The sequence below is a fragment of the Idiomarina rhizosphaerae genome (assembly GCF_024159085.1).
Classification (GTDB): Bacteria; Pseudomonadota; Gammaproteobacteria; order Enterobacterales; family Alteromonadaceae; genus Idiomarina; species Idiomarina rhizosphaerae.
The window spans coordinates 112,578-224,995 of sequence record NZ_JAMZDE010000001.1 but is presented as its reverse complement, the minus strand read 5'-3'; the positions used below and the strand labels follow the sequence as shown (position 1 = coordinate 224,995).

At 47.4% G+C, this 112,418-nt stretch carries 114 protein-coding genes (2 of these 114 cut by a window edge); 62 read left to right on the top strand and 52 right to left on the bottom strand.

The window, feature by feature from the left end:
- Positions 1-2,212, top strand: the 3' portion of a protein-coding gene (locus NJR55_RS01170) for a S8 family serine peptidase (protein WP_253617097.1). 323 nt of this gene lie to the left of the window's left edge; 2,212 of the gene's 2,535 nt are visible here — the last part of the coding sequence; its start codon lies off the left edge, out of view; the stop codon is at positions 2,210-2,212.
- 81 nt (positions 2,213-2,293) lie between these two features.
- Here the strand turns inward: NJR55_RS01170 and NJR55_RS01165 are convergent, their stop codons facing one another.
- Together NJR55_RS01165 and NJR55_RS01160 are read right to left on the bottom strand one after the other, a co-directional pair.
- A complete protein-coding gene (locus NJR55_RS01165; RefSeq protein ID WP_420844449.1) occupies positions 2,294-4,129 on the bottom strand; it encodes a S8 family peptidase in 1,836 nt (611 codons plus the stop codon).
- 289 nt (positions 4,130-4,418) lie between these two features.
- Positions 4,419-5,429: an isopenicillin N synthase family dioxygenase gene (locus NJR55_RS01160; protein WP_275978002.1), complete on the bottom strand. Its 1,011-nt coding sequence runs from the start codon at positions 5,427-5,429 to the stop codon at positions 4,419-4,421.
- A 202-nt stretch (positions 5,430-5,631) separates the two neighbouring features.
- Here NJR55_RS01160 and NJR55_RS01155 point away from each other — a divergent pair, with 202 nt between their 5' ends.
- Together NJR55_RS01155 and NJR55_RS01150 are read left to right on the top strand one after the other, a co-directional pair.
- The gene (locus NJR55_RS01155; RefSeq protein WP_253617092.1) at positions 5,632-6,348 is read left to right on the top strand and encodes a YebC/PmpR family DNA-binding transcriptional regulator; all 717 of its coding nucleotides are present in this window, start codon (positions 5,632-5,634) and stop codon (positions 6,346-6,348) included.
- Between the two features lie 73 nt (positions 6,349-6,421).
- Entirely contained in the window at positions 6,422-7,120 is a 699-nt protein-coding gene (locus tag NJR55_RS01150; protein WP_253617090.1) for an OmpW/AlkL family protein, read from the top strand.
- Between the two features lie 35 nt (positions 7,121-7,155).
- On the opposite strand, the gene NJR55_RS01145 is transcribed toward NJR55_RS01150, so the two are convergent.
- The 9 genes from NJR55_RS01145 to NJR55_RS01105 form a co-directional block, all read right to left on the bottom strand.
- Complete coding sequence (locus tag NJR55_RS01145) at positions 7,156-7,677, bottom strand: response regulator transcription factor (RefSeq protein ID WP_253617088.1); 522 nt, start codon at positions 7,675-7,677, stop codon at positions 7,156-7,158.
- On the bottom strand, positions 7,670-8,767 hold the full coding sequence (locus NJR55_RS01140) for a sensor histidine kinase (protein WP_253617087.1): 1,098 nt from the start codon (positions 8,765-8,767) through the stop codon (positions 7,670-7,672). Before NJR55_RS01140 ends, NJR55_RS01145 begins: the two co-directional genes overlap by 8 nt.
- 5 nt (positions 8,768-8,772) lie before the next feature.
- The gene (locus NJR55_RS01135; protein WP_253617086.1) at positions 8,773-10,791 is read right to left on the bottom strand and encodes a TonB-dependent copper receptor; all 2,019 of its coding nucleotides are present in this window, start codon (positions 10,789-10,791) and stop codon (positions 8,773-8,775) included.
- A 96-nt stretch (positions 10,792-10,887) separates the two neighbouring features.
- Positions 10,888-11,199 carry an ArsR/SmtB family transcription factor gene (locus tag NJR55_RS01130; protein ID WP_253617085.1) on the bottom strand — a complete coding sequence of 104 codons (312 nt, stop codon included), beginning with the start codon at positions 11,197-11,199 and terminating at the stop codon, positions 10,888-10,890.
- A gap of 7 nt (positions 11,200-11,206) precedes the next feature.
- Positions 11,207-11,425: a YgaP family membrane protein gene (locus NJR55_RS01125; protein WP_153849448.1), complete on the bottom strand. Its 219-nt coding sequence runs from the start codon at positions 11,423-11,425 to the stop codon at positions 11,207-11,209.
- Positions 11,426-11,448: 23 nt separating this feature from the next.
- Positions 11,449-12,654 (bottom strand): hypothetical protein, encoded by a 1,206-nt coding sequence (locus NJR55_RS01120; RefSeq protein ID WP_253617084.1) that lies wholly within the window; start codon positions 12,652-12,654, stop codon positions 11,449-11,451.
- A 2-nt stretch (positions 12,655-12,656) separates the two neighbouring features.
- A complete protein-coding gene (locus NJR55_RS01115; RefSeq protein ID WP_253617083.1) occupies positions 12,657-13,457 on the bottom strand; it encodes an outer membrane lipoprotein-sorting protein in 801 nt (266 codons plus the stop codon).
- The gene (locus NJR55_RS01110) at positions 13,454-15,790 is read right to left on the bottom strand and encodes an efflux RND transporter permease subunit (protein WP_253617081.1); all 2,337 of its coding nucleotides are present in this window, start codon (positions 15,788-15,790) and stop codon (positions 13,454-13,456) included. Before NJR55_RS01110 ends, NJR55_RS01115 begins: the two co-directional genes overlap by 4 nt.
- Positions 15,791-15,932: 142 nt before the next feature.
- Positions 15,933-16,817 carry a hypothetical protein gene (locus NJR55_RS01105; protein WP_253617079.1) on the bottom strand — a complete coding sequence of 295 codons (885 nt, stop codon included), beginning with the start codon at positions 16,815-16,817 and terminating at the stop codon, positions 15,933-15,935.
- 176 nt (positions 16,818-16,993) lie between these two features.
- Between NJR55_RS01105 and NJR55_RS01100 the strand changes: the two genes are divergently transcribed.
- The 10 genes from NJR55_RS01100 to NJR55_RS01055 all read left to right on the top strand — a co-directional run bounded on the left by NJR55_RS01100 (position 16,994) and on the right by NJR55_RS01055 (position 23,873).
- Entirely contained in the window at positions 16,994-17,251 is a 258-nt protein-coding gene (locus tag NJR55_RS01100) for a hypothetical protein (protein WP_198678806.1), read from the top strand.
- A gap of 211 nt (positions 17,252-17,462) precedes the next feature.
- Positions 17,463-19,013, top strand: coding sequence for an IS21 family transposase (gene istA / locus NJR55_RS01095; protein ID WP_253617077.1), 1,551 nt, complete (start codon positions 17,463-17,465; stop codon positions 19,011-19,013).
- Positions 19,003-19,755: an IS21-like element helper ATPase IstB gene (gene istB / locus NJR55_RS01090; RefSeq protein ID WP_253617075.1), complete on the top strand. Its 753-nt coding sequence runs from the start codon at positions 19,003-19,005 to the stop codon at positions 19,753-19,755. The genes istA and istB overlap by 11 nt, the downstream gene beginning before the upstream one ends.
- Complete coding sequence (locus tag NJR55_RS01085; RefSeq protein ID WP_253617073.1) at positions 19,752-20,240, top strand: hypothetical protein; 489 nt, start codon at positions 19,752-19,754, stop codon at positions 20,238-20,240. Before istB ends, NJR55_RS01085 begins: the two co-directional genes overlap by 4 nt.
- Positions 20,221-21,174 (top strand): tyrosine-type recombinase/integrase, encoded by a 954-nt coding sequence (locus tag NJR55_RS01080; protein WP_253617071.1) that lies wholly within the window; start codon positions 20,221-20,223, stop codon positions 21,172-21,174. The genes NJR55_RS01085 and NJR55_RS01080 overlap by 20 nt, the downstream gene beginning before the upstream one ends.
- A 72-nt stretch (positions 21,175-21,246) precedes the next feature.
- Positions 21,247-21,588 (top strand): DUF4258 domain-containing protein, encoded by a 342-nt coding sequence (locus NJR55_RS01075; RefSeq protein ID WP_253617069.1) that lies wholly within the window; start codon positions 21,247-21,249, stop codon positions 21,586-21,588.
- Between the two features lie 9 nt (positions 21,589-21,597).
- Positions 21,598-22,038 carry a helix-turn-helix domain-containing protein gene (locus NJR55_RS01070; protein ID WP_253617067.1) on the top strand — a complete coding sequence of 147 codons (441 nt, stop codon included), beginning with the start codon at positions 21,598-21,600 and terminating at the stop codon, positions 22,036-22,038.
- Positions 22,039-22,109: 71 nt separating this feature from the next.
- On the top strand, positions 22,110-22,757 hold the full coding sequence (locus NJR55_RS01065; protein WP_253617065.1) for an RHS repeat-associated core domain-containing protein: 648 nt from the start codon (positions 22,110-22,112) through the stop codon (positions 22,755-22,757).
- Between the two features lie 427 nt (positions 22,758-23,184).
- Positions 23,185-23,547 carry a hypothetical protein gene (locus NJR55_RS01060; protein ID WP_253617063.1) on the top strand — a complete coding sequence of 121 codons (363 nt, stop codon included), beginning with the start codon at positions 23,185-23,187 and terminating at the stop codon, positions 23,545-23,547.
- A 98-nt stretch (positions 23,548-23,645) separates the two neighbouring features.
- The gene (locus NJR55_RS01055; RefSeq protein WP_253617062.1) at positions 23,646-23,873 is read left to right on the top strand and encodes a hypothetical protein; all 228 of its coding nucleotides are present in this window, start codon (positions 23,646-23,648) and stop codon (positions 23,871-23,873) included.
- A gap of 144 nt (positions 23,874-24,017) precedes the next feature.
- Here NJR55_RS01055 and NJR55_RS01050 read toward each other — a convergent pair whose 3' ends face one another.
- Both NJR55_RS01050 and NJR55_RS01045 read right to left on the bottom strand, forming a co-directional pair.
- Entirely contained in the window at positions 24,018-24,287 is a 270-nt protein-coding gene (locus tag NJR55_RS01050) for a hypothetical protein (protein ID WP_253617060.1), read from the bottom strand.
- A 156-nt stretch (positions 24,288-24,443) separates the two neighbouring features.
- On the bottom strand, positions 24,444-24,629 hold the full coding sequence (locus tag NJR55_RS01045; protein ID WP_253617058.1) for a hypothetical protein: 186 nt from the start codon (positions 24,627-24,629) through the stop codon (positions 24,444-24,446).
- Positions 24,630-24,780: 151 nt separating this feature from the next.
- Here NJR55_RS01045 and deoD point away from each other — a divergent pair, with 151 nt between their 5' ends.
- Both deoD and NJR55_RS01035 read left to right on the top strand, forming a co-directional pair.
- Positions 24,781-25,491: a purine-nucleoside phosphorylase gene (gene deoD / locus NJR55_RS01040; RefSeq protein ID WP_253617056.1), complete on the top strand. Its 711-nt coding sequence runs from the start codon at positions 24,781-24,783 to the stop codon at positions 25,489-25,491.
- Positions 25,492-25,608: 117 nt separating this feature from the next.
- The gene (locus NJR55_RS01035; protein WP_253617055.1) at positions 25,609-28,044 is read left to right on the top strand and encodes a bacteriohemerythrin; all 2,436 of its coding nucleotides are present in this window, start codon (positions 25,609-25,611) and stop codon (positions 28,042-28,044) included.
- A gap of 5 nt (positions 28,045-28,049) precedes the next feature.
- On the opposite strand, the gene NJR55_RS01030 is transcribed toward NJR55_RS01035, so the two are convergent.
- From NJR55_RS01030 to narL, 7 genes are all read right to left on the bottom strand, one after another.
- A complete protein-coding gene (locus NJR55_RS01030) occupies positions 28,050-29,051 on the bottom strand; it encodes a malonyl CoA-ACP transacylase (protein WP_253617053.1) in 1,002 nt (333 codons plus the stop codon).
- On the bottom strand, positions 29,048-31,234 hold the full coding sequence (locus tag NJR55_RS01025) for a thiamine pyrophosphate-dependent enzyme (protein WP_253617052.1): 2,187 nt from the start codon (positions 31,232-31,234) through the stop codon (positions 29,048-29,050). Before NJR55_RS01025 ends, NJR55_RS01030 begins: the two co-directional genes overlap by 4 nt.
- A 14-nt stretch (positions 31,235-31,248) precedes the next feature.
- Positions 31,249-32,421: an acyl-CoA dehydrogenase gene (locus NJR55_RS01020; RefSeq protein ID WP_253617050.1), complete on the bottom strand. Its 1,173-nt coding sequence runs from the start codon at positions 32,419-32,421 to the stop codon at positions 31,249-31,251.
- A gap of 20 nt (positions 32,422-32,441) precedes the next feature.
- Positions 32,442-33,098, bottom strand: coding sequence for a helix-turn-helix domain-containing protein (locus tag NJR55_RS01015; RefSeq protein WP_253617048.1), 657 nt, complete (start codon positions 33,096-33,098; stop codon positions 32,442-32,444).
- A gap of 118 nt (positions 33,099-33,216) precedes the next feature.
- Positions 33,217-33,414 carry a YfhL family 4Fe-4S dicluster ferredoxin gene (locus tag NJR55_RS01010; protein ID WP_011233443.1) on the bottom strand — a complete coding sequence of 66 codons (198 nt, stop codon included), beginning with the start codon at positions 33,412-33,414 and terminating at the stop codon, positions 33,217-33,219.
- Positions 33,411-34,709: a prephenate-dependent tRNA uridine(34) hydroxylase TrhP gene (gene trhP / locus NJR55_RS01005; protein WP_253617046.1), complete on the bottom strand. Its 1,299-nt coding sequence runs from the start codon at positions 34,707-34,709 to the stop codon at positions 33,411-33,413. The genes NJR55_RS01010 and trhP overlap by 4 nt, the downstream gene beginning before the upstream one ends.
- 137 nt (positions 34,710-34,846) lie before the next feature.
- Positions 34,847-35,506 (bottom strand): two-component system response regulator NarL, encoded by a 660-nt coding sequence (narL, locus tag NJR55_RS01000; protein WP_253617044.1) that lies wholly within the window; start codon positions 35,504-35,506, stop codon positions 34,847-34,849.
- Positions 35,507-35,754: 248 nt separating this feature from the next.
- Here narL and NJR55_RS00995 point away from each other — a divergent pair, with 248 nt between their 5' ends.
- Positions 35,755-37,059 (top strand): MFS transporter, encoded by a 1,305-nt coding sequence (locus NJR55_RS00995; RefSeq protein WP_253617042.1) that lies wholly within the window; start codon positions 35,755-35,757, stop codon positions 37,057-37,059.
- Positions 37,060-37,080: 21 nt separating this feature from the next.
- Here NJR55_RS00995 and NJR55_RS00990 read toward each other — a convergent pair whose 3' ends face one another.
- From NJR55_RS00990 to NJR55_RS00980, 3 genes are all read right to left on the bottom strand, one after another.
- Positions 37,081-38,877 (bottom strand): ATP-binding protein, encoded by a 1,797-nt coding sequence (locus NJR55_RS00990; protein WP_253617040.1) that lies wholly within the window; start codon positions 38,875-38,877, stop codon positions 37,081-37,083.
- Between the two features lie 74 nt (positions 38,878-38,951).
- Positions 38,952-39,227: a hypothetical protein gene (locus NJR55_RS00985; protein WP_253617038.1), complete on the bottom strand. Its 276-nt coding sequence runs from the start codon at positions 39,225-39,227 to the stop codon at positions 38,952-38,954.
- Positions 39,228-39,302: 75 nt separating this feature from the next.
- Positions 39,303-41,543 (bottom strand): nitric-oxide reductase large subunit, encoded by a 2,241-nt coding sequence (locus NJR55_RS00980; RefSeq protein WP_253617036.1) that lies wholly within the window; start codon positions 41,541-41,543, stop codon positions 39,303-39,305.
- Between the two features lie 371 nt (positions 41,544-41,914).
- Between NJR55_RS00980 and nrdG the strand changes: the two genes are divergently transcribed.
- The 3 genes from nrdG (at position 41,915) to nhaD (ending at position 45,854) form a co-directional block, all read left to right on the top strand.
- Entirely contained in the window at positions 41,915-42,388 is a 474-nt protein-coding gene (gene nrdG, locus NJR55_RS00975) for an anaerobic ribonucleoside-triphosphate reductase activating protein (RefSeq protein WP_253617034.1), read from the top strand.
- A gap of 2 nt (positions 42,389-42,390) precedes the next feature.
- On the top strand, positions 42,391-44,229 hold the full coding sequence (gene nrdD, locus NJR55_RS00970; RefSeq protein WP_253617032.1) for an anaerobic ribonucleoside-triphosphate reductase: 1,839 nt from the start codon (positions 42,391-42,393) through the stop codon (positions 44,227-44,229).
- Between the two features lie 191 nt (positions 44,230-44,420).
- A complete protein-coding gene (nhaD, locus tag NJR55_RS00965) occupies positions 44,421-45,854 on the top strand; it encodes a sodium:proton antiporter NhaD (RefSeq protein ID WP_253617029.1) in 1,434 nt (477 codons plus the stop codon).
- A 215-nt stretch (positions 45,855-46,069) separates the two neighbouring features.
- Here the strand turns inward: nhaD and hemN are convergent, their stop codons facing one another.
- Positions 46,070-47,431 carry an oxygen-independent coproporphyrinogen III oxidase gene (hemN, locus tag NJR55_RS00960; RefSeq protein ID WP_253617027.1) on the bottom strand — a complete coding sequence of 454 codons (1,362 nt, stop codon included), beginning with the start codon at positions 47,429-47,431 and terminating at the stop codon, positions 46,070-46,072.
- A gap of 34 nt (positions 47,432-47,465) precedes the next feature.
- On the bottom strand, positions 47,466-47,963 hold the full coding sequence (ubiT, locus tag NJR55_RS00955; protein WP_253617026.1) for a ubiquinone anaerobic biosynthesis accessory factor UbiT: 498 nt from the start codon (positions 47,961-47,963) through the stop codon (positions 47,466-47,468).
- Between the two features lie 93 nt (positions 47,964-48,056).
- Here ubiT and ubiU point away from each other — a divergent pair, with 93 nt between their 5' ends.
- The 3 genes from ubiU to NJR55_RS00940 all read left to right on the top strand — a co-directional run bounded on the left by ubiU (position 48,057) and on the right by NJR55_RS00940 (position 51,235).
- Entirely contained in the window at positions 48,057-49,049 is a 993-nt protein-coding gene (gene ubiU / locus NJR55_RS00950; protein WP_253617025.1) for a ubiquinone anaerobic biosynthesis protein UbiU, read from the top strand.
- A gap of 5 nt (positions 49,050-49,054) precedes the next feature.
- Positions 49,055-49,927 carry a U32 family peptidase gene (locus tag NJR55_RS00945; protein ID WP_253617024.1) on the top strand — a complete coding sequence of 291 codons (873 nt, stop codon included), beginning with the start codon at positions 49,055-49,057 and terminating at the stop codon, positions 49,925-49,927.
- 105 nt (positions 49,928-50,032) lie between these two features.
- Positions 50,033-51,235: an NnrS family protein gene (locus NJR55_RS00940; protein ID WP_253617023.1), complete on the top strand. Its 1,203-nt coding sequence runs from the start codon at positions 50,033-50,035 to the stop codon at positions 51,233-51,235.
- Here NJR55_RS00940 and NJR55_RS00935 read toward each other — a convergent pair.
- Positions 51,232-51,624, bottom strand: a complete 393-nt coding sequence (locus NJR55_RS00935; protein WP_253617021.1) for a YbaN family protein — start codon at positions 51,622-51,624, stop codon at positions 51,232-51,234. The two genes, NJR55_RS00940 and NJR55_RS00935, sit on opposite strands and share 4 nt — an antisense overlap.
- Positions 51,621-53,165, bottom strand: a complete 1,545-nt coding sequence (norR, locus tag NJR55_RS00930) for a nitric oxide reductase transcriptional regulator NorR (protein ID WP_253617019.1) — start codon at positions 53,163-53,165, stop codon at positions 51,621-51,623. The genes NJR55_RS00935 and norR overlap by 4 nt, the downstream gene beginning before the upstream one ends.
- A gap of 157 nt (positions 53,166-53,322) precedes the next feature.
- Here norR and NJR55_RS00925 point away from each other — a divergent pair, with 157 nt between their 5' ends.
- Positions 53,323-53,862, top strand: coding sequence for a hemerythrin domain-containing protein (locus tag NJR55_RS00925; protein WP_253617016.1), 540 nt, complete (start codon positions 53,323-53,325; stop codon positions 53,860-53,862).
- On the opposite strand, the gene NJR55_RS00920 is transcribed toward NJR55_RS00925, so the two are convergent.
- On the bottom strand, positions 53,856-55,046 hold the full coding sequence (locus tag NJR55_RS00920) for a murein transglycosylase domain-containing protein (protein WP_253617014.1): 1,191 nt from the start codon (positions 55,044-55,046) through the stop codon (positions 53,856-53,858). The two genes, NJR55_RS00925 and NJR55_RS00920, sit on opposite strands and share 7 nt — an antisense overlap.
- Positions 55,047-55,153: 107 nt before the next feature.
- Here NJR55_RS00920 and NJR55_RS00915 point away from each other — a divergent pair, with 107 nt between their 5' ends.
- The 5 genes from NJR55_RS00915 (at position 55,154) to NJR55_RS00895 (ending at position 62,268) form a co-directional block, all read left to right on the top strand.
- Complete coding sequence (locus NJR55_RS00915; protein WP_253617011.1) at positions 55,154-57,817, top strand: M14 family zinc carboxypeptidase; 2,664 nt, start codon at positions 55,154-55,156, stop codon at positions 57,815-57,817.
- Positions 57,818-57,826: 9 nt separating this feature from the next.
- Positions 57,827-58,489, top strand: a complete 663-nt coding sequence (locus NJR55_RS00910; RefSeq protein WP_253617009.1) for a potassium channel family protein — start codon at positions 57,827-57,829, stop codon at positions 58,487-58,489.
- Positions 58,486-59,856, top strand: a complete 1,371-nt coding sequence (locus NJR55_RS00905; RefSeq protein WP_253617007.1) for a TrkH family potassium uptake protein — start codon at positions 58,486-58,488, stop codon at positions 59,854-59,856. The genes NJR55_RS00910 and NJR55_RS00905 overlap by 4 nt, the downstream gene beginning before the upstream one ends.
- Positions 59,857-59,920: 64 nt before the next feature.
- Entirely contained in the window at positions 59,921-61,813 is a 1,893-nt protein-coding gene (locus tag NJR55_RS00900) for a methyl-accepting chemotaxis protein (protein WP_253617005.1), read from the top strand.
- Between the two features lie 26 nt (positions 61,814-61,839).
- Positions 61,840-62,268, top strand: a complete 429-nt coding sequence (locus NJR55_RS00895; RefSeq protein ID WP_110013008.1) for a DUF4399 domain-containing protein — start codon at positions 61,840-61,842, stop codon at positions 62,266-62,268.
- A 2-nt stretch (positions 62,269-62,270) separates the two neighbouring features.
- Here NJR55_RS00895 and dinB read toward each other — a convergent pair whose 3' ends face one another.
- Positions 62,271-63,341: a DNA polymerase IV gene (dinB, locus tag NJR55_RS00890; protein ID WP_253617002.1), complete on the bottom strand. Its 1,071-nt coding sequence runs from the start codon at positions 63,339-63,341 to the stop codon at positions 62,271-62,273.
- An 84-nt stretch (positions 63,342-63,425) separates the two neighbouring features.
- On the opposite strand from dinB, the gene NJR55_RS00885 reads away from it, so the two are divergent.
- Positions 63,426-63,851 (top strand): c-type cytochrome, encoded by a 426-nt coding sequence (locus NJR55_RS00885; protein ID WP_253616999.1) that lies wholly within the window; start codon positions 63,426-63,428, stop codon positions 63,849-63,851.
- 221 nt (positions 63,852-64,072) lie between these two features.
- Complete coding sequence (locus tag NJR55_RS00880) at positions 64,073-66,673, top strand: sensor domain-containing phosphodiesterase (protein WP_253616996.1); 2,601 nt, start codon at positions 64,073-64,075, stop codon at positions 66,671-66,673.
- Positions 66,674-66,680: 7 nt separating this feature from the next.
- Here NJR55_RS00880 and rep read toward each other — a convergent pair whose 3' ends face one another.
- Positions 66,681-68,690: a DNA helicase Rep gene (gene rep, locus NJR55_RS00875; RefSeq protein ID WP_253616993.1), complete on the bottom strand. Its 2,010-nt coding sequence runs from the start codon at positions 68,688-68,690 to the stop codon at positions 66,681-66,683.
- A gap of 110 nt (positions 68,691-68,800) precedes the next feature.
- On the opposite strand from rep, the gene NJR55_RS00870 reads away from it, so the two are divergent.
- The 5 genes from NJR55_RS00870 (at position 68,801) to NJR55_RS00850 (ending at position 72,671) form a co-directional block, all read left to right on the top strand.
- Positions 68,801-69,046 (top strand): accessory factor UbiK family protein, encoded by a 246-nt coding sequence (locus NJR55_RS00870; protein WP_253616992.1) that lies wholly within the window; start codon positions 68,801-68,803, stop codon positions 69,044-69,046.
- Between the two features lie 9 nt (positions 69,047-69,055).
- Positions 69,056-69,796, top strand: a complete 741-nt coding sequence (locus NJR55_RS00865) for a ferredoxin--NADP reductase (protein WP_253616991.1) — start codon at positions 69,056-69,058, stop codon at positions 69,794-69,796.
- Between the two features lie 67 nt (positions 69,797-69,863).
- The gene (locus tag NJR55_RS00860; protein WP_253616989.1) at positions 69,864-70,427 is read left to right on the top strand and encodes a hypothetical protein; all 564 of its coding nucleotides are present in this window, start codon (positions 69,864-69,866) and stop codon (positions 70,425-70,427) included.
- 594 nt (positions 70,428-71,021) lie between these two features.
- Positions 71,022-71,582: a hypothetical protein gene (locus NJR55_RS00855; protein WP_253616987.1), complete on the top strand. Its 561-nt coding sequence runs from the start codon at positions 71,022-71,024 to the stop codon at positions 71,580-71,582.
- 651 nt (positions 71,583-72,233) lie between these two features.
- Positions 72,234-72,671, top strand: coding sequence for a hypothetical protein (locus tag NJR55_RS00850; RefSeq protein ID WP_253616986.1), 438 nt, complete (start codon positions 72,234-72,236; stop codon positions 72,669-72,671).
- A 74-nt stretch (positions 72,672-72,745) separates the two neighbouring features.
- Here the strand turns inward: NJR55_RS00850 and NJR55_RS00845 are convergent, their stop codons facing one another.
- Positions 72,746-73,174: a hypothetical protein gene (locus tag NJR55_RS00845; protein WP_253616984.1), complete on the bottom strand. Its 429-nt coding sequence runs from the start codon at positions 73,172-73,174 to the stop codon at positions 72,746-72,748.
- A gap of 167 nt (positions 73,175-73,341) precedes the next feature.
- On the opposite strand from NJR55_RS00845, the gene NJR55_RS00840 reads away from it, so the two are divergent.
- Both NJR55_RS00840 and NJR55_RS00835 read left to right on the top strand, forming a co-directional pair.
- Positions 73,342-74,886 (top strand): YifB family Mg chelatase-like AAA ATPase, encoded by a 1,545-nt coding sequence (locus NJR55_RS00840; protein WP_253616982.1) that lies wholly within the window; start codon positions 73,342-73,344, stop codon positions 74,884-74,886.
- 227 nt (positions 74,887-75,113) lie between these two features.
- Positions 75,114-75,452 (top strand): hypothetical protein, encoded by a 339-nt coding sequence (locus NJR55_RS00835; protein WP_253616980.1) that lies wholly within the window; start codon positions 75,114-75,116, stop codon positions 75,450-75,452.
- Positions 75,453-75,567: 115 nt separating this feature from the next.
- Here NJR55_RS00835 and ltaE read toward each other — a convergent pair whose 3' ends face one another.
- Entirely contained in the window at positions 75,568-76,590 is a 1,023-nt protein-coding gene (gene ltaE / locus NJR55_RS00830) for a low-specificity L-threonine aldolase (RefSeq protein ID WP_253616978.1), read from the bottom strand.
- Positions 76,591-76,718: 128 nt separating this feature from the next.
- Here ltaE and NJR55_RS00825 point away from each other — a divergent pair, with 128 nt between their 5' ends.
- From NJR55_RS00825 to NJR55_RS00810, 4 genes are all read left to right on the top strand, one after another.
- Positions 76,719-77,684: a PLP-dependent cysteine synthase family protein gene (locus NJR55_RS00825; protein ID WP_253616977.1), complete on the top strand. Its 966-nt coding sequence runs from the start codon at positions 76,719-76,721 to the stop codon at positions 77,682-77,684.
- Positions 77,685-77,713: 29 nt separating this feature from the next.
- Positions 77,714-78,886, top strand: a complete 1,173-nt coding sequence (locus NJR55_RS00820; protein ID WP_253616975.1) for a cystathionine gamma-synthase — start codon at positions 77,714-77,716, stop codon at positions 78,884-78,886.
- Between the two features lie 229 nt (positions 78,887-79,115).
- A complete protein-coding gene (locus NJR55_RS00815) occupies positions 79,116-79,331 on the top strand; it encodes a hypothetical protein (protein ID WP_253616973.1) in 216 nt (71 codons plus the stop codon).
- Between the two features lie 29 nt (positions 79,332-79,360).
- A complete protein-coding gene (locus tag NJR55_RS00810) occupies positions 79,361-79,792 on the top strand; it encodes a VOC family protein (RefSeq protein ID WP_253616970.1) in 432 nt (143 codons plus the stop codon).
- Positions 79,793-79,812: 20 nt separating this feature from the next.
- Here NJR55_RS00810 and NJR55_RS00805 read toward each other — a convergent pair whose 3' ends face one another.
- Positions 79,813-80,772, bottom strand: a complete 960-nt coding sequence (locus NJR55_RS00805; protein WP_253616968.1) for a threonine ammonia-lyase — start codon at positions 80,770-80,772, stop codon at positions 79,813-79,815.
- A gap of 62 nt (positions 80,773-80,834) precedes the next feature.
- On the opposite strand from NJR55_RS00805, the gene NJR55_RS00800 reads away from it, so the two are divergent.
- Complete coding sequence (locus NJR55_RS00800) at positions 80,835-81,443, top strand: YjaG family protein (RefSeq protein ID WP_253616966.1); 609 nt, start codon at positions 80,835-80,837, stop codon at positions 81,441-81,443.
- On the opposite strand, the gene NJR55_RS00795 is transcribed toward NJR55_RS00800, so the two are convergent.
- The gene (locus tag NJR55_RS00795; RefSeq protein ID WP_253616964.1) at positions 81,391-81,693 is read right to left on the bottom strand and encodes a DUF1145 domain-containing protein; all 303 of its coding nucleotides are present in this window, start codon (positions 81,691-81,693) and stop codon (positions 81,391-81,393) included. The two genes, NJR55_RS00800 and NJR55_RS00795, sit on opposite strands and share 53 nt — an antisense overlap.
- Positions 81,690-82,271: a 16S rRNA (guanine(966)-N(2))-methyltransferase RsmD gene (rsmD, locus tag NJR55_RS00790; RefSeq protein WP_253616961.1), complete on the bottom strand. Its 582-nt coding sequence runs from the start codon at positions 82,269-82,271 to the stop codon at positions 81,690-81,692. The genes NJR55_RS00795 and rsmD overlap by 4 nt, the downstream gene beginning before the upstream one ends.
- 103 nt (positions 82,272-82,374) lie before the next feature.
- On the opposite strand from rsmD, the gene ftsY reads away from it, so the two are divergent.
- The 5 genes from ftsY (at position 82,375) to NJR55_RS00765 (ending at position 86,628) form a co-directional block, all read left to right on the top strand.
- A complete protein-coding gene (gene ftsY / locus NJR55_RS00785) occupies positions 82,375-83,700 on the top strand; it encodes a signal recognition particle-docking protein FtsY (RefSeq protein ID WP_253616959.1) in 1,326 nt (441 codons plus the stop codon).
- Between the two features lie 2 nt (positions 83,701-83,702).
- Positions 83,703-84,380 (top strand): cell division ATP-binding protein FtsE, encoded by a 678-nt coding sequence (gene ftsE, locus NJR55_RS00780; RefSeq protein WP_011233490.1) that lies wholly within the window; start codon positions 83,703-83,705, stop codon positions 84,378-84,380.
- Positions 84,377-85,366 carry a permease-like cell division protein FtsX gene (ftsX, locus tag NJR55_RS00775; protein ID WP_253616956.1) on the top strand — a complete coding sequence of 330 codons (990 nt, stop codon included), beginning with the start codon at positions 84,377-84,379 and terminating at the stop codon, positions 85,364-85,366. The genes ftsE and ftsX overlap by 4 nt, the downstream gene beginning before the upstream one ends.
- A 143-nt stretch (positions 85,367-85,509) precedes the next feature.
- Positions 85,510-86,370, top strand: coding sequence for an RNA polymerase sigma factor RpoH (gene rpoH / locus NJR55_RS00770; protein WP_034818946.1), 861 nt, complete (start codon positions 85,510-85,512; stop codon positions 86,368-86,370).
- A complete protein-coding gene (locus NJR55_RS00765) occupies positions 86,371-86,628 on the top strand; it encodes a YkgJ family cysteine cluster protein (RefSeq protein WP_253616954.1) in 258 nt (85 codons plus the stop codon).
- Here the strand turns inward: NJR55_RS00765 and NJR55_RS00760 are convergent.
- The 3 genes from NJR55_RS00760 to gpmI are packed head-to-tail and all read right to left on the bottom strand — an operon-like array spanning position 86,585 to position 90,024.
- The gene (locus tag NJR55_RS00760) at positions 86,585-87,340 is read right to left on the bottom strand and encodes a divergent polysaccharide deacetylase family protein (protein ID WP_253616953.1); all 756 of its coding nucleotides are present in this window, start codon (positions 87,338-87,340) and stop codon (positions 86,585-86,587) included. The genes NJR55_RS00765 and NJR55_RS00760 overlap by 44 nt on opposite strands.
- Positions 87,340-88,485 carry a murein hydrolase activator EnvC family protein gene (locus NJR55_RS00755; RefSeq protein ID WP_253616952.1) on the bottom strand — a complete coding sequence of 382 codons (1,146 nt, stop codon included), beginning with the start codon at positions 88,483-88,485 and terminating at the stop codon, positions 87,340-87,342. Before NJR55_RS00755 ends, NJR55_RS00760 begins: the two co-directional genes overlap by 1 nt.
- Before the next feature lie 3 nt (positions 88,486-88,488).
- Positions 88,489-90,024: a 2,3-bisphosphoglycerate-independent phosphoglycerate mutase gene (gpmI, locus tag NJR55_RS00750; RefSeq protein ID WP_253616951.1), complete on the bottom strand. Its 1,536-nt coding sequence runs from the start codon at positions 90,022-90,024 to the stop codon at positions 88,489-88,491.
- A gap of 165 nt (positions 90,025-90,189) precedes the next feature.
- On the opposite strand from gpmI, the gene NJR55_RS00745 reads away from it, so the two are divergent.
- The 3 genes from NJR55_RS00745 to gpsA are packed head-to-tail and all read left to right on the top strand — an operon-like array spanning position 90,190 to position 92,181.
- A complete protein-coding gene (locus NJR55_RS00745) occupies positions 90,190-90,621 on the top strand; it encodes a rhodanese-like domain-containing protein (RefSeq protein ID WP_253616949.1) in 432 nt (143 codons plus the stop codon).
- A gap of 42 nt (positions 90,622-90,663) precedes the next feature.
- Positions 90,664-91,167: a protein-export chaperone SecB gene (gene secB / locus NJR55_RS00740; protein WP_011233498.1), complete on the top strand. Its 504-nt coding sequence runs from the start codon at positions 90,664-90,666 to the stop codon at positions 91,165-91,167.
- A 12-nt stretch (positions 91,168-91,179) separates the two neighbouring features.
- Positions 91,180-92,181 carry an NAD(P)H-dependent glycerol-3-phosphate dehydrogenase gene (gpsA, locus tag NJR55_RS00735; protein ID WP_253616946.1) on the top strand — a complete coding sequence of 334 codons (1,002 nt, stop codon included), beginning with the start codon at positions 91,180-91,182 and terminating at the stop codon, positions 92,179-92,181.
- 44 nt (positions 92,182-92,225) lie between these two features.
- On the opposite strand, the gene slmA is transcribed toward gpsA, so the two are convergent.
- The 3 genes from slmA to coaBC are packed head-to-tail and all read right to left on the bottom strand — an operon-like array spanning position 92,226 to position 94,559.
- On the bottom strand, positions 92,226-92,816 hold the full coding sequence (gene slmA, locus NJR55_RS00730; protein WP_253616944.1) for a nucleoid occlusion factor SlmA: 591 nt from the start codon (positions 92,814-92,816) through the stop codon (positions 92,226-92,228).
- Positions 92,817-92,864: 48 nt separating this feature from the next.
- Complete coding sequence (gene dut / locus NJR55_RS00725) at positions 92,865-93,320, bottom strand: dUTP diphosphatase (RefSeq protein WP_011233501.1); 456 nt, start codon at positions 93,318-93,320, stop codon at positions 92,865-92,867.
- 18 nt (positions 93,321-93,338) lie between these two features.
- Entirely contained in the window at positions 93,339-94,559 is a 1,221-nt protein-coding gene (gene coaBC / locus NJR55_RS00720) for a bifunctional phosphopantothenoylcysteine decarboxylase/phosphopantothenate--cysteine ligase CoaBC (protein ID WP_253616942.1), read from the bottom strand.
- A 110-nt stretch (positions 94,560-94,669) separates the two neighbouring features.
- Between coaBC and radC the strand changes: the two genes are divergently transcribed.
- From radC to rpmG, 3 genes are all read left to right on the top strand, one after another.
- Entirely contained in the window at positions 94,670-95,344 is a 675-nt protein-coding gene (radC, locus tag NJR55_RS00715) for a RadC family protein (RefSeq protein ID WP_011233503.1), read from the top strand.
- A gap of 182 nt (positions 95,345-95,526) precedes the next feature.
- Positions 95,527-95,763, top strand: coding sequence for a 50S ribosomal protein L28 (gene rpmB / locus NJR55_RS00710; protein ID WP_011233504.1), 237 nt, complete (start codon positions 95,527-95,529; stop codon positions 95,761-95,763).
- Positions 95,764-95,774: 11 nt separating this feature from the next.
- Positions 95,775-95,930 carry a 50S ribosomal protein L33 gene (gene rpmG, locus NJR55_RS00705; RefSeq protein WP_006953863.1) on the top strand — a complete coding sequence of 52 codons (156 nt, stop codon included), beginning with the start codon at positions 95,775-95,777 and terminating at the stop codon, positions 95,928-95,930.
- 93 nt (positions 95,931-96,023) lie between these two features.
- Here the strand turns inward: rpmG and NJR55_RS00700 are convergent, their stop codons facing one another.
- Positions 96,024-96,746: a hypothetical protein gene (locus tag NJR55_RS00700; RefSeq protein WP_253616939.1), complete on the bottom strand. Its 723-nt coding sequence runs from the start codon at positions 96,744-96,746 to the stop codon at positions 96,024-96,026.
- Positions 96,747-97,018: 272 nt separating this feature from the next.
- Here NJR55_RS00700 and NJR55_RS00695 point away from each other — a divergent pair, with 272 nt between their 5' ends.
- On the top strand, positions 97,019-98,362 hold the full coding sequence (locus tag NJR55_RS00695; protein ID WP_253616937.1) for a hypothetical protein: 1,344 nt from the start codon (positions 97,019-97,021) through the stop codon (positions 98,360-98,362).
- A 36-nt stretch (positions 98,363-98,398) separates the two neighbouring features.
- Here the strand turns inward: NJR55_RS00695 and NJR55_RS00690 are convergent, their stop codons facing one another.
- Entirely contained in the window at positions 98,399-99,136 is a 738-nt protein-coding gene (locus NJR55_RS00690) for a hypothetical protein (RefSeq protein WP_253616935.1), read from the bottom strand.
- A gap of 234 nt (positions 99,137-99,370) precedes the next feature.
- Between NJR55_RS00690 and NJR55_RS00685 the strand changes: the two genes are divergently transcribed.
- Positions 99,371-100,075: a hypothetical protein gene (locus tag NJR55_RS00685; protein ID WP_253616933.1), complete on the top strand. Its 705-nt coding sequence runs from the start codon at positions 99,371-99,373 to the stop codon at positions 100,073-100,075.
- A 30-nt stretch (positions 100,076-100,105) separates the two neighbouring features.
- Here NJR55_RS00685 and NJR55_RS00680 read toward each other — a convergent pair whose 3' ends face one another.
- Positions 100,106-100,723 carry a 2OG-Fe(II) oxygenase gene (locus NJR55_RS00680; RefSeq protein WP_034818930.1) on the bottom strand — a complete coding sequence of 206 codons (618 nt, stop codon included), beginning with the start codon at positions 100,721-100,723 and terminating at the stop codon, positions 100,106-100,108.
- A 118-nt stretch (positions 100,724-100,841) separates the two neighbouring features.
- On the opposite strand from NJR55_RS00680, the gene NJR55_RS00675 reads away from it, so the two are divergent.
- A complete protein-coding gene (locus NJR55_RS00675) occupies positions 100,842-101,348 on the top strand; it encodes a hypothetical protein (protein ID WP_253616931.1) in 507 nt (168 codons plus the stop codon).
- Between the two features lie 15 nt (positions 101,349-101,363).
- Positions 101,364-102,176: a bifunctional DNA-formamidopyrimidine glycosylase/DNA-(apurinic or apyrimidinic site) lyase gene (gene mutM, locus NJR55_RS00670; protein WP_253616929.1), complete on the top strand. Its 813-nt coding sequence runs from the start codon at positions 101,364-101,366 to the stop codon at positions 102,174-102,176.
- Between the two features lie 15 nt (positions 102,177-102,191).
- On the opposite strand, the gene bioH is transcribed toward mutM, so the two are convergent.
- Positions 102,192-102,959 (bottom strand): pimeloyl-ACP methyl ester esterase BioH, encoded by a 768-nt coding sequence (gene bioH / locus NJR55_RS00665; protein WP_338034522.1) that lies wholly within the window; start codon positions 102,957-102,959, stop codon positions 102,192-102,194.
- Positions 102,960-102,995: 36 nt separating this feature from the next.
- Between bioH and NJR55_RS00660 the strand changes: the two genes are divergently transcribed.
- The 3 genes from NJR55_RS00660 to NJR55_RS00650 all read left to right on the top strand — a co-directional run bounded on the left by NJR55_RS00660 (position 102,996) and on the right by NJR55_RS00650 (position 105,836).
- Positions 102,996-103,685, top strand: coding sequence for a ComF family protein (locus NJR55_RS00660; RefSeq protein WP_253616925.1), 690 nt, complete (start codon positions 102,996-102,998; stop codon positions 103,683-103,685).
- 71 nt (positions 103,686-103,756) lie between these two features.
- Positions 103,757-104,335, top strand: coding sequence for a Fe-S biogenesis protein NfuA (nfuA, locus tag NJR55_RS00655; protein WP_253616923.1), 579 nt, complete (start codon positions 103,757-103,759; stop codon positions 104,333-104,335).
- A gap of 115 nt (positions 104,336-104,450) precedes the next feature.
- The gene (locus NJR55_RS00650) at positions 104,451-105,836 is read left to right on the top strand and encodes a DUF4397 domain-containing protein (RefSeq protein WP_253616921.1); all 1,386 of its coding nucleotides are present in this window, start codon (positions 104,451-104,453) and stop codon (positions 105,834-105,836) included.
- On the opposite strand, the gene NJR55_RS00645 is transcribed toward NJR55_RS00650, so the two are convergent.
- On the bottom strand, positions 105,808-107,130 hold the full coding sequence (locus NJR55_RS00645; RefSeq protein ID WP_253616919.1) for an MATE family efflux transporter: 1,323 nt from the start codon (positions 107,128-107,130) through the stop codon (positions 105,808-105,810). The two genes, NJR55_RS00650 and NJR55_RS00645, sit on opposite strands and share 29 nt — an antisense overlap.
- 57 nt (positions 107,131-107,187) lie before the next feature.
- Here NJR55_RS00645 and NJR55_RS00640 point away from each other — a divergent pair, with 57 nt between their 5' ends.
- Positions 107,188-108,273 carry a polysaccharide deacetylase family protein gene (locus NJR55_RS00640; RefSeq protein ID WP_253616916.1) on the top strand — a complete coding sequence of 362 codons (1,086 nt, stop codon included), beginning with the start codon at positions 107,188-107,190 and terminating at the stop codon, positions 108,271-108,273.
- Here the strand turns inward: NJR55_RS00640 and NJR55_RS00635 are convergent.
- The 5 genes from NJR55_RS00635 to NJR55_RS00615 are packed head-to-tail and all read right to left on the bottom strand — an operon-like array spanning position 108,270 to position 112,103.
- Entirely contained in the window at positions 108,270-108,884 is a 615-nt protein-coding gene (locus tag NJR55_RS00635) for an SCO family protein (RefSeq protein ID WP_253616914.1), read from the bottom strand. The genes NJR55_RS00640 and NJR55_RS00635 overlap by 4 nt on opposite strands.
- A 12-nt stretch (positions 108,885-108,896) precedes the next feature.
- Positions 108,897-109,793: a heme o synthase gene (gene cyoE / locus NJR55_RS00630; RefSeq protein ID WP_253616912.1), complete on the bottom strand. Its 897-nt coding sequence runs from the start codon at positions 109,791-109,793 to the stop codon at positions 108,897-108,899.
- A gap of 13 nt (positions 109,794-109,806) precedes the next feature.
- The gene (locus NJR55_RS00625; protein WP_253616910.1) at positions 109,807-110,796 is read right to left on the bottom strand and encodes a COX15/CtaA family protein; all 990 of its coding nucleotides are present in this window, start codon (positions 110,794-110,796) and stop codon (positions 109,807-109,809) included.
- Positions 110,797-110,805: 9 nt separating this feature from the next.
- Positions 110,806-111,351, bottom strand: coding sequence for a hypothetical protein (locus NJR55_RS00620; RefSeq protein WP_253616908.1), 546 nt, complete (start codon positions 111,349-111,351; stop codon positions 110,806-110,808).
- Positions 111,348-112,103, bottom strand: coding sequence for an SURF1 family protein (locus tag NJR55_RS00615; RefSeq protein WP_253616905.1), 756 nt, complete (start codon positions 112,101-112,103; stop codon positions 111,348-111,350). The genes NJR55_RS00620 and NJR55_RS00615 overlap by 4 nt, the downstream gene beginning before the upstream one ends.
- Here NJR55_RS00615 and NJR55_RS00610 point away from each other — a divergent pair.
- The gene (locus tag NJR55_RS00610) at positions 112,081-112,296 is read left to right on the top strand and encodes a DUF2909 domain-containing protein (RefSeq protein ID WP_253616902.1); all 216 of its coding nucleotides are present in this window, start codon (positions 112,081-112,083) and stop codon (positions 112,294-112,296) included. The two genes, NJR55_RS00615 and NJR55_RS00610, sit on opposite strands and share 23 nt — an antisense overlap.
- A gap of 13 nt (positions 112,297-112,309) precedes the next feature.
- Here the strand turns inward: NJR55_RS00610 and NJR55_RS00605 are convergent, their stop codons facing one another.
- On the bottom strand, positions 112,310-112,418 hold the 3' end of the coding sequence (locus tag NJR55_RS00605; protein WP_253616900.1) for a cytochrome c oxidase subunit 3. 767 nt of this gene lie beyond the right edge of the window; only the last 109 of its 876 coding nucleotides appear in the window; the start codon falls outside the window, past its right edge; the stop codon is at positions 112,310-112,312.

The following is a 112,418-nucleotide window of genomic DNA, read 5'->3' as shown; positions in this document are numbered from 1 at the left end:
CGTTATTAGTATTAACGATTCAAAAGATCCCAAGTTCAATATTCTTGCTACTCCGGATGATCCTGGCTTCGGCGATATGTGGGCGCTGGAAAATACCGGGCAGAGCGGCGGTACGCCGGGTGCGGATATTGATGCCCGGCCAGCCTGGGATATTACGACCGGCGACAGTAATATTGTTATTGGCGTAATCGACAGTGGTGTTGACTACACCCATCCTGATTTAGCTGGAAACATGTGGGTCAACCCGGGTGAAGTCTGTGATAACGGGGAAGATGACGATGGCAACGGTGTTGTCGATGATTGCTATGGTTACTCGGCTATAACGTCCACCGGTGATCCTATGGATGAGAATGGTCATGGTACACACGTTGCAGGCACCATTGGTGCAACATCAAATAATGGCGCGGGGGTTACCGGAATTAACTGGGACGTGCAAATAATCGGCTGTCAATTTCTCGACGAGTTTGGTGACGGTTATACCGATGGCGCTATTGAATGTATTAACTACATGACCAATTTAAAAGTTAACCATGGTGTTAATTTGGTTGCGACTAATAACTCCTGGGGTGGTGGTTCTTATTCAGAGTCTTTAAAAACAGCCATTAGCGACAGTATTGATCAGGGCATTATGTTTGTCTCGGCTGCCGGAAACGCAGGGGTCGATGCAGACGTCACTGCAAGCTATCCTGGTGGTTACGATCTCGACGGTATTGTGAATGTTGCCAATACAACGCGCACTGATGATATGGAAGAGGACTCAACCTATGGTCTGGAATCTGTTGATTTAGGGGCTCCGGGTACGGAAATTCTTTCAACCTACTTAGATGGCGGTTACGCGACTGCAACCGGAACCTCGATGTCCAGTCCACATGTTGCAGGTGTTGCCGCATTAGTCTGGTCCATTGACCCGAGTCTTAGCATTGCTGAAGTAAAGCAAATTCTTATGGATTCAGGCGAGAGTATTCCGGCATTATCGGGTAAAACGGCTTCAGGAAAGCGTCTGAACGCATTAAATGCTTTAGAAGCTGCCGATCCCGAGCCGACTTACCTGTTAACTTTATCTCCGGGTAGACAGGAAATTGTAGCGGGTGAGAACGCTGCCTTTACTCTTGATGTTGACAGTATTGCAGATTGGTCAGGCACCGTTGATTTAAGTGTTGCGGCTGAGCCTGAACTGGATGTTTCTTTATCTGTAAGCCAAGCCAATGAAGGTGACAGTGTTGATGTACTGGTGAATACAACCGATGAAACACAATGGGGTGAGTACAGCATTACCGTCAGTGGCTCCGATGCTGAAACTGGTGAAATTACCCGTGAAGTAAGTTCGGCTGTGTATGTTCTGCCACAAGGTCTGTCAGACTTCTATTACGAAGACGCAGCAAATACCGATATTCCTGATGATGACAGTGAGGGTATTTCGCGAGTCATTAATGTACCCGAAACCGGTGTTGTCTTCGGTGCGGACGTGAGTGTGGATATTACCCATACCTGGCAGGGCGACTTGATTGTCAGCTTAACCTCGCCCGCTGGTACTGAGCATGTATTGCATGACCGTTCCGGTGGTAGCGCTGAAGATTTAGTGCGTAGTTGGTCTGTTGATACCTTTAATGGTGAAGATATGACTGGTGACTGGACGTTGACCGTTTCAGATAATGCAGGTGCTGATACAGGCACACTAAATCACTGGTCATTAACTTTATCAGCCGTGGAAGAGGATGATGGTTTGCCGGATGCTCCGGTTGCCGGATTTGAAACCAGTGTTGATGACTTAACTGTGACCTTTACGAATACTTCGTCAGACAGCGATGGCGACATTGCCAGTTACTTCTGGGAATTCGGTGACGGTAACACTTCAACAGAAGCTAGCCCGATCTATGCTTACTCTGAAGCGGGCGTTTATGATGTAACACTAACGGTTACGGATGAAACTGAGCTTTCTGATAGTGTCACCCGGTCAGTTAATGTCAGTATTACCGATATTGAACTGAGTATTTATCGTGCGACTCACTTGCGTAATGGTACGACGCTGGTCGACCTGCGTTGGAGCGGAGCTTCTGGAGATGTCGATCTTTATCGTGATGGGGAGTTTATCGAAACCCTGGATAATTCAGGTCGATACCGTGATCGCTTTGAGTCTGACGGAAGCGATGTAGTATACGAGCTGTGTGAAACCGGAACTGAGGCATGTCAATCAGCTACAGCGAGTTTCTAATGCTGAGTTAAGCCGACGTTTTAACGTATAAAGGGCACCAATTGGTGCCCTTTTCTATGCTCAATTATACCTAGCGGTTAATTAAGGTTCATAGCGTGCTTCAAGATCGACGCCTGAATATGCGCTGTAGGCAAAGACACCAATGTGCCAGCGGCCTTCCTGAGGGTTGTCGATAGTGCAGACTTCTTCATTCCCGGCATTATATGGACGACAGTCCCAGTTTGACTGAGTCGGTTCACTGCCTTGACGCAGGTAAAGATCCGCGTCGCCGCTGCCACCAGTAATAGTGACTGTTAATGTTGACATGCCAGCAGGAACATCCAGATAGAAGCGATTCCACTCATTAGTTGATGCTGATAAGTTATCAACAGTGCCACCGCCGCCAGATGAGCCGTCGTCGCCACCATTGTCACCGCCGTTTCCGCCACCGGACGCCAGTGCTACAGCAGCAGCGGCATCGACGATACCAGTACCACAGCCGCTGCAATTACCTGGGAACGAGCGGGCTGAATCACGCAGAATCTGCTCAATATCATCTGGTGTCGCTGCAGGATCAGCTGCTTTAATTAAAGCGGCCGCGCCTGCTACGTGAGGGGCTGCCATTGACGTACCCTGGCTGTAGCCGTAGCTATCAGAGCCTGGTGTTGAAGTGCCTGTGTTGTAAGTAGATAGCACACCGTTAGGGTCGTTAGCGCTTTGCATTGCACCACCTGGCGCCGCAACATCTACATTCGAACCGTAGTTTGAGTAGTAAGCGCGATCGCCGTTACGATCAGTAGAGGCTACGTTAACAACACCGCTACAGTTGCCCGGGTTGTAGTTGGTTGAGTTATCATTGCTGTTACCGGAAGCCACGACTACTGTCGCGCCGTTGTTGCGAGCGGTGTTGATCGCGTTCTGCGTTGTAGTTGAGCAAGTACCGCTGCCGCCCAGGCTCATGTTCAAGACATCTGCGGGGTTAGCGTTCGGGCTGGTGCCCGGAACTGAACCGCCTGACGCCCAGACAATACCATCTGCAATGTCGGCCAATGTTCCGCCGCAACGGCCAAGAACACGGACAGGAACAATTTTCGCGCCGTACGCAACACCGGCTACACCACTGGAGTTGTTGGTTTCAGCTGCGATGGTTCCGGCAACGTGAGTGCCGTGCCAACTGGAGTTTTGATCCTGAGCTGGGCGACCGTTACCACAGGCACCAGCACTTACCCAATCGCCTGGGTCACGAGCGTCGCTGTCACGGCCGTCACCGTCGTTGCCGATAAAGCTATCTGAAATCATGTCGTAGCCCGGAAGAATATTACCTGCCAAGTCCGAATGGGGGCGGTAGCCGGTATCGAGCACAGCAACAACGACGCCGCTGCCGTCGACTGAGTCCCACGCTGTTGGGACATTAAGTCCACCAACGCTTTCGTAATAATGCCACTGGTCGTCATAGTTAGGGTCGTTTGGTGTGGCAAAGTGTTGAAGCATTTTGTTTTCTTCAACAAACTCAACGCTGCTGTCTGATTTTAATGACTGAAGGTATTCTTTGGTTTCTTCCGGACTCAGTTTGCCATTAGCTTTTACAACGAAATGGTGCTGTAAAGCCATTGAACGCTCAAAGGCGACACTTTTACCGGTGCGTTTAGAAAGTACCGATGCAAATCCACGCATCTGCTGGGCAACGGCTGCAGCATTTGCGGAGGGATGCTGAGCTGATTGTTGTTGCATTTGCTGCACAACTTGAGAGCCATCTTTAAGTTTAACGATAAAGCTGGTTGATGGCCCGGCTGCCGGGTTTTTCAAAGATGGCTTTGCGCCATTATTGCCGTTATCAGCTCCGTTCTGCGATAAGGTATCAGCTGCTACGCCGGTGCTGGCTAATAAGCCAGATAATGCGATAGCAATTAACGTCTTATGCTGTTTATTTTTTGTCATCATAAGATTCTCTTTGTTGTTTTTTTGTGAGTTTAAATTTAGTGATAAACAGCGTCACTAGATATGTAACGTTATGTTACGTAAGTAGATTCTGTAGAGGATGACGGAAAAGTAAACCTTGCTACCAGTGTGGAAATATAACTAATATTATGTTTCTCGGGTTTTTGTTACCCCATGTTAACGTCTTGAGAGTCAGCGCTCACGCAAGTTGACGTCATTTTTAAAAATGACGAGTGATTTACACAACTTTACTTATATCGTTTTGTTATATTTTTATAGTAAAAAATGATTAACAGGAGCTGCATTTTTCTTCTGGCGCGTAAAAACGGGCTGATACGTCCGGGTGGGAGCGCTTTCTGCCCTTCATCACATTTTCGCCTACGTTATGCAGCAAAGGGTTGCCCGGATCACTGCTTGGCCCCTTAGCATGTTTTGCTAAATGGGAAGGGAGTTTTAACACGGGAACTGAGGCATTCAGCTGAGCGGCCATGAAAAATGCCGACGAATAACGGGTAACCCCAGTTTTAGGGCTGGTAACACGATGGTTAGTCGCTTTTAAATAACCATTAGAAGCCAGCTCCAGTAATTCGCCAATATTTACTACAAAGGCGCCGGGGCGCGGAGCCACTTTGTACCACTGTTGCTCGTACTCCACTTCTAGTCCGCTGTTTTCGTCCTGCAGAACTAAGGTGAGGTAGCCCGGGTCCTTATGGGCCCCAACACCCTGACCAGAGGCTTCTGGGCTACCGGGGTATTTAATAAGCTTGGTATGACGGTAAGGACCGTTGCTGATGGTTTCAGCCAATGTGTTAGCCGGTTGCTCGAGACTTTCGCATAACGCCTCTAAAAGCTGCAGAGACACTTCGGTTAGCTTGTCCTGCCAGGACAACAACTGGGTTTTCATGGCAGGCAATTGCCGTGGCCACTGGTTGGGTCCTATGAGTTTTTGCCACTCATGGCGTATAGCGGACGCAGCCTGAGCCGGCAGTTCGTCCATGATATCAAATTGTTCACGACGGTCCGGCCGGCCTGCTGTTAACTCTGAATAGTTTGCTGAGTAGCCACGAAAATGCGGTGAATGAATCATCTGCACCTGTTTCTTTTCTGCATCACTGAGTGCAAAAAAGGTTTTAGCGGTGTCCAGTACCTTAACTTGTTCTGCCAGTGAAATACCGTGGTCTTCCAGGTAGAAGAAGCCAACATCGCGCGCAGCTTTACCAAGGTCAGCAATGAATTGCTGGCGGTCAGAGGCACTGAGATAAAGTTTTCGCATGGATAATACAGGTATCGGGCTTTGCATAATTGACTCAACAGGTTGTTTCTGGTGCTGAGTTTACGTTGCCATGTAGCACTAACTGAAGAATCAAAATCTTCTATGGTAGATAGCTTGGCTATATCAATAATCTGCAATTAAGGCGGTACTTATTTCTGCTAGTACTCGACCAGTAACAGCTGCCTGTGTAAAATCTTTGGGTCTTTAATTAAACAGTGAGAAATTCAGAATGGGTCGCGCCTATCAAAACCGAAAAGATTCAATTGCTAAAACGGCGAATGCAAAGAGCAAAGTTTATAGTCGTTATGGCCGTGAAATTTACGTTTGCGCCAAGCAAGGCGGTGGAGATCCTGATGGCAATCTCGCGCTTCGAGGCTTAATAGAACGGGCGAAAAAAGATCAGGTTCCTGCTCACGTTATTGAAAAAGCAATAGACAAGGCACAGGGCGGAGCAGGAGAAGATTTTTCTCCAGCGCGTTACGAAGGCTATGGGCCCAGCAACTGTATGGTTATTGTCGAATGCCTAACTGATAACCCTAACCGCACCTTCGGCGATGTCCGTAACTGCTTTACCAAAAGTAAATCAAAAATTGGCGCTCAGGGCAGCGTTGCGCATTCATTTGACCACTGTGCGATTTTCGCCTTCAAGCATGACAATGAGGACGAAGTGCTGGAAGCCATGATGGAAGCTGATGTTGACGTTACCGACGTCGAATTCGAGGATGGTCTGGTTACCGTTTTTGCGCCAAATACCGAGTACGCGGCAGCCCGTCAGGCACTGACCAATGCGTTCCCGGATATTGATTTTGAAGCTGACGAAATTCAGTTTTTACCTCAGGTAACGACCAGCATAGCTGAGGATGATTTACCAATGTTTGAACGTTTGATGGATATGCTGAACGATTTGGATGACGTTCAAAACATTTACCATAATGCCGAACACTAGGTTGATGCAGATCAACTCGGTTATTCAGTAAACCTTATAAACTTCAGGGGTCTTCATTAACAAGGAGTTCCCCATGAAGCTTAAAGCATTATCGTGCGGTGTATTGTTAGGCTTGCTAAGCACTTCTGCATTAGCAAATGATTTTTCCATCAATGTTGGTGCCATCTCTGTCATGCCTGATGACAGCAGTAGTCACTTGAACGTTGTTGAAACTGTAGCTGGTTTACCAGAGAACAGTACTGGTGCTGGTGTTAATACCAATACCCAGTTAGGTTTAACCTTTGATTATAAGCTAACTGAAAACTGGACGCTTGAGCTGGTTGCAGCAACACCATTCAGTCATGATATTACCGCAACAGGTTCGCTGGCGGGACTGAAAATTGGTAAAACTAAGCATTTACCACCAACCTTGCTGGCACAGTATCATTTCGATATTAACAGTGAGATGTTTAAACCTTTCGTTGGTGTTGGTGTGAACTACACGACTTTCTTTGATGAGCAAGTCGATCCACAGTTGCGCTCAACTTTAGGAGCTTTGGGTGTTGTTACTGACAGTGACGATGTCTCTTTAGCGCTGAAAAACAGCTGGGGCTATGCTCTGCAAGCGGGTGTAAATGTCGATCTGAGTGAAAACTGGGGTCTTCATTTCATGGTCAGCCGCATGGATATCGATACCACAGGTGATGTTCGCGTAAACGGTAATACCATTGAAAGTGTTGATGTTGATATCGACCCTTACGTTGCTATGGCCGGTGTTCGCTATAACTTCTAAAGCCTTTGCGCCGCTCGCCCCCGGGCGGCGCATTTTTAATGTGGCGAGCGTTTCGACAATTTGCGCTGTAACGTACGCCGATGCATCCCCAGCTCTCTTGCTGTCTTAGAAACATTTCCCTGATTATCCGAAAGCACTCTTTGAATATGCTCCCACTCAATTTGAGTTGGCGTTAAACGGTTTACCGAAGCGTCTTCTAACTCCAGTTTCTCATTAGTAAAGCGACGTAGTAATTCATTGGTACCCACGGGTTTCGTTAGGTAGTCCGTTGCGCCGCGCTTCATTGCTTCTACGGTTGTTGCAATACTGGCGTAGCCGGTTAGTACCACTAAGTGACAGGGAGAGTAGCGTTCTTTGAGTGGTTGAATAAGTGCCAATCCATTGTCGTCGCCCAGCATCATATCCAGCAGAATACCGTCAAAATGACCTTCTAGCGCTAGTGCCTGATCACCCGAGTGTGCCATTTGCACCAAAACACCATGATGTTCGAGACGCCGCTGCAGAATGCCGCAGAAACCCTCATCGTCATCAATAATAAGCAGCCGGAATTTATTCATAGGCTGTTACCGGTAAAAGAAGCAACGTGAGCGTGCCCTCGGGAGTGGATTGCCAGCTGACCTGACCACCAAGCCGTTCAAGTGTGGCATGGCTGATAACCGCGCCAATACCCATACCATTTTCACTTAAGGTCATTGATTTGCCTATTTTGCGTTGTTGCGCCTGGCTTAACCCATCACCATTATCGAGGATGTGGATGGTGAGCTTAGGGTCTGCATTAACTAACGTCAGGTTGAGTTGCACAGACACGGCCAACTGGTGACTGCGCTCGCCGGCGCTAATAGCATTAATAACCAGGTTGGCGATAGCCGGGAACAGGGTGCGATCAGCGCTGATAATGACGGTTTTAAAGCGTTCGGGGCATTGCCAGTTGACCTGAGCATCAGGGCGGGCTATTCGCAGAAGCTGGCGTAACTGAGTAATGATTTCGCCGACAGTGTAATTATGCTGGCGCCTGGTACGCACGTCTTCAGCAGCGTCCCGCCATTGTTCAAGGCTGGCTTCAACTTTGCCCAGGTGTTCACTGAATTCTCGTTTTAGTGACAGCTCAATATCGCATTCCTGAAGCTCTTCGTTGAGTAATCGTAACGACTGCACCGGAGTGGCAACGTCATGAGTTAACTGAGCTGCGGCTGCACCTATGGTCAGCAGCTGTTCGTCGCGCAGCTGGCGCTCACGTGCATTTTGTAGTGCTTTTTCTGACTGAAACCACTGGCGTTTTAGGTAGTACATTGATAAAGAAATAATGGCCGCTGCAATCACAAAACCACTGACCATACCCATGGCGTGTTTCAACATCTCGTCGCTTAAGGCATGGGCGGTGTGACTTTGTTGTCCGGGCAAAACGGAAGGTAAACCTATTTGTGCAACTTGCCCCAGAATGCTTGTCAGCACAACAATCAAAGCAAAAGTCGGCGGTAACAATAAAAACGCTACGACAATAAAAATCAGTAATAACGAGGTGAACGGATTACTGATACCACCATTAAAGGCAACCCAGAGGTTGCCCAGTACTATGTCCAGACATAAAGCTAAGCACAATGGCCAGGCTTTATGAGTAATGAATTTATAGGTCAGTAATGTCAGCATCAGGCTTAAAAGTGGTAGTTAGTCTGCAGCCAGACAGTACGACCCGGCTCATTAACTTTGTCAATTTGCTGGTATCCGGAAATGCTGGCGGCGGAGCGACTCAAGTGCTCTGCATAGGTTTTATCCAGTATATTATCGACGCCTAAACTTAGCTGCCACTTTGGATCAATTTTCCAGTCGATATTTGCCGATAAAACACCATAACCCGGGCTGTTACCTATGTCGTAGCCAATGACATTGCCCTGATTCACTGCTGTGCGTTCTTGTTTATCCACCAGGCGCCAGAGCAAAGAGTAAGTCAGTGCGTTGTGGCGGTAATCAGTGGCAATACGCAGTTCATCAGCGGGTTGCTGCGGCAGATAGTTATCATCGGTTTTATTACTTCCGCGGGTTATGGCAAGTGCTGATGACACAGACCAGGCTTGGGTCAGTTGGTAACTTAAGGTTGTTTCTCCGCCCCAGGTTCGGGCGTCAATATTACGGACGGTATCCGGTTGCATCATCATGCCTTTCTGCAACAGAATAAAGTCATCGACCTGACTGTAGAAAATTGACGCATCCAGTTGCCATTTGTCGGCATTAATATCCAGACCAATATCCCATTGCTGGTTGGTCTCCGCGTCGGTATAAAAGGCCGATGCGGACGTTGGTGACTGGCGGTTATTACCAATGGCCTCCCAGTAGTCCGGAAACCGCTCTGCCTGACCCCAACCCGCATACCAGTAACCGTTCTTAAACTGTTTTTCTATTCGAAGAAATCCGCTATGAAGATTCTCACTGCGTGTTTCGTTGGCCGTGGGGTTGGGTTGAGCCGGAACTGACATTGGCTGAATGGTGGTGCGCTTGTCTGTCATTTTCCAGTGATCAAGCCGATAACCGCTGACCAACTGCCATTTTTGGCCGATAGCGTGGCGGTATTCTGCATAAATTCCATTTTGCTCAATAAAGGCGTCATCAACCCGGCTAAGGCTTTCAAATGGTCGGTTTAACTGATCTTTGCTGGAACGGTTACGGTGAGCTGACTCATTATGCTCAAGCCCAGTTTTGAGTTGCCCGGAAGTCAGTAGCTGCCATTCGGTAGCGATTTTAAAACCACGGGAATATCTATCCGGGTTACTGGCGGTCGGGTTGGGCATCATCATGGACGGGGTAAACTCGCGCAACGAATAGTTGTCCATAACGTGGTCAATGGTATTGAAATAGGCATTAACAGAAAGTTCTTCGAGCGAACGGTTGTCAGGTTGCCATTGGTAATTCAGTGCGACGCTTTCACGGTCAAAGAGCACCCCATCCATACTGCGATCGGCGTAGGCTGCCTCGCCATCGCTGACGCCAAGCTTGAGTATCAGACGATGCTGCCTTGACGGTGTCCAGGCCAGGTCAACATCGCCACTCCAGCGCTCATACTGGCTGTTAATACTATTACCTGAGCCATCTTCGTAGTCATCGGCGGTTGCGGCAGATGCGTTTACCCGCACGTAGCCGGGTTGTGCTCCCCAGGTTAAATCTGCAGTGGTATTTAGCCGGCCGTACTGCGCTGTGGTGGCATTTAAGTAACCGGTAAACTCCGGCATTTCGAAAAACGTTGCTTCGCGCTCAAAATGGATAGACGCTGCTGAACCGGCGAATAATACGGTTTGTGGGCCCTTAACAATCGTCACGCTGTCATAACTCTGTGGAGTTATGTACGCCGTTGGCGGGTCCATGCGGCTACTACAACCACCCTGGAGCATTTGTCCGTCGTTGACTATGGTCAGTCTACCAGCTCCCATGCCCCGGAATAATGGGTCAGCAGAGGCGCCGCCTTTGCGGGTTGCGCTAAAGCCTGCGAGGCTTTTTAAAAAATCACCGGCATCGTGAGCAGGCAGCGGTTGTCTAGGTTGTTTCGAATCGACCACCCATTCACTGGGCGACTGCATCGATTCGCCAATAATGACAATTCTTTCCTGAATATCGGTGGTTTCGTTAGCGTAACTGATAATTGGCAAGAGCAAGCAAGTTGCCAGAGGATAAATAGACTTCATACGACATTGTCCTTTAATAAGGTAATGTCGCTATTATTCTCTATTTTTTAGGTGGTTAGGATGCGACAAAAGGTAGCATCCCTTTAGTAGTACCACTTAAAGCGAAGGGCAGAATTTATCTTTCAATAACGTCATAAAAGCTTCGGTATCCGGGTCTTTTATGGAGTAGTACACGGTTTGCGACTCTTTACGAATGCTGACCAATTGCTGCTGACGCAATACCGCAAGATGTTGTGAAAAAGCTGACGGGCTTAAGTCAAAAAACTGATGAAGTTGACCCACACTTTGTTCACCTAAAGCCAGTCGGCATAAAATTTGTAAACGGTGGGGGTTACCTAAAGAGCGCAGAAAGCTTGCTGCATTCTGCGCCTCTTCCTGAAGCATCTCTTGTGATTCAGTTGCACTCATGGTGTCTTTATTTTCCTGATTTTTCTAACTCACGCTCTGTTTTTAATCCTAACGCTTTTTTCATAAAAATGCCTGCCGGACAAAAACCCGTGAAAGATTGTTGAAATAGATTGGCGCCAATAAATACGGTCAGCCATACCCAGTTGGGGTGCACCCAATAAGTCAAAGCTACCGATAACAATACCATAAAGCCTGCAAATGCGGTTATAGCTCTTTCTACACTCATTGTCGAACTCCTTAGTTTTTCTATTAAAACGCATACCGCATACGCAGATACGCGTTGTTGTTTTCGGTGAACTGGCCAAAAAAGGTCTCTGGACGTTCGCGGAAAAATAGGTTGAAGCCGCCGCTTAATGACCAGTTATCGTCAATGCGGTAGTCAAAAGTCGGCCGTAAATAGCCGTCGCTTTGATTGGGTGATACAAAAGCAAACAGCGACAGATTCAGGTCATCACGCTCGTCGCGCCAGGTTAGACGGGTAGTGAATACGGTGCGTGTTTGTGTGGCACCTTTCTCTATGTATGCCTGAAAACCACCGGTAAAGCGCGTCCATAATTCTTGCTCGTAGCCAACCAGTGCGCGCCAATGATCTTCTGCATCATGACGGTTGTAATTGGCGACTTCGGTATTCACCAGTCCTGGTCCCAGAGGCATTCGAACGGAGGCGCCAACCACGGTTAAGCGGCCGAAGGTGGGTTGGAAGTTGTCAGTCACTGCCTCCGGGCTTTTGGTAAAACCGTCGTAACCATAGACGGCGTATTCCACGCCTTTGTAATTACGGAACAAACGTAAAGCGTATTCATCGCGCTTAGGCTCCACAAACTGAATGGACGGATCGTCGCCGGTCAACTGCTGGGTTAACGGATTAAAATAAGAAATGCGTTCACCGCGAATGTAATTATCGTGGTCAAACTCAGGAGACCAGACAAAGTCGACATTGAACCAGTCGAAATAGCTGGTTACACGCAGTGCGTCAGATGGTGCTTTTAAGTATTCCTGGTCACGTCCGACAAAGAAGGACTGCCAGTCTTTAGGGAACAGATCGTTGAGGAATAAGTAGTCGCCAGTGCCCCAGGTGAGTATCTGACGGCCAATTTTTATATCGGTGTTACCGAAAACCGTGAACTGGGCATTAAGCTCGCGAATTTGGCCGTGCCAGGTTTCATCAAAGCCGTCGTACCAGCCGTCGGCTTTTGCGGTCCAGGTAATGCTCTGCCAGCGTTCGTCAAAACCCAGCTGTAGTCGAGGCTCAGCAATAGACAGACGCTTGTGATAGGGGGAGGATTCAAATCGTCCGCCTATTGCCGCCTCAACATAACCATAGACATTGACGCTCTGATTTTGTTCCGCGCCCCAACCATCATCCCATTGCTCGTCGCTCCAGGAGTCTTGTGCAATGCTGCTTTGCGCAATAATGCAAAGGACGGTAAAGAGGAAAACCTTTATGTTTTGCATGGTTAGTCTCTCAGTTGTAACCATTCTGCGGGTGGGTTACGTAAGCTGCGCTCGCTGAAAATGCTGTCCGGCAAACCAAGGTTGTATTTCATAAAGCGGAACTGCATTTCGGTTTTACCGCCATTTTCCAGATCCGATATGCGCGAGTGAGTCACTGTTGGGTAGCCTTGAACCGTTTCGATTTTCAGTACTTCCATTTTGCGATAGGCTTCGCCGCTGTCGTTATAGAAAGTGCTTTCTATCGGTAGCATATGCTCTTTATCGATGACCACTTCGTAGTAGCTGAACTCAACGTTGCCAGGGTCTTTAGGTGTGCCTTTTAACACGTATTTTTCATCGTCCTCCGACAGAATTTCATAGCTGTCTAAAGCGGTATTGCGACCGGAAACATCCTCATAGAAAAAGTGTGAGCCGACAAAAGAGGTACGCTTGTCACCTGCCGATATGCGTTTAACCAAATCCAGGTCGGGCAAATAAAGCCAGCGGTCATCGTCGTCGTTGATTCGTTTTACGACGCGAAACACAGTGTCACGCACATCTGCAGGGCGAGAGAAGAACACCATCATGTCTTGTACGCCGCCGTCTTCCTGGTCTTTACGCAGAATGGTGAACTGGCGTATCTGTTCACGACCCTGATTATCGGTGATGATCATCCGCGCGGCGCTGCGGCCGTCATCGCCAGAGTAATAGGCGTTTAATTCAGCCTGTTCGACGATGTCACGAGCGCTTTTTTCAGCACCAATAGCCTGGCCGCTAACGAATAAAACTGCGGCGGATAAAGTGGTTAACAATAAGGTTTTCATGATTGACCTCCACGGAATATAAGACGGCTAAATAGGGTCATCACCGCCGGGAGCATAATAAGTGTCACAATGGCGGATATCGCCATTATACTGGCTAAGAACACGCCGACCGTAATGTAGGGCACCAGAGGTGCGAGCAGCAGTGGCGTAAATCCAATAGCAATAACAATGGCATTGCGGGAAATGGCCCGGGCGGGCTCATCAAACATAACCACCAGAGTGTCTTTCCAGTTACCGGTTTGCTTGAAGGTAGCGCGGGCGCGCTCAATGAAGTGAATAGCAAAGTCCACCGATAGCCCAAGCGTCAGCGATGACAGCACGGCAATAGGCATGTCGTAGTCTTTACCGACCCAGCCAATAAGACCATAAATAAAGGCAATGGTCAGACTCAGCGGTAGCATAGCCAGCACCCCGAAGACCACCGAGCGGAACAGCAATACCATCATAATAAACACCACCACAAAGGCGCTGATTAAGCTGTCTAGCATGCCTTCGACCATAGCTTCCTGCCAAACGACGTTCAGGTAAGCTTTGCCGGCCCAGTCCATTTTAATGTTTGCAGGCAGAGGGTTATCCTGAATATAGCTATCAACGGCGTTCACAACCTTAGTCACGTGCTGGTTGTCACCGCTGGTCAGTTGCAACCACATTAGGCTGCGTTTGTAGTCCGGCGTAACAAAGTGCCAGAGATCCTGCGGACGGTGCGACGACTGATACTGCAGCAGGATTTGTGCAACGCCGTTGGCATTGTCCGGCAGCTTGTAATCTTTCTTTTCACCGGAGCGTAGTTCACGGTTAACCGTCTTAACCACGTCGGACAGGCTGTTTGACTTGCCCACCAAACCGGTGGTTTGCAAGTACGCTTGCATCTCGCTCATGTAAGCCAGTAATTCCGGACTCTGGAACGCTTTGCTGGCGCTATTCAGCTGTTCCAACTTTGTCATTAAGCCTTTTAAAGGCTCTAATTGGTCGGAACCTACGCTGAAGAGCAGATCGTCAATAGCGATAATCCACTGGTTAAAGTTCATTTGCTCTTGTTCTTGCTCAAGTAGAGCGCTTAAAGCATCGCGCGATTCTGCTGACAATGCGTCGTTATTCAGGGCGTCACGAACCGCTGCGCGCGCTTTTTCAGTGGCATCTAAGGTGCTTTCAAATACAAGGTAAGCGTTGTATGTGCCGGCAAAGTGGTCATTCAGTACTTCGTCAGCAATACGGACTTCGTGATCAGGCTTAAACCAACGCACTGGGTTGTCGTTAATGTTAATTTGCTGGATACCAAACCAGGCAAAAGTCAAAACGGCGAGGAAAAAAGCTATCCAAAGTTTGGCGTGGCGGGCCGCCAGAGTGCCGATTTTCTGTAACCAGCTATCTTTGTGCTCCTCATGAGTCATTTGAACAAAGCTTTCCAGAGTCGATGGTTTTAATGCGCATAGGTAGGCCGGCACGAAAATCACAGTAATTAAAAACGCCAGTAAAATACCTGAACCAACGAAGGCACCGAACACCTGCACCGGCGGAATCGGTGTTAGCATTAATGAGTAAAAGCCAATGGTCGATGTAACCGAGGTAAATAGCATGGGCGTAAACAAGTGCCCCAGCACGTCTTTTATCGTGTCCTTTGCATTGCCTTTTTCGCGGTATCGGTCGGAGAACTCCGACATAATATGTACCGAGTCGACCACCGCAATCGGCATTAGGAAAATAGCGATCATCGACGACATAATGTGTACGGTGAAACCCAGGGCAATTAATGCACCCATGGTAATAAGCACAGTAGACATCGCGGCTATCATTGCTGCACTTATGAAGCGTACATTGCGGAAGAAGAACCAAAGCAGAGCGAAAATAACCGCGGCTGCTAATGGAGCCGAAATGCCCATTTGCACAAACATTTCATACCCAAACTGGTCTTCAGCAACTGGCAAACCGGTAATATGCCATTCATCGCTGCCGTCCAGCGTACTTATTTTGCTACGCAGCTGCTCCGCCAGTGCGTAGCTCTCGTCTTTGCTTTCAATGGGTACATAAATAGCTGCAGCCTTCCCATCGCCAGAAACAATGGTGTTATAAAGCAGCGGCAGGTCTTCAACTTGCTGCTGAATGTAGCGGGCTTCAGCATCATTTTCCGGTGGTTGCTTCATCATCCATTCAAAGCGAATGGTGCCGGGTTGTTTTTGAGTAATATTATCGACATTCGCCAGTGACATCAGGTCGTCACTGATAACGCCTTCGAGAGACTCCGCGTAATTCGAAATGGTGTGCAGGTCGGTTAATGTCTTTTGGTTGTAGACGGTGTTCTCATTGACTACGCCAACGACAATCATGTCATGCATAGCTAGATATTCCCACGGAAAGGAACACGTTAGCACCTTTAGGGGAAACGCTTGGTGACATTTTGATGGAACACGAAAACCATCAAAGTGGAACAAAAACTATTTGGGTGAGTGAAATATTTGTCAGTCGAAATTTACAACTTTATTTGAAGCAAGGATGGTTACTAGCCAAAATCCAATGAAGTGTTTTGGTACAAACAATACTTTCTGCTTCGTCGCTAACTGTAGGGGGTAAACTAAGCCCGATCTCTATAATTCTCCCTTGATCTGAGGATAATCTTTGCTCGAATCGGTCTCTATCACCCGACGAAGAAGATGGTGTCAGCAGTTCGTTGAGCATTATTCCCATATCCAGCTTTTTCCGGGTTCGGTATTTATAGCCAAACAAAAATAGAAAAAGTGCATAAGCGTATCGCTCGGCTGTCGTTGGCCTTAAATGTTTGCACTCTCGGATTTGGTTGAGAGTGATAAAAATCAGTGCGTTGAGCGAGTCGAATGATCTCGCCTCAAACTGTTTCTGCCTTTGACTAGGGTACGATTGCTTTAAAGCGCTGAGCGGTATTTCATCTAAGCAGTGCCAGCTACATAGCTTTCTAAATAATTTTCCCCCGAATTGAATTGCAAACTGCTTCAGCGATGACTCTATCGGAACTCGATGGTCGATCAAAGACCAAAGGGGGTGCATTAAGATACTGGCGGTTGGATAATTCACACCATCAAAGAATAAGTCGATGGTATTCGACTGTGTCATTGCTCTGCCAGCAAATAACTTGTACCAAAAGTTTGGACATTTCAGTTGGGTAGTATCCATTGAATCGTAGTCCAATGATTCGATGAAACGCGCCATTGAAGGATGGTTATTTTCTTCGAGGTGCCTCTGAACAGCAATCTGTCCTGCAACCGATCGCATTACTGGGGACAACGCTAAATATTGACTTTTTATCTCCGTGCGCCTGTCCTCAGTCAGTGGGTAAAAGGCCTCCCAACTCCAGAAATTATTGAGTTCAATAGATGAAGTATTATTCATTCACTGACCTTTCTATTTGAAGAATCTTAAACGAATTTTCAATGAATACAGCATATTAAGTACCTCCGCTCATTGAGTCATCAGGACGAATCTGGTTAATAAATCGACAATGTTTATTTCAAATTTTGAGTATAGGCTAATTGTCACCGTTAGTTTGATATGGAGGATGACAAACATTGAGTGACGAAGAACGAGAATTTTTGGCCATGCAGCTTGAGCAAGATTTGTTGAAGTTATACGGCTCACCAATTCTCACCATTGAGCAATTACAACGAGCTTTGAACTACCGAAGCGTGGCTGCGGTGAAACAAGCCATTCAAAGACAGACGTTGCCCGTGCATATTTTTGAGCTTCCTAACAGAAGAGGACGATTTGCGCTGGTGAGAGATGTCTGTAAATTTTTGGCTAGCCAAGCCTGCGCGAGAGAGGACTGAGCAATGTAATTCGCTAACTAAAAAGATTTTATTGGCGTAAATAGAACAAAAGCCCTCAGAGCGGCAACTCTAAAGGGCTTTTTGGTTGAGCATCGAATCGAAACTCGATACTGAATCATTGTTCTTGATGTGACATTTGTCAAGTTTTCTGCTGTTGAAAAGAAAGCTTTGGTCGCCTGCGCCTCTTTTTACCTATTTAGAGGACATCAAAATGATGAATGTCAGCACTATCCGAGCCGTCGTGAGGGCTAAGTTCGTGAAGCCCGACATCACTGTCAGAGAGCAGGCGGCTATCGCTGGGGCATCGCCTTCAGCAACGCACCGTCTTAACAAGCGTTGTCAAAAACTCAAGATCGATCATCTGTTACTTGAGCAGCTAAGCAATAAAGAGGTTGTCGAAGTGCTTTTGTACTCCGACCATCGGACATCTTGTAAACGTGAGCCAGACTACAACGAAGCGCTACGCGAGTTAAGCAAAGCGCGAGGCAAACGTAAAAGCAGAACTGTTCTTTACCTTGAATACCGGGCTATCGACCCGGCAACGGCTATGAGCAAGACCCACTACTTTCGGATGCTCAATAAAGTCATGAAGCGCGTCAAGATAGTTATGAAGCAGCATCATGTGGCTGGTGAACATATGTATATCGACTATGCAGGCACAAAGGTATTTTACAAGGTCGGTGGCGAGAAAGTATGGGTGAAAATCTTTGTCGCCACGTTAGGTGCGTCAAAGAAATTATTTGCTTTCGCAACAGAAGGAGAAAAGACAGTTCATTGGATTGACGGTATGACAAAAGCCGTCACTTACTTCGACGGTTGTACTGAGACGGTGACAATGGATAACGCAAAAGCCCTAGTCAGCGAGCCGGGTCTTTTAGCTAATCTCGTTGATAACGTGATGTTCTGGGCTGAGCACTACGGCTGTTTGATCAACACCTGTCGCGTCGGTCATCCCCAAGATAAGTCCTTGGTAGAAAATGGCGTCAAGTTTATTACACAGCGTGTTTTAGTGCCGATGTTGAACATGACGTTTTTCGACATAAATGAGATCAATCAGTACATTCTAAAAGAAGTCGAGAAGCTCAATAATGAGTGCTTCCAAGGGTTTGATATTTCACGCAACGATCTCTTTGAGGAAAATGAGCGGGGTGCGTTGCGCCCTTGCCCAGCCACCCCTTACCGTATGGTAACTGATCGCCAAGTTAAACGCGTCAAACCGGATTACCATCTTGAATATCGGAACCATGACTACTCCGTACCATATACGCTTGCTGGAGAGTCCGTTGATATCGTCGTGACTCAAAATGAAATCGACATCTATCACCAAAACCGTTTTGTTTACAAGCACCAACTCAGCAATAACAAAGGCAGGGCTACGACCATTCCTGAGCACATGTCAGCCGAGCATCTGGCCGATTTCAGTATGTGTGACAAAGAGTCCAATATTAAGTGGGCTGAGGACACTGGTGAACAAGTTCAGGCAATTGTTGAGAGCTGGTACTCGCAGACAAAGAACCCGCAGTCCCGGCCCATCGCTAAACGCTGTCGCGCATTAATGAATTTGGTTCAAAAACAAGGGAGTAACCTTGTGAACCAAGCGTGTAAATATGCGCTTCGTCATGACATGGATAAGCCCAGTGAAATCGAATTGATTATTAGCGCTCAAAAGGCCGAGGGTGGCTTCGAAAATCTTCCGTCTCGTGTTGAATTGCACGGCAACATTCGCGGTAGAGACTACTACGGAGATAACTATGATGCTTAAAAATAAGATAACGTCTAATCTGTCAGAGTTAAAGCTCCACGGTATGGTCAGCGCTCTTAAGCAGCAGTTCAGCAACGACAATTATGAGGACAAAGGCTTTTTGCAGCGATTGGATGAGCTAGTTGTTGAGCAGCTTAATGTCACATCAAATGCGCGTACCGCAAGGATGATGAAGCAAGCCGCAATACGTTTTCCCGCTGCTTCCATCGGCGATATTGACTACTCCCTTATGCCTTCTCTAAAGCCTGCTGTTGTCAATGAGCTGGCTGAACTTGAGTGGCTGAAAAATCACCGTCATATCATTATCACAGGGCCGACAGGAACAGGTAAAACGTCCTTGGCAAGCGCTTTCGGTAATGCTGTTATATCAAGTGGCATTGCTGCTATTCACTGCCGTTTTAAAACGCTGATCCTTAACCTTGCTGCCGCAGACACAGATAAGCGAGCCGCAACGTTCAGAAGGAAAGTCGAGAAAGCACCACTTCTTATCATTGATGATTGGGGAACCGCACCTTTATCAGTGACCGAGCGCCATTCACTTTTTGAGTTGATTGAGAAGCGTGACCAAAACTCGTCCCTGTTGATCACATCGCAATTTGCAATTGTTGAGTGGCATGATGCCTTTGGTGATGCAACCGTTGCAGATTCTACGCTTGATCGGATTGTCCATAGTGCTCATAAGATTGTTCTAAAAGGAGAGTCGATCAGGAAGTTATTGGGACTTCGGGGGAGCGCGAAATGAATATGTCATCTACCAACCCGTACTTGAACGTACTGGGTCAACTCAATCTTGACGAGTTGAATATTCAGCAAGCATTCGATTATTACCGCCAACGTTATCAGCAAAGCGAGCTGGCACAGCAATTCGTCGCTAAAAGCTGCGCTATCGACAACGATGTGAAGGAAAATTTATCGATTGGATATTGTGATCGTACCATGGGCAAGCATATCCCGAAGGCAAGAACCTATGAGGGAGCCGCGATAAGAGGAAGCCTTCAACGCGCTGGATTAGTGCGCGCAACGGGACACGAACTGTTCAGGGGCTGTGTTGTGTTTCCGACGTATCATGAAAACGGAAGTGTCATTTCTGCGGTTGGTTACCGTGTCGGAAGGATTCGTACCTCTGATAAACTGGTTGTCTATTGGCGACAGCCTGAGCCGAACGCTTTTGTGGACGTCGGGCTATCACTTGCCAAAGAGCTTATTCATGGTCAAGCCTTCCACTAAGCGTATCTGGCGTTGTGCCAAGTACTATTTTGAGCTTTGTCTCGCCAAGGGGCAAAGTTCAGATACCATCAGAGGCAAGCGCAGCGGGCTTAAAAAGTTTTTTCTCTGGTGCTTGGAGCGTAACGTTACTCGCATAGACCAAATCAATTTAGATCTGATGGATGGCTATGCGGCGTATCTGAATGCTTATCGAAAGCCATTGGACAATAAACCCCTGTGCGCAGCACAGAAGCGTAATCTTCTGACGTTCGTGAAAACCTTTGTGAAGTACCTGTACATTAAAGGGTTACTATCGGCTAATCCCCTTCAGAATATTGAGCTTCCATCAAAAGGTGAGCAGATCCCCAAAGCACTCTACACCGAGGAGGAAGTCGAAGTCATACTTGAGCAACCGCTGCTGTTCGGCGTTAAAGGACTGCGCGACAGGGCAATACTCGAAACCTTTTTTGCGACAGGCATACGGCGCGGTGAGCTTGTTAAGCTCAATGTTGACGATATTGATTTCTCAGCAAAGCTCGTTCGTGTTAATGGGAAGGGAAAGAAAGAGCGCCTAGTGCCAATCAGTCAGCGAGGCTGTGAATGGGTCGCGTTCTACATCGGAAAAATCCGCCCCATGTTTGCTTTTATTGGCTCCGGGAAAGCGTTATTTCTGGCGAACAATGGGAAGCGCTACATACCGGGAAAGCTGTCAGACATGGCTTCTCAATATGTGAAACTTGCCGGGTTTGACCGCACCGGAGCTTGTCACCTGTACCGCCATAACACAGCGACAACTATGCTGGATAATGGTGCAGATTTAAGGCATATTCAAGAGATGCTTGGCCATGCAAGTATTCTGACAACCCAATTGTACACGCATGTAAGCCGTAAGAAACTTTCACAAATCTATCAGGACACTCATCCCTCAGCGCGAGGCGGTAGCGGGTTGTTTTGATGATTTAAAACAATAGTTGACATTGCGCACTCTACCTATCAAAATAATAGGTATCAAGTTGATAGGTTTTTGATGAATAAAAACAACCCTAAAGGCGTAAACGAATTTCCTCTGTCGGAGGAAACAGCCAGAAAGATAATGAATGATCTGGCAACGAACTATACTCACAGGATTCGATGGAGCAATCACGTCAAGGAACGCATGAGGGAGCGAGGGGTTACTGCTGGACAAATAATCACCTTACTTAAGAGTAAGCATTCAGTATTCAGAGAAGGCCCGTATCCAGAAGTGAACGGAGACTGGAAATTTAACTTGAAAGGGTTAGCAGCAGGCAAGGTTATTGAATTGACTGTTGCACTTAAGAATCATCATGACAGTCCTATGTCAGTTCTGGTAACTGTATGGCTCGATTAAGAGGTTGGTATGTACCATTACATTGAAAGCGGTTTATCAAATATATATCTCAAAAATGGTTTTACCGTTGAACACATCGATGGTGAAGAATATACAAGCATTGATGATATGAATGGGCTGCATAGAGCGATAGGACAGGCTGTTGTGGACAGCAGAAAACCACTTACGCATGAAGAATTTAAGTTTTTGCGTATTGAGATGAATATTTCTCAGAAAATGCTTGGCACACGTTTTGGTGTGGATGAGCAGACAATTGCCCGTTATGAAAAAGGCAAGACAAAAATTCCACGAACTACAGACGCGGCTTTAAGAACACTGTACATGGAAAGCCAAGAAAAAAATAATCCCGTGAGCTACTTTCTTGATCTATTGGCGGATACAGAAGCAGAGGAAGCCGCAAAAGAAATTCGCCTAGAGGAAATAGAAGATCACTGGGAAGTTGCCGCCTAGATACCTTAGGACGGGTCAGATTATGAGGGGTGTCCTATATAAATTCTGGTTCCTACATCGTACTAATTTATATGCAGGCACGATACTACGATCCAGTGATTGGGCGGTTTTACAGCAACGACCCAATTGGTTTCCGTGATGTGCATAGCTTTAATCGGTATGCTTATGCGAATAACAATCCATTTCGATTTACTGATCCTACAGGTATGAGTCCAGAAGTAGATATTGAGATACCTGACGTGGGTGAAGTTGTGGCAAATATGCTTGGTCTGGATGGGGTTGATGAAGGAAATCGAGTTGTTAATAACGGCATCGATTCTGTTAACGATGGAATTGAAACCACGGGACGAGAACTAGTGAGTAGGACGACTGTTTCAGTAGACGGAACAGCGGGAGTTGGTTTAGGTGTAAAAGCAGGCGTAACCGTAGACTCAGGAACATTTAATGGCGAAGGTGTTGAACTTTCAGGAGCCTTAACAGGTACAGCTTATGGTACTAGAGCTAGCGGTACAGTAAATTTTGTACTTGTTAAGCCAGATGCCAGCGCTTCTGGGCCTATAGGTTCAACTACTGTCATGGGCGGAGCTGGTTTGGGTGGAGGTGTTACTATTCAATGGACACCTTCGATAGGAGTAACTGTACACGCTGGTATTGCTGCTGGTGCGAGCGTTAGCTCTAAAGTTGCTGGTGACAAAACGAGAGTTTTTGAAAGTGAGTAAAAAGTAATGTTTACAATAGAAAATATAAAATCAATCTGGGTGGTAGTTTCTTTAGGGCTAATCCCTATTACGATAGCTTATTTTATTTTGTTCAAGAAAGTTACAAGTATTCTAGCTTTGAGGCACCCTGAACTTTATAAAAGTCTTGGGGAAATTAACTTTGTAAAAAACAATAGTATTTCTAGTTCAAGTAGATTTATGAAATTTATTATATTTGGCAAGTATAAGAGAACGAGTGATTTGGAATTGTATAAATATGCAGGTATTTGTAGGTTTCTTTTGATCTCAGGATTATTTCTATTCACTATATCTTTTATTATACCTATTGTAATAGGGAAATATAGCTAGTCTATTTCCATTCCAAGGAAATAGGCTAACCATATTATAGTGGCACCAAACAACAGTTGTATTTAAAGGAACTAAGCAAATGAGTAAGGCTCAGGCAGGAGTAATTGTTGATTCAACTGCCGCTATGTGGATTATGTTAAGGATAAGAGTTGACGTCATGCTTCGCTCAAGCACTTGGATAAAACTATCATTTTTTATCCTAGCCATTACATTTTTTGTGTGCGGTGGGTATTTATCTAATAAAAATACTCTGTCCGAATGGCTGGTTAGTTCTCTAGTTTATTTAATAGGATTACACTGGGTATACGCTTATATTTGGAAAAAAGATATGCATAATCACCTCGGAAAGATTTGTTATGATCCTGAAGGGAAGCATCATAAAGTGAGGTTCCTCTCATTCTTTTTTGGCCTATGTGTATGTATCTATATAATATTTATTTAATGGAAAAATTTTAGCGGCGACTGCACTTAGTAAAGGCGCAGAAAAAATATTTAGTGTGGCAGAAGATGCAGTAAAATTAATAATAGAGGAAGATAGACTTGAATAAATCTAAGAAACTTAATTGGCTATATTTAATCGTTGCCATTGTACTCTTAGCCCTTACTTATCATAGTTGGGATACAGGCCATATTTCTTACAGAGGTATTAGAATCTTCGAAAATGAGCCTTTATATTGGTCTACCCTTACACTTGGTTTTTTAGGAGGGGTATATACTTTATTTTTAGCTGTCTCTGGAATTTTTGATTATAGAAAGAGTCACGGATAAACGTGATTCGGTAATGGGGGGATAATAAAGTTCGACTTTATTCATAGTCATTTTATTTGCCACTACATTGCTTTGATTTTAATCCAAGACCCCATCTTCGCGGGGCTTTGTTTTTTTGGCCACATCAAGACAAGTCGTAGCTGTTCAATATTCAGATGAGACGGTGCAAGGTTTCGTGTCAATACCATGCTTGGTGGCAAAAGCCATCAGTTTCTTATCGTAAAAGTTCATATCCCGTTGGTAGCGACAAAAGAATTTTATGGCTGCATTCTCTTCATCATAGATAGCCCGAATATCGTTTTCCCCGGCATCAATGGAGTAAGAGCCGTCGTCTAGCTGATAAGCGAATTGTCCTCCAACAAAGCTCTCTTTGGTCAATGAAGACAGTACCTCTTCAACTCGCTCTAGCGGCACAGTTCGAAAGTTAGTTTGGCAGTAAGGCATAAACACCGGCTCTGGTTGCTATTGCTGTTTAGAGATTATAGACAATAACCGGGTCTGAAGATCGCTTTTTCTGTCAGAGGGTGCTTGTTCCACGTTCACGGTTTTCGTGTTCCACCTTAAAATCCTTTACTGTGCCATTTCAGGGTTCGAGGTGTGCCATTTGGATGGTAATTTCCACATAGCAAAAGTTTCTTTGACCTCATTGTGGAAAACACGCTGCGGGTTATCGTCCGGCAGCATGTTCTCCGGATCGGTATCAATGGTAATAGAGGGGATGAAGGCAGCAACAGCAATAGTGATCAGCGTCAACATCCAGAAGACGCTTCTGCGGTACCCTGTCGCCAATTTCATAATGATATTGATCATGATTGTTCATAATAATCTAATTTAGAATAAAACGAAATATAGTCGATTATTTCTGAGTTGTCATCTATCTTGATGAAAAAATAACAAGGCGAATCCTATGACCACTCCTCATATTTCGGCTAAGGCCGGTGATTTTGCCGAGCTTTGCTTGTTTCCTGGCGACCCTTTAAGGGCAAAACATATTGCTGAAACACACCTGGACAGTGCTGAACTCATAAGCGATACCCGAAATATGCTGGCATTTACCGGGCAATTTCGCGGTACGCCCGTGTCGGTGATGGGTTCAGGTATGGGGATGCCGTCTTGTGCACTCTACGCACAAGAGTTGTTTCAGCATTTCGGTGTTGAGCGCTTAGTGCGGGTAGGCAGTTGCGGTGCCGTATCAGCAAACCTTAATTTGCGTGATCTGGTCGTTGCTCAGGGAGCCTGTACTGACTCGTCAATGAACCAAAAGTTGTTTGGCGGTTATGACTTTGCAGCAATTGCAGATTACAAACTGTTAAGTGAGTTCGTTGGTTATTGTCAGAAGAAGAACCAGCGTGTAGCCGTTGGCAATGTATTTTCTACTGACAGTTTCTACCATCCAGACAAAAAACTGGAGTCTCGGCTCGAGGCAATGAATGTTCTGGCGTTAGATATGGAAGCAGCTGCTCTTTATGCGGTAGCGGCTATTCATAAGAAACAGGCTTTAGCCGTTATGACGGTTTCTGATGAAATAAGAACGGGCAATGGATTGTCGGCTAATGAAAGACAGACCGCTTTTAACGAAATGACCGAGATGACATTAGAAAGTTTACTAGTTTATTGATCACGATCAAGCAAAAGCCACTTGGCCACCAACAACCCTGTATTATGTGCAACTAATGCCGATGAATAGCAGAACAGACCTTTAGTGGTTGTAGATTTTGCCTGTAGTGGAGTGGTTATGAAGTGGCTCGATTGGTTAACTCGCCCTGTCCAGAAGTTATTTAATTTACTGAGTTTTAGACGAAAGTTTAGCTTAATTGGTTTTTTACTCTTTATTCCGGTTATTGTACTGAGTTCGTTGATGGTTAATGACTCACTGGAAAAAAGCCATCAGGTTGAACAAAAGCATGAAGCCGCTCAATACTGGCCTGAATTAAGAGGGCTTTTAGAGCATATCGCTATGCACCGGGGGATGACCGGGAGCGAGGCTCAAAAACGTGAGTTTTCCAGTGAAATAAACCGTTCAGTGCAAGCCATTAACCGCCATTTTAGTGCTCTGGATGATCTTCAAAGTAAACTAGGCGAAAGTTATTTGCTGCCCGAGTCATTATTGCTGGAGCTGCGCCGTAACTGGCAGAGCTTAAGCGGTTCAACGGACACATTTCATCAGCACACTGAGCTTTTGGAAAAGGTTCAAAATGCGTTGAAGCTGCTTGGCAAAAATTCCCAACAACTGCTGGAAAATGATTTACCAAGCCTGTTTTTAGCGCGTCTTTCCGTTGAGGAACTGCCGCAGTTAGTTGAGCAGGGAGGTCGCTTGAGGGGGTTGGGAGCTCAGTGGTTAAGCGGAAAGGAAAGCCCCGAATTACAACAGGATGTCACCATTTTAAGCTACGTGCTGGAAAATCAGGTTTCCGATTTTGTGGACGTTGTCGCGAGTTTATCCGAAGAAGTTAACGACCAGGGCTTGTTAATGCAGGCTAAGGCAGCCGAACAGCAGTTAAGATTATTTAGCGAAACCGCTTCGAACAAGCTAATGGAACGAAATATGTCGGCCAGTGATTTCTTTCGTGAGGGAACTGCCGCGACAGGGGCGTTATTTGCCTTTTACGACAGCGTTATTCCGGCTTATCACTCAAGACTTGAACAGCGCCTGACAAAATTAGATACGGTGATTTGGACCAACGCGGCTTTGATTGTCGGTGTGTTGTTATTGCAGTTGTTGTTATTTACCAGCTTATATTTGGGAATTTACAGGGCTGTATCTGCCAATATCAAAATGGCTAAACAGTTGGCAAATGGCGACCTAAATAGTTTGAGTTCGACAGAGGGTCATGATGAGCTGTCGAGAATAACTCATTATCTGAACTCGGTCGCTATCGAGACCAGTTACTCAGTGGATGCTATACGTAAGTCGAGCGACGGTATGGACAGGCTGGGTAACGGGAATTATCAGGCAATTAAAGAGCTGGCCGAGCGGGCAAGAGCTCAGGCTTCGCAAATGCAAAGCGCGGCTGCGGCAGTCGAGCAAATGACGTCAGCGATTAGTGAAGTGTCAGAATCAACTCAGAAGGCCGCAACAGAAGCTGATAATACCCTGATATCTGCCAAAAATGGGCAGCAGGTTGTTCATACCATGGTGACTGCCATCCAGAGACTCGAGCAAGAAGTGTCGGAATCTCAGCGTGTTATAAAAACTTTATCTGAAGATAGTCAGTCTATCTCGAAAATATTATTGACCATTAATGACATTGCCGATCAGACCAATTTGCTGGCGCTGAATGCTGCTATTGAAGCCGCCAGAGCCGGTGAGTCGGGTCGGGGCTTTGCAGTTGTTGCTGACGAAGTCAGACAATTAGCACAGCGAGTACAGGCTTCCACTGGCGAAATACAAGGTGTCATCGGTCGGCTGGAGACCAACACGAACAATGCAGTGCAAACCATGGAGCGCAATAAAACCCTGGCGGGCGAAAATGTCGAGCAAGCGAACCGGGCTGCAAGTTCATTATCCGACATTGTCGAAAATGTTGGTGTCATTAACGATTTAAATATTCAGATAGCCTCCGCAACGGAAGAACAGTCTGCTGTAACCATAAATATTCAGGAAAACATTAATTCACTTTCTGAAAGTGCACGAATTGTTGATGAACGCTCGCAAGAAGCCTTAGAAAGCTCTGCCCAGCTAACGACTTTAGGCGGCGAGATTAAGTCTCTGGGTGACCGCTATTACATTGAAAAAGACGTTATAGAGCGGCGTCTTTCAGAGCAGGACGTACTCATTGAATGGTCGCCGAAACTGGATGTCGGCATTGAAGAAATTAACCGTCAACACCAGCGCTTAATTTACATTGCCAATGAGCTGTACCGACTGAAGCTGCGTGATGGTGATCAGCATGCGCTGCAACGCCTGGTGGACTCGTTAATTAACTACACGGCAACGCACTTTAACTACGAAGAATTGTTAATGGAGCGTAATGGCTATCCGGACTTAGAAAACCACAAGCTTAAGCATCGCGACTTAGTGCAGGATGTCATGCGCTTTAAGCACCGGGTTGATGACCATGAAGATGTGATTGATGAGTTACTGGACTTTGTTAAAGCCTGGCTAATGAATCACATTATGAAGAGCGATATGGCGTACAAAGGACACCTGAACAGCAAAGGTATTCACTAGTCCATTTACAGCCCCAGGCTAATAACCGGGGCTTCTTCGCTTTCCTGCCGTTGGGTAAAGCCATCTTTACTGGAAAGGTTTCGCCAGTTAGTTGCCACCAGGCTTTGTCCGGTGGCGCCCCCCAGGCTGTTTCCCGGCCCCAGCAACAATAGCTTATCCGGCGCAAACTCCCTTAAGGCAACGGTAATGGCTTTAGTGTAGTCGTAATATTCGGTTACCTGATGCCCAAAGGTGTAACGTTGCAAAGCGTCTAAATGGCAGCCGGGCGGCTCCCAAATAACACCACGGCCGTCTATGAGTGGCAGTTCGGGTTGTTTGAAATGGCTGCTGTCCCACACAGCGAGAGCTTGATCAGACGCCTCTTTCATTAATGGCGAATGAAATGCCGCATGGCCGGGTAAAATCATAGGAAAGCGATTATCAACCGGCTCCAGGACTTTACTGGCAGCGGTAACAGCACTCTGAGTTCCTGCCAGCAGAACGTACCCGCCGTAACGTATGGACAAAAATAGTTCACCGGCGTATTGAACCAGTAACTGGCTAACAGCCTGCTCACGAGCTTTATCCGGTTGCCATTGCTCGTTCATAACTGGGTAAATAAGTTGTGCACCTTCGGCCGTGGCAGTTCGCTTCGCCATATCGGTGACAATAGACATTGCTTGCTCGGGCTTCCATACACCGGCACAGGCGAGGGCAGTATACCAGCCCATAGAATTTCCGGTCACTGCCACTATGTCATACTGCTCCGGGTCAACGGCTTTAAAGTCGGCGTAACCGGCCGCGAAAATTAAGGCTGCAGAGTTCTCCGGCTTTAAATGCAAACGGTGATCGAACTTACTTTTCTGGTCGAGTTCCGAAACGCTGATGAAACCTTCGTTTTCGCGGGTTTTATCTAATTGATTGATGAGCTCGCTTTGCTCTGGCAAATGGCGTTCAGTAATAGAGCCTAATTCTGGTTTGTTGTAACCACCACGACCGGGGCAGACGATAACGGCAGTTTGTTTCATTGGCCTAAATGCTCCTGTAAATAGTGGATAATGTCTTCTTTTCCAGGCAGAACTTTATAAGCGGCAGAGCCCAGAGGAATAAAACTGTCTTTCGCGGTAATACGGTCAACACACTGCCAGTCACGGCGGTGTTCGTAGAGAGCGGTCACCAGCTCCTCACTTAACGAGCCTCGGTTACGGCATTCATCCACAATCAGAATGTGGTTAGCAGATCCAACGGCGGCTAAAATCTTTTCAATATCCAGAGGGACTAAGTAGCGTAAATCGAGAATGCGGATGCGCCGTTCAAGCTTGAGCTCGCTACACGCCTGCCGACTTAAGTAGTAACCGTTGCCATAGGTGATGATAACCAGCTCATTGCCTTCACCATAACTGGAGGGTTCGCCGAGAGCAGGTAGCGGCGCGGTAGCTGAAGGAAATTCATGCAGCCAGCCTTGATCGCCTTCTTCCATCAAATCGCGGGTCATATAAAGGGCAATAGGCTCCAGAAAAATAACTAAGCGTTTCTGGCAGTGGGCAAGCTGTACCGCTTGTCTCATCATTAATACAGCGTCGTGCCCATTCGACGGGCACATCACAATAACGCCCGGAATATCACGAAATACGGCGAAGGAATTGTCATTATGAAAATGGCCGCCAAAGCCTTTCTGGTAAGCGAGGCCTGCAATACGAATAACCATACCGTTGTGGTATTGGCCATTAGAGAAAAAGGGCAGGGTTGCCGCTTCGCCCCGAATCTGGTCTTCGGCATTATGCACGTAAGCCAGGAACTGTATTTCTGGTATGGGAAGAAAGCCTTGTTGCGCCATGCCCATGGCTAAGCCAAGAATACTTTGCTCATCCAACAGGGTATTTACGACACGGTTGGCGCCAAAATGATCAAAAAGGTGGTGGGTTACGTGGTACACCCCACCTTTTTTGCCAACATCTTCTCCAAAAACAACGGTGTTCTGGTAACGCGCCAATATTTCATGCAGCGCCCAGTTGATCATTTTGCCTAACGGCTGTGGCTTTTTAAAGTTGCGCTTATCAAACGCAAATACCGCCTGTTGCTGAGTGCTGGTTAGTGGCTGAGTATCGTCGGCCAGTGTTTTTGGCACAATAGAAGCCATGACCGACTCTGCGCACTCAAGCCTGGGCCGCGCAGAAGCTTCAGCTCCCACCCGCTGAATGCGCTGTAACCAGCATTGTGCTTTCTCTGAGAGTTGAATACCGGTGCAAGAGCCCCGCTCAATGACTTGCGCTGCACTTTGTAAAAGCACGTCGGTTTCAAAACTTTGTTCTATCGATTCATTGCTGCGATAGGCAACTTCTGCATCGGCACCAGCATGACCAAAGAAGCGCTGAGTCTTTAAATGCAAAATAGCGGGTTTCCGCGTGCGCCTTATATACTCGGCAGCCTGGCTTGCTACGGCGTAGGTCTCACTGACATTAGCGCCGTCTGCATAGTAATAACGTATTGCCGGGTAGTTTTTAAGCTGCTGGGCAGTCCATCCTCGGGGCGTTGAGGTAGAAATACCAATACCGTTGTCTTCACACACATAGAGAATGGGCATCGGCATGCCCTGATAAGCACTCCAGCCGGTAGCGTTAAGTGCCCCTACAGCCGTGGAATGGTTTGCTGAGGCATCGCCGAAGTTACACAGCACAATGGCATCGTCCGGCCACTGGCCTTCGTACTTCAGTCGCTTACTGAGTCCAATGGCGTAGGCTGTACCCATGGCTTTGGGTAAGTGCGAAGCAATGGTCGAGGTTTGCGGCGGTATATTGAGTGCGAGGCTGCCCAACACTTTGTGACGGCCCCCCGATATTGGGTCTTCGCTGGAGGCACAAAACGACAACATTAAGTCATATACCGAGTGCGAACCCTCAAGCTGCTTGGCGCGCTGTAAGAAAAAAGCGCCGCTGCGATAATGCAGAAAAGCCGGGTCGGTTACCCGTAAGGCTGCTGCAACTGCGGCGTTGCCTTCGTGTCCAGCGCTACCAATGGTATAGAAACTCTTGCCCTGACGCTGCAGGCGACGCGACTCGATATCAATGAAACGGCTCAGAACCTGACTGTGAAACAGAGCAAATAAGTCAGCATCACTTAAGCTGGTGTACTGCGATTGAGGCGCAGGTAAGTCTGCCTGCGCCAGTCGCTCAATAAAGTCCTGTTGCCAGCCCTCAATATCGCAACGCATGGTAAGCCTCGCTACTAAAACGCAGGAATGTCGGTCTGTGAACGACCTAAAATTAACGCGTGAATATCGTGTGTACCCTCGTAGGTATTCACCGCTTCCAGGTTCATAACGTGGCGAATAACATGATATTCATCGGCAATACCGTTACCGCCGTGCATGTCCCGCGCCTGGCGGGCAATATCCAGTGCTTTACCACAGCTGTTACGCTTAATGAGTGAAATAGCGGTTGGATTCAGTGTGCCGTTATCGAGCTCACGCCCGGCTTGCAGGCAGCCTAATAAGCCCAGGCTGATTTCGGTCTGCATGTCGGCCAGCTTTTTCTGTATCAGCTGATTTGCCGCCAACGGGCGACCAAACTGGCTGCGGTCCAGCGTATACTGTCGTGCTGCGTGCCAACAGAATTCAGCCGCGCCGAGCGAGCCCCAGGCAATGCCGTAGCGTGCTTTATTCAAACAACTAAATGGGCCTTTTAAACCTTTAACTTCCGGGAAAATGTGGTCTTCGGACACTTCAACGCCATCCATCACAATTTCGCCGGTAATAGAGGCGCGTAGCGAGAATTTACCGTCAATTTTGGGCGCGCTCAGGCCTTTCATGCCTTTTTCCAGCACAAAACCGCGAATTTCGCCGTCGAGTTTGGCCCAAACGACAAAAATGTCGGCAATCGGAGAGTTTGTGATCCACATTTTAGAGCCGGACAACACGTAACCGTTGTCAGTGCGTTTAGCTGTGGTACGCATGCTGGCCGGATCGGAGCCGGAATCGGGTTCAGTCAGACCAAAACACCCAACCCATTCGCCGCTGGCTAACTTCGGTAAGTATTTTTTACGCTGGGCTTCAGTACCAAAGGTATAAATCGGGTGCATTACTAAAGATGATTGCACGCTCATGGCACTTCGGTAACCGCTGTCGACACGCTCAATTTCGCGTGCAATAAGGCCATAGCTTACGTGGTTAACACCGCTACCGCCGTATTCTTCCGGTAATGTAGCGCCTAGTAGCCCCATCTCACCCAGCTCGTTCATAATTTGGCGATCAAAGTTTTCGTTGCGGTTGGCCTCCAGCACGCGCGGCATGAGCTTTTCTTGTGCGTACTGATGGGCACTTTCCTGAATCATTTTTTCTTCATCTGACAAAGCATTTTGCCAGTTGAGCGGATCGGACCAATTAAAACCAGCGGATGACATGTAACCTCCTGAAAAAAGTACTAAGCGACTCGGCTTTCCAGAGCCGTAAAATCATTAATAGTGAGAATGGACTGCTCGGTGTTAATCAGCTGCTGCTCTTTCAGTGCGGTGAAAATACGGCTGACAGTTTCAACGGCCAGGCCCAGATAATTGGCAATATCCGTGCGCGTCATTGGCAGTCGGTACTCACTACGGGACAATCCATGTTGATGCATGTGCGTGCTTATTGAAAGTAAAAAGGCCACAACTTTCTGTTCCGCACTGGTATTCACAATGTTTAAGTAATGTTTGCTGCAATTTGCTAAACGGCGGCTCATAAGCTGAAGAAGGTTACTCTCAACCTTAGGAAGCTCCTGTGCAAAAAGTTTGCTCAGTTTTAGTTCGCACAGCATAGAGGTTTCCATGGTCTCGCAATATGTGGCTGCTGAACCGCTGGCCAAGCTCTCAAGGCCGACAATGTCGCCAACCATATGGAAGCTGGTAATTTGCTGTTTACCATTGCTGTCAATGGTGTAGCATTTCACCGAGCCGCTTTTTATTGCGAAAACTGAATTGAGTTTTTGTCCTTCACTAAAGACAATATTACGCTTGTTAAAAAGATGCGGTTCGCGGCTACATTTATCCAGAATTTCGACATCGGTTGGCACTAAACCGGCGGGTACGCAAATTGATTGCATGCTGCATTGGCTACATTGAATTGGGGTACGCATAGTCATCTCATCTGCTGAATTATTGATCTGGTTCACTATACAAAACCCTCCAGCAAATTTATCTACCTCTAAAGAGAGATGAGAGTTACCCCTTATCTTGTAGAATATCGACAGCCTCTACCGGACATACCGCGTAGCAGTTCGGTGTATCGTAATAACCTTCACACTCTACGCACTTATCCTGATTTATCTCGTAAATGCTGTCGCCCATTGAAATAGCTTCGGTTGGGCATTCGGGTTCGCAAACATCGCAGTTAATACAGCCATCGTTAATGACAATCATGCTACTTTCCTCACGGTTGCTTCTTTAATCAGAAAACAAAAGGGAATATCGTTTTTTTCTATGCTAACCGGTGTCTGAAGTTTCACTTGATAACCGGAACCGGGCGCGCGGATCACGGCCTCGTCTTTAAGAGATTCCATACGTGCCAATTGAAACGGATAGTTGCCTTTGGGTGTCATCAGCAGCAGTTCATCACCAATAGAAAAGCCATTTTTCACCTCAACCTCATACAAGCTGTTGTCGGCGGTTGCTGCTGCCAGTTGCCCGACCAGAATATGCTCGCCTTCACTGTGCGAGCGTTCATAATTCTGCAAGTCTTGTGGTGTATGGCGTTGTAAGAAACCTGCGGTAAACCCACGGTTTGCCATACCTTCCAGTTCGCTAAGCAGTTCGCTATTAAAAGGTTTACCGGCCACGGCGTCGTCAATTGCGCGCCGATAAACCTGAGCTGTTCTGGCAATGTAATAGTCTGACTTAGTGCGACCTTCAATTTTTAAGGAATGAACACCCATCTCAACTAAGTCCTTTACATATTCAACCGCGCGTAAATCCTTCGAGTTCATGATGTAGGAGCCGTGTATGTCCTCATCCAGCAACATTAAGTCCTGCGGACGCTTCGGGTCGCCGAGAAGTACCGGTTCATATTGACCCACAGCGTTTTCCTTTGCTTCGTGCACCTCATACCCCCAGCGACAGGCATTGGTGCAGGCGCCCTGATTGGGGTCGCGCTTGTTCATATAGCCAGACAGCAGGCAGCGTCCGGAATAGGCCATGCACAGCGCGCCGTGTACGAATACTTCAACTTCCATGTCAGGCACTTGCTTGCGCATCTCAGCAATTTCTTTGAGGCCCAGCTCGCGAGACAGAATTACCCGTTCAATACCTTGTTGTTGCCAGAATTGAAGTGCAGCCCAGTTGACCGTGTTGGCCTGTACCGATAAGTGCAGAGGTTGTTCGGGAAAGTACTGTTGCAGCAACATAACCACGCCGGGGTCAGACACAATTAAGGCATCGGGCTTCATCTCGACAATGGTGCAAATGTGTTCAACAAAACGGGCCAGCTTGGCGTTGTGCGGCGCAATATTGACTACAACATAAAAACGCTTTCCCTGCTGATGAGCTTCGTTAATGCATTCGCCCAAGTTTTCCAGGGTAAAGCTGTTATTGCGTACCCGAAGACTATAGCGAGGTTCGCCAGCATAAACGGCATCTGCACCGTAAGCAAAAGCCATACGCATAGCTTCGGGGCTACCGGCAGGACAAAGTAACTCTGGACGGAAATCTGCGGCTGACATAAAACACCTGTATAACCAAATTAACGGTGAAGAATAGCAGAATCAGGGAATTGGCAGGTTGACGCAAATCAAGGAGAGGTAGCGAGGGTAGGTGTTGGCAGATTACCCTCGCGATTACGGGCGATTATTGTCAGTCCTTATTGAGGCGCTTTATTACCCTGTAGGTTGACCATCCATACGGCGGCCTCAACCCGGGAGCGTAGCCCCAGTTTTTTCAGTAAGTGTTTTACGTGCACTTTCACCGTGCCATCTGAAATATCCAGTTCGCGGGCAATGACTTTATTACTCATGCCTTTGGCAATTAAGCTTAAAATTTCGTGCTCGCGATTGGTTAAGTTACTCAATTGCGAAGTGGTTGACTGCGTTGGTTGGCGCAGTGCGGTCGCCAGTATTTCGGTAATGGCTTCGCTTAAAACCATTTTGCCGGTAACGGCGCGGTGGATCTGTTCCAGCAGCAGTTCTGGTTCCATGTCTTTTAGCAGGTAACCGTCTGCACCATTGGTAATTGCCGCAACCACGTCATCATCAGCATCACTCACTGTTAACATGATAATCCGCGAGGTGACTCCTGAGTCGCGGAGTTTTTTCAGAGTTTCTATGCCATCCATACCCTGCATGTTCAAATCCAGAACGATTAAGTCAGGGTCATGCTCTGCTGCTAACAGCAAGGCGTCCGGGCCATTACTGGCCTCTGCGACAACGGTCATGTCATCTTCCATCGCAATTAACTGCTTTAATCCTTTGCGCAGTAGCGGATGATCATCCACTAGCATAATGCTGGCCGCTTCGGTTGTCATAGTGTTCTCCCTTATAAATTTAACCTGGTTAGTTTGACATAGCTTGCGCACAAATTCACCGGAGACAAGCATTACTTACACTTCTGAATAAAATTCTACCCCGAAAGAGGTAACTGTTTACCCAATAATAAACCCAAAACTAACTCTTGATGTGAGTTGTATCCAAACCCTCATAGTTGCACAGTCCTTACTCTGTGAATATGACAACGAATTGCAATGTTATGGGCAAAGTTTCGCAAGCGAATACAATGAGCGATTTTCGTGATTACCTCGGTTCTCGCGCGCTTTCCCGTGGGTTAACACTGAGTGTGTTATTACTGGGTGTCACCTTTTGGGCAAGCTGGAGCGTTATCGTTGTATTGCTGGCAAAATCAAACCTACACTTAAGCCCGGTTCAGTTGTTGTCATTAGTTGCTATTGCTGGTGCAAGCGGGGCAGTGTCCAAGCTGTTAGGAACTCTGCTGGCAAACATCCTCGGACGGTGGATGCCTACAGTGATTGCCACTCTTATGCTGCTAATTAGTATTATCAGCTTTGTGCAATTTTCAGCTGTGCAGCTGAGCTATCCTATATTGGTTGCTTTAGCCGCCGGGTCAGGCATTGGCTGCATGATGTTTGCGTCCGCATTCGACCTAACTCGTCAGTCAAAAATCATGACCCCCTTGCCGTTGTCCATGAGCCTGGTTATTGGCATGACGATATTCTCTCTGTTTTTAGCTCAGTTAGTTGTTCCTCTGCTGGCTACCTGGCAGCTGGCTGCGGTAGATTCCACTCTTATACTTGAACGCAGTAGTGGTCACTTTTTTTCTCGCATTGAGGCAGGCCAGGCTATTCTGCTAAACAATTTCAGTTTTGTCTGGGCGATTCTTTTTGGTCTGACAGCTATTCTGAGCGCGGCGGCTGCGTTATGGTCAAACCACAAACAGTCATTACCCAAAGTTACCTTAAGAAAGCTGCTGACTCACAATGGGCACGTCTGGTATTGCAGTATTTTGTACAACATGACGTTTGGCAGTTTTATCGGCTTTACTATGGCGTTGCCTTTGATGCTGGAATTTGTGTTTGGTTACAGCACCTTAATTCTGGTGTGGATGGGGCCTTTTATTGCTCTGTTAGCCAGGCCTTTCGGGCGTTGGCTGGCAACTATTTTTGGTGGTGCCCTGATAACGCAAGTGAGTCTGTTACTAATGATGATATTTGGGGCTCTGGCTGGTCGCTACATGTATTTTGCTCAACATGGTGCCACTGAACTCTACTTTGAGCCTTTCTTCATCAGCATGTTGGGGCTGATTTTTACCAGCGCTTTAGGAAACGGCTCGGTCGTTGTCAGCATGACGAAAGTTTTTCCCAGAACTTATACTCACAGAGTTTTAATTTGGGCGGGCACTATCGCCATGCTGGGCGCGGTTTATTTGCCCTTGCGTTTTGCCTGGGCTTTGCAGTCACAAAATATGGATACCGTTTATATCGACTTCATTGTTTTTTATGTTATCGGATTTTTGTTAAATGGCTTTGTCTATTTGCGTCGGCATGGTCAGTTCTATAACCCTTAAGAGCGCGGACGGTGTCTTTTACTATTGCAACAAGTAGTCCGGTGTAAAGATGAAGCAAACTTCGGTTCCGCCGCTTTCCAGTCTTGAGATTTTTATTTCACCACCAAGATTACGACTGCGTTCCTGCATAATGGCTAACCCGTAATGGTTAACCTTCTCCGCATTTTCAGGTAAACCGATGCCATCATCCGTAATTTTAAGTTCCACGTCCTGTCCACTGGGCTGCGACAGACTAATGTGTACTTCACTCCCCTGACTATGGTTTACCGCGTTTTGACTGGCTTCACGAATAATTTGCAGTAAATGGATCTCTTCATGGGGCACCAGCGGAATATTATTAAGGCGATAGTCCAGATGGACAACCATATTACTTTGTTCGGTTAACTGCTTAACCGTCGTTTGTAATGCGCTGTAAAGTCCTGAACCATCTACTTTTAAGCGGAAAGTTGTGAGCAATTCCCGCAACTGCCGGTAGGCTGAGTTAAGGCCCTCTCTCAGCTCGTTACTGACATCATCTATAGTGGCGCGATCGTTCTTCTCAATGCCTTTGTGTAGTCTCGTAACCTGAATTTTTAAGTAGGACAAAGCCTGTGCCAGTGAGTCGTGAAGCTCGCGGGCTATAACGGTACGCTCGTGCATTAATGCCAGCCGGCGTACTTGCTCTTCCTCAGATTTCAGGCTTTGTGATAGAGCCAGCTGGTCCGCTGTTGAACTCATTAGTTGTTGTTGCCAGGTTGCCAGAGGCTGTCCCTGCTCGCAGCGAACAATTAATACTCCGTAGTTTTGATCTTCCCGTTTTAGCACAAAGCGATAAACCAGTTTGTCTTCTATTACCGAAGCACCAGGGCCTGCTTTAAGGCAGGTAGCGCAGTCACCGGCCTCACAGGGTTCGTGTGAATTGGGACGCGGTTGCAGTTGCAAAAACGGGCGATTGCCTTCTTCCGTTAACAGACATAACTCAATGTCATCCACTTCGCCAATTTCGTACAGCTTTTCGATAACTTGCTGGTAATTATTGTAGTCATAACTGTGCACGATAATGGAGCGGGCGGTATCGTACAGAAAGGACAACACCTTGTTTTTGCGCGACAGCTCCTGAGTTTGCTGCTCTACCCGGCGTTCAAGACCACCGTAAAAGTAGCTGACGGTTTCCGACATCTTGTTCATTGTGCGGGACAGCTGGCCTATTTCATCTTCGTTATCGATTTTTGACTTAGCGGTGAAGTCGCCCTGACCCAAACGTTTGGAAACCGCCAGCAGGTGCCGAAGCGGTTGGTTGATTTTTCGTTTTAGCACGGTAAGTAAAAAGAAAAATATGGCAACGATAAAGAATGAGGCTAGAGCCAGGGAGCTGCGAACCGTCTCCATCCGTTTTTCTGAGTGCTCTTGCAGCTGGCCGACCAGAGTGTCCAGTTGATTCACATAGTTGTCTATGGCGTTACTTTGCTGCTGGGAAAAGCGAACAAAGTCTTGCTCCGCTATCTCGGAGTGTACCCGTTGCCATTCGGCTTTGGCGTCTTTGGCTAACTGTTGAATACTGCCGCCAGCTTTGACGAAGTGGCGATGAAGCAAAGGTTGTTCCCAGAGTGTCTCTATTTCTTGCGCTGTTTCGCGGGCCTGAACATTCTTACCTGTCGATAGCTGCAGCGCGAACTTATAGGCTTTCATCCGGTGTGAGCCCGCAACGTTAATCAACTCAGCGTCCTGCTCTGATTTTTCCAAAAGCCAGAATGCAGATAGAGAAGAGGCGCTGGCAACGATTACGATAAGCGCGAGCGATACTCTGAAGACATTAATTATAGAAGCGTTGCGTATCATTCCGGGCGACGTCCTGAGTGAAAATTCCGGTACATGATATAGCATTTCGAAAGAAGGGAACAAATAAGTGCGGATTAATTCATCAGTTTATTGCGGTGAAGAACTTTCTCGGTTCGGCGCGCTAACTTCTCCATAAAAACTAGGTCCGCTAAGGTTGGCTCCGCCAGTTCGTTGTCCAGGTCGGCCTGCCATTGGCTGACTTCAGCATCCAGCATTTCCATCATTTTTTTAGAGCAACCACGACAAATACCCTGGCACATATCCGCTTCTTTTAAGCCAAAAGGGATGTGCTCGCGAATGACATCGAGTAACTGATACATAGCGGTTTTGGTATCGGGTTTGCGGCTCATACATCCTCCAGTAAACTCCCCGCAAAAGAAAAACCAAGCTTCCGCAACAATTGCAGAAGCTTGGTTTATTAAGGGTTAATCAGACTTATGCTTTAAGCCTTTTACAACTTGCCAGCTGATGCCTAACGCACCTACGATGAAGACCATGTCGCCAACGGTACGGAACCAGCGTAAGTTCTGTAATAGAGGTTGTTGCATAAAGGCTTCACTGCGCGCATACCACAAGCCTTCGCTGGCAGCGGCGTAGAACTGAATGAAACCGACCGGCAACAAGCTGGTGAAAAGCATTAGTGCTAAGCCAATGTTCATGGTCCAGAATGCCATTTTCATCAGTTTTTCATCGAACTGCAGGTTCGGGCGAATGTAGCGCAGAATCAATAGCACGAAACCAAGCGCCAGGAATCCGTACACACCAAATAAAGCTGCATGTGCGTGAGTTGGCGTAGTGTTCAAGCCTTGCACGTAGTACAGCGAAATAGGTGGGTTGATCATAAAGCCGAGTACACCTGCGCCAAGCATGTTCCAGAAGGCAACCGCAACGAAGCAAAGTAACGGCCACTTAATGCGTTGCATCCAGGTTGCTCGTTTTTGCAGGCTGTAGTTCTCCCAGGCTTCATAGCCAAGAACAATCAGCGGCACGACTTCTAATGCTGAGAACGTTGCACCCACGGCCATGACCGGAGTGGTTGTACCGGCAAAGTACAAGTGGTGGAACGTACCTGGTACACCACCGAGCATAAACAGTGATGCGGAAGCTAATGCCGCGACGGTTGCCATGCGGCGGGAAACCAAGCCCATGCTGTGGAAAATAAAGGCCAGTGAAGCCGTTGCGAACACTTCGAAGAAGCCTTCTACCCACAGGTGAACAATCCACCAGCGCCAGTATTCCATAATAGAAATGTGAGTACGCTCGCCGTAGAAGAAGCCGGCACCGTAGAACAGGCCAATGGCAACAACCGAAGCGGTAAATAACGCCAGTAAGTTCTTATCGCCTTTAACTTTAAATGCTCCGACAACACAACGCATCATCAGTACCAGCCAGAAAACGATACCCAGGAACTTACCAATTTGCCATAGGCGACCTAAGTCGACGTATTCGTAACCCTGGTGACCTAACCAGAAGTTCAGGTGTTCAGGCATAATTTGCGCAATGGCTAACCAGTTCCCAATAAAGGTACCTGCAACAACCAGAACCAATGCCCAGAACAGGATATCAACACCCAGTTTCTGATACTTAGGATCTTTACCGCCATTAATAATCGGCGCAAGAAAGAGGCCTGCAGCCAGGAACCCAGTGGCAATCCAGAACATGGCAGCCTGAATGTGCCAGGTACGGGTTAGTGAGTAGGGGAACCACTCTGAAATATTAATGCCGTAGAATTCCTGTCCTTCGACTGTGTAGTGTGCGGTTAAGCCTCCCAGTAAAACTTGTAGCGAGAACAGCGCAACCACAATAAACAGGTATTTACCTAAGGCTTTTTGTGAGGGCGTGAGCTTAATTTTGGCTATGGGATCATGCTCTGGGGCAACAGGGTCTTCTTCATCGTGTTGACGTAAAAACGCCCATGCCCAGATTAAGAAACCGACACCAGCAATTAAGAGAATAACGCTGACAATAGACCAGATAATATTTTCCGCGCTAGGCACGTTATCTATCAAGGTTTCATGTGGCCAGTTGTTTGTATAAGTAATGTCGGAGTCAAGGCGCTCTGTTGATGCGGCCCAGGCTGTCCAGAAGAAAAAGTCGTTCATTACCGCACGACGTGCTTCTGAAGGAAGCGTATTTTCTTTCATGGCGTAGCTAACGCGGGTAGGGCGCAGCTCCGGGTCATCGCTGAACAGCTTTGAGTAATACTCGCCGGTCTGCTCAATAGCCTGAATGCGTCGTTCACTTAGAATAACGGTATCTGAAGCTTTATCGTAAGTATTAGTCCGATACTCTTCTTTCAGCTCGTATTCAAGTTGATTTTGCTGCGAACCCTCAAGCTGTTCGTAGGGTTTGCCAAAGACTTCGTTAGCGCGAATGTCCAGCCAGGCAAGAAGTTCGCGGTGTAACCAGTCAGCTGTCCAGTCGGGCGCCTGGTAAGCACCGTGCCCCCAAATGGAACCGAGTTGCATGCCACCAACAGACTGCCAGGCAGTTTGCCCGTCTAAAACAGACTCTTCGGTTGCAATGACTTTGCCATTGGTACTCATGAACTTATCCGGAATAGGCGGAGCCTCCCGGTAAACTTCCGTTCCAAAATACCCTAAAAGTCCAAAGGTAATTGCGAGAACCGCAATTAACGTCCACCAAAGCTTACGATAACCGGCCATAATTGACCTCCTTGATGCTGAACAGCTTCATATTGTTACTCCATAGATTTATGAGCAGAGAATTTTTATTAATTCGCTATGCATTCACCTAAGTGCAATATTGAGGCCATATTTTAATTTATTGATAAATAAGGCATTTAATTTTAAAAGGGTATTTATGACTTAAGTTTATTAGGTTGTTTTTACTTTTGTGGTTAAAAGTACCCTAAAGGTTATTTCTACCCTTTAATGGGTATCTCTTTAAGGATCCCGTCATTTTTTCCTTCTTGCTTAAATCTTGAGCGGGATCAATGCGGCCGAAACAGACTTAACTATGCTGAAGCACAATATGTAGTGATTATTTTTAAATTAATAACAATATATGGTGTTTTATGGCGGTTTACCCTACAAGGCTACATTACAGTGCGGAGCAAGTTGTCTGGCAAGAAGTGCCGGGGGAAGTTGCCTTAGCTTACACCATTACCGGCTGCCCGGTTGGCTGTAAAGGCTGCCACAGTGTGGATAGCTGGCCGGTGGGAAGTGGTTCTCCGCTAACGCCGGAGCATCTTACGCAGCAGTTGGAAAAATACCACGGGTTAATTAGCTGCGTTCTATTTCTGGGCGGCGAATGGCAGCCCGAAGCACTACTGAAACTATTAAAGCAAGTACGAAACGAAGGGCTGGAGACCTGTCTGTATACCGGGTATGAGAATGTCTCACTGACCCTTCGCGAACAACTGACTTATTTAAAAACCGGACCGTGGATTGCTGCCCGGGGCGGGCTGGAAAGCCCAACCACCAATCAACGCTTTTATGATTTACGAACCCAGCAGTTATTGAACTGCAAGTTTCAAACAGGAGAATAATTATGTTGCGCTTAAACGAAGAACAAGTCACTGGCAAAGTCGATTTCATTCACGAGTATCTGCATGCTCAAAATGCGGCTGATGGCTCGAAAATGGATGCAAACGCCAACGTCACACAAAAGAATATAGCAACGCTTGAAGCTGAGTTAATGAAAGACTTTTTTGTGCAGGTTAACCGCAAGCAAGTCAGTAATAAAATCAGTGAGCTTTTTGGTAACGACCTGGCAAAAGAGTACGTTAGACAAATTGAAGATCATGAAATTTACGTGCACGACGAAACCAGCCTGAAACCTTACTGTGTTTCAGTCACTATGTACCCGTTTTTACGTGATGGCTTAACCAAGCTGGGTGGCGAGTCTCAGGCGCCTAAGCATCTGGAGTCTTTCTGCGGTACTTTTGTGAACTTTGTTTTTGCCGTAAGCTCGCAGTTTGCCGGGGCAGTCGCTACGGTCGAGTTTCTAACCTACTTCGATTACTTTGCCCGCAAAGACTACGGCGACGATTATTTGAATACGCATCGTCACCAAATTGAAAACCATCTGCAGCACGTGGTTTATGCGCTGAATCAGCCTGCGGCTGCCCGGGGCTACCAGAGCGTGTTCTGGAATATTTCCATTTACGACCAGCATTACTTTGACAGCATGTTTGGTGAGTTTGTTTTCCCTGCGGACTTCACGAAACCGGAGTGGAGCTCAGTCAGTGCGTTGCAGGACTTCTTCCTGGATTGGTTTAATAAGGAACGGGAAAAGACGATTTTGACCTTCCCGGTGGTGACTGTGGCCATGTTAACCGACAAGGGACAATGCAAAGATCAGGCATTTGCCGAAAAAGTAGCCGGTGAGATGGCAAATGGTAATTCCTTCTTTGTTTATTTATCTGACAATGCCGACTCGTTAGCTTCATGTTGCCGACTACGTAGCGAAATTAGCGACAATACCTTTTCTTATACCCTGGGTGCCGGTGGTGTCGCTACGGGCTCTATTAATGTCATTACCATGAACATGAACCGTTTGGTGCAGGATGACAGAGATTTAGAGGAAGAAGTCAGCAAAATTCACAAATATCAGGTGGCTTACAGGAAGTTGATGGAAGAATACAAGGAAGCGGGTCTGTTAACGGTCTATGACGCCGGCTTTATTACCCTGGACAAGCAGTTTTTGACTATTGGTATTAACGGCATGGTTGAAGCGGCGGAATCGCAGGGGATCACCGCGGGTAACAACCAGACCTATAAAGACTTTGTGCAAAGCCATTTAAAAGTGATTTACGACGCTAATAAAGCTGCGAAAAAAGAGTATGGGTATATGTTTAACACTGAGTTTGTGCCAGCAGAAAACCTGGGTGTGAAGAACGCCAAGTGGGACAGAGCTGACGGTTATAAAGTGAGCCGTGACTGCTACAACTCCTACTTTTATGCCGTAGAAGACGAAGATGCCAATGCACTGGATAAACTGGTTCTTCACGGAAAAGAATTGATTGAATACCTGGATGGCGGTTCGGCATTGCATTTGAACCTTGATGAAAAGCTCAACACCTCAGGCTATTTGTCGTTACTCAATATTGCCGCGAAAACGGGCTGTAATTACTTCTGCATTAACGTCAAAATTACCATTTGTAACGCCTGCGAGCACATTGATAAACGCACCTTAAGCGAATGTTCCTGCTGTGGTTCTGAAGATATCGACTACGGAACCCGGGTTATTGGTTACTTAAAACGTGTGTCTGCTTTTAGTGCAGGCCGTCGAAAAGAACACCATTTGCGTCATTATCATCGCAAGCAGCCAGCCGAGGTTGCTGTGGGTGCGGCACAATCCAATAGGGTATTGCGCAGAGCAAGCTAAAGTGGCACAAAATGCTTACAGAGAGGGATTAATTTTCCCTCTTTCTGTAGCTCTCAGAATTCGAGTTTTGTGGTAATCTCCGCGCGAAAATTCCAGCCGGAATAATCAACCACTTTTATTCTTAACCACCAACCAACAAGGAGAGTTGGTGCAGTTTATCTTTTGGCTCTGAACTGCACTGAAAAAACGCTATGAAAAGATTGCTGTTTACCGTCATTTCGCTGCTGTTTTCGGTATCAGTACTGGCTGCAGAACCCTCTGCTGACCGTATCGATCTCACGTCATCTACCGTTGGTTACGCTGCCATCGTTATTTTTATCCTTGCGTACATTTTGGTGATGGGTGAAGAGAAACTGCACATGAGAAAATCCAAGCCTGTGCTGGTTGCGGCGGGGGTTATATGGATACTCATAGGGTTTGTTTACAGTGGCGACAATGCTGTTCTGGCGGAAGAAGCCTTCCGGGAAAACTTACTAAAGTTCGCAGAGTTGATGTTGTTTTTGCTGGTGGCAATGACCTACATCAATGCGTTGGAAGAACGGCGTTTGTTCGATGCGCTCAGCGCCTGGTTGATGAAAAAGGGCTTTACCTATAGAAAGCTCTTCTGGATAACCGGCTTTTTAGCGTTTTTCATTTCGCCTATTGCGGACAACCTGACCACCGCTCTGTTGATGTCGGCTGTGGTCATGAAAGTTGCCGAGGGCAATAAAAAGTTTGTCGCGCTATGCTGTTCCAGCATTGTTATAGCGGTTAATGCCGCCGGTGCATTCAGCCCGTTTGGGGACATAACCACGCTTATGGTCTGGCAGTCCGGCAAGGTAGAGTTTACCGAGTTCCTGCAGTTGTTTTTACCGGCGTTAGTGAACTACTTAATACCCGCAATTATCATGAGCTTCTTTATTGAGAACAAAAGCCCGACAACGCTGCATACCGAAGTGGAGCTTAAGCGCGGAGCCCTGCGCATTACGTTTTTGTTTTTATTAACTGTTGCGACCGCGGTCGCGTGTCATATTTGGCTGCATTTACCGCCGGTGCTTGGCATGATGATGGGTTTGGGTTATTTACAGTTTTTCGGCTACTTCCTGCGTATGACCCTGCCGGGTTCGTTGGCGCGCAAACGTGCAATGGCTGAACGCGAGGGCGACCAAAAGCGCCTGCAACAACTCGGTGGTGTAGTGCCATTCGACGTGTTTAGCCGGGTTTCCCGTGCCGAATGGGACACTTTGCTGTTTTTCTACGGCATTGTGCTGTGTGTCGGTGGTTTAGGCTTTATGGGTTACTTAGGTTTACTGTCCGAGTCTCTTTATGGTGGTTTAGACCCAACCATAGCAAACACTATTCTCGGCGTGGTCTCCGCTCTCGTGGATAACATTCCTGTGATGTTCGCGGTACTGTCCATGGATCCTGAAATGTCCACCGGACATTGGCTGTTAATAACCCTGGCCTGTTGCACCGGCGGCAGCCTGCTTTCTATTGGCTCCGCATCAGGCGTTGCCTTAATGGGACAAGCCAGAGGCTACTACACCTTTATGTCGCATCTAAAATGGACACCGGTAATAGCAATAGGCTACGCAGCCAGCATCCTGCTACACCTATGGCTAAACCAAGCCACTTTCCTGAGTTAGTGGAGGGAGAGGGAAAGGCTTTCTCGGAAAAGGGCTGTTGCGCTCAGAGAGACGCCGTAAACCTATCCCTGGGGGCTTGGGTGGCGCCATCCTTGGCGCCACACACTCTCTGAGCGCAACAGCCCTTTCCCTCAACACCTTCCCCTGTTGCTCTACCTCGATCTCGTTGGATGCTTCGTCGCACTCGCTTTTCGGAAGCTACCGCCCCCAGCCAGCTAAACGACTTTGGAGTAGTGGTTTTGGCCGTGATCCAGGTATTCGTCGAAACAGGCGCAGATGCTGCGAACCCAGAGGCGACCTAAGTCGGTGACGCGGAGCTTCTTGTCGGAAACGTCGACTAAGCCGTCTTCAATGAATGGTTTTAGTAGTGGTATGGCTTCGGCGAAATGAGCCCAGAAATCGTCCAGATCCCACTCTGCTTTAAAAGCTTCTATATCAAGCTCGAAATGGCAAATAACCTGAGAAATTAATGCGGCTCGCAGCTTGTCTTCGTCGTTTAACGCCATGCTTTTTATTATGGGTTTTTGTCCGTTATCTATCATTTTGTAGTAAGCCGGTAGCTCTTTTTCGTGTTGCCATAGCACACCGTTTACCTGACTAATGGATGAAACACCTAAGCCCAGCAGTGCGTCCTGACCGTCGGTGGTGTAGCCCTGGAAGTTACGCTGCAAACGTCCTTCGCGCTGAGCTATGGCAAGGCCATCGTCTTTTTTTGCAAAATGGTCCATGCCGATAAATTGATAACCGGCGTCGTTCAGCTGAGTAATGGCTTGTTCCAGCAGACTCAGCTTAACCGATGGCTGCGGAATGGACTCTTCCGGTATTTTCTTCTGACCAGCGAAACGCTGGGGTAAATGGGCGTAGCTAAACACTGAAATGCGATCGGGATCCATTTCAATGACTTGCTCAATAGACTTCTTAAAGGTTTCCGGACGCTGGTAAGGCAGGCCGTAAATAAGGTCTAAGTTAATTGAGTCAAAGCCTAGCTCTTTACTGAGTTTTAGCTGATGCGCAATAAGCTCAATGTCCTGTACGCGATTGATAGCAATTTGAACTTTCTTGTCGAAGTCCTGCACCCCGTAGCTCACACGGTTAAAACCTAACTCGCGTAAATGGCGAAGCTTTTCGTCGCTGCAGCTGCGCGGGTCAATCTCTATGCTGACTTCAGGGTTGTCCGCGAAAGTAAAATGCTGATGAACCAGTTCCATTAGGCGGGTCAGTTGCTGCTCGGTCAAGAAAGTAGGGGTACCACCGCCTAAATGAATCTGGCGGATCTTTTTGTCCTTTACCATAGGTTGGTACATCGCCATTTCGCGGGCGAGGTAATCCAGATACTTATCGGCTTTATGCTGGTGGCGGGTAATTACTTTATTGCAACCACAGTAATAACAAAGCTTGTGGCAGAAAGGCAAGTGTAAATACAGACACAGTCCGTCATTTGCATTTTTCAGCGCGGCTTCTATGCGGCTTTCTGAAAATTGTTCGGAAAGCATTAACGCTGTGGGATAAGACGTATAACGAGGTCCATTAATGTTGTATTTTTCTATTAACTCTTTATCCCAGGTAACTGTACTCATAACCACCCCTTGACCCCAGTCAAAAATTATTTAATTAACTTGTCTGTATTGTTTCACCTTTTTCTTTATAAATAAAATCACTAAACCGATCTCCTATTAAATATAAGGCCCTTGGTAGCTTTTGATTTACCTCAATAGTGTCTAAGAAGTTTTTTAAATGTAACCCTAATTCGGTATTGCCTTTCACCATTAGTTTTCGATTAAAGAATAATGTGTCGGGGTCAACCTTTCCGTAAATCAGCAAAAGCAGTGCGTCACCGTCTGATGATAGCTGTACGTCTGCTTCTACTGGGCCCTTAAGGGATTTCAGTTGACTTCCTTTTAACGTCAAAAATAGAGATAAATCAATGTCTTTGACCTTTATCTCTATTATGTTCCCGGAAATAAAATTAAGCTCTCCTGAAGAAATTTCTTCCTTAAATAAAAGGTTTAATAACTTTTCAGATCCGAAATTAATAAATTTCGACGGAATTAATTTATTTATTGGCCGAATTATTTTGGGTATAGAAGATACCCAGTTGGTGGTATTCATATTTTGCTCCGTTTGCAACAACAAAATAAAAGTTTTGAGCACTATAATGAATTAATAATTAGGGTGCTACAAAATATTAAATAGAGGTTTTAAATGGAATTGCTGTGTCCGGCCGGAAGTATCCCTGCATTAAAAGCGGCTATAGAAAATGGTGCCGATGCGGTCTATGTGGGGTTAAAGGATGAAACCAATGCGCGTCATTTCGCGGGTCTGAATTTAAATCAGATGAAGCTAGCAGAAGCAGCGGACTATGTGCACAAGCATGGTCGTAAACTGCACGTTGCCATTAATACCTTTGCACATGCCAACAGTTGGGAGAAATGGCGTCGGGCAGTTGATGATGCTGTTCTGGCCGGTGCTGATGTATTGATTATTGCAGATCTCGCGGTTCTGGCTTACGCCGCTGAAAGGTACCCCAAAGTTGAAAGGCACTTATCGGTGCAGGCCTCTGCAACCAATGCCGGAGCCATCCGTTTTTACCAGCAGTTTGGCGTGTCACGGGTGGTCTTGCCCCGAGTGCTGTCTATGCAGCAAGTCAGAGCACTGGCGCGCACTACTGACGTCGAGCTGGAGGTTTTTGCTTTTGGCAGCCTCTGCATTATGGCAGAAGGGCGCTGCTACTTAAGTTCTTATCTGACCGGTGAGTCGCCCAATACAGCAGGTGCCTGTTCGCCCGCAGCTTTTGTCGAGTGGGACGAACAGGATAACAAACTGGAGTCACGGCTTAACGGCGTGCTTATAGACCGCTTTGGTGAAAATGAAAAGGCGGGTTATCCCACTTTATGCAAAGGGCGTTTTTCGGTTGACGACGAAATTTACAATGTACTGGAAGAACCGACCAGCCTGAATACCTTAAGTTTGTTGCCGCAGCTTTATAAAGAAGGCATTGCCTCCTTAAAAATTGAAGGTCGGCAGCGCAGCCCGGCTTATGTGTCGCAAATTACCAGAGTCTGGCGTCAGGCTATCGATGCCGTTATGACCGACCCTGATGCCTTTGAAGTGGAAGATAACTGGAATTCGGTTCTGGCCTCACTTTCTGAAGGCAGTCAAACGACGCTGGGCGCGTACCACCGGAAATGGAAGTAACCAATATGAAGTTTTCTCTAGGACCTATTCTGTATTTTTGGCCGAAACAACAGGTTTTTGATTTTTACCAGCAAGCCGCGGAGTCAGATGTTGACCATGTGTATCTGGGCGAAACCGTTTGCAGTAAGCGTCGTGAGTTAAAGCTGGATGACTATCTGGCGATAGCGCACATGCTAAGAGAAGCCGGGAAAAAAGTAACACTATCGACAATGACTCTACTAGAGGCTCCGGCTGAACTAAGAGAGCTGGGTAAATATTGCGATAATGGCGAGTTTGATGTCGAAGCCAATGATGTCAGCGCTATTAACTTATTGCAGGAGCAGGGGCTGAACTTTACCGCCGGGCCGGCCATTAATATTTATAATCACCAGAGCCTGCGCCGTCTCATTGATATGGGTATGACTCGCTGGGTGGTTCCATTTGAACTTTCCCGCGACTGGCTGCAGGACGTCTTACAGCACAACCTTATTGACACCGTGAGGGACTGCTTTGAAGTGGAAGTTTTCTCCTTTGGCCATATACCTTTGGCCTGGTCTGGTCGTTGCTTTACTGCCCGCTCGGAGAACCGCCCGAAAGATCAGTGCGAGCTGTGTTGCATAAAGTACCCGGAAGGCCGGGAAGTGAAAAGTCAGGAAGGTCAGCAGGTGTTTGTGCTTAATGGTATTCAGACGCAATCGGGTACACGTTATAACCTGATAAACCAGCTGCCGGGTATGAATGGCCTGGTCGATATTGTGCGTATTAGTCCGCAACCCGAGGGGACTTTCGACTGGCTACAACGCTTCCGCAGTAATATCAATGGGGAACACCCCGTGACCCTGACGAGCAAAGAGAACAATGGCTACTGGTTGCAACTGGCGGGGCTAGCGACAGGCTAGAATCTCTAAATAGGTATTAACTGACTTTTAGTGGTAGAGCGTCGATCTTCGTCAAAATAAAAGGTATATTAAAAATGTATCTTTTATTAATAAGCGGTGACAGTGATGCAAATCACAGACAGACAAAAAGAAGAGCAGTTAACTCCTATTCTGCGGCAGGCGTTTCGGCCTCTGTTCCTTTTGGGTGCAGGGTTCAGTGCCGTAGCGATGCTGCTGTGGGGGTTAGCACTTGGTGGAAAGCTCAGTTTGCCTGTATATGGCAACATCATGTTCTGGCACAGCCATGAAATGATATTTGGCTTTGTTATTGCCATAGTCCTGGGTTTTTTATTAACTGCGGTGCAGAACTGGACCGGACTTAGGGCACCACATGGCAAAACTCTGCTTATTCTGACCGTTTTATGGGCAGCCGCCAGGTTAATGTTGCTGTTGGGCGGTGAACTGCCATGGTGGTTAGTTGCAGCCGTGGATGTCAGTCTTTTACCTGTTGCCGCGTTTCTGTTCGGGCGTATGGTGCTAAAAGTAAATCAGACCCGAAATTTATTCTTTGTGCCCATTTTGCTGTTGCTGACGGTGTGCAACTTGCTTATGCACTACGGCTTACACTTTGGTCACTATCATATTCAGGTGCTTGGTGCTTACAACGCAGTATTTCTGGTGACCTTGTTAATGGCCATTATTGGCGGACGAGTGCTGCCAATGTTTACTGCCAACGGTACGCAAACGCCTAAAGTAACGCCAATTGTCTGGCTTGATCGCATCGCCTTAGGCAGCTTGTGGCTTATCTTTGCTGTGCACTTTCTGAATCTGCACACGCTGTTGCCTAACCAGATAATGGTCGTTCTATTTGGTGTTTCAGCGGTGGCAACCGGTATAAGAGTTGCGCGCTGGAAAATCTGGATAACCTGGAGAGTACCGCTGCTCTGGTCACTGCACTTAGCTTATTGGTTTATTCCGGTTGGTCTGGCCTTATTTGCATTGCGTTACGCGGGCTTTGACCTGACTCAGAGTGTTGCGTTACATGCCTTAACCGCGGGAGCTATGGGGAATATGATCCTCAGCATGATAGCGCGCGTTTCGCTAGGCCATAGTGGGCGCCCGTTGCAACCCAAACTGATAATGACCGGCGCATTTTTACTGGTATTAATAGCCGCATTAACCCGGGTCTTTTTAATGTGGCTGGCTCCTGATTTAGCCAGCCAGTGGTTAATGTTTAGCGCTATAGCCTGGACAATGGCTTATGGTATTTATGTTGTGGTTTATTTTAAGGTGCTGACAACACCCCGCGCCGACGGTAACCCGGGTTAAGTCTCTTCCGGAGAGTGGTCGGGGCGCGTAGCCAGCCAGCACCCGACCACAACCAGAACAACCCCGACAATTGCTTTTAACCACACCGGAACCTGCGGAACAAATAACCATAGTACCAGGTACCCGGTTGCCATCATGACTAAGGCGATTATCTTAGAGCGGCGTTTAATGACCCGGTGTTCGCGCCAGGCTTTTATGTCCGGGCCGTATTTAGGGTGGTTAAGCAGCCAGGCTTCAAGCCGGGGCCAGCCTTTACTAGCAGCCCACAATGCCGCAATGAGAAAAGGCACTGTGGGCATTACCGGCAGGGCAATGCCAATAAGTCCAAGCAATACAAAAAATAGCGCCAGAGCGCGCCACAATAACCGAATTAACAGCTCCCGCGTCACGACTTCATTCCTAATCTGCTGGCCATTTTGTGCAGGTTACTGGCATCCAGCTGCAGGTCTTTAGCGGCCTGACTCCAGCTGTTGTTGTGACGGCTCAAAGCCGCTTCTATCATCTTACGCTGAGTATAATTTACCGCTTCTTTCATCGACACGTTAGCCGGAGGTAAGCTGGTTCCTGCGGAGTTTTTTCCAGAGTCGGTGGTGGCTGACAAAGGTAGTTGCACATCCAGATCCAGCATGTCGGGTTCAATGGTGGCAATATCGGTTTTTTCCACTCCGTGGCTCAGTAGCTTAATAGCGGCCCGGCTTATAACATGTTCCAGTTCACGCACATTACCCGGCCACTGATACTGCTGTATGGCAAGCTCAGCCTCCGGCGATAAACGCAAAGCCCTTAACCCCAGACGAGCCCGGTTTAGCTCGAGAAAATGTCCGGCCAGAATAGACACATCGTCACCGCGCTCGCGTAATGGCGGAATTGGCAAAGGATAAACCGAAAGGCGGTGGTATAAATCAGCACGGAAAGTTTCATTACTGACTTGCTGGCGCAGATTGCGGTTGGTGGCTGCTATGAGGCGAACATCTACTTTTCGGTATTTGTCAGAGCCTAAACGCTGAATTTCACCGTTTTGCAGTACCCGCAATAATTTGGCCTGTATGGATAATGGCAGCTCGCCAACTTCATCCAGAAACAGCGTGCCGCCGTGAGCGACTTCAAAGCGTCCTGAACGATCGTTGGTTGCCCCGGAAAACGCCCCTTTTACATGACCAAAAAGCTCGCTTTCTGCAAGTGATTCCGGCAGAGCCGCGCAGTTCACATAAATAAGGGGTTTGTCGCTGCGCTGTGAGAGCAAGTGCAGTTCACGGGCAAACAGCTCTTTACCGACACCGGTCTCGCCCAGTAGCAACACGGGCAAATCGGCACTGGCAACTACCCGCAGTTCTTTGAGTACACTTTCAATGGCTTTGCTGTGCCCGATAATTTCCGATTCGTTTCTTTCTGTGGTTCCGGATTTTGGCATGGTGCGCTGCTGGCCTTGTCGCAGAGCCCTGACGTTTTGCTCCAGCTGGCCAATGCGAACGGCGGTCTCAACGAACAAGCTAAACTTTTGCAATTCAATCATTGAGTTGTCGGTAAATGTACCGGGTTGCAGTGCGTCTAACGTCAGTACACCCCAGCACTTATTCTCCAGATACAAACTAATACCCATACAGTCGTGAACGGGTAGCGCATTACCTGGCTGCTCAGCGAGCAGTCCGTCGTAGGGGTCTGGTAATGACGAGTCGTGCTCAAACCGCACGGGGTTACGAGAAGCCAGTAATGCTGCTAACCGGGGATGTTGCGCCACAACGAAGCGGCGGCCCAGGGCTTCGCGTACCAGTCCCTGAATAGCAACCGGTTGCAGCACTTCATTATCCAGCTTTAATAAAACCACTGCGCCGCAGTTAAAGTGGCTGCGCAAGGTGTTGACCAAATTTTGTAAACGAACGGCTGCAGGCTGCTCGGTAAGCAGGTCTGCTAATAGACTTTCTTGCAACATGGTTAAATTGACTGCCCAGGTTAAAAATACCCTTATTGGTTGGGTTGATAGTACCGCGGCACCCCGGAGAGTCAATAATCCTAACGGGGTAGGAGCTGGCCTGTTTGTTGCAAACCAGACCTGAGTAGAAACTTTATTTAGCAAACAGGAGTGACCCATGAGTACTTTCAATGACCGTTTACAGACTGCCGAGCAACAATGGCAGGACGCTTCACCCAAGCATTTGATAGAGCACATTTATCTGCGTTTTCATCAGCGCCATCGCGAACAGCTTCCTGAGTTAAAGCAATTGGCTATGCGCGTTGAAGCTGTTCATGGTGATCACCCCGAAGCCCCGGTTGGTCTGACTGAACACCTGGATAACCTGATGCAGGAGCTGGAAAGCCACATGACAAAAGAAGAACAAATTCTGTTTCCTTTGCTGTCTCGTGGTGTTTATCCGGGCGGGCCAATTTCAGTAATGGAAAGCGAACACGTTCAGCATGAGGGGGAACTTAACAGAATTGATGAACTGACCAATAACTTAACGCTGCCGGAAGGCGCCTGTGGTACCTGGACAACTCTTTATAAAGGCTTAAAAGAGCTGCAGGATGATTTGCACGAGCATATTCACCTGGAAAACAACCTGCTTTTTGTTGAAAAGAAAGCATCGGCACCTGAGCACGGTAAAGACTTTTGTTGCGGTTCGTGTCAGTAACCCTGCTTAAAATACATCACTTTTTCTAAATATCGGCGGCTCTCCGACAACGGATGCTTAGAAGTTAAGTCCCGGTAAACAATGCCGGGCTGACTTCGGTTTATAATTTGAACCGCGTTGCTACGATTGGAAGAAAAGGTTTTCAGCACGTTACCGGCGCCACCGTTGTATGCTGAAACAATAGCGTATTCGCGGCTGCGCGGGTGTTGCACGCCTTTTAGGTACTGGGTATTCAAAATGTGCAAATAGGCACTGCCAATATCAATGTTCTGTGCGGGGTCAAACAATTGTTGAGACGTGGGCTGCCCGGGAATTTTACGAACGCGCTCAAACACGTCACGTCCGGCGGTCGATGCCACTACCTGCATTAAGCCGTAAGCGTTAGCGTGGCTCACCGCATAAGGGTTAAAACTGCTTTCTGTTTCAATAATGGCATAAATAAGCTCAGGCTCCAGGTTATAGCGTCGCGCTGCGGCTATCACGTAGTCGGCATACTGGTGTTTGCGCAGCTCCTTGTGTTCATCAACTAAGGCAATTTGAACCTCATACACCTGGTTGTTCTTAGCGCGGCGGGTGTGCAGTTGGTTTTTCACCAAGTACTCGGCAAAGCGGTTTGCCCGCCATTCGTATTCGACTACGACATTGTCCTGGTCAACAACTTGTCCGCGCAAAAACGGTTTTCCTGTCCGTCCTGGCTCTTTATCGGTAAAAATATCAACGGCAGTGAGGTCGGTTGGCGTTAACAGCGTACGCACAATAGCGGCTTTGAGTTGTTCCTGGGTTTTGGCTGGATCATTGCTGTCATGCAATGTCGCAACGGTCAGCAGGCCCTGCTCAAAATCGACAACGGCTTTGGCATGAAAGTTATCACTGTATTTAACGTACTTCTTTGCGCTGGGAACCGTGTTTTCCTCGTCACCCCATATGGCCTCAGCAACGGCACGCAGATCGCGCAAAGCCTTGCGTAAGTCCTCAATGTCGCTAATAAGCTGTTGCGGGTTGCTGCGGTAGCTGTGCAAACGCTCACGCGCCATAGATTCCACCACTGCGCTTGGGTCGTTACCGCTAAACACGCCTGAATTGACCACGCGTTTTACGTTATTAGGTGTTATTTGGCATCCTGCCAAAATTAGCGTTGTGGCTATAGCCGCCAGCAGCGTGGTTAATTGAGTCTTTTTATTCATAGTACCTAAATTGAGCTTCACTTCCCTTGTTCAAGCTTTTACATTAGAGAGACATAAAAAGAAACCCTAAGCACAGTTTAAAAGTGCATAAAACAACAGGAATGAAGATGCGCAGTCTCAAATTTGCGGCGCTGATAGCCGCCTCATGGTTGGTCATGCCGACTCAAGCACAACAACTCTCGGGCGAGAGTTCGTTACTCCCCGAAGCTAACTACAGTAATTCAGAAGTGACTGTTGAGCAGGTTCTGGGTTATCCGCTTGGCACTAAAATTACCAGCCCGGCCGACATGAGCCGTTATTTTGAAGCTCTGCAGCAGGCTTACCCCAAACAAGTAAAATTGCTTGAGTACGGCAAAAGCTGGGAAGGGCGTACGCTTTATTACGCGGTTATTTCCAGTGAAGACAATATGGCTGACTTTGACGGTTTTATGAAGGGCATGCAGGCCTTAGCCGACCCGCGCAAAACCGACAGCGATAAGGCTGAGCAGTTAATTGACGAATTGCCCGGTAGCATCTGGCTGTCCTATGGCGTTCACGGCAATGAAATTTCGTCACCGGAAGCCGCTATGGTAACCGCCTATCATTTACTGCATGACCAGCGTGAGCAGACCCAACGCTGGTTAGATAACACCATGGTGTTCATAGATCCGCTGCAAAACCCGGACGGACGAGCCCGCTTTGTGGATCGTTACTACATGAGTGTTGGGCTGGAGCACTCGGGGGACCGCCGCAGTGCGGAGCACAACGAACCCTGGCCTAACGGGCGCACTAACCACTACCTGTTTGATATGAACCGCGACTGGATAGCGCTGACTCAGCCTGAAATTAGCGGGCAAATTGATGCCTTACTAAAATACTATCCGCTGGTGTTTGTTGACCTGCATGAAATGGGTGGCGATTCCACTTATTATTTCACCCCAGAGGCTCGGCCTTATAATCCACTGATTACCGAGTCACAACGCGAAACGCTGAACTGGATTGGTAAAAATAACAGCCAGTGGTTCGACGAAAAGGGCTTTGATTATTTTACCCGCGAAATTTTCGACGCGTTTTACCCGGGCTACGGTGCCAGCTGGCCGCTGTATCAGGGCTCAGTTGCAATGACCTATGAGATGGCTTCAGCACGTGGGCATTTATTTGACCGTGCAGACGGCGACGTACTGACCTACGCCGATGGTGTTCAGCAGCATTTTATAGCGTCTATCTCGACTATTCAGACAGTTTCCCAACGCCGCGAAGCCTTATTGCAAAAGTTCTGGGAATACCGCAAGTCAGCGGTTGAAGCAGGCGAAGACGGTGATGTCCGCTCTATTATTCTGCCTGCCAAGGATGACCCGGCTGCCGCACGTAAACTGGCCTCTTTACTGGTTGAACAGGGTGCAGAAGTGAAGCTGGCGGAAAAGGCGTTTGACGTCTGCGGTACTGATTATGAAGCGGGCGCTTATATCATTGATATGGCACAGCCCGCACACCGCATGATACGTACCTTAATGGATAAACAGGTGGATATGGCAGATGACTTCCTGGTAGAGCAGGAGCAGCGCCGTAACAATAATCTACCGGACCAAATTTACGATGTAACCGGCTGGTCACTGCCGCTGATGTTCAATGTCGACAGCCACACCTGTGATGATTTACCTGACGTCGCCACAGCCTTTGTAGAAGAAGGTCGTATTGAGCCTGGCAAAGTGGCTAACCCGGACGCCAAAGTGGCTTTTTTGGTTCGTTGGGGTGACATGAATGCAGGGCGTTTCCTCACTGCTGCGTTGCGCGAAGGTTTAGAGGTTCGCCAAAGCGAATTAGCCTTTACCCACGAGAACGCCGGTGAATTCCCCAGTGGTTCATTGATTTTAACCCGTGCTGACAACCCTGATGGTTTGCAGACTAAATTGCAAAAGCTCGCTGAGGCTTCAGGCGCAACCGTTGAAGGCGTTGATACAAGCTGGATGACTGAAGGGCCTAACTTTGGTTCGCACAACGTAAGCAAACTGGAAGCACCGAAAATTGCTATTGCCTGGGATGAGCCGGTTAGCCCTTACAGTGCAGGGCATACCCGCTTTGTGATTGAACGCCAGATGGGTTATCCGGTAACAGCTATTCGTACCATGCAGTTATTGCAAAATGACCTTAATGGGCTGGATGTTCTGATACTACCGGAAGGTGCATACTCCGGCGTGCTTAACGACAAAACCGTTGAGAAAATCCAGCAGTGGGTTTCAGACGGCGGTGTGCTGCTGACTTTAGGCAGTGCTTCTGCCTGGGCTGTTGAAACCGGTCTGCTGAATACCCAACTGGAACGCAAAGTGCCGGAAGAGGGCGTTACTGAGCCTGACGAAGAAATTAAAGTAGACGGTAAGGTGATTGAAAGCCGCGAGCAGTTCTTAACGGAAATAAAACCGCACGGCGCTGACCCCGACTGGGTGCCCGGTGCGTTATTAAATGCCAAAGTGGATACAAACCACTGGTTAAGCGCCGGCGTTAAACCGCAGGTAGTAAGTATTTATAACGGTAATGATGTGTTTACCCCCATTGATATTGATCATGGCCGCAACATTGCGTGGTTTGCTGGCGCGGATAGCCTGTTAGCCAGTGGCTTTTTGTGGGACGATATAGCTCAGCAACTACCTTACAAGCCGCTATTAATTTGGCAGCCAAGTGGCAAAGGCATGATTATCAGCTTTACTCAGGAACCCACGTACCGTGCCTATATGGACGGCTTAAATACCTTGCTGATAAACGCCTTGTTCCTGGCACCGGCAAAAGCACAATAGGAGTCTGACATGGCACAGTTTGGAGTTATTGGTCTGGGCCGCTTCGGCGCCCGGACATCACTGGAATTATTAGAGCTAGGCCATGAAGTTATTGGCGTTGATGCTGACGAGAAGCTGGTTGAAGAACTTGCCGATCAGCTCACGCACTCGGCAATTTGCGATGTTACCGACGAGAAAGCACTAAACGAGCTCGACTTATCGAATTGCGACGTGGTTCTGGTTGCTATTGGTGAGGATTTACAGGCCAGTTTGTTGTGTGTACTGCACTTAAAAACTATTGGTGTTGAGACCATATGGGCGAAAGCCACGTCTAAGTCGCATCACCAAATTTTATCGAAGCTTGGGGTAAGTCGCATTATTCACCCGGAAGAAGAAATGGGCATAAGAGTTGCTCAGGCTTTGAATTATCCTATGGTTAATGAGTACATGTCGCTTGGGCATAACTGGTTTTGCGTCGAAATTGCGTTAGGCGAAAACCTTGAAGGCAAAACACTAAACGACATTTTGCCTGATAATACCGATAACTTTCATTTGTTGTTATTAAAAAAGCGGGACGAAGTGACGGTTACTCCTGGCCCGGAAACAACCATAGAAGGCCATGAAACGCTGGTCATGGCGGGTAGCTTAAAAGCGCTGAAATCAATCGCACCGAAGCTGGTCGAAGAGTCATGAAGCAATGGTTACCCTCTTTTTTTATGGCGTACACCAGAGCCAGACGGAGCCAGCATAAAAAGCTTAAAGTAGGTCCGCCGGTTGTTCTTGCCGGCGGCTTTTTTGTTTTAATTTTGTTTGGCGCCTTATTACTAAAACTTCCTTTTGCGACTGTTGAACCTATTACCTGGCTAGAAAGTCTGTTTACTGCGGCATCGGCGGTGACAGTAACCGGACTGGTGGTAGTCGATACCGGTCAGGCCTACACCCCTTTCGGACTCACCGTTATTGCAATTTTGATTCAGACTGGCGGCATTGGCTTTATGACATTTGCCATTCTGGCGGTTATGTCTATGGGCGGAAACATTGGCATTAGCTATCAGCTCGTCGCAAGAGAGGCGATGCAGCAGACCAGCTTAAAAAATATTGCTAAGACTGCCAGAACCGTTTTCTACCTGGCATTGATTGTTGAGCTTCTGGGAACCGTAGTTTTGACGTTAACCTGGTGGGGGGAGTTTGGTTTCTGGGGAGCGTTAGGCGAGGCTGCTTTTTATTCAATATCAGCTTTTAACAACGCGGGGTTCGCTCTTTCTGCAAACAGCTTAAGTGACTACGTTGGCAGTATTCCCGTGAACTTGGTTGTCACGTTCATGTTTATTGTCGGCGGCTTAGGTTTTTCAGTATTGATGAACATATTCGAGAAGCGACGCTGGCATCAATTCTCGGTATATACACGCAGTATCCTTATCGCCACTTTAGTCATTAATCTGGTATCTGCCATTATATTTTGGTTAATGGAGCATAATAATCCGGACACCCTGGGGTCTTTATCGACACTGCAGCAAACGCTTGCGTCGTGGTTTCAGGCGACAACGCCGCGAACAGCGGGCTTTAATACTGTAGATATTGGGCAACTGCGCGAACCAACCTCAATGTACATTATGTTGTTGATGTTTATTGGTGGCGGCTCAATGAGTACTGGCGGCGGTATTAAGTTAGGTACTTTCATTGTTCTGATGATGGCAACTTACGCGTTTCTGCGACGCAGACAGCACGTGACGTTGATGCAGCGTAGTATTGAGCAGCAAATGGTGATGAAAGCTCTGGCTGTCTCAATGATTACGCTGTTAATGGCGTTTCTCGGTATCTTTTTTCTAATGATTTTGAATCCGCTGCCGTTTATAGATGTAAGCTTCGAAGTTTTATCGGCATTGGCGACGGTAGGGCTGTCACGAGGAATAACGGGCGAGTTAACTGAAGTGAGCCAGATTTTAGTCATTATTCTGATGTTTGCCGGACGGGTAGGGCCGCTGACTTTAGTGTACTTTTTAACAACTCCACACCGAAAAAGAGTGCGTTACCCGAAAACAGAAGTGCAGGTGGGGTAGTTTGCTAAATACAGAGTAACTTTAAGAGACTGATCAAAAAACAATAACAAGAGAAGCTCCGAAGATGCTGAATAAATTAAAGTTCACGCAAAAGGTTATTATTGTTGCGTCGTTGATACTGGTACTCGTGCTGGGTGTCTTCACGCTGACCAACTTTTTGCAGATGTCGAATCAAACCCGCAGTAATTTGCAGCATCAAATGCAGGCTTTGTCCGACTCTGTATCAAACAATATTTCGCAGTGGTTTGATGACCGTATGAGCATTGTTCAGGCAACCGCCGATGCCTACAATGTTGATGATTCTACAGACCGAGCCTTAGAGCGGGTTCAACAGTCCAAAGCCGCCGGTAAGTTTAAAAATGTGTATTATGGCTTGCTCGACGGGACTTTTCTGCTCGATGATCCCAGCATCGACCTGCCGGACGATTACGATGCCCGCAGCCGTCCCTGGTACCAGCTGGCGGTTGATGAGGGGCAGCCAACCTATACCGCGCCTTATATTGACGTTACCACCAATGAATTGACCATTACCGCGGTGGTGCCCATGCGTCGTGATGGTCGTCTGGTGGGAGTTGCCGGCGGCGATATGATGCTGGATGAGATTTCTGAAATTGTTAATGACATCGATTTTATGGGTCTGGGTTATGCTTTTTTGGTTAGCGGTGATCGAAATATTCTGGCACACCCCAACAAAGACTGGATTGAAAAATCTGTGAACGATTATGCCGGGCAGCCAGTTGCTTTAAGTTCTGATTTCTCCGAATACCGTATTGATGGAGCGGATCGCCTCGTGTCATTCCATAAAATAAAAGGTATTCAGGGAGTTGAGTGGTATCTGGGAGTGGTTATTGACCGAGAACAGGCTTACAGCAACGTTTCCTCCTTTGCCTGGACTGCTATTATTTATTTGGTTATTGGCATTGTGGCGGTAGTGGTGTCATTAACCTGGTTACTACGCTTATTGCTTAAACCTTTGCGCCGCTTAAATGAGGCTGTAACTGATATGGCCCGCGGCGAGGGCGATTTAACGCAGCGGCTGCCGGTTGAATCCGACGATGAGTTTGGCCTTGTTTCACGGCGCATGAATGAGTTTATTGAGAAAATTCAGCAAGCCTTGCTGGAAGTGAATGCGGCCGCACAGCAAGTGGAAGGCAACATTCGCAGCATGGTTAAGGCAAATGACGATTCAATGGACATTGGCAGCGAACAGGCCGGAAAAGCCAGCTCTGTTGCAACGGCAGTGAATGAACTGGGTGCGAGTGCTAATGAAATTGCCGAGAATGCTGCAAAAGCCTCTGAACAGGCAAGCTCTGGTACTGAAAAAGCGTCATCTGCAAGAAGCTCATTGCAACACAACCGACAACAAATTCAGCACTTGTCGGAGCGCATGGATGCCTCCAGCCAGGCAATTCATACTCTGGACGAAGACACCCAGAACATTGGTAAGATCATTGAGGTTATTAAAGGTATAACTGAGCAGACAAACTTGCTGGCTCTGAATGCGGCTATTGAAGCGGCACGTGCAGGGGAAGCCGGCCGTGGTTTTGCGGTAGTAGCGGATGAAGTGCGTAGCCTGGCTCAACGGACCTCGTCGTCGGCGGGTGAAATTGAAACCATGATAGAACGGGTCAGAGTGGGGACTCGTAGTGTGGTGGAAGTCATTCAGGAAAGTCAGGAAATAAGCAGTGCCTGTGTGTTAAGTGCGGAAGAGTCTGCTGAGCAGATGTCTGAAATTAACGCTATCATTGTTACTATCGATGATGTCAATCACTCAGTGGCATCGGCAACAGAACAGCAGACTTCAGTGATCCAAACGCTCGATCGTGACATTATGGATATAAGCAGTATGAACGATCAGAGCGTAGACAATCTAAATAATACCAAGCGAGCTTGCCGTGAACTGAACACGGCGTTTGAACGCTTGGAACAATTGGTAACACAGTTTAAACTGAATTGATCGAAATCAACTATTGGAGCAAACCTATGAACAAAGCATGGATGATTGGCGCCATAGCACTACTTGGCGGACCTGTTCTGGCAACAACGGCTCAGGCAGTAGAACGTACAGAAGCATCAGAGCAAGCCCAGGCTTATATTATTTCTCCGCAAAACGGGGAAGTGGTTGGTAAAACCTTTAAAGTGAAGTTTGGCTTAAGCGGTATGGGCGTAGCGCCGGCAGGTGTCGATGTGAAGAATACCGGACATCACCATTTGCTGGTTGATAAAGACGAACTACCAGCTATGGACAAACCTATGGGCGGTGACGTGACTCACTTTGGTGGTGGCCAGACAGAAACTACCGTGACCTTAGAGCCGGGTGAACATACGCTACAAATTATCTTAGGCGATAAGAACCACGTACCGCATAACCCGGCCGTGGTATCAGAAAAAATCACTATTACAGTGAAATAAGACTAATCCAGCTCGAGTTCGAGTTGTAATTGCTCGTTGGGGTCAGGCAATGTTGCACTGATCCCCAACAGCCTTACCCCCTTCCCTTTTCCACGCTGCCAGGCTTCGTCTAATAACTGATAAAACAGGCTGGGTGAAATAAACTGAGCACTACGGGAGACTGTTGTTTGTGTGAAGTCCGAGAATTTCAGCTTTAGTGTCTGGCTACGAATAGGCTGCTCACGCCAGTGGGTGATTTTCATTCGTTGACGCAGTTTCGGTAATAAATTGTCCTGAACATAAGCCTGAGCCGTCGATTCCAGTCGCATATCCGTTGCTAAGGTTTGTTCAACTCCGACACTTTTGCGAATGCGCTCTGTAACAACTTCGCGGCGATCCCGCCCATGGCAGCGTTCAAAGAGTACATACCCGGCTTTATCGCCAAGAATGGCCTGTAATTGCTGCAGTTCAATATTCTGAATGTCTTTGCCGGTGATAAGTCCATAGTTAGTGAGCACTTGCTGACTTTTAGGTCCAACACCCGGAATTTGTTTGAGGTTTAAGGCCGCGATGTAGTCCATAACTTCCGCCGGGCGAACCACAAACTGACCATCGGGTTTGCGCTCTTCGCTGGCAATTTTGGCTACCATTTTCTGGTTTGAAATGCCGGCAGAGCCGGTTATTCCCAGCGTCTTAATTTGGTCACGAACAAAGTCCATGGCCAAAGTCGCGCTGCCTTTAAAGCCTTCCAAATGGGTTAAGTCCAGATAAAACTCGTCGATAGAAGCCGGTTCAATGCGGGGTGTGAGTTCATGCAGAATATCCAGAACCTTATTGGACAGTTCGCGGTAGTAGTTGCCGTCAGGTCGTATAAAGGTTAATTGCGGGCACAAACGGCGGGCATGACTACCCGGCATCGCGCTTTTAACGCCAAACTGACGAGCCAGATAATTTGCCGTTGCAACAACGCCTCGTTCACCACCGCCACCGACAGCAAAAGGGCGTGTTTTAAGGCTTGGGTCGCGCAATTCTTCAGCCGAAGCAAAGAACGCATCCAAATCCAGCAAAGCTATTTTGCGAGCAATTTCAGCCAAGTGTTTATCCTTTGCACATTTGTGGTTATAATCGCATCCACTAACTGGGCGTGCAAGAACACCAGCCATTTGTAGGAGAAACCAGTGAAAGCTATGAATTCATTTTTTGTTAAGAGCGTTTTAGGCACCATGTCAATGCTGTTTGCGCTAAGCATTAGTGCGGCATCAGTGCAGGATGATATGTCACGTGAAGCGATCGCTGAGCGTATTAAGCCTTTAGGTAAGCACTATGTGGCTGGTGAAAGCAGCGCCGCTGAAGAAAGCAGCGGACCGCGGTCAGGCCAGCAAGTATACGATAAGTATTGTACAGCCTGCCATACCAGTGGTGTTATGGGTGCTCCAAAAATGAACAACGCCGCCGACTGGCAACCACGTTTAGACCAGGGCATGGAAACGGTATTGAAGCACGCAGTAGAAGGCTTTAATGCCATGCCGCCTAAAGGAACCTGTAGCGACTGCTCAGAAGAAGAAATTCAAGCTGCAATTAACTATATGACCGAAGAAATTTAGTTTCATATGCATCTTCAGCAAAAAAAGGCCACCACCCGGTGGTCTTTTTTGTGTCAATCGACGTTAATTCGTTTTCTTAACTTCCCTCACTAATTAATTTTTAACCAGATCTTTTCTATTTTTTGACACAGGTCTATACTGTACGACTGTTACCAAAAGCAACAAGTGTTAACAAAATGTATTTCGCGGCAAGGAGTGTCAGTGTCTAAGGTTGAACCTGAATGACAGACCGTACGCATAGCGAGGAACAGCTTCAGAATATAAAAACTGAAAATGAACGCTTGCACAAAGTCATCGCCCGCCTAAAGGGGTTGACCCAAAAGTATCGGTCTGCTGAAGTCGTACAAAAAGCGCTGTTCCGAATATCGGAACTGGCGGCTTCTGCGCGCGAAATGGACAACTTTTATCAGTCTCTGCACGAGATTATCGGCGAGCTGATGTACGCCCGTAATTTTTATATTTGCCTTTACGAACCTCAGGAAGAGCTGGTTGATTTTGTTTATTTTGTCGACGAAATTGATCAGGACACCTTATTTGAGCGCATTCCTATAGAGCAATTAAAGAAAGGTTTAACAGGCTATGTTTTGCGAAAAGGCCAGTCTTTGCTTTGCCCTCCGGAAGTGTATCAGCGCTTAATTGATAACGCCGAAATAGAAGGTTTAGGGGCAGAGCATCAGGACTGGCTAGGTGTTCCGTTAAAACGTGGTGACGTGACCATAGGTGTTATGGTGGTGCAGAGCTACAGTGCCGACGTTCGTTATGACGCCTCAGATGAAGATTTGCTCACCTTTGTATCGCAACACGTGGTGAATGCTTTAGAGCGTTTAAAGCAGCGCGACTTAATGCAAAGTGAAATAGAACACCAGACAGCCGAATTGCGCCACGCGAATGAAAGCTTAATGAGCGAAATTACCATTCGCGAAAGGGCTGAGCAGCAAACCTCGGTGCTCTTTGCTATTTCCGAGCTGACCAATACCTCTGACGATATGAACGCTTTTTATCGGCAGTTGCATAGGCAAATCGGTAAATTGATTCATGCCGACAACTTCTTTGTCGCGCTTTTATCAGACGATAAAAAGTTTATACATTTTCCCTACCATGTTGATGAAACAGGCGCTAAAGCCGAACGACGACGAGCCGGTAAAGGTTTAACAGAATACGTTATTAAAATGCGTGAACCGGCCTTTATCGATGCTCCTGTACGTCAAAAACTGCTGAAGAAAAACGAAATAGAGTTAGGCTACGGTGGTATGAAACTGGCTAAACAATGGCTCGGTAGCCCTTTAATGATGAACGGGCAGGTGTTTGGGGTTATTGCGGTACAGACCTACGACGGCGATTTTTTATACCATAGCGATGATTTAGAGCTGCTGAACTTTGTTTCGCAGCACGTTGCCGTGGCCATTGACAGAAAACGCTCAGCGGAAGAAATTCAGCGGGTGAACCAGTTCCTCGAAAAGAAAGTGGCAGAGCGTACCGAAGAGCTGGTGTCCGAAATAGAACGACGGAAAAAAACCGAATCCAGCTTATTCCATGCAGCGCATCACGATAACCTGACCGGCTTACCTAACCGCATATTGTTCAATGAACGTTTGCAGCAGGCCGTGGCGCATAAACGACGGCACCCTGAGCACCATTTTGCGGTGCTATTTGTTGACCTGGACCGCTTTAAAAATATAAACGACACGCTCGGGCACTCTGCCGGCGATGAGTTCTTGCTGGAAGTCAGCAAGCGTATTGGTGACTGCGTGCGTGACAACGACATGGTGGCGCGCTTAGGTGGTGATGAATTCGTTATTCTGCTGGATACCATTACCAGTATTGATGACGCCAAAGACGTTGCCAAGCGCATGATCCAGCAAATGAGTGAGCCTTTCCACCTGAACGGACAGGAGCATTACTCCGGCGCCAGTATCGGTATTGCCGAGTGTCTGGAAGAGACCGATTCGGCTGAACGACTGTTGCGCGACGCAGATGCCGCCATGTACCAGGCTAAAGGTATGGGGCGTGGACGCTACGTATTATTTGATGACAGCATGCATGAAAATCTGGTGGACAGTGTTCGTAAAGAAACGGCGCTGCGTCATGCTAAAGTTGAGAAAGATTTCGCTGTTAGTTTTCAGCCAATAGTGAATTTAACAACAGGCGAGGTCAAAGCCGTAGAAGCTAAATTGGTGTGGGAAGACCCGCGCTACAGCTTTAACAGTGAAGAGTTGTTGCCTCTGGCTGAGCGCACCGGTCTTATTGTGAAACTTGACCGCTTTGCTTTACGGGCAGCCAGCCAGTGGCTTGTTGAGAATAACGTCAGTGCCGACACTATGCTGCACCTGAATTTATCTGTGCGCCATTTATTGAAAACCAGTCACTTGAATGAGCTGGTGAATATCGTGACGGAAAGCGGTGTTAAACCAGAGAATATCGCACTGGAATTTGATGAAACCGACCTGGTCAGAGATGGCCGTCGGGTACTGGCCAGTTTAAGGCGGCTTTCCGAGTTTGGCTTTAAGCTGGTTATAGACAACTTTGGCAGTGGTTCCGGGCCGCTTCAGTTCCTGTATAACTTTCCGTTTACCATACTTAAGCTGGATCATCATTACATTGCCCGGCTGAGCAGTAATAACCGGGCGCAGGCCATGTTAAAGCACATTGTGACCTTGTGTCATGAGCTCGATATTGCTGTTTATGCCGATGGACTGGAAACTGAAACGCAAAAAAATGATGTGGAAAAGCAAGGTGTTATGATGGGGCAGGGCAGCTTCATTGACGAAAACTATGAAGGCACTGTAGCCAAAGACGACGACACCTCTTTCGTATCAGCTTAGTTTGGCACTACTTTTTCAGTGCGTTTTTCAACATTTCCAGACCCTGACTTCTCTGCTCTTCACGTTCCTCGTCAGATTTTTGCTTGCGATGCTCCCATTCTAAATCGTCCTGCGGTAACTCCAGTAAAAAGCGGCTGGGTTGTGGCTCCGTTTTTTCTCCAAACTGGCGACGTTCTTTGGCCATAGTAAAGACTAACTTATGCTGGGCGCGGGTAATGCCGACGTAAGCCAGACGGCGTTCCTCTTCAATGTTATTTTCATCAATACTGCTTTGGTGCGGCAATAGACCCTCTTCCATGCCCACTAAAAACACTTGTGGAAACTCCAGACCTTTAGAGGCGTGTAAGGTCATTAGCTGCACCTGTTCAAACTGCTCGTCGTCTTCGTTACGGGACATCATATCGCGCAGCGACAAGCGGCTGACCACCTGATTCAATTCCATGGGGTCATGTTCGGCGTCGCCTTTTAGCATGTCCGATACCCAGCGGTGGAGTTCGTACACGTTTTTAATTCGCATTTCGGCGGCTTTCGCGCTGGGGCTTTGTTCAAACAACCAGTCTTCGTAGCCAATTTCGCTCAGCAGTTGTTTTACCGCGTCACTGGCGTCTTCCTGATTATCGGCACGGCGAGCCAGGGTATCTATCATGTTGCGGAACACGTCCACATGCTGAAACACACCGGTGCTAAGCTGCGTTTTTAAATGGGGCGACTGACAGGCTTCAAATAAGCTACAGCCTAACTCCTGCGACAAACGGCCAATACGCTCAACGGTCTGCGGGCCAATGCCGCGCCGTGGAGTATTAATAATGCGCAGAAAAGCGGTATCGTCGGTTGGGTTCACCAGTAACCGTAAGTAAGCCATAATGTCTTTGACTTCCGCGCGAGCAAAGAACGACTGACCACCGGTAATTTTGTAGGGAATGCGGTTGTTCATCAGAGCTTTTTCAAACAGACGCGACTGGTGGTTACCACGGTATAAAATGGCAAAGTGATGATACGGCGTTTTGCGCAGGAACCGCTGTTTTACAATTTCGGCAACCACGCGTTCCGCTTCATGCTCTTCGTTACGACCAAAAATAACGCTTATCGGCTCGCCGTACTGCATTTCCGAGAACAGCTTTTTCTCAAATACGTGCGGGTTGTTCTCAATGAGAATATTTGCGGCTTTCAGAATACGACCGTGCGAGCGATAGTTTTGTTCCAGCTTAACCACGTCCAGCTGTGGGAAGTCCTGCTTCAACAAGGCCAGGTTTTTAGGCTGCGCACCACGCCAGGAATATATCGACTGATCGTCGTCGCCTACCACGGTAAAGCGAGCGCGTTCGCCCACTAATAATTTAACCAGTTGGTACTGACTGGTGTTGGTATCCTGATATTCGTCCACCAATAAATACTGAAACTTTTTCTGCCAGCGTGCGCGGGCGTTTTCGTTGGTCGCAAGCAACTGGGTCGGCAGGCGGATCAGGTCATCAAAGTCCACGGCATTACAGGCGCTCAGGTTATTCTGGTATTGCTGATAAACCTGAGCAAAGGCCTTTTCCTGATCGTTCCCGGCTTTTTGTAGAGCCAGCTCCGGCGACAGCATGGCGTTCTTCCAGTGGCCTATCTGGTGCTGACAGGCTTGAATCAGCGCTTTGTCGCCCTCAAATACATCTTCAGTAAGGGCGTTAAGCAGGGCGTAGGTGTCCTGGTCGTCAAACAATGAAAAACCGGGCTTAAACCCCAGGGTACTGAGTTCGCGGCGAATAATATTCAGCCCCAAAGTATGAAAGGTGCACACGGTTAAACCGCGCAGTTGAGCTTTCGGCAAGGTTTGTGCAATACGCTCTTTCATCTCTTTGGCGGCTTTATTGGTAAAAGTCACTGCACCAATTTGCCGGGCGGTGTAAATTTGCTGACGGATCAGGTAGGCAATTTTCTCCGTTATTACCCGGGTTTTGCCACTACCGGCGCCGGCAAGCACCAATAAAGGGCCCTGGATGTAATGTACAGCCTGGTTCTGGCGATCGTTCAGCATGGGCGCCGCGGAGTTCCTGATTCGTGAAAAAGCTGATAAGAAGCTCGGATTTTACCTGAATCTCCTGCTAAGCTAAACGCATAAGCAACGATTTACACAAAGAGAGACTTATGGACAACAAAACAATAGAGAATATTGCTCGCCAAATTAACGACAGCATGCCAGCCGGTGTTAAAGAACTGGCCGGAAACATGGAGCAGCGGGTTAAGCAGACACTGCAATCACAGCTGTCGAAACTGGATTTAGTCACCCGCGAAGAGCTGGACGTACAGCAGCAAATGTTACTGCGCTTACGTGAGCGTGTTGAACTGTTAGAAAAAGAGCTGCAAGCGACCAAGAACCAAAACAAGGACTAAGTCAGCCGTATGATCCAATGGATTAGTGGAAAAGTTGTCGAGAATTACCGTTGGAGTTCTGGCGTTTTCAGTTTGAGAGTTGTGTCTGAGCCTTTTGACTTTAAGGCCGGGCAATTCGTCCGTTTAGGTCTGAATGTGGGGGGCGAGCAACTATTGCGCGCCTACTCGCTGGCCAGCGAACCCGGCGAAGCCATACTGGATTTTGTCATAGCTGAAGTGGAAGACGGCGAGGTCAGTACTAAGTTAGCCAAGCTGCAGCCCGGCGATAACGTGGATATTACCCAGCCCGCTGGTGGTTTTTTCACGCTGGACGAAGTGCCGGACGGCGACAGCTTGTGGATGCTTTCTACGGGAACCGGCATTGGCCCGTTTATTTCTATGCTAAGAACCGAAAAGCCGTGGGAAAGGTTTAAACGCATCAATCTGGTGCACGGTGTTCGTGTGGCAGAAGATTTGGTTTATCAGGGGCAAATAGAGCAGTGGCAACAAGAATATCCCGGGCAACTGGGCTACCAGCCGGTTATAACTCGTGAAAACATTCCCGGCGCCTTCTCTGCACGGATTCCAGAACTGATTAGCTCCGGGCAGTTAAGCGACGCACTTGAAACGCCGTTAGACACCAGCGCACAAGTCATGCTTTGCGGTAACCCCGATATGATACAAGAGTCACGCGCTGCGCTTGCGGAATTAGGGCTTGCTAAAAATACTCGCCGTAAGCCCGGTAATGTGACCTCTGAGAATTACTGGTAATTTTACTTTCGAATATTAAAGTTGCCCAATAATTCGCCGATATAAGGGGTTAACACAGGAGGTGTTTATGAAACCTTTAACCATCAGCGATTTCTCTTTCACCATAAAAAAGCCACCATCGACAGGGGTAGCTGAGCCTGCAAAAAAGCCGGAAGTAAAAGAAGCTAAGCCTCCGGAGCCCGCCATTGACACCTCAAAGCTTACCGATGAGCAGGCCGAGAAGTTCAAAGGACTGTTGTCGGTTGATCCCGAAAATGCCAAAGACATAACCGTTGAAGAATATATTGCTCTGGCTGAGAGCGTAATGACGTTTAAAGAAGAGACTATTGAGGGCTATAATCGCTATGACAATTCATTGCGAAAGTCCCAAAATCAATTAAGGGTGAAAGTTGAGCATTTCGATCCAGCTTTCGCTAATGAAAACGCTTTATCCGCATTCGCAGAGTTTAAAAATAATGCTGTTTTGACGGAGGCTGAAAGTTGGCACCCTATAACCGCGCTAAGTAGTGCAAAACGTAATGAGAATGAGGCTGTAAAGCTCTTAGATACGGAGTACTTGTCTAGTTTACAAAGCGATCTGTTAACGTATCTTAATGACAATGGGGAGCAATTGGTTGACGAGAAAGCCTGAATATCGATGTAGCTAATGTTGCTAAAGATAAAAGAGGCTCGTGAAAGCCTCTGTTATTAGTATAAGGTTTCTATTTAAAACGTTGGATTAGCGGGTATAGCCATATTCATATTCGAATGACCCTGAACCATCACCTCCACCTTGGTTTTCAACAGCCCAATAGTAAGTTCCTGCAGGTGGGTAATCTGTGGTTCCGTATAGCCCGCTGGACTCAACGTTGCTGTTTGAACTATTTATTAAATAGACTCTGAAGGTTGCTCCTGCAACATTATCGGTTATCTGAAATGTTTGATATTCACGCGCACATTCCGGATATACAGTGAATGACGCAATAACATCGATACCATCAGAAACGTCGGTATGAGTATAACCAGCCGAATAAACGGTTCTGCAAATAAGTTGAGGTTGGATCTTTCCTTCACGCTCCTGCTCTAAAGTAAATTCAGCAATAGCTGATTGAATTTCAGAGGAAGTCAGTGACTCTTTTTATGAATTTTTTAGGTGTTAGAGATTTGGATATCAATAAATAGCGTTTAAGGTCGCTAAAGTTGACTAGTAATTCGACGATATAAGGGGTTAACACAGGAGGTGTTTATGAAACCTTTAACCATCAGTGATTTCTCGTTCACCATAAAAAAGCCACCATCGACAGCGGTAGCTGAGCCTGCAAAAAAGCCGGAAGTAAACGAGACTAAGCCTCCGGAGCCCGCCATTGACACCTCAAAGCTTACCGATGAGCAGGCCGAGAAGTTCAAAGGACTATTGTCGGTTGATCCCGAAAATGCCAAAGACATAACCGTTGAAGAATATATTGCCCTGGCTGAGAGTGTGATGACGTTTAAAGAAGAGACGATAGAAGGGTATAATCGATATAAGGACGATGAAGAGTTGCGTGGTTCAAAAGTTCAGCTCGAATTAAAAATAAGATTCGGTGGATTGGATAGCTCAGAAAATGTAGTTTCGGTTTTCGACCATGCAGTTAATGATAAATCTAAAGGGCACCCTATATATGGAGCGGAAGCACTGCGTATTGCTGAACGATACAAGGAAGCTTCTAAAGAGCTGTTAGATTTAGATTATCTATCAGATCTACAAAGCGATGCGATGGAATATCTAAAAGGAATTAATGCAAAAATGATTGATGAAAGGGTGTAGATAATAGTGCCAAACAATATTTATATAGAAAAGAGGCTCCTCGTTTAAGAGCCTATTTATGAATAAGATCGGTAGTTGAGAGTTAGCGAGTATAGCCGTACTCATATTCAAATGAACCGGAACCATCACCGCCACCTTCATTCTCAACAGCCCAGTAGTAGGTTCCTGCGGCAGGATAGCTGGTCTATCAGAGTCAAATAGAGCCGTGGCAACAAGAATATCCCGAACAATTAAGCAACGCGTTTGAAACCCCGTTAAACAGCAGCGCATCCCGACATGATAAAAGAGTCACGCGCCGCGCTGGCTGAGTTAGGGCTCCCAAAAACACCCGCCGTAAGCCTGGTAATGTGACCTCTGAAAATTACTGGTAATGGTTATATTTGAAACGTTTTCAAGATGTTTTGGGCGGCAAACAGTTGCCTCAAAAACGGCAAACCACCGATTGTTTTTATTGCCAGCATCACTAAATTTCCCCTGAAATTTCGAAAAAACGAACGTGTTTTGCATTCTCCCTCTTAAGCTCGTTAGTTGCCATTTGAATATTCAGTACTGGATAAGGAAATTCATTAAGCTTGAATAAGACTTGGCGCGTAAGTTGCTTATTAATTTACAAAGTATAGTGACTTTGACAACAAAAGTGCTGGGGGATTTATGATTGTATCAAGGACTGAACATTTTCTATCTTCATTAACTTCGGATAAATTGCCTGCTAAAGACAACCCGCAGGGTAATACCGCTACTGACGTTAATAATGAGGTTGAATTAAGCTCTAAAGGCTCCAAATTGAGCGAAGTGTATGACGAACTTAAAGGGAAATTTAATGCCCGTGCTATGTCTCCTAATGAGATGGAGGATCTGGCAGTTTTTCTTGAAGAAAAAGGAGTGATTAGTTCATCTGAGGCTGCTGTAATGGCATTTCACTTGGATCCTTCACAAATGTCTTCTGAGGGGAAAAAACTTGACCGGGATAAACCGATTGATCAAATGGAGCGATGGACTGAGAGGCTTGAGTTTTCGAAAAACCGAAATATGGCTGAAAGTATAGAGACTAACCAGACAATTGTGAATATATTGAAAAGCCTCGCCTGAAGCAAGCGAGGCTTTTGCGTATTATTTAATATAAATTGAATCAGAGTGTGTTCCCAATTATTGGCCATTAAGTTCTAAACCGATAAATTAATTTGTCCCTGCTGTTCTCGCTTCATAATACTCAAAACGGATTCAAGGCGTTGTTTGGTTTCTGAGTCATCATTGCTGATCGCCCCACGTATCCCATCCTGAACTTTATCGAAAAAATTGATGAGTTTCGCATCGTCGGGTCTTAAGTCTTCAGCTGACAGTTCTTTACCAACCGGAATATCCATCGCGAGGTAGGAAAATGACCACATTTCTTTCGGTGATAACTCTCCGGCTTTGGCTTTTTCATTTGCCCAGTTAAATAGATCGGATTGTGTCATATTAGCAAAATTCGGTTTTGTTGGAGCCGTATTGTTTTTCGTACTGCTTACTGAATCTGGGCCAACGTTTTTCTCTGTGCCGTCGGGTTTCCTTGTTAGAACTGCTGTCGGCTGGTTTACGGTATCAATCTGCATAATTGCTCCTGAATGTGTCATTTAGCAGTGCAATCATTAATACAAAACTTGTGCCAAACGTTGGCTATTGAACTAAGAATATCGGTCATTGCTTGAAGTGCTTGGCTTACATACAAAGGTTTATCCCCAGCTTATAGTTACGTCGTTGTTTAGTCACGGAGAGACAGATGGCGTTAGCGCGAGTTTATACCCGGGCATTGATAGGTATTCATGCGCCGGAAATTCGGGTTGAAGTGGATCTGGCAAGGGGAATGCCAGGATTTGCTATGGTTGGCATGCCTGCAACTACAGTAAAAGAGGCTCGGGATCGGGTCAAAACCGCCTTGATGAACGCGGGGTTTGAATATCCACCGGCCACGCGTATTACGGTGAATTTAGCGCCGGCGGATATTCCTAAAACCGGGGCGCGTTATGATTTAGCCATAGCGGTTGGCATTTTGGCGGCTTCGGGGCAGATACCGGATGCTATTCTGGAGCAGGCGGAATTTTATGGTGAGCTGGCGTTAACCGGTGAGTTGCGTGCGGTAAATGGCTTAATCCCAGCCTTGTTGGCGTGTCGTAATAAAAAGCGGCAGGCGTTTGTACCTATTACTAACGAGCAGGAAGCCGGGTTAGTACGTGAACAAAAGAGCTGGCTGGCGGCTGACTTGGTCAGTGTTTATGAACATTTGCATGATCACCAGCCACTGAGGGAATCAAAGTCGATAAATTGGGCAAAGGAATCATCGAACGATGATGGTGATTTAGCCGATGTTGTAGGGCAGGAGCAAGCTAAGCGCGCCTTGTTGTTATCTGCGGCAGGTAAGCACCACTTGTTGTTCGTCGGGCCACCGGGAACCGGTAAAACCATGCTGGCGCAACGTTTGAATGGGATATTGCCAGCCTTAACTGAGCAGGAAGCTATGGAAATTGCGGCGGTTAAGTCGGTGTCTTTTGATTACCATCATGCGGAGGCGTTAACACGGCGCGAGCTGCGAAATCCGCACCATACCTGTACAGCCGCTGCGCTTGTGGGAGGTGGAACGGGTAATTCTGTTCGTCCAGGAGAAATATCCTTAGCAAACAACGGGTTATTATTTTTAGATGAGATGCCCGAGTTCAGTCGACATGTATTGGACTGCTTACGTGAACCACTCGGAAGCGGTGAAATTACCATTAGTCGTGCAGGATACAACGTCAAATTCCCGGCTAACTTTCAGCTGGTTTGCGCGCTGAACCCTTCTCCTTGCGGTCAATTCGATGGCTCCTTAGCTAACTGCCGGTCCACACCTGACCAAATTCTCAAGTATTTAAACAAGCTTTCAGGTCCTTTGCTGGATCGTATCGACATCCAGGTGATGGTGCCACGAGAAACGGAATCAATGAGTCTGAATGGTGGACCCAAACGCAATAGCCAAATGACTTCTGCAGAAGCAAAAAGCTTAGTCGAGAAAACCAGGCAGCGCCAAATACAGCGACAGGGCTGTCTGAACAGTCAGGTTAAGCCGAAAGCGCTGAAGCAAATATGCGAGTTGTCAGACAAAACAGAAGCATTTTTAGCAAAAGCCTCCGAAAAGATGAAGCTGTCCCACCGAGCTTATCACCGGACTCTGCGTTTAGCCCGAACCATTGCTGATTTAGCTGAGAGTGACGCCATTGAGCAGCAGCATTTAGCCGAAGCTCTCAATTACCGAGCCCTAGATCGACTCATTGATCAGGTGCAAAGCTTGTAGCCTGACGCTATTGCGTCAGGTGCGATCTACCCGTCTATACCAATAGGTAAAAATCACTTTGGGTGGTTAGCTCGACATCTCACCTGACGTACAACGTCAGGTTACGCCACGGCTATTTTGTATATACATATGTATTACGCTACAGTTTAAGAAGCTAACTCGTTAGAGCAAAGAATCTATGAAAAGTATGGAAGCTAGCAGTATCCCTGCATGAATTGGAGAGTCGTATGAAAAAAGAAGATATCAGAGAAGCGGTTGAGCAAGATGAAAAATGGGATAGTGGTGAATTAGGTCAAGAAGAAGCTTATGTAGAACGTGTGGGATTTGACCAGGCAATTGAAGATGCAATCAATCAGTCTGTGCGACTGCGGCCTATATCTATTCGTATGGAGGAAGAGCTCATCGACGATTTGAAGACCATCGCAGAGCATTATAACTTGGGATACCAACCGCTAATTAGGCAACTCCTGAAGCGATTTGTGGCATCGGAAAAGAAAGTCCTGAAGCAAAGAGCTCAGGTCATGGAAATCAAAGGCCCAGAAGATCAAAGAGCTAATGAAGGGTAGCCTGACGCTATTGCGTCAGGTGCGATCTGCCCGTCTATACCAAGAGGTAAAAATCACTTTTGGTGGTTAGCCCGACACCCCACCTGACGTGAACGTCAGGTTACGGGCTGCAACCTCAGCGCTCGCTACTAAGCCATTGTTTGAACAATTCGACAAAACGTTCCAGGTGTTCGCGGCTGACATCCAGATGGCACACTAGTCGCAGCTTTTGGCCGCCGGGCAGTTTAATGTCGTGTTCTGCCATTAGTTCCCGCAAGCTGTCCGCCGGTAAACTGTCCGGTAGTTCGACAAAGGTCATGTTGGTACCGGAATAGCGGACTTTGGCTTCGGTACCTGCCAGCAACTCAGAAAGTTGTTGAAACAACCATTCAGCGTTGTCGTGGTCCTGCTGTATACGCTCAAACTGATTCGTTAACGCGTAATCAATGGCTACGGCAACAAACCCGGCCTGACGCATACCGCCGCCGACCATTTTGCGCCAACGTCGAGCGCGAGCAATTAATTCTTTTGAGCCTGCCAGCAGTGAACCAATAGGCGCCCCCAGACCTTTTGAACAGCACAAAGACACGCTGTCGAAAGGGGCGGCGAGTTCCGCCATGCTGCGGCCGCTGGCAATAGCGGCGTTGGGCAGGCGCGCGCCGTCTAAATGCATCGACAAACCATTTTGATCGGCCAGAATACGGGCTTTATCAAAATAGTCCTGGTCTATTAACTGCCCGCCGTGGGTATTTTCAAAGGCCAGCAAGCGGGTGATAGGAAAGTGCGGGTCGTTGGGTTTTATACGCTTTTCAATAGTTGCAAGCGACAAGGTGCCATCGGCTTCTACTTCAATGGTCTGTGGCACGATGCTGCCTAAAACTGCAGCGCCTCCGGCCTCGTAGCGGTAAGTGTGATACTCCTGACCGACAATGTACTCTTCGCCGTTACGGCAGTGGCTCATTAACCCCAGCAAGTTACTTTGTGTGCCGGAGCTGCAAAGCAAAGCATCTTCCTTACCGAGCAATTCTGCCACCCGCTTTTCCAGCGCGTTAATTGACGGATCTTCACCATAAACATCATCACCGACGGTCGCTTCGGCAATAGCAGTGCGCATAGCAGCGCTGGGAAGGGTTACGGTATCACTGCGTAAATCCAGCATAACAGCCTCATTTTGGGGTTAGTTATAACAACTATCATCCGGTTCTAAGCGCAAGGTTGTTTAGCGAGCTCAGTCAAGGGATAATGACCCGATATTGAACCAGACACTCGACAACAAAGCGAGCCAATATGAAAGTTTTTAATAATGTAATGGAAATGGTCGGCAACACGCCAATGGTGCGCGTTACCAATATGGACACCGGCCCGTGCGAGCTGTATTTAAAACTCGAGCTGCAAAACCCGGGCGGCTCTATTAAAGACCGTATTGCGGTGGAAATGGTTGAACAGGCCGAAAAGCAAGGCAAATTAAAGCCGGGCGATACTATTATTGAAGCGACTGCCGGTAATACCGGACTGGGTCTGGCGTTAGTGGCGGCGAGTAAAGGCTATCCGCTGAAAATTGTTATGCCGGACAAAATGAGCCAGGAAAAAGTAAACAACCTGCGTGCTATGGGTGCCGAAGTGGTACAGACGCGTTCCGATGTGCAAAAAGGCCACCCTGAATACTATCAGGACATGGCAGCGCGCATGGCGGAAGAAAACGGCTACTACTATGTTAACCAGTTTGAGAATCCGGCAAACGTCGATGCTCATTACAAGACGACAGGTCCGGAAATTTGGGAGCAAATGGAAGGTAACCTGGATGCGTTCGTCTGTGGTGTTGGCTCTGGCGGAACCTTAACCGGTGTTGGCCGTTATTTACGCGAACAAAAAAGCGATATCGACTTAGTATTGGCTGATCCGGCAGGCTCTATTTTAGAACCACTGGTTAACCGTAACGAAGAAGTGGAAGCGGGCAGCTGGTTGGCCGAAGGCATTGGTGAAGATTTTATCCCGACCATTTGTGACATCAAATTAGCCAATACTGCGTTTGCCATTTCTGATAAAGAAGGCATGCAAACCGCACGTAAAGTACTGGAAAAAGAAGGCGTTATGGTGGGTTCATCAAGCGGTACTTTAATTGCAGCGGCGCTGCGTTATTGCCAACAACAAACCGAGCCAAAACGCGTTGTAACGCTAGCTTGTGATACGGGTAACCGCTACCTGTCCAAGCTGTTCAACGACGACTGGATGCGTGAGCAAAACCTGCTGTAATACTTGTTGTAAATTAAGGAACCTGAATCATGGCAAATGAAAAGACAATGAAATTCGCGACGCGCGCCATTCATGGCGGGCAGTCTCCGGAGCCTGTTACCGGTGCGGTAATGCCTCCTATTTTTACCAGCTCTACCTATGCTCAGGAAAGCCCGGGCCAACACAAAGGTTTTGAGTATTCACGCTCACACAACCCCACGCGCTTTGCCTGGGAACGTTCTGTTGCTTCTTTGGAAGGTGGCAAGCAGGGGCTGGCTTTTGCGTCTGGCATGGCAGCAACCTCGACCATTCTGGAGCTGCTGGACAGCGGCGACCACATCGTTGCTATGGACGACTTATACGGCGGTAGCTTCCGTTTATTCGACAAAGTGCGCGGACGCTCTGCTGGCCTGAAATTCTCTTATGTCGACTTAGCTGATTTAAGCGCAGTGGAAGCCAGCATTCAGGACAACACCCGCATGATCTGGGTGGAAACGCCAAGCAACCCGATGCTGAAGCTGGTCGACATTGAAGCCATAGTTAAACTGGCTAAGAAAAAGAACCCGGATATTATTGTGGTGGTGGATAACACTTTTGCCACGCCGTTTAACCAGCGCCCGCTGGAAATGGGCGCAGACATGGTTATGCACTCAGCAACCAAATACCTCAACGGTCACTCTGATATGGTCGGCGGTATTGCCGTTGTGGGCGATAATGACGATTTGGTTGAGCGCATGTTGTTTTTACAGAACTCTGCAGGTGCTATTGCCGGTCCGTTTGACTCATACCTTGCACTGCGCGGCGTGAAGACACTGGCATTGCGTATGCGCCATCACAATGAAGCGGCAATGGAGTTGGCTAAATGGCTTGAACAACACCCGAAAGTGGAAAAAGTCATTTACCCGGGGCTTGAAAGCCATCCTCAGCATGAGCTGGCGAAAAAGCAGATGCAGGGTTTCGGCGGCATGATTTCTATTTTGCTGAAAGGTGACTTAGAAGCGGCGCGCAAATTCCTGGAATCAGTAGAAGTGTTTGCACTGGCCGAAAGCTTAGGTGGTGTTGAATCGCTGATTGAACATCCGGCCATTATGACGCACGCGTCGGTTCCAAAAGAGAATCGTGAGAAGCTAGGCATTTTGGATAACTTCGTGCGGGTGTCTGTTGGTATTGAAGATCTGGATGATCTTAAAGCCGACTTAGACAACGCGCTTAGCGCATTTTAATCGCTATTAACGATTAAAAATTCAATTTTTAATATGTAAAACCGGCCTTTTGGTCGGTTTTTTACTTTTGATTTCATAGACTTATACAAAGTTTTACAGTTTAGTCATAATTGAGTAGTCTTTATCTATCAGTAATTACTTGCGAGTAAAAACTGATTTAGAACAAAAAACAGAAACGCAAAGACGTTTTTTAAATAACGAAAAGGAAAGACTTATGCTATTGAGCCTCATGGTACTCCAAGGACTCGTAGCCGCTCTATTGTTTTATACTTTAGTGGGCCAGCATCAGAAAAAACCACTATGGAATTTGTTAGCGGTATTAACCGCCGGTTTCATTCCACCGGTAAACTGGGCGCTTCTTGTGTTCGCTATTGGTGTCAGAATGTGGCGTCGTTCGCCGCAAACCAGCACACCACAAAACATAACGGCAAAGCTCAGCCATTAAGTGGCTAAAGAGCAAGGCAATTTAGCAGTATGTCAGACACAACTAATGTACGACCCTTTCATTTAGCCATTCCTGTCAGCTCACTCGATAATGCCCGTGGGTTTTATGGCGATGTGCTTGGGCTGTCACAGGGACGCAGCAGTGACGAATGGATAGACTGGAACTTCTTTGGTCACCAGTTTGTGACTCACGTTGCACCCAATGTTGCCGGTTTAAAAAATCACAGCGGCGTTGATGGCCATTCGGTTCCCGTTCCACATTTTGGCGTTGTCTTATTACGTGATGACTGGGAGGCACTGGCAGAACGTGTGAAAGCTGCGGATATTGAGTTTGTCATAGAACCCTACATTCGCTTCAAAGGTAAGCCGGGCGAGCAGGGCACTATGTTCTTCTACGACTACTGCGGTAATGCGTTAGAATTCAAAACCTTTAACGACGACAGTCAAATATTCGCAACCTGAGCTTTTTGAAACCCGATTGACTACTGGCGCAGCTTTGCCTCTTCCGGCTGCGCTGCAACGTTACCACCACTTAGCACCAAGCCTACTCGTTTGCCTTCAAACAGCGCTTTATTTTGTATAACCGCAGCTAAAGCGATAGCAGACGACGGTTCCACAATAATTTTCAGATGATGCCAAACTAGTTGCATGGCGCTTAGGGTGTCTTCATCCTTCAAGACTAAGATATCGCCGATACGTTGCTGAATAATAGCAAACGGCAATTCACCGATTTGAGTCAGTAAACCATCGCACAGGCTTTTCGCGGGTAACGCCGGTTGCCGCTCTCCGGCTTTTAACGATAAAAAGGCATCATTCGCTAATTCGGGTTCTGCGCCGAACACTTGTATTTCGGTACCGTCACAGGCAAGACAGGCACCTGAAAGCAAGCCACCACCACCCAGTGGCGTTATTACCGCATCCAGTGCGTCAGTTTGCTCCAGTAACTCAAGTGTTGCTGTGCCCTGACCGGCAATAATGTCGGCATGATCATAAGGCGGTATAAAGTGACTTTCACCTTCCTTTTGCCACTTGGCCACAATGGCTTCACGCGCGGCCATACCCGGTTCTATGTTGGTAATTTCCGCACCACCGGCTTCAATATTTTGCCGTTTTATTGCGGGAGCATTAGTGGGTACGCCGACTTTTACTCTTACACCCAAAGCTTTACCTGCGTGGGCTAATGCCGCACCATGATTGCCGGAAGACACGGTGATAACCCCTTGCTGGCGCTGTTTCGGGCTAAGTTTAAGTAACGCGTTAGTGGCCCCCCGGAACTTAAAGGCCCCGGTACGTTGCAGATTCTCGCATTTGAAAAATAATTCGCAGCCCAATTGCTGATTTAACGCAGGGTTTGTCAGCACAGGGGTCTTGACGGTATAGCTATTAATTCTTTGCTGCGCTTGTACGACATCGGCATGGCAGGGGAGCGATAACTTCGGCATAATACGAGCCCTTAACGAATAAAACGACACAGTGATAAGCATACACTGTCTGGAGCCGGAACGTGAGTCAACTCGATACCTTTCAGCGCATACGCGAACTACCGCATGAACAGCAAATTGTTATGGCGTTATACCTGTGCGAACGTATGGTTCCTAATTACGATTTCTTTCATCAGTTAACCGGCTTTGGCGACAGTAAACCTTTGCACGGCACGTTAAATGCCTGCTGGGACTGGGTAGCCAACCCGAAGAAAACCAAGGTTAACTTTGCCCGCTGGCAGGAAAAAGTGGACGAACAAACGCCCAGTGAATACGGGCACGACATGTTGGGTGTGTATCCGGCAATGGATGCCTGCACAGCGTTAAGTACGTTGTTGCAGGGGCTGCTGGACGATAACGCGTCTAATTTTCTGGATGTGGCAAAAATATCGCAAGCCAGTGTGGCGAAGTTTATTGAACTCAATGACGCCGAAGACGTGGGCACCGAGCAGTTAAAAGAGCACGTTCAGACACATGAGCTAATGGAATACGAAGTGGCTATTCAGCAGGCCATGATCAACTTTCTTGAACAACAGCCTGCGGTAAACAGAGCTTTGGTAAGCCAGTTAAAAATGATGCTTAACGACGAGGGGGTGTCGAACCTTGGTCTGGCTTTGGACGCTGAAGAATAGACAGCCAGGCGAAAATACCAAAGGCCAGAATTTGCCAGCTGTCGCCTTTGCGCCAGGGGAAAACCTCTTTCATGGTGGCAACAAAAATACCAAGCAGCAGCAAGTGCGTGATAACCATAATGGCTAATAACAAGCTCAGCAAACCAATGGACTGAGTGCTGAGCTCGCCGTTTGTCCCTGCAAGCAAAGCAAAAAGACCCAGCCAGATAACGGCAAAAACCACTTTGCCCGCAATAATAATAACTTTCATTCTATGTCCTTAGTCAGTAAGCGAAAGCAAACTTGTCCGTGAGTTTTCTCTTTGGTCACACGCCAGTTGGCCGGTAATTTCAATGGCCACTCTTTTTCTGTTTCCAGATATACCTGATTGTCGACTGTCAGCCAGTTATTTTCATCCAGCAGCTTTAATGTTTTATCAGCCAGACCTTCGCGAAACGGCGGGTCAATAAAAACAATGTCGTAGGCTTCAGCGGCTTGAGTTTGCAGCCAGTCGAGTGCGTTATGGGTAACAACCTCAATGCGCTCGCTGTTTAATAAGCTAATATTGTTCTGTAACTGCTGGCTGACCGCTTTTACGGCCTCTATCAGAGTCACCTGAGCCGCTCCACGCGACGCAGCCTCGAAGCCTAAGCTTCCACTGCCGGCATATAAGTCCAGCACCCGGGCGTCGGTAATGTCCCACTGCAGCCAGTTAAACAGAGTTTCGCGTACGCGGTCCGTGGTGGGACGTAAACCCGGGCTGTCGGCAACGGGAAGGCGACGACCGCGCCATTGTCCGCCAATAATCCGATAGTCGCCGCTGGCGCTTGTCTGGCGTTTTTGTTTCACTCTGTGGCTTCCTTTATTCAGACCGTCGTCAGTTTGTTAACAGCATGGTAAACTAAAGCCTATAGTTTAACGATTCCTGCGTGTCAGTTCCAAGGAAACCAATATGTCGATGTTTTCGCTGTTTAAGAAAAAGCGTAATGAAAAGGCGCCTGAGGCCGAAGAAAAGAAAGAAGAGACGGTAGTCGAAGAACAGGAGCAGCCAGAGCCTGAATCAGAAGTTGAGCCTGAATCTAAGCCTCAGGAAGAGCCGAAACCAGAAAGAACCGAGACACGCGAAGAATTGCCCAGTGCAGTTGAGGACTGTGCGCAAGTTACTGCTGAATCGCATGCGGCAAAAACTGCTCCGGAAGCGAAAGAAGCAGCTCAACCGGAAGTGATCACCGAGCCTGAGTCAGTAGTTGAACCAGAGCCTCAGCCTCAGCCTCAGCCAGAACATAAGCCAGAACCAACTGAAGTCGCACCGAAAGAGAAAGGTGAAAAGAAAGGTTTCTGGGCACGTCTGACTCAAGGTTTACGCAGAACTTCCGGTTCTATCGGTTCAGGTCTTATTGGTGTATTCCGCGGTAAGAAAATTGATGACGACCTGTTTGAAGAACTCGAAACTCAGCTATTAATGGCAGACCTGGGTGTAGCAACCACCACCAAAATTATTGATAATCTGACGAAACAAGCCGACCGCAAGCAGTTAAAAGACGCGGAAGCTTTGTATGATTTGTTACAAGAGCAATTAGCTGAGATTTTAAAGCCAGTCGATAAACGCCTGGAAATACCGGAATCTGATTCTCCTTATGTGATTCTAATGACCGGCGTAAACGGTGTGGGCAAAACCACCACTATTGGTAAGCTGGCTAAACAATTTAAAGCCGAAGGTAAGTCGGTAATGCTGGCTGCCGGAGATACTTTCCGTGCGGCGGCAGTAGAACAGCTGCAGGTTTGGGGCGAGCGTAACGACATTCCGGTTATTGCTCAACATACCGGAGCCGACAGTGCCTCGGTTCTTTATGACGCGCTGCAGGCCGCTAAAGCACGTGACGTTGATGTGCTTATTGCGGACACCGCAGGACGCCTGCAAAATAAAGCCAATCTAATGGAAGAGCTGAAAAAGCTGGTTCGGGTAATGAAAAAGCTGGATCCGGAAGCGCCGCACGAAGTGATGCTGACGCTTGACGCTGGTACCGGACAGAATGCTATTAGTCAGGCAAAACTCTTTACCGAGGCTGTGGGCGTTTCGGGTATTGTGATGACTAAGCTCGACGGCACCGCAAAAGGCGGGGTGATTTTCGCGGTCGCAGACCAGTTCGCTATTCCTATCCGCTATATTGGGGTGGGCGAAAGCTTAGAAGATTTACGGCCTTTTGTGGCAAAAGACTTTATCGCGGCGCTATTTGACCGTAACGTAGACGAATCAGAACAGACAACAGCGAGTTAATCATGATCCGCTTTGAGCAAGTCAGTAAAACCTATCGTGGAGGCCATCAGGCGCTAAGCCATGTCGACTTCCACGTAGAGCCCGGTGAAATGGCTTTTTTAACGGGTCATTCCGGTGCGGGTAAAAGTACCTTGCTCAAACTCATCAGTTTAATGGAAAGACCAACCGCAGGCCGGGTGCTGATTAACGGACATGACCTGCGAAAAATTAAGCCTTCGCAAGTGCCTTATGTGCGCCGCGATATTGGCATGATTTTTCAGGATCACCGCCTGCTCATGGATAAAACCGTGTTCGATAACGTCGCATTGCCGCTGATTATTGAAGGCTACAGTGTTCAGGAAGCGCGCAAGCGTGTCGTGGCTGCATTGGAGAAAGTGGGTATAGCCGACAAAGTAAAACACTATCCGAAAATGTTATCCGGTGGTGAGCAGCAACGAGTGGGTATTGCCCGCGCTATTGTGACCAAGCCACCGTTGCTACTGGCCGATGAGCCCACCGGTAACCTCGATCCTAAGCTGTCGATGGAAATTATTCGGCTGTTTGAAGAATTTAATAAAGTCGGTGTTGCTGTCCTCATTGCCACCCACGATTTAGGTCTTATTGCGCGCTTACGCTACCGTACGTTAACTTTAAAAGACGGGCGTATGATTAACGATGGGCTGGAGGACAGTGAACTATGAGTTTATTGTTCCGTAACCGCAGCATTGAAAAAGGTGCCAGTAATCGCGGCCGCTTACCCTGGTGGCGTCGACTCATTATGGTTCCTGTGCATCATGCCCAGCAGGCCATTGCCAGTTTAGGCGAATTGTGGCGTAACCCTTTTGCTTCTTTTATGACCATGGCGGTACTGGGGCTGAGCCTGACGTTACCGTCATCGCTTTACGTGTTAGTCAAAAATACCACCAGTATTGCCGATAACTGGCAGGAAGCCTCTGAAGTTACCTTGTTTTTAAGGAAGGATCTGCAGCAATCTGAAGTCGACACATTAAAGACGCAAACGGAGCTCTCCGAAGGTGTTGAGTCAGTGCGTCTTATTCCCAAAGAGCAGGGATTGGAAGAGTTCAAGAAAGAGTCGGGCTTTGGTGAAACACTGGATTACCTCTCGTCAAACCCGCTGCCGGACGTGTTGGTCGTTATTCCGGCTGAGTCGCATCGCTCACCGCAGCGAGCCGAGGAATTGCTCAACCGGCTGGAAAAACAACGCGAAGTCGCTTACGCGAAAATGGACCTGGAATGGCTTAACCGACTACAGGGAATTCTTAATTTAATTGAAGATATTCTCGGAGCGCTGGCCGTGGTGCTGTGTTTGTCGGTGGTGCTTATTGTAGGGAACACGATTCGGTTAAATATACTGTCCAAGCGTGACGAAATTATGGTGATGAAACTGGTTGGCGCGACTAACGCGTTTATTCAGCGTCCTTTTTTATACACCGGTGTCTGGTACGGAATTATTGGCGGACTGGTTGCCTGGTTGGCAACCGCTTTACTGATCTGGTGGGTCGAGAGTGCCGTAGTAGATTTAACTGAACTTTACGAAACGCCTTTCCAATTAAATGGTCTGACGTTAGGCGAGCTATTGATTATATGGTTGGTCGCTGTAGGATTAGGTTTAGCAGGTTCTTACTTAGCTGTAAGACGTCATATACAAAGCATAGAACCTGAATAAAATGGGGTTGCGAAAGCCATAGGCTTAGTTATACTGAATTACCTGATCTGCAATGATCATAATGGAACTTTTAGACTCAAAAAGGGTCTTAAAAGCTGACTGAAAGCAGTAATTAAGTCGGTATTTTAAGTAGAGGTTGTTAAATGAGCACTGAATTAAACACTATGGCATTATCGGTTCCCCAAGGGGCAGGACTCGACGGCTATATTCAGTCAGTCAACCGTATTCCTATGCTCACCGCCGAAAAAGAAAAGGCGTTGGCAACAAGATTATACGAGAACAGTGACCTTGATGCAGCGAAAGAACTCATCATGTCGCATCTCCGTTTTGTGGTACACGTAGCTCGTAGTTATTCGGGTTATGGTCTGCCGCAAGCCGATTTAATTCAGGAAGGCAATATTGGCCTAATGAAGGCCGTGAAACGCTTTGACCCATCAGTTGGTGTGCGTCTGGTGTCTTTTGCTGTTCACTGGATAAAAGCAGAAATTCATGAATACGTGCTGCGTAACTGGCGCGTTGTTAAAGTGGCAACCACTAAAGCACAGCGTAAGTTGTTCTTTAACCTGCGTAAAATGAAAAAGCGTTTAGGTTGGTTTAGCCAGAAAGAAGTTGAAACGGTAGCTAACGAGCTTGGTGTCAGTACTAAAGAAGTGCTGGAAATGGAAACTCGCATGAGCGCCCACGATCAGGCGTTTGAACTGAGTTCAGACGACGATGACTCGAAAGAGGGCAGTGCCTATTCTCCGGCGATGTATCTGGAAGACAAGCGTTCCGACTTAGCCGCAGAAATTGAAGCCGAAGACTACGAAAGCCATACTCAGCAGAAACTGCTGGGTGCAATGAGTCACTTAGACGAACGTAGTCAGGATATCGTCCAGTCTCGCTGGTTATCGGAAGACAAAACGACGCTGCATGACTTGGCAGCAAAATACGAAGTTTCAGCAGAGCGTGTTCGCCAACTTGAACAAAATGCGATGAAGAAGCTTCGTCTCGCAATGAGCTAAATGAAGTGCCACATTGGTTGCGGTGCTTGCTGCATAGCCCCCTCAATTAGTTCTCCCATCCCCGGTATGCCTAACGGCAAACCGGCGGGTGTGCGTTGTGTTCAACTCGATGATGATAATTTGTGTCGTTTATTCGGGCAGCCAGAGCGGCCGAAAGTGTGTGGTGAGTTCACTGCAGAGGATTACGTCTGTGGCGAAACTCGCGAACAGGCGCTTATTTTGCTGACGTCACTGGAAGAAGATACCCATTGCGGTTAGCCACAGTGGTTAACTCAGATACGAATACCAACTCAATACCTTGTTCTTGCAATTGTGGTAGTTGCTTTTGCAGAAAGCTCAGGGTTTCTGGGTACGGATGCCCAATGCCTATGGCTTGTCCCTGACGTTTGGCTATACTCAGCAATTGATCAAATTGCTGCTGTAAATACGGCTCATCAACCTGGTTATCAAGAAACACATGCCTGTGTGATGTCCGTACACCAAGTTCTCCTGCCATTTGTTCTGCAACGCTGAACTCAGATGTCCGGCTATCAAGAAAAAAGAGTTCACGCGCCGCCAGTGTCTCCATCACCGCCTGCATAGGCACGTGTAGCTGGGTCAATTTACTCCCCATATGGTTATTGACGCCTGTAACGTAAGGTATAGAGTCCAGTGCATCAACCAATTGCAGTTTTATTTGCGCATTATTCATATCCGCGGTGACCACTCCGGGACCCGGGCGGTTATTTTCAACGGCTTCCATTGGCATATGCAGTAATATTTGTTTCTTCTGATGATGGGCGCGTAAGGCGAAAGCGCGTGCATAAGGAGTATAGGGCAGCACCGCGAAACTGATATTGCCGGGTAACAGAGCTGCTTTTAAATCGTTTTTATTATTGCCTATATCATCGATAACAATGGCTATCTTAGAGGCATAAGCTGGCGTCATCAGGCAAACCAGTAAACCCAAAGAAAGTACAAGCCTTAACATTAGCGTATCCAGTTACTTGGGTTTTGTGGACGCCCCTGATGGCGAATTTCAAAGTAAAGTGCCGCACTATTACGTGAACCAGACTGACCCATCAGTGCAATTTCTTCGTCCTTACGGACTTTATCGCCAACCGCTTTTGTTAATGTCTGGTTGTGGCCATATAAGCTCATATAACTCTCACCGTGGTCAATAACGATGACTAAACCAAAGCCTCGCAGCCAGTCTGCATATACCACGCGGCCGTTAGCAATAGAACGAACTGGTTGGCCGTTTTGTCCTTCAATGAGCACACCTTTCCATTCAACCGGACCTTCGCGGCGTTGTCCAAACAAGCGTTTCACGTCTCCGTCACTTGGCCAGCGAAGTTGATTCTTTACTGCCTGCAGGCCAACCAGGCGAACGTCTTTTTGCTGAGCCAGCGCGGTTTCAATGGCACTTAATACCTGCTCTAATTGCTCCCGGCTTTGCTCCAGTTGATTCACCCGGGATCGGTCTTTACGTTGCTGCTGTTGCAGCTCTGCTAACTTTTCTTCCTGCCGGTGTTGCTGCTGCTCCAGTTGTGCGCGTTGTTTTTCTTGTTCTGCCTGTAAGCTGGCTAACTCGTTTTGTTGTTGCTTAAGTTGTTCTGTCAGCGTGGCAATTTCTTCCTGAGTGCGCCGAATAACCTCAATCTCTTCAACTCTGGCGGCATTCATGTATTGGTAATAGCTCAACATTCTTTCAAACTGGCCAGGGTCTTGTTGGTTTAACAGCATTTTCAGAAAGTCGTGTTTACCGTTCATATAAGCGGAAACCAGCTGATCTTCCAGTTGTGTCATCTGCTGCTTTTGTTTTTGCTTAAGCTCTTCGCGGCGTTGTTCTGAGTCAGCTATTTCTGCAGTAACTTCTTTAAGTTCGGTTTCGGTTTGGCGCAAAGAACCGGCTATTTCTGAGGTTTTTATTTCCAGATCACGCAGTTGTCGTTCAGTTGAGTTTAGCGCACTGCTTCGCTTTTCTATAGCCCGCAAACGTTTAGCCAGTTCCTCTTTAACCGCTGCAATTTCGGCTTGAGTTGAGGCTTTATCATCTTCGCTATAGTCCTGCGCTAAACCGGGGCTGATAACAACCAGCCCCAGCGCCATTGCCCAAAACAGCCTTATTGGCATAAGTTAATCCTGCTCTAACGTCATTAGCGACGTACCGGTCATTTCGTCCGGTTGCTCCATGCCAATTAAGTGCAGTATGGTTGGGGCAACGTCAGATAAGCGTCCATTTTGGGCTTTAGCCGGTCGGCCCACATAAATGAAAGGTACAAGTTCGTTCGTATGTGCGGTATGTGCCTGCCCGGTCGTGGCATCACTCATTTGTTCTGCGTTGCCATGGTCCGCCGTTATCAGACATTCACCACCAACGGCTTCTAATGCCGAAACCACTCGTCCGACACTGTGGTCAACGGCTTCACAAGCTTTAACGGCGGCATCAAAATTACCAGTATGTCCAACCATGTCACCGTTAGGGTAGTTGCAAATAACAACGTCGAAGGCCTGCGACTCAATGGCTGCAACCAACTCATCGGTAAGTTGTTCTGAGCTCATTTCTGGTTGTAAGTCGTAGGTTTTAACTTTAGGCGAAGGAATAAGGACACGCTTCTCGCCCTCAAATTCCTGCTCGCGTCCGCCGCTGAAAAAGAAAGTAACGTGTGCGTATTTTTCTGTCTCGGAAATACGCAGCTGAGTTTTATCATGCTTAGCAAGCCATTCACCCAGTACATTATTCAAAGGCTCGGGTGGGAAGGCGCTGGGCGCTTCTAAGGTATCGGCATATTGGGTCAGCATAACGAATTCACTGATATCAGCGCGCGAGCCACGGTCAAAACCGTCGAAGTCGTTGTCGACAAAGGCTTGAGTCATTTCACGGGCACGGTCAGCACGGAAGTTCATAAAAAATACGGAATCACCGTCGGCAACTGGTGCTGGCTGCCCAATAATAACTGGGGTGACAAACTCATCGGTTTCGCCGCGCTCGTAAGCGTCTTCCAGCGCGTCTGTTGCATTGGGTGCGGTTTTGCCGGAAAGTCCGTGATAAATAGCTTTGTAAGACTGTTCAATGCGCTCCCAGCGTTTGTCTCTGTCCATGGCGTAGAAGCGACCACTTAAGGTGGCGAAACGGCCTTTACCCAGGCGTGCGAATAAACCCTCTAAGCGCTCAATGGAAGCCAGTGCCGATTTTGGTGGTGTGTCACGACCATCCAGGAAAGCATGTAGGTAAACGTCTTCTGCACCTTCTTCCACGGCCATTTCAATCATGGCAATAAGGTGGTCTTCATGGCTGTGAACACCGCCGGCAGAGAGTAACCCCATAATATGGACGGCACCCTTAGCTGCTTTGGTTTTTTTCAGGGCGTCGCAAAGTACAGAGTTACTGTAAAAACTGCGATCAGAAATGGCTTTGCTAATGCGGGTGAAGTCCTGATAAACGATGCGACCGGCACCTAAATTAACATGACCCACTTCGGAATTACCCATCTGGCCGTCCGGTAAACCAACCGCGCCGCCGGAGCCGTCTACCAAACAATGCGGGTACTTTTCCCATAAACGATCCATAACCGGAGTATTCGCTTTGGCTATTGCATTATCGGGGGCATCTTCACGATAACCCCAGCCGTCCAGAATCAACAATACCAAAGGTTTTATCGTAGGAGTCATAATGGGCCTCATTGCTCGGTGTTTTCACAGATGAAATTAGCCAACATTCTACTCGATTTCCAGAGGTTACGCATCCACCCAAGATTTTTCTGGAAACTGCGATTTGTACAGGTATACTCTTGACCCGCAACTCTTTTCTGTTACCGACGAATACTGGTAGGTCTTATGCAAGAAATTATGGAATTTGTCAAAAGCAACCCGATGATGAGTGGTATCTGGGTCGTGCTGTTAATCGCGCTGATTGTGACCACGATTCGCTCGGCTATGTCACCGACAAAAAACTTAGAACCGCAAGAGGCCACGGTATGGGTAAACCGCGGTGATGGCGTTTTTGTTGATATTCGTAGTCCGGATGAATTTAAGAAAGGACACATTCACGGATCGGTGTCATTACCGATGGAAAAAATTAAACAAAAAGAACTTTCCTCTATTGAAAAGTTCAAAGAAGCCCCCATTGTGATAGTCTGTGCAACAGGAATGACGGCAAAATCGGCAGTTAGCCAGCTAACGGCTGAAGGCTTTACTCAAGTTGCTGTGCTGCAAGGTGGTATGAACACATGGCGCAGCGCCAAATTGCCGGTTTCGCAGAAAAAATAATAAAATTCGTCTAATACTTAAAAAAGAATAGGAAGTAAAATCATGGCTGAAGAACAGCAAGCAAACGGCGCAGCAGCTGAAAACCAACAGCAGCAAGTACAATTCGCTATTCAGCGTATCTACGCTAAAGACATCTCTTTCGAAACTCCAAGCTCTCCGGCTATTTTCCGTAAAGAATGGAAGCCTGACCTTAAATTAGACCTGAACGTTAAACACGAAAAAATTGAAGACGGTGTTTACGAAGTGGTACTGACTCTGACAGCAACTAACAAAGTTGAAGACGACGTTGCTTTCCTTTGTGAAGTACATCAGGCGGGTATTTTCACTATTGGTGAAGAAGTTCAGGACGGCCAACTGGCACACATGCTGGGTTCTTTCTGCCCGAACATTTTGTTCCCTTATGCTCGTGAGTGCGTTTCAAACCTTGTTAACCGTGCGACTTTCCCACAGTTGAACCTGGCTCCTGTTAACTTTGATGCGATTTTCCAGCGTCATATGCAGCAGCAAGCTGAACAGGCTCAGGGTCAGCAAACTGCAGACGCGTAAGCAGATACAATAATGCAGACACCTCAGGTGACAGTATTAGGGGCGGGCTCTTACGGGACCGCCCTTGCTATTTGTTTTGCCCGCAAAGGTATTCCTACTACCTTGTGGGGGCGGGATGCCGATAAAGTTGCCGTTATGCAAACGGCTCATGAAAACGAAGAATATCTGCCTGCGTGCCCGTTTCCCGAATCATTAAAGGTTACTGCCGACTTAGGCGAAGCCCTTAAAGACGTGAAAAACGTGGTGGTCGTAGTTCCCAGCCACTCGTTCTCGTCTATGCTGAAGCAGGCAAAACCTTTGTTAGCGGAACATGCCCGCGTTGCCTGGGCAACCAAAGGGTTAGAGCCGGACAGTGGACGTCTTTTGTACGAAGTCGCAGAAGATATTCTGGGCGACGAGCATCCGTTAGCGGTGTTATCCGGCCCCACTTTTGCTATTGAAATGGCTAAAGGCTTACCTACTGCCATTTCGATGTCGTCAACTGATCAGGCCTTTGTCGAAGAGCTTTCCGGGCTTCTGCATTGTGACCGCTCTTTCCGGGTTTACACCAACAACGACTTTATTGGTGTGCAGTTGGGGGGCGTGGTTAAAAATGTCATAGCCATTGGTGCTGGTATGGCCGACGGTATTGGCTTTGGTGCTAACGCCCGCACGGCGCTTATTACCCGCGGGTTGGCTGAACTCACCCGGTTAGGTCTGAAGTTAGGCGCAAAAAGCGAAACCTTTACCGGTATGGCGGGTTTGGGTGATTTAATTCTTACCTGTACCGACAATCAGTCGCGTAACCGCCGTTTTGGCATGGCTTTAGGCAAGGGTAAAGGGGTTGAAGAAGCGCTGAAGAGTATCGGGCAATCGGTTGAAGGCTACCGTAATACCCGTGAAGTGGTTGCTTTAGCTGCGCGTAACGAAGTGGAAATGCCCATCTGTGAGCAGATATATGCGGTCCTTTATGAAGGTAAAGAACCGCAACAGGCCGCTATTGATTTATTAAGCCGTGAGCGTAAAACGGAGTGATCTGTTTACAGTGACCTGTTTTACGCCTTTATTTACACACGTATCTACGAACTGACCAACTGTTGTTCCATTACCTGCCACTGAGCCGAGAAATGCTCAGTCGGTAAACGCTTAAAGTTAGAGCGTACAAACTGGCTGATTTTGCCATCGGCATAGCTTAGCAATAAGTTCGCTAATACCGCTTCGTCCACAATAAAGCGCTGCTGTTCGCGCATCGCTTTCTCGCGCAGTATCTGCTTAATTGAACTCTCTATACGGTTGAACAAATCTTCCATACGACCCCGCAGACGGTCATGCTCCCCCATTAATGCATCACCTGTCATAACACGGGTAATACCGGGGTTACGTTCGGCAAACGTCAGCAACAGTTGCAATATTGCGTGACAGCGGGAGAGGGTGTTTTTCTCCTCGTCCATAATCATATTAATACGGGTTAGCAGGGTGTCTTCAACAAACTCGATAAGCCCTTCAAACATCCGCGCTTTCGACGGAAAGTGACGATATAAAGCCGCCTCTGAAACGCCTAAATTAGCCGCCAGTTTTGCTGTAGTAATGCGCTGACCCGGGCTGGTTTCCAGCATTGCCGCTAAAGCCTGTAAAATTTCTTCACGACGGTTACGTTTTTGTTCTGCCATGACAGTAACTTTCCTTATTTGAGAGGCCAGAATGATTAGTTGCTGTAACTACGAACGACCAGAATGACCAAAACCACCTTCACCACGATCCGTCTCGTGGAACTCTTCAACAATCGACATTTGCGCCTGCACAACTGGCAAAATCACTAGTTGCGCAATACGGTCGCCGGGCTCAATGGTGTAAGCCTGGTTACTGCGGTTCCAGCAGGACACTTTAAGCTCGCCCTGGTAGTCCGAGTCGATAAGGCCGACCAGGTTGCCCAGCACCAGACCGTGCTTATGGCCCAGCCCTGAACGCGGTAAAATAGTGGCCGCATAATTCGGGTCGCCAATGTACATGGCAATACCGGTGCCTATTAACTGGGTTTGACCCGGTTCAATAGTCAGCGGCTGGTCCAGGCAGGCACGCAGATCCATTCCGGCAGAGCCCTGTGTGGCGTATTCAGGAAGCGGAATAGACTGGCCAATGCGGTCATCTAAAATCTTTACTTCGACTTGCGTCATGGAGTTCTCACTTTCTTATTAATTGGCAGTGGTATTAAAATAACGTGTGGCTATCGCGTCGATAATTGCAATAGCCATATCATGCTTGCTCATTGTTGGAAGTGACTGCTCACTGTCCTTACTCAAAATAATGGCGTTATTGCTGTCGCTGTTAAAACCCAGCCCAACCTGACTGACGTCGTTAGCGACAATCATTTGCAGTTGTTTTCGTTCCAGTTTGCGTAGCGCGTTGGCTTTTAGGTTTTCAGTTTCGGCCGCAAATCCAACAGTAAAAGGTGGTTTTTCAGAGCTGGCTACCTGCTGCAGAATGTCCGGGTTTTGCACCAGCTTGAGTTGTGGCGGCTGGTTGTTCTGTTCTTTTTTAATTTTCTGCGAGGCAACCTCAGCAACCCTATAGTCTGACACGGCAGCACAGCCAATAAACACATCGCAGTTTGGCAGTTGCTGCTGTACCGCGTTTAGCATTTGTTCGGTGGTTTCCACGTCAACGCGCTGAACACCGGCGGGCGTTGGCAGTTGTGTCGGCCCCGAGACTAAAATGACTTCAGCCCCTGCATGTGCAGCAGCTTCAGCCAGGGCATACCCCATTTTTCCGGAACTGTGGTTACTGATGTAGCGCACCGGGTCAATGGCTTCGCGGGTTGGCCCTGCGGTAATAACAAAGGTTTTCCCCTGCCAGTCTTGTTTGGCTTTAGGGGCTTTTTTTATTAACGCCTGCACAATTTCTGTAGGGTCACTCATGCGGCCGTAACCGACATCGCCACAGGCCTGTTCGCCACTTTCCGGGCCTATCATTTGCACACCACGGCTGAGTAACGTTTCAATATTTTCCTGAACCGCAGTAGCCGCCCACATTTGTTGATTCATTGCCGGAGCAATGGCGAGCGGTGCTTTACTGGCTAAAACCAGGGTACTCAACAGGTCATCGGCAAAGCCGTGAGCAATACGGGCAATAGTGTTAGCCGTTGCCGGAGCAATAAGAATTTGGTCAGCCCAGCGTGCCAGTTCAATATGGCCCATAGCGGCTTCTGCTGTGGGATCCAGCAGGTCGTCGCTGACCGTAAAGCCGGACACAGCTTGTAAGCTAAGTAGGGTTACGAAGGCTTTAGCACCGGCAGTCAGCACCACACGAACTTCTGCGCCCTGCTCACGCAAACGGCGCACCAGGTCAGGTGCCTTATAGGCGGCAATGCCACCGGTAATACCTAAAAGTATGTGTTTGTTCTGCAGCTGTGCCATGCGAACCCCTTAGTGTTAAGTCGTGTAAAGATAACATGAGACCCCGTAACTGGGTAGATGGTCGTTATACTTCTCTCTTAAGAATTAAGGTAAGAATTAAGGAGAAAAGAATGAGCGTCAAGGAATGGCCCGTTTCGGAACGACCCAGAGAAAAACTACAGACTCAGGGAGCAGAATACCTGAGTGACGCAGAATTATTAGCCATTTTACTTGGTAGCGGCAGTGGCGGGCAGGACGTTGTCAGTTTTGCGCGTCGTTTACTAAGTGACTTCGGCGGTGTAGGCGCTTTGTTAACAGCCACTCCTGAGCAGCTATTGGCTTGCAACGGCATAGGCCCGGCCCGTGTGAATCAGTTGCGGGTTGTGCTGGAATTGTCACGACGCTACCTGAAATGGCAGCTGGAGCGTTCAGACGGCTTTACCGAACCTACCATGGTCAAAGACTATTTAACCTCGCAGCTGCGTCATCAAGGCCGCGAAGTCTTTGCTATTTTACTGCTGGACAGCCAGCACCGGCTGTTACGTTACGAAGAACTCTTTCAGGGCACCATTAACGCCGCGCCGGTGTATCCACGTGAGGTAATAAAGCTGGTTATGCAGTATAATGCGGCGGCGGTTATCCTCGCACATAATCATCCATCGGGTGTTGCAGAGCCCAGCCAGGCTGACCAGCGAGTCACCGAGCGGGTCAAAAAAGCCCTGACTTTAATTGATGTGGCGCTGTTGGATCATTTCGTGGTGGGTGCCGGCGATCCAATTTCTTTTGCAGAGCGCGGATTGTTGTAGTTTTGTACTGGCGGTTTGGTTAAAAATCACGTAAAATCCGCACCGAACGATCGATGACGATCAAATTTCCGTCGTATAAGCTTGATTAGAAGGGCAGTTTGCTGTATAAAATGCGCCCTCGGATTTATAGGCAAGGTCACGTTGGGCGACAGGCGAGCTTGCAGCAATTTTGGAGTAAAGACATGTCACAAGTATGCCAAGTTACAGGTAAGCGTCCGGTAGTCGGTAACAACCGCTCGCACGCACGCAATGCGACTAGACGTCGCTTCCTGCCGAACCTTCAATCGCACCGCTTTTGGGTAGAAAGCGAGAAGCGTTGGGTTAAGTTACGCATTTCTACTAAAGGTATGCGTATCATTGATAAAAACGGTATCGATACGGTATTAGCGGATCTCCGCGGCCGTGGTGTTAAGGTTTAAGGAACTAAATTATGCGCGATAAGATTCGTTTAGTGTCATCTGCTGGTACAGGTTACTTCTATACCACAGACAAAAACAAACGCACCATGCCAGAAAAAATGGAGATCAAAAAATTCGATCCAGTGGTTCGTAAGCATGTGATCTTCAAAGAAGCTAAAATCAAGTAATTGGTTTAAAGCTTACAAAAAACCCAGCTTCGGCTGGGTTTTTTATTGGGTGATGCTTGGTGTTTTTACTCTTAAAATGTACTAACTCAACAATTATTCAAATTTACTAGCGTTACTTCGAAGCTGAGAGGATATATTTTCATTTAGCTCCAGGAAACTAAAGTCTTTTCCCCAATAATACTTAAATTCTTCAGTTCCTTCAGAGCTATCGAGCATCTGTTTGAGGTCAAAAATTTCAGCAAAGTTATCATCGTTTACTTCGTAATTACCCCATCCCCCGGATTCCATGGAAACATATTTTAGAAAGTTATTTTTAAAGTCTTCAGCTGCGGATACTAGCTCTTCGTTCTCGTTTAACCTGGTTTCCAGAAATTCCTTATCGTCATCACTGAGCGAACCGGATACCTCCAGTTCACCAGATTTATTGATAGAAATCCCCCAGTAGCTGTCGGCTAAATCAGGTCGTTCTCGATTTAATTCGGTCATAAACTGTTCGTATGAGGAAAACATGCTTTCAGCGGCTTTATGTACATCTCCACCAGATGTATAAAGATGAGCAAATGCCAGCCCTGATTCATAAGAGTATTCTTCCAACGTTTTCGTACTCGTTATCGTTCCCATATCTCCCGATATGTTTATCGGTTTACTGTAAACAGGAGACGTTTCCCGTGAGTTTTCTTTATGATAAACATCCCGAGCTAGTTGATGAGTCGCATTTCGTAATGACTCTTTGCCGTTGTCCGATGGACTGACTTTTACAGTTGAATTCGATACTACTTGAGGCAGGACACCCGCTCCATGGCCGCTGACTTTCATATCATTTCCCTTTCTTGCACCTGTATTCTATAAATATCGGCACTCAGTGTTTTAACTTAATATTTTGTTAGTAAAAAGTTTCTTAATTCGCGAACTGCAGATACCTTAACCCCAGGTGCGATAACTTATTGATACCATTACCCATTTTAAATAACGGCTAGCCGCAAGAAGTCACTTTTAGAAAAGCTAAAGATACTTATCATAATAGTTTGTTGATCGATTTAACTTTTCAGTATAATTTTTAATCTCCGAAACAAAAAAGGACGTTTACGGTGAAAAAATTAACATTGCCACTCTCTCTTTTATCTCTATTATTTTCAGCGCACATTTTTGCAGTGGAACACGAGCTAGAGTCTGCAGGACAAGTCGATAAGTTTGTGATTAAGGGGCTCCCTTCTCAAAACGCGGTTGTTTCCAGTGTGAGTAAACAGACTATTACCGACAGTGCGATAACCCCCATTTGCCCGACGCTTGCTACGGGAAGCCTTTATACACTTAGCAACTCGCAAGCTGGTGAAAACGTTTGTTATCATTTTGAAATTACGGAGCGAAGTAAAACGACGGCATTATTGGTTGGTCAATCCACCGATACGAATGTCAACCTCAGCATACTCAGGCATAACCCCGACGATACCTTTACCGTCATTGGCAGCTCGGCAAATACAGGTAATCAGGATGAAGCGGTTATTGCACTGACGGAGCCGGGCCATTATTACTGGTTTATGGAAGTGATTGAATCGGATGGCTCACCTTATAACTTCGGTGCGGCCGTTGCTACCAACCTGGATGCTTACGAATTTAATGATACCGTTGCAACGTCAACAATATTACCGGACAGACAGAATAAAATCGTCGGCAACATGGACAGCATTAACGATGTTGATTACTTTGAGTTTACGGCGGTGAATGGGCAGAATTTATCCGTCGTATTAGAAGATGACCTGACTAACGAGTATTTCTTTGAGGTTTACAATAGTGGATGGGTACCAATTCCGGCATATTCTTATCGACTGTTATCAGGTCTTCAGCCCGGTCAAAAAGTGAATTTACGAGTCAGACCAAATGACGCACTACCCGCTAATCCGGAAAATAATTACACGTTAACGTTAGCGTCAATAGTGGATTCTTTTGACGACGACATTTCCGGTGAAAGTAATGTGACACGTATTCCATACTCCGCGCAAAACGATCCCTATCTTACCACGCAGGCCTACAATACATTGAGCTGGTCCCTTGTACTTAGAGATTCAACCGGCAAACCTATTGAAGGGGCAGTTGCAACGTTTCGTTTTATTAAGAATCTAGCGGATACCGGGAACACCCTAACGAATTATGAGGTTATGTCTGATGAGAACGGAGAAATATCAGAGCAAATAAATCTTAACTCTTGTAACCCAAATATTCCCCCTGTTCAGCACACGGAATACAGTTTCGGGTACGAAAATGTATGGGAATCTGAAGTAGAGGTAGGTGCCTGGAGGCTAGAAATACCGACTAATAAAGGTCTCGATGAAAATGGCAACCCTCATAGAATTGGCATTGGAGGGGAAAACGTCAAGACTGTAACCTTTGGTCATATTTGTAATCAAAGATTAATATCAAGTAATCCGACATAATGTGTTTGAGGACTCCCGTGAGGGAGTCCTCAACAATTATTCAAATTTCCTAGCGTTACTTCGAAGTTGTCGCGAGATACTATCATTTAGCTCCAAGTAACTTAGCTCGGGGTTCTCCAAGCTTTTGCCCCAAATTCTCTTATAGTCTTCATCTGCCCGAGAATTTTCGAGCATCTGTTTTAGGTCAAAAATATCATCAAAGTTACTTTCATTGGCGTCGTATTTCCCCCAACCAAGAGACTCCATAGAAATATACTTTAAAAAGTTATCCTTAAAGTCCTGGGCAGAGGACACAAGCTCCTCATTTTCATTTAATCTGGTCTCCAGAAACTCCTTATCAGCATCACTGAGTGAGCCGGAAACTTTCAGTTCTCCAGATTTATTGATAGAGATGCCCCAGTAGCTGTCGGCTAAATCGGGCCGCTCTTGGTTTAACTCAGCCATAAACTGTTCGTATGGGGAAAACATGCTTTCAGCGGCTTTATGCACATCACCACCGGGGAAATACAGGTTAGCCCATGCAAGCCCCGATTCATAGGAGTGTTCCTCCCACGTTTTCGTGTTCGTTATGGTTCCCATATCTCCCGATATGTTTATCGGTTTACTGTAAACCGGAGAGATTTCCCGTGAGTTTTCTTTATGATAAACATCCCGAGCTAGTTGATGAGTCGCATTTTGCAATGACTCTTTACCATTCTCTGATGGACTGGCTTTTGCAGTTGAATTCGATACTACTTGAGGCAGAACACCTGCTTCCTGGCCGCTGACTTTCATATCATTTCCCTTTCTTGCACCTGTACTCTATGATTATCGGCAGGTTATCTCTTAACTGTAGTAACTTGGTTAATTTATGTCCTTCGGTTGTCCGAGAGCCTTATTTCGCTTGCCTCATGACTAATTTCGTTTAACTTTGAAACTTCAGAAATCACTAAAAACTCAAGGTTTTTTCTCTTTCACCGATAACAAGTTGATATATCAAATCGCAGTTTCTTATAAGCAGGCTTTGTTATGGAAATTAATAGAAATGCATTAACTCAGACAGTGACTCAGTTAGCCAACGAAAAGTTAAAGGTTGCTGTGAGTGAACAGCCAATAAGTCAGGCAGAAAAGGGGCTGGATAAGGACGTTTATCATAAAAACCAGAAAATTTCGTCAGATGAGCAGGTAACTTATGACAGACCTTTTACTATCGAAGCTCATAAATCTGAATCAGCCTTAATTGACAAAATGACAAATACCATTACTTTCGGTGAGTTACCCAAGCTACTTAGAAGCATGCAGAAAGAATACCAAATTTTTATGGCAAACTTGCAGAAAGACAATCCCTCATTAGCAAATAAAGACTGGGGGTTTTCTATTGATAGCGACGATAAGCTTGTGGTTTCAGGCAATATAACTGAAAACGAAAAAGAGTACTTAGAATCTGAGCTCAATTCAAATACTGAGATTCTGGAGTTAGCGAAGGAAGTTCCTGATATTTTCATTAAAGGGCAGGAATATGACAGGGGTTACGACGGAAAAGGGCAATACTGGGGGAAATACGACGTTACTCAAGAGAACTTCAAAGATATAATTGATATTAAAGAAATTTTAGATAAATCATATACGACGAATCGTGGTGAAATTTTCAAAGGTAACTTTGATATTTTCAAATACCAAAGCAATTTGCAAAGCCAGCTAAGCGGGAAAGCCGAAGCTAAATATAGCTACTAGTAAATTCTGTAAAGCTGGGGAATCCTCTATTTATCGAGGTGGGTCAATAATGCCCGAGATGCTGGCATTAATACGGAACCAGCCGGTAATGCTGAAGCGGTCACGTTCCGAGCGTTGTACTTCATGCACAAAGCGGTCGCTTAAAAACACCACTAAACGCCCTTGTTTAGGCAGTACGGTTTCCAGCACCTGTCCCTTGTCGCCATAAATAACCAATTGCCCGCCGTCGGTTTCCTGCCATTCAGGGTTCAGGTAAAACACCGTTGTGAGCACTCGGTTGCTTCTGCCCTTAAACGCATCCAGGTGCTTCTTATAAAACGCGCCTTTAGGATAATGCGCCAGGTGGCATTCGTAATCGAACAGGCCAAGAAAGAGCTCGCGGTTAAATTCGTGGCGTAATTCATCCATAATGCTGAGGTAGTCTTTATGACGCGGTTCTTCCGGAGTTAACCAGTAAATACGGTCGTTGCGAACCATGGTATTAATGGTCTGGTTTTGCTGGCGGCCGATACCAGCCAGATTCCAGTATTGCGCGGGTAATTGCTGAGCGTATTGATACAGAGCCTGCGAACGCTGCGGCTGCAGGAAATTATCGATAATGCAGTAGCCGTGGTCAGCAACTTTGTCGATAATATCAGATAGCACCATAATGCAATAAAGCTCCGTACTTTGTTGTCGCGCGAGAATATAGGGTATTCTGTCTCCAGTAACAAGGAGTACGGCAACAAGAAAACTATTCGAACCTTAGCACAAAGAGCGCAAGCCGATGAAAGTGAATGAGAAGCGAAAAATATTTGGGCTGACCATGACCCGAAGAGCATGGAACAACGTTCTGGTTTACGTGATATTAATTATCATGGTGGTGTTCTGGTACGTCGCTCCACCGGTTAAAGAGGAAGCGGATGACGGTATTGCGCAAGAGGCTGAATCGGGCGAAGTCATTGGCCTGATACCGAATGACGGAAACTTGAGAGCAATACAAATTGACCAGCTGAAGTTAGCGTTAAATGATGGACAATGGCAATGTCAGGCTCCATGTCGCTTATCGGAAAAAGCGGCCGCTAGCGTCGCTGAAAATTGGTTGGCATTAACCATGACGCCAACCGAACAGCCAGCTGAAAATTTAATAACGGAAATTTATTTTGGTTTTGTCGGGGGCGAAGAGGCGCGTATTGAGCTTTATGCAGAGCCAGAGTTGATGATCCGTTTGCCGAATCAGCAGCAGAATTACCGCGTAATAGAATTTACTGCCAGTCAATTACTGGGTCATTAAGGAAGTTATCGATTTATGCCAGAGTTACCCGAAGTTGAAGTCAGCCGTTTAGGCATTTCTCCACACATTGAAGGCCGCACAATTAAGTCGGTTAAGGTTCACGATAAACGCCTGCGCTGGCCGGTTCCGGAAACTGTGCATCAGGTCGAAGGGCACGTGCTGCGTTCGGTCAGCCGCCGCTCAAAATATTTGTTGTTACAGACGGATAACGGCTGTTTGATATTACACCTGGGTATGTCGGGTAAGCTGCGCGTGGTTCCAGCCGAAACAACTCACTACAAACATGACCATATTGATATTGAGTTCGATAACGGCCAAACCCTGCGTTTGAACGATCCGCGGCGTTTTGGTGCTTTGCTTTACAGTGACGGTGATGTGAGCGGGCATGAACTATTAAGCCAACTTGGCCCTGAGCCGTTAACCGACGCGTTTAATATCGACTATTTATTTGAACGCTCACGCGGGCGTTCGCAGTCGGTGAAAACCTTTCTTATGGATAATAAAGTGGTCGTGGGTGTTGGCAATATTTACGCGAACGAAGCCTTGTTTAAGGCGGGTATCAACCCGAAACGGGCGGCCGGGAAAATCAGTAAAGTGCGCTACCAGAAACTGGTGCCGATAATAAAAGAAACTCTGGCAAGTGCTATTGAACTGGGTGGTACTACCTTAAAAGATTTTACTCAGGTGGACGGTAACCCAGGCTATTTCGCTCAGAAACTTCAGGTTTACGGGCGTGGCGGTAAGCTTTGCATGGTGTGCAGTAACCGGTTGAAAGAAATTCGTCTGGGTCAGCGCAGCACGGTGTACTGCACCCAATGCCAGCGCTAGTTTGGTTTTTAACTCTTAGTTCTCAACAAGCTTCAGTAATTCGCTGACAAAGCGCTCCGGCTCCGAAATAAACGGGGCGTGTGCGCTTTTGGTGAATACCACAGCTTTTGACTCCGGCGCCAGTGCGGAAATATCGTCGATAGCGCGCTCCGGAACCAGGCTGTCCAGCCGTCCGTAAAAACGGTTAAAGGGAACTTCAATGTTTGGTAGTTGCTGGCGCAAATCTGCAGTTTGTAATATGGCCAAGGACTGTTTCAGCACACCCTGGTCTGGCATTGGCTTGGTAAATATCAGCTGTTTTACCTGCTTAACCTGTTCGCGTGCGTCCTCGCTGCCCATGGCCTGAATCGCTAAAAACCGCTCAATGGTTTTTTTAAAGTTGCTGTCCAGTTGCTGTTGAAACTGTTCCAGAATGGTTGGCTTAATACCCACCCAGTCGTTGCTTTCCACAAAGTGCGGTGACGATGCAACGGTGGTTAGGGACATAACCCGGTCAGAATGCGTCAGTGCAATTTGTGTGGCAATTAACCCGCCTAAAGACCATCCCATTAAATGAAAGCGTGGCGGCAGGGCAGGCATAATTTGCTCTACAAAACTTTCCAGTGAAACGTCATTTTCTGATGACCAGACAGAGTCACCAAAACCGGGCAGGTCGATGCAGTACAACTGAAAGTGCTCGCTTAATGCCGGTACCACAGGTTGCCAGATACTTGAATTCATTCCCCAGCCATGGAGTACAACAATAGGGGGTCCTGTGCCACAGCACGTTACCGAAAGGCTCACTATACTACCTGTCCGAGTTATTAACTAAGGGGTGGTATGCTATCGTTTTTACAGTGTTTCGCCAATGCTTTTGAACTGGGTACCTGCTGGAGTTGCGGTTATTCTAAGGTGGCCGCCGCAAGCCTTTGCTCTTATTGCGAAGAAGCTCTACCGCGTTGGTATCCGCGCTGTTGTCAGCATTTGTCCGATATTGAACAGCATTTAGTGACCGGGCAAAAAACTTGCCGCTACTGGTACGGTGCATTGCGCTGGGAGCCTCAGGTACAGCAGCTTATTACTCAGTTTAAATTTCGTCATAAAGCTGAACTGGCATCTTTATTGGCAAACCAGTTAGCGGCTCATTTACGCCTTTGTTACCGCGAACAGGCAATGCCGGACTGCGTTGTTGCAGTGCCTATGACGCAACAAGCTTGGCGTAAAAGAGGCTTCCACCAGACTGCATTACTGGCGCGGCATGTGTCAGTGGCTCTTGAGTTACCTTATATTGCGGGTGGGTTACGTAAAATACGAGCGGTGCCCATGCAGCACATGGCATCAAAGTCGTTACGCTGGGAGAACAGTCGGGGCAGCCAACTGGCTTTGCAGGATTTTAGTGGCTGTACGGTAGCGGTTGTGGACGACGTGCTGAGTACCGGCGCCACTATGATGGCAGCAGCCGATGCGCTCTACAAAAAAGGGGCTAGAGCGGTGGATGCGTGGGCGGTTGTCTATAACCAGCACGACTAGAAACTGCAGGGCGTTTCGGTTACACTATACCCTAGTAATTTACTCAGGTATAAGCCGTGAGGTCAGTATTTATGATTCGTATTTCAGAAGCAGCGCAGTCCCACTTTCAGAAGCTATTAGCCGATCAGCCCGACGGCACGTGTATTCGTGTGTTTGTGGTGAACCCCGGTATGGCGAATGCAGAGTGTGGTGTTTCTTATTGCCCGCCAGATTCGGTCGAACCGGACGACGAGCGTCTGCCGTTTAATGGCTTTGATGCCGTAGTGGATTCAGGCAGTGCGCCTTTTTTAGAAGACGCTGCTATTGATTTTGAAGAGCAGGAAATGGGATCTCAGTTAACTCTGAAAGCCCCGAACGCCAAAGCGCGTAAAGTTGCTGACGACGCACCGCTAATTGAGCGGGTAGAATATGTGATTCAGGCAGAGATTAACCCCCAGCTGGCCAGCCACGGTGGTCAGGTGATGGTGTCAGAAATTACGGATGACGGCGTTGCTATTTTGCAATTCGGCGGTGGCTGTAATGGTTGCAGCATGATTGACGTAACCCTGAAAAACGGCATTGAAAAAGAGTTGCTTGAGCGTTTCCCGGAAGAAGTGAAAGGCGTGCGTGATATCACTGATCATGAGCCCGGAGAACACTCCTACTACTAGACCTTTCGATTATACAACTTAGTATCTTTCGATTTTTTGATGTTAAAAATATGTGATCCCTTGCACAAATAATGCTCGTAACGATATTTGCCTAATCAATACGAGGATTTAAATTATGCAAGGGATCAAAAAACTGGGTGTCATAGCGACATCGCTTTTTCTCATCACAGGTTGTGACTGGTTCGACAGTGACAATGACGATACTAACACACCACCTCCTGAAGCTGAATCAAGCTTTGTACGGGTACATCACACGTCTGCCGATTCGCCCAACGTTAATGTTTTAGCAGGTGAGACCGCATTATTAGAGAATGTACCTTACCACACGTCTTCCGGCGTTCTGGAAGTTGATGCTGGTGACTATGACATTACGGTTCAGGGCATTTTACCCGATGACAGTACCGTTAATGCTATTGGTCCGGCTTCCTTAACCTTTGCTGCAGATACTCGCTACGAAGTTTTTGCCGCCGGTCAGCTGGCTGACGAATCACTAGAACCGTTAATTTTATCCAATCCCGTATCAGAAGTGGCTGCCGGTGAAAGCCGTATTCAGGTGGTACATGTTGCGTATGGTGCGCCGACTGTCGATGTGTATCTGACAGCCCCGGACGCTGAGTTAAGCAGTGCTTCAGCAACTTTAACGCTTGCTTACGGGGAAGACAGTGGTCAGGTTGATGTTGAAACCGGTGACTACCGTATTCGTTTAACCGGTGCGGGTGACGATGCTGTAATTTTCGACTCAGGAACCGTGAACCTGGCCGACGGCGGTGACTACATTATTGCCGCAACCAATAATGTTGCTGCCAACTCTGCAAATTCGCCCGTCACTCTGCAAGTGAGCGACGGTGAGGCAACCACCTTAATTAATGATGCAGACGCTGGTGCGGATGTTCGTGTTGTGCACGCCGTAGCTGATGCACCGAATGTTGATGTGACATTAAACGATGCTGCGGATCCTCAAATTGCAGACCTGGCATTTTTAAGTGCAACAGACTACTTAAATCTGGAAGCCGCTGAATACAGTGTTGATGTTGCCGCTGCCGGAGGTTCTCCCGTAGTGCTTGAGGATCTGCCTCTGGAAGTAGAAAACGCAATGAGTTATTCAGTTTATGCTGTCGGTGAACTGAGCACTATTGGTTTGCAAGTGTTGACCGAAGAACGTCGCAGCGTGGCGACTGAAGCCAAAATACAGTTGGTGCATGCAGCACCAAGTGCCGGTAATGTTGATATCTATGTCACTGAAACCGATGATATTAGTGGCGCAGACGCTGCTTTTACCGATATTGCGTTTGACGCAGAAGGCCTGGTGAGCACTGGCAACGTTCCGTTAACTCCGGGTGACTACGTGGTTACTGTAACCGCAACAGGTACGCAGGACATTGCTATCCAGACGCCGGTTCTGACTTTAGAGGGCGGTGGTATCTACACGGCAGTTGCCGTTGATGCAACCAGTGGCGGCTTGCCTCCGCAGCTTATTCTGATGGATGACCTGGCGAACTAAAGTATTTAAGCCAAATTGCCTGGGTAATACCACGCATGAGTAAAAAGCCGCTGAGAGCTAACCACAACCCGTGGTTCTCCAGCGGCAATCCCGCCCACCATAAAGGCAGAAAGCCAATTAAAGCGCTTAATATCATCGTATTACGCATACCACGGCTGAACGATAAACCAATGAAAACACCGTCAAACCAATAGCTCCAGTGGGCGATAAGTGGCAACACCACTATCCATGGCAGGTAGTTTTCGGCAACCCGGATAATTTCGGGAATATCGGTAATAAGGCGAATAATTGCACTGCCGGCCAGGGCGAAAACTAACGCATAAACCACAGCAAAGAGTGACGACCAGAGCAAAGTAATTTTGCACCAATAACGGATTTTATCGTAACGCTTCTGACCTTTAGCTTCGCCGGCTAAAGCTTCTACAGAATAAGCAATGCCATCTAACCCCAAAGAGATTAGCATTAGGAACTGCATTAGTACGGCGTTAACCGCCACCATGGTACTGCCGTAGCGAGTGGCGTAGCCGGTCATGGTTGCCATACACAGTTGCAGTATCAGACTGCGTATAAAAATATTACCGTTAACGCCTAAAAACTGACGCAGCTGCTGAAACTTCAGCTGCCAGTGGTGCAAATGCCAGCCCAGCGCACGGGCGGTCCAGTAGAAGCCGACAATAGCGGTAACCCACTCAGCACTAAGCGACGCCCAGGCGGCGCCTTTTACATTCAGTCCAAAGCCCAGTATCAGTATAACGTCCATAACCACATTAACGGCGTTGGTAATTATCACCAGAAGCATGGCTTTGCGGCTATTTTGTCGGCCTAATAATACCCCCAGAGCGACGAGCGTAATCAACGAAGCCGGTGCCGACCATAAGCGTATTTCGATGTAGTCGCGGGCGTAGCCTTCGAGCTCGGCTGAAGGGGCGATAACCCACATGGCTAATTCATTAATTAAAGGGCTGGCAACCGCTATTAAGACGCCCAAACTCAACGCAATAACAATACCGTTATTGAAGTGCTGGCGCTGAGCATGTATGTCATCGGCACCGTATGACTGGGCTATATAACCGGTTGTGGCCATGCGCAGAAACACCGCCAGCAGATAAATAAAACTGACTACCATGGCGCCAATGGCAACAGCCGACAAGTAGATAGCGTTCGGCAAATGACCTATGATGGCGGTATCGACTAAACCGAGAAGTGGCGCAGCAATATTGGAAATGATCATTGGCAGGGCAATCGCAAAAACGCGGCTGTGATCAGACAATGAAAATCCAAACAGCTTGTGCATAACTTTCCTTAAGTAAACTCGGTTAATGACGGCTTATATACTTTATCAGGAGTCAGTATGAAGATGTTGAACAAAATGACGCTGAGCGCTGCATCGGGCTTATTATTGGGGTGCTCACCATTAGCTCAGGCAGGCAGCGCCGACAGTGTGGTGGTACTGCAGTATCACCACGTCAGTGACTCAACTCCGGCGGTAACCTCAATTGATCCGGCGACTTTCCGTGAGCATCTGCAATACCTGCAGGACCACAACTTTAATGTCATTGATATTACTGATGCTCGTGATGCCATTGAAAAAGGCGAAGAGCTTCCTGAGAAAGCGGTGGTTATAACCTTCGACGACGGCTATCAAAACGTCTATGAGAACGCTGTAGAGGTTCTGGAAGAGTTTGAAATGCCCTATACGGTGTTCGTTAACCCTGAACTTATACGTAAGCACAGCGGCCACTACATGGGCTGGGACGAGCTTAAAGAAATTCAGCAGAACGGCGCTACCATTGCTAACCACGGGCAGACGCACGCGCATCTTATTCGCAAGCAGGAAGATGAGAGCGATGAAGAGTGGCGCGAACGTATGCATTACGATGTGATTAGCGCACAAGAAGTCATTGATGAAAACTTAGGCGAACAGCAGAAATATTTTGCCTACCCTTACGGTGAGTACAACAACGAGTTGCGGGCGTTACTGGATGAATGGGGTTTTCTGGCCTTTGCTCAGCACTCAGGGCCATGGTCAAAATGGAGCGAAGACACTGTTATTACCCGCTTTCCGGCATCGGGTATCTATGCGAATTTGAATACCCTGAAGGCCAAGCTGAACTCTAAGGCTATGCCGGTAAGTGCTTACCAACCGGAAGAGCCTTTAATCGCAAATGATAATACAAGACCGACGATTAGCGTAACGCTGGAAGAAGGCGAAACACTAGACGATATGCGTACCGATGCGCTGCAGTGTTTTGCTGGTGGTTCAGTCTTAAAACCTGAGTGGGAAAGCGATACTCAGTTTAGTGTGACGCTTGAAAAGGATGTTAACATTGGGCGCTCACGCGTCAATTGCACGTCACCCAGCGCATCGGAGTCTCGTTACTATTGGTATTCCGTCGCGCTTATTCGTCCTGACGAAACAGGTAGCTGGCCTGATTAATCGGTGACAATAGCAAAGTCTTTTTTGAGCTGATCCATGCTGACCACCGGCACTTCTCCTCGCTGGTGGTCGGCATTAAAAATGGCTTTACGGTGCCCGTTGGGGTTAACCAGAATAATAGCGGCACTGTGGTTAACCAGATAATTTTCTTCGCCTTCATCGGGAATGGAATACATTAAGCCTAAATCGCGCACAAAGGGAAATAGCTCTTTGTGTTCGGCTCGCACACCGACAAAGTCGTCGCCAAAATAGTTAACGTATTGAGTTAAACGCTCAATGTCATCGCGTTGAGGGTCAACTGAAATCATCCAGACTTTCACTGGCTCGGACACTTCTTCCTGTAATGCAGGTAGCACCCCTTTGAGATCCGACATGGTGGTTGGGCAGATATCAGGACAGAAGGTATAACCGGTAAAGAGTAAGGTCCACTGGCCTTTGAGCGCCTCGTTTTCAATAGCGCCGTCGGCTGTGCTGTTTAACTTAAACGATTTTAACGCCCGCGGCGGTTCATAAACTAAAGCTTCGGGCTTCTCTTCCGGCCAAAAATTGTAAACCGCGAACCCGGCTGCAAGGGCGATAAGCGCCGCCAGCAGCGTAACGATACGACTCATTTCTTACTCCAGTTATACGTAGTGATCGACCAGTAAAATCACAAACAGCAGCATGAGGTGCCAGATAGAGAAGGCAAACATGTTAAAGGCTGTTTTCTTGCTGGGCGCGTATTTCAACTTCCAGGCGTAAGCCAGGAAAATTGCGTTCAGTACACTGACGCCGACCAGATAAATCATGCCTGTCATGCCAATTAAAAACGGCATAAGGCAAACCACGGTCAGCAAAACGGTGTACAGGAAAATACAGGTTTTGGTGAACTCAATACCGTGGGTTACCGGCAGCATTGGCACCTTGGCACGGGCATAGTCTTTAGCGCGGTGCACCGCAAGCGCCCAAAAGTGGGGCGGAGTCCAGGTGAATATGATCATCACCAGCAGCACCGCTGGCGCGTTAATTTCGTTGGTCACCGAGGTCCAGCCCAGTAACGGTGGCGCAGCACCGGCTAAACCACCAATGACAATGTTCTGCGGCGTAGCGCGTTTTAAAAACATGGTATAAACCACAGCGTAACCCACCATACTGGCAAAGGTTAACCAGGCGGTTAAAGGATTAACCCAGGCATACAGGGTCACAAAACCAATGACACCTATAGATGCAGCGAACGCAGTGACTTTTGCCGGTGATAAATTCCCCTGTGGTAGCGGACGGCGAAGTGTACGCGCCATTTTCGCGTCAATATGGCGATCAACCAAGTGGTTAATGGCGGCCGCAGCGGCAGACATGAGTCCAATACCGGTAAGCGCCGGCACCAGTACTTTCAGCGAAACCAGTTCCTCAGTGGCCAGACACATGCCCACTACAGCAGTTAGCAGCAGTAAGGCTACGACACGGGGCTTGGTCAGTTCAAGGTAGTCCCGCCAATGAGCGTTGCGCGTTTTTGTTATATTATTTGTGGCAACGGATTGCATAGTTTCAACTCCTCTACGCTTTTCTGGACAGGTTGTAATTCAACGCGACCAGCGACAGTAACAATAAAGCCCCTACGGCATTATGTGCCACTGCATTCCAAAGCGGTAATTGAAAGACTACGTTACTAATACCCAGCAGAATTTGCAAAGATAATAACAAGCCGATAACAATTAATGAACGCCGGAAAAAGTGCGACTTGGCTTTTCGCCAGCATTTAAAGAGTAGAGCACAAATCACTAAAAAAGTAATAATAGCGCCCACTCTGTGCATTACGTGCATGGTCATACGGTCGTTGTAGTCATGGGCTCCGTATTGATAGGTGTCGGCCTCAGGAATGCTGAAGGCTCCGGCAAAGTCCAGCTGCGTCGTCCAGTTACCTTCGCAAAAAGGAAGTTCAGTGCAGGCTACGGCGGCATAGTTTGCTGCAACCCAGCCACCTAAGGCTATTTGACCAATAACCACCAGTAGCGTAAAAAATGCCAGGCTGCGATAACGCCTGAGTTCCGGGTCACCACCAGCCAGTCTGAATGAAGATAGCCTCAGCGATAGCAGGTATAGCAGCGATATAACCGAAAAGCCGCCCAGCAAATGCCCCATAACTATGAGCGGTTGCAGGTTCATGGTGACTGTCCACATACCCAGAGCCGCCTGAAATATCACTAAGCCCAGAAGCAAAGTGGGCAACTTAACCGGAGTAGGGTAATGACTGTAACGACGGCTTTTAACCCAGGCAATGATGGCAATGGTCAGTATTAATAACCCCAGAGTGCCGGCAAAATAGCGGTGTACCATTTCATTCCAGGCTTTGGCGTGCTCCACAGGTGCATCCGGGAACCTGAGTTCCGCCTGCTGAATGTGCTCCTCCTGCGATGGTACCTTCAAAAAACCGTAGCAGCCGGGCCAGTCAGGACAACCCAGGCCTGCTTCAGTGAGCCGGGTAAAGGCGCCAAGAACAATAACGATAAAAGCAAAAAAGACACTAATTTTTACCAGTAAACGCATGTCATTTCCCTACCCAATTCTGGACAATTTAAGCAGTTTACGAAGATCCGCCAGCACGTTTTTACCTTCCGTTATCATTTGCTCTTTGTCCTCATGAGTGGGGTAATACAACATGACGTTATGCATCGGGTCGATAATAAACAAGGTGTTCGCTGGCAGAGCTGAAAGTTGTTTGATCAGTTCAGGCGTTACCAGCTGGGTAATATGCGGGGCGCTATGGTTGAACTCGGCCTTCAGACTCTCGCTTTGGTGCAATACTACGGGGGTTAGCCTATCGGTGTCTTTACCAATAGCGACATCGATTTGGTTCATAACGTATAAAGCATTTTCGCAGCTGATTGCACAGTTCTGCGGGGCGATATATCCCACTTGCCAACCTACTGGTAGCTGTTCGGCTTGTTGTTCTAAGGTAATGGTGGGTTGCAATAAAATGCCTTTATTGGTTCCCGCCTCATACCAGTTTTGAGACAAAAAAAGCCACGCGGCCAAAACGGGGACTATAAAAGCAAGGAAAACAATAATCATGGAACGGCGAGAGCGATTCAGGGAGCTCATCGGGTCTCCTCTTTTTTTGGTTGTTTATTCAGTTTTATAACAGCAAATACAAAAATCACCAAGCACGCAATGGCCAGCGAAAACCACTGAACAGCGTACCCCTGATGTTTTTGCGGCGACATTACCTGGGGTTTCCAGTTACGCTGCCAACCTAGGGTGTCTGGTGATTTCAATAAAAAGGTGTAGTCGGTTAACGGAATGTCGAGTTCCTTACTAATGGCGTTAGGCTGAAACTCTTGTACTCGTATTCGGTCATCAGCTAACTCGGTTTCATAAGTATTGCTGACAAATTTATTGTTCGAAGGAAAGTACAGGTAGCCCGTAAGATTCTGTCTACTCTCGGGAATATCTATTTCGGGCAGTTCTTGCCGGGATGCAGGAGCAGGTAACCAGCCCATATTAACAGGTATATAATTATCGGCTTTGGCGTCGGGGCGGAACAAGGCAATAACCTGATAGCCGACAATGCCGTCGGTCATTTTATTATCGAGAAAAAAGACCGGTTGTTGAGCAAAGTCACCACTCATTTTGACGAAAAGAAAGCGATCAGACTCAGAAGATATTGTTCCTAGCTGAGACAGAGCAGTTGCGTCCCCTTTTGATTGTTGCTGTTCGTAATCGGAAAACAGCTTACGCTTTTGTTCTGCGCGCTCTAGTTGCCAAAAACCTAGCTTGACCAACACCGCAATTGCCAGCAGAGTAACTAACGTAGCGATAAGAGGAAAACGTATGTTGGTCTTTTTTAAAATCATTATTGTACTGCTGCTTGGTTATATGGTGGTGAATCTGTTCCGCGCATTATTCAGTATGCTGCGCAACGACCCGAATAAACCACCCATGTCCCATTATTTGGGAAAACGGGTGGGAGTGGCCGCCGTTATCCTTGTGATACTGATAGCGGCGACTGCTAGTGGCTTTTTACCTTTAAACCCACGCCCCTATTAGACGGGGCGTTTTTTTAGAGTATGTAAACCACGACGAACAGGCACAACCAAACGACATCAACAAAGTGCCAGTACCAGCTAGTCGCTTGAAAAGCGAAGTGATTATCTGGTGTAAAATGCCCC

Excerpts from the sequence above, each read along its gene's own strand:
- NJR55_RS00690 (WP_253616935.1), bottom strand. The coding sequence starts at position 99,136 with ATGAAAGTCAGCGGCCAGGAAGCAGGTGTTCTGCCTCAAGTAGTATCG.
- NJR55_RS01135 (WP_253617086.1), bottom strand. The coding sequence starts at position 10,791 with ATGAAGTCTATTTATCCTCTGGCAACTTGCTTGCTCTTGCCAATTATC.
- rep (WP_253616993.1), bottom strand. The coding sequence starts at position 68,690 with ATGCTGAACGATCGCCAGAACCAGGCTGTACATTACATCCAGGGCCCT.
- hemN (WP_253617027.1), bottom strand. The coding sequence starts at position 47,431 with ATGAGTACAGTTACCTGGGATAAAGAGTTAATAGAAAAATACAACATT.
- NJR55_RS01120 (WP_253617084.1), bottom strand. The coding sequence starts at position 12,654 with ATGCAAAACATAAAGGTTTTCCTCTTTACCGTCCTTTGCATTATTGCG.
- NJR55_RS00985 (WP_253617038.1), bottom strand. The coding sequence starts at position 39,227 with ATGAGCCGCAAACCCGATACCAAAACCGCTATGTATCAGTTACTCGAT.
- NJR55_RS00620 (WP_253616908.1), bottom strand. The coding sequence starts at position 111,351 with ATGAGCTCCCTGAATCGCTCTCGCCGTTCCATGATTATTGTTTTCCTT.
- secB (WP_011233498.1), top strand. The coding sequence starts at position 90,664 with ATGGCTGAAGAACAGCAAGCAAACGGCGCAGCAGCTGAAAACCAACAG.
- NJR55_RS01030 (WP_253617053.1), bottom strand. The coding sequence starts at position 29,051 with ATGAAACAAACTGCCGTTATCGTCTGCCCCGGTCGTGGTGGTTACAAC.
- NJR55_RS01025 (WP_253617052.1), bottom strand. The coding sequence starts at position 31,234 with ATGCGTTGCGATATTGAGGGCTGGCAACAGGACTTTATTGAGCGACTG.
- NJR55_RS00855 (WP_253616987.1), top strand. The coding sequence starts at position 71,022 with ATGAAACCTTTAACCATCAGTGATTTCTCGTTCACCATAAAAAAGCCA.
- NJR55_RS01155 (WP_253617092.1), top strand. The coding sequence starts at position 5,632 with ATGGGTCGCGCCTATCAAAACCGAAAAGATTCAATTGCTAAAACGGCG.
- NJR55_RS01010 (WP_011233443.1), bottom strand. The coding sequence starts at position 33,414 with ATGATTGTCATTAACGATGGCTGTATTAACTGCGATGTTTGCGAACCC.
- NJR55_RS00995 (WP_253617042.1), top strand. The coding sequence starts at position 35,755 with ATGAGCGATTTTCGTGATTACCTCGGTTCTCGCGCGCTTTCCCGTGGG.
- radC (WP_011233503.1), top strand. The coding sequence starts at position 94,670 with ATGAGCGTCAAGGAATGGCCCGTTTCGGAACGACCCAGAGAAAAACTA.
- NJR55_RS00915 (WP_253617011.1), top strand. The coding sequence starts at position 55,154 with ATGCGCAGTCTCAAATTTGCGGCGCTGATAGCCGCCTCATGGTTGGTC.
- NJR55_RS00745 (WP_253616949.1), top strand. The coding sequence starts at position 90,190 with ATGCAAGAAATTATGGAATTTGTCAAAAGCAACCCGATGATGAGTGGT.
- cyoE (WP_253616912.1), bottom strand. The coding sequence starts at position 109,793 with ATGCAATCCGTTGCCACAAATAATATAACAAAAACGCGCAACGCTCAT.
- nrdD (WP_253617032.1), top strand. The coding sequence starts at position 42,391 with ATGTTGCGCTTAAACGAAGAACAAGTCACTGGCAAAGTCGATTTCATT.
- NJR55_RS01105 (WP_253617079.1), bottom strand. The coding sequence starts at position 16,817 with ATGAATAATACTTCATCTATTGAACTCAATAATTTCTGGAGTTGGGAG.
- rpmB (WP_011233504.1), top strand. The coding sequence starts at position 95,527 with ATGTCACAAGTATGCCAAGTTACAGGTAAGCGTCCGGTAGTCGGTAAC.
- dut (WP_011233501.1), bottom strand. The coding sequence starts at position 93,320 with ATGACGCAAGTCGAAGTAAAGATTTTAGATGACCGCATTGGCCAGTCT.
- NJR55_RS00640 (WP_253616916.1), top strand. The coding sequence starts at position 107,188 with ATGAAGATGTTGAACAAAATGACGCTGAGCGCTGCATCGGGCTTATTA.
- NJR55_RS00925 (WP_253617016.1), top strand. The coding sequence starts at position 53,323 with ATGAGTACTTTCAATGACCGTTTACAGACTGCCGAGCAACAATGGCAG.
- NJR55_RS00805 (WP_253616968.1), bottom strand. The coding sequence starts at position 80,772 with ATGCCGAAGTTATCGCTCCCCTGCCATGCCGATGTCGTACAAGCGCAG.
- NJR55_RS00815 (WP_253616973.1), top strand. The coding sequence starts at position 79,116 with ATGGTACTCCAAGGACTCGTAGCCGCTCTATTGTTTTATACTTTAGTG.
- NJR55_RS00940 (WP_253617023.1), top strand. The coding sequence starts at position 50,033 with ATGCAAATCACAGACAGACAAAAAGAAGAGCAGTTAACTCCTATTCTG.
- NJR55_RS00865 (WP_253616991.1), top strand. The coding sequence starts at position 69,056 with ATGATCCAATGGATTAGTGGAAAAGTTGTCGAGAATTACCGTTGGAGT.
- NJR55_RS00765 (WP_253616954.1), top strand. The coding sequence starts at position 86,371 with ATGAAGTGCCACATTGGTTGCGGTGCTTGCTGCATAGCCCCCTCAATT.
- NJR55_RS01115 (WP_253617083.1), bottom strand. The coding sequence starts at position 13,457 with ATGAAAACCTTATTGTTAACCACTTTATCCGCCGCAGTTTTATTCGTT.
- NJR55_RS00650 (WP_253616921.1), top strand. The coding sequence starts at position 104,451 with ATGCAAGGGATCAAAAAACTGGGTGTCATAGCGACATCGCTTTTTCTC.
- NJR55_RS01070 (WP_253617067.1), top strand. The coding sequence starts at position 21,598 with ATGTACCATTACATTGAAAGCGGTTTATCAAATATATATCTCAAAAAT.
- nhaD (WP_253617029.1), top strand. The coding sequence starts at position 44,421 with ATGAAAAGATTGCTGTTTACCGTCATTTCGCTGCTGTTTTCGGTATCA.
- NJR55_RS00990 (WP_253617040.1), bottom strand. The coding sequence starts at position 38,877 with ATGATACGCAACGCTTCTATAATTAATGTCTTCAGAGTATCGCTCGCG.
- NJR55_RS00850 (WP_253616986.1), top strand. The coding sequence starts at position 72,234 with ATGATTGTATCAAGGACTGAACATTTTCTATCTTCATTAACTTCGGAT.
- NJR55_RS00680 (WP_034818930.1), bottom strand. The coding sequence starts at position 100,723 with ATGGTGCTATCTGATATTATCGACAAAGTTGCTGACCACGGCTACTGC.
- NJR55_RS01015 (WP_253617048.1), bottom strand. The coding sequence starts at position 33,098 with ATGCAATCAATTTGCGTACCCGCCGGTTTAGTGCCAACCGATGTCGAA.
- NJR55_RS01060 (WP_253617063.1), top strand. The coding sequence starts at position 23,185 with ATGAGTAAGGCTCAGGCAGGAGTAATTGTTGATTCAACTGCCGCTATG.
- NJR55_RS00795 (WP_253616964.1), bottom strand. The coding sequence starts at position 81,693 with ATGAAAGTTATTATTATTGCGGGCAAAGTGGTTTTTGCCGTTATCTGG.
- NJR55_RS00920 (WP_253617014.1), bottom strand. The coding sequence starts at position 55,046 with ATGAATAAAAAGACTCAATTAACCACGCTGCTGGCGGCTATAGCCACA.
- NJR55_RS01125 (WP_153849448.1), bottom strand. The coding sequence starts at position 11,425 with ATGAGTGTAGAAAGAGCTATAACCGCATTTGCAGGCTTTATGGTATTG.
- rpoH (WP_034818946.1), top strand. The coding sequence starts at position 85,510 with ATGAGCACTGAATTAAACACTATGGCATTATCGGTTCCCCAAGGGGCA.
- NJR55_RS00810 (WP_253616970.1), top strand. The coding sequence starts at position 79,361 with ATGTCAGACACAACTAATGTACGACCCTTTCATTTAGCCATTCCTGTC.
- NJR55_RS01080 (WP_253617071.1), top strand. The coding sequence starts at position 20,221 with ATGGTCAAGCCTTCCACTAAGCGTATCTGGCGTTGTGCCAAGTACTAT.
- NJR55_RS00615 (WP_253616905.1), bottom strand. The coding sequence starts at position 112,103 with ATGATTTTAAAAAAGACCAACATACGTTTTCCTCTTATCGCTACGTTA.
- NJR55_RS00685 (WP_253616933.1), top strand. The coding sequence starts at position 99,371 with ATGGAAATTAATAGAAATGCATTAACTCAGACAGTGACTCAGTTAGCC.
- istA (WP_253617077.1), top strand. The coding sequence starts at position 17,463 with ATGATGAATGTCAGCACTATCCGAGCCGTCGTGAGGGCTAAGTTCGTG.
- gpmI (WP_253616951.1), bottom strand. The coding sequence starts at position 90,024 with ATGACTCCTACGATAAAACCTTTGGTATTGTTGATTCTGGACGGCTGG.
- NJR55_RS01140 (WP_253617087.1), bottom strand. The coding sequence starts at position 8,767 with ATGCTGACATTACTGACCTATAAATTCATTACTCATAAAGCCTGGCCA.
- gpsA (WP_253616946.1), top strand. The coding sequence starts at position 91,180 with ATGCAGACACCTCAGGTGACAGTATTAGGGGCGGGCTCTTACGGGACC.
- NJR55_RS00905 (WP_253617007.1), top strand. The coding sequence starts at position 58,486 with ATGAAGCAATGGTTACCCTCTTTTTTTATGGCGTACACCAGAGCCAGA.
- NJR55_RS00635 (WP_253616914.1), bottom strand. The coding sequence starts at position 108,884 with ATGAGTCGTATCGTTACGCTGCTGGCGGCGCTTATCGCCCTTGCAGCC.
- deoD (WP_253617056.1), top strand. The coding sequence starts at position 24,781 with ATGACCACTCCTCATATTTCGGCTAAGGCCGGTGATTTTGCCGAGCTT.
- NJR55_RS00910 (WP_253617009.1), top strand. The coding sequence starts at position 57,827 with ATGGCACAGTTTGGAGTTATTGGTCTGGGCCGCTTCGGCGCCCGGACA.
- NJR55_RS00660 (WP_253616925.1), top strand. The coding sequence starts at position 102,996 with ATGCTATCGTTTTTACAGTGTTTCGCCAATGCTTTTGAACTGGGTACC.
- NJR55_RS00675 (WP_253616931.1), top strand. The coding sequence starts at position 100,842 with ATGAAAGTGAATGAGAAGCGAAAAATATTTGGGCTGACCATGACCCGA.
- NJR55_RS00895 (WP_110013008.1), top strand. The coding sequence starts at position 61,840 with ATGAACAAAGCATGGATGATTGGCGCCATAGCACTACTTGGCGGACCT.
- NJR55_RS00645 (WP_253616919.1), bottom strand. The coding sequence starts at position 107,130 with ATGCACAAGCTGTTTGGATTTTCATTGTCTGATCACAGCCGCGTTTTT.
- NJR55_RS01110 (WP_253617081.1), bottom strand. The coding sequence starts at position 15,790 with ATGCATGACATGATTGTCGTTGGCGTAGTCAATGAGAACACCGTCTAC.
- NJR55_RS01045 (WP_253617058.1), bottom strand. The coding sequence starts at position 24,629 with ATGTTGACGCTGATCACTATTGCTGTTGCTGCCTTCATCCCCTCTATT.
- NJR55_RS01035 (WP_253617055.1), top strand. The coding sequence starts at position 25,609 with ATGAAGTGGCTCGATTGGTTAACTCGCCCTGTCCAGAAGTTATTTAAT.
- ltaE (WP_253616978.1), bottom strand. The coding sequence starts at position 76,590 with ATGCTGGATTTACGCAGTGATACCGTAACCCTTCCCAGCGCTGCTATG.
- NJR55_RS00825 (WP_253616977.1), top strand. The coding sequence starts at position 76,719 with ATGAAAGTTTTTAATAATGTAATGGAAATGGTCGGCAACACGCCAATG.
- NJR55_RS00625 (WP_253616910.1), bottom strand. The coding sequence starts at position 110,796 with ATGCGTTTACTGGTAAAAATTAGTGTCTTTTTTGCTTTTATCGTTATT.
- ubiT (WP_253617026.1), bottom strand. The coding sequence starts at position 47,963 with ATGAATACCACCAACTGGGTATCTTCTATACCCAAAATAATTCGGCCA.
- trhP (WP_253617046.1), bottom strand. The coding sequence starts at position 34,709 with ATGTCAGCCGCAGATTTCCGTCCAGAGTTACTTTGTCCTGCCGGTAGC.
- coaBC (WP_253616942.1), bottom strand. The coding sequence starts at position 94,559 with ATGGCACAGCTGCAGAACAAACACATACTTTTAGGTATTACCGGTGGC.
- ftsY (WP_253616959.1), top strand. The coding sequence starts at position 82,375 with ATGTCGATGTTTTCGCTGTTTAAGAAAAAGCGTAATGAAAAGGCGCCT.
- NJR55_RS01065 (WP_253617065.1), top strand. The coding sequence starts at position 22,110 with ATGCAGGCACGATACTACGATCCAGTGATTGGGCGGTTTTACAGCAAC.
- istB (WP_253617075.1), top strand. The coding sequence starts at position 19,003 with ATGATGCTTAAAAATAAGATAACGTCTAATCTGTCAGAGTTAAAGCTC.
- NJR55_RS00700 (WP_253616939.1), bottom strand. The coding sequence starts at position 96,746 with ATGAAAGTCAGCGGCCATGGAGCGGGTGTCCTGCCTCAAGTAGTATCG.
- NJR55_RS00945 (WP_253617024.1), top strand. The coding sequence starts at position 49,055 with ATGAAGTTTTCTCTAGGACCTATTCTGTATTTTTGGCCGAAACAACAG.
- mutM (WP_253616929.1), top strand. The coding sequence starts at position 101,364 with ATGCCAGAGTTACCCGAAGTTGAAGTCAGCCGTTTAGGCATTTCTCCA.
- nrdG (WP_253617034.1), top strand. The coding sequence starts at position 41,915 with ATGGCGGTTTACCCTACAAGGCTACATTACAGTGCGGAGCAAGTTGTC.
- NJR55_RS00980 (WP_253617036.1), bottom strand. The coding sequence starts at position 41,543 with ATGGCCGGTTATCGTAAGCTTTGGTGGACGTTAATTGCGGTTCTCGCA.
- norR (WP_253617019.1), bottom strand. The coding sequence starts at position 53,165 with ATGTTGCAAGAAAGTCTATTAGCAGACCTGCTTACCGAGCAGCCTGCA.
- NJR55_RS01160 (WP_275978002.1), bottom strand. The coding sequence starts at position 5,429 with ATGCAAAGCCCGATACCTGTATTATCCATGCGAAAACTTTATCTCAGT.
- NJR55_RS00610 (WP_253616902.1), top strand. The coding sequence starts at position 112,081 with ATGTTGGTCTTTTTTAAAATCATTATTGTACTGCTGCTTGGTTATATG.
- nfuA (WP_253616923.1), top strand. The coding sequence starts at position 103,757 with ATGATTCGTATTTCAGAAGCAGCGCAGTCCCACTTTCAGAAGCTATTA.
- NJR55_RS00760 (WP_253616953.1), bottom strand. The coding sequence starts at position 87,340 with ATGTTAAGGCTTGTACTTTCTTTGGGTTTACTGGTTTGCCTGATGACG.
- NJR55_RS00820 (WP_253616975.1), top strand. The coding sequence starts at position 77,714 with ATGGCAAATGAAAAGACAATGAAATTCGCGACGCGCGCCATTCATGGC.
- NJR55_RS00840 (WP_253616982.1), top strand. The coding sequence starts at position 73,342 with ATGGCGTTAGCGCGAGTTTATACCCGGGCATTGATAGGTATTCATGCG.
- rpmG (WP_006953863.1), top strand. The coding sequence starts at position 95,775 with ATGCGCGATAAGATTCGTTTAGTGTCATCTGCTGGTACAGGTTACTTC.
- ftsE (WP_011233490.1), top strand. The coding sequence starts at position 83,703 with ATGATCCGCTTTGAGCAAGTCAGTAAAACCTATCGTGGAGGCCATCAG.
- NJR55_RS01150 (WP_253617090.1), top strand. The coding sequence starts at position 6,422 with ATGAAGCTTAAAGCATTATCGTGCGGTGTATTGTTAGGCTTGCTAAGC.
- NJR55_RS00900 (WP_253617005.1), top strand. The coding sequence starts at position 59,921 with ATGCTGAATAAATTAAAGTTCACGCAAAAGGTTATTATTGTTGCGTCG.
- NJR55_RS01020 (WP_253617050.1), bottom strand. The coding sequence starts at position 32,421 with ATGTCATCCGCTGGTTTTAATTGGTCCGATCCGCTCAACTGGCAAAAT.
- NJR55_RS00870 (WP_253616992.1), top strand. The coding sequence starts at position 68,801 with ATGGACAACAAAACAATAGAGAATATTGCTCGCCAAATTAACGACAGC.
- ubiU (WP_253617025.1), top strand. The coding sequence starts at position 48,057 with ATGGAATTGCTGTGTCCGGCCGGAAGTATCCCTGCATTAAAAGCGGCT.
- NJR55_RS00860 (WP_253616989.1), top strand. The coding sequence starts at position 69,864 with ATGAAACCTTTAACCATCAGCGATTTCTCTTTCACCATAAAAAAGCCA.
- NJR55_RS01130 (WP_253617085.1), bottom strand. The coding sequence starts at position 11,199 with ATGAGTGCAACTGAATCACAAGAGATGCTTCAGGAAGAGGCGCAGAAT.
- narL (WP_253617044.1), bottom strand. The coding sequence starts at position 35,506 with ATGACAACCGAAGCGGCCAGCATTATGCTAGTGGATGATCATCCGCTA.
- NJR55_RS01165 (WP_420844449.1), bottom strand. The coding sequence starts at position 4,129 with ATGACAAAAAATAAACAGCATAAGACGTTAATTGCTATCGCATTATCT.
- NJR55_RS00835 (WP_253616980.1), top strand. The coding sequence starts at position 75,114 with ATGAAAAAAGAAGATATCAGAGAAGCGGTTGAGCAAGATGAAAAATGG.
- NJR55_RS00755 (WP_253616952.1), bottom strand. The coding sequence starts at position 88,485 with ATGCCAATAAGGCTGTTTTGGGCAATGGCGCTGGGGCTGGTTGTTATC.
- NJR55_RS01075 (WP_253617069.1), top strand. The coding sequence starts at position 21,247 with ATGAATAAAAACAACCCTAAAGGCGTAAACGAATTTCCTCTGTCGGAG.
- ftsX (WP_253616956.1), top strand. The coding sequence starts at position 84,377 with ATGAGTTTATTGTTCCGTAACCGCAGCATTGAAAAAGGTGCCAGTAAT.
- slmA (WP_253616944.1), bottom strand. The coding sequence starts at position 92,816 with ATGGCAGAACAAAAACGTAACCGTCGTGAAGAAATTTTACAGGCTTTA.
- NJR55_RS01085 (WP_253617073.1), top strand. The coding sequence starts at position 19,752 with ATGAATATGTCATCTACCAACCCGTACTTGAACGTACTGGGTCAACTC.
- NJR55_RS01145 (WP_253617088.1), bottom strand. The coding sequence starts at position 7,677 with ATGAATAAATTCCGGCTGCTTATTATTGATGACGATGAGGGTTTCTGC.
- NJR55_RS00845 (WP_253616984.1), bottom strand. The coding sequence starts at position 73,174 with ATGCAGATTGATACCGTAAACCAGCCGACAGCAGTTCTAACAAGGAAA.
- NJR55_RS00880 (WP_253616996.1), top strand. The coding sequence starts at position 64,073 with ATGACAGACCGTACGCATAGCGAGGAACAGCTTCAGAATATAAAAACT.